Annotated in this window: 101 protein-coding genes and 2 pseudogenes (1 of these 103 cut by a window edge); 52 read left to right on the top strand and 51 right to left on the bottom strand. The window is 63.6% G+C overall.

Going from position 1 to position 114,899, the window contains the following annotated elements; genetic code table 11:
- From NKJ57_RS13720 to NKJ57_RS13695, 6 genes are all read right to left on the bottom strand, one after another.
- Positions 1–386: the 5' portion of an ABC transporter ATP-binding protein/permease gene (locus tag NKJ57_RS13720; protein WP_352511093.1), read on the bottom strand. The gene continues 1,669 nt to the left of window position 1, outside the view; the window shows 386 of its 2,055 coding nt (coding positions 1–386); the start codon lies at positions 384–386; the stop codon falls past the left edge of the window.
- Positions 387–458: 72 nt separating this feature from the next.
- On the bottom strand, positions 459–1,571 hold the full coding sequence (locus NKJ57_RS13715; protein ID WP_352511091.1) for an NAD(P)/FAD-dependent oxidoreductase: 1,113 nt from the start codon (positions 1,569–1,571) through the stop codon (positions 459–461).
- A 9-nt stretch (positions 1,572–1,580) separates the two neighbouring features.
- Entirely contained in the window at positions 1,581–2,756 is a 1,176-nt protein-coding gene (nagA, locus tag NKJ57_RS13710) for an N-acetylglucosamine-6-phosphate deacetylase (protein WP_352511090.1), read from the bottom strand.
- Entirely contained in the window at positions 2,753–3,784 is a 1,032-nt protein-coding gene (locus NKJ57_RS13705) for an SIS domain-containing protein (RefSeq protein WP_023703601.1), read from the bottom strand. Before NKJ57_RS13705 ends, nagA begins: the two co-directional genes overlap by 4 nt.
- Positions 3,781–4,563, bottom strand: a complete 783-nt coding sequence (locus tag NKJ57_RS13700) for a GntR family transcriptional regulator (RefSeq protein ID WP_023732576.1) — start codon at positions 4,561–4,563, stop codon at positions 3,781–3,783. The genes NKJ57_RS13705 and NKJ57_RS13700 overlap by 4 nt, the downstream gene beginning before the upstream one ends.
- A complete protein-coding gene (locus NKJ57_RS13695; RefSeq protein WP_023668846.1) occupies positions 4,560–5,438 on the bottom strand; it encodes a glucosamine kinase nucleotide-binding domain-containing protein in 879 nt (292 codons plus the stop codon). The genes NKJ57_RS13700 and NKJ57_RS13695 overlap by 4 nt, the downstream gene beginning before the upstream one ends.
- Positions 5,439–5,637: 199 nt before the next feature.
- On the opposite strand from NKJ57_RS13695, the gene NKJ57_RS13690 reads away from it, so the two are divergent.
- The 6 genes from NKJ57_RS13690 to NKJ57_RS13665 all read left to right on the top strand — a co-directional run bounded on the left by NKJ57_RS13690 (position 5,638) and on the right by NKJ57_RS13665 (position 12,434).
- A complete protein-coding gene (locus NKJ57_RS13690) occupies positions 5,638–6,594 on the top strand; it encodes an N-acetylmuramic acid 6-phosphate etherase (protein WP_352511089.1) in 957 nt (318 codons plus the stop codon).
- Position 6,595: 1 nt separating this feature from the next.
- The gene (locus NKJ57_RS13685) at positions 6,596–7,855 is read left to right on the top strand and encodes an ABC transporter substrate-binding protein (protein ID WP_023689958.1); all 1,260 of its coding nucleotides are present in this window, start codon (positions 6,596–6,598) and stop codon (positions 7,853–7,855) included.
- A 242-nt stretch (positions 7,856–8,097) separates the two neighbouring features.
- Positions 8,098–9,027 carry a carbohydrate ABC transporter permease gene (locus NKJ57_RS13680; protein ID WP_352511088.1) on the top strand — a complete coding sequence of 310 codons (930 nt, stop codon included), beginning with the start codon at positions 8,098–8,100 and terminating at the stop codon, positions 9,025–9,027.
- Positions 9,028–9,253: 226 nt separating this feature from the next.
- A complete protein-coding gene (locus tag NKJ57_RS13675; protein ID WP_352511086.1) occupies positions 9,254–10,093 on the top strand; it encodes a carbohydrate ABC transporter permease in 840 nt (279 codons plus the stop codon).
- Between the two features lie 250 nt (positions 10,094–10,343).
- Positions 10,344–11,405 carry a Gfo/Idh/MocA family protein gene (locus tag NKJ57_RS13670; RefSeq protein WP_023755586.1) on the top strand — a complete coding sequence of 354 codons (1,062 nt, stop codon included), beginning with the start codon at positions 10,344–10,346 and terminating at the stop codon, positions 11,403–11,405.
- A 30-nt stretch (positions 11,406–11,435) separates the two neighbouring features.
- Positions 11,436–12,434 (top strand): ABC transporter ATP-binding protein, encoded by a 999-nt coding sequence (locus NKJ57_RS13665; protein ID WP_023668840.1) that lies wholly within the window; start codon positions 11,436–11,438, stop codon positions 12,432–12,434.
- 26 nt (positions 12,435–12,460) lie between these two features.
- Here the strand turns inward: NKJ57_RS13665 and NKJ57_RS13660 are convergent, their stop codons facing one another.
- Genes NKJ57_RS13660 through NKJ57_RS13640 form a run of 5 tightly spaced genes read right to left on the bottom strand, consistent with a single transcriptional unit; the run spans position 12,461 to position 17,288 of the window.
- On the bottom strand, positions 12,461–13,354 hold the full coding sequence (locus tag NKJ57_RS13660) for an ROK family protein (protein WP_352461833.1): 894 nt from the start codon (positions 13,352–13,354) through the stop codon (positions 12,461–12,463).
- Positions 13,351–14,154, bottom strand: coding sequence for an alpha/beta fold hydrolase (locus NKJ57_RS13655; protein WP_352511084.1), 804 nt, complete (start codon positions 14,152–14,154; stop codon positions 13,351–13,353). Before NKJ57_RS13655 ends, NKJ57_RS13660 begins: the two co-directional genes overlap by 4 nt.
- Entirely contained in the window at positions 14,151–14,987 is an 837-nt protein-coding gene (locus tag NKJ57_RS13650; RefSeq protein WP_023694227.1) for a sugar phosphate isomerase/epimerase family protein, read from the bottom strand. Before NKJ57_RS13650 ends, NKJ57_RS13655 begins: the two co-directional genes overlap by 4 nt.
- Positions 14,987–16,066 (bottom strand): Gfo/Idh/MocA family protein, encoded by a 1,080-nt coding sequence (locus NKJ57_RS13645; protein WP_352511083.1) that lies wholly within the window; start codon positions 16,064–16,066, stop codon positions 14,987–14,989. The genes NKJ57_RS13650 and NKJ57_RS13645 overlap by 1 nt, the downstream gene beginning before the upstream one ends.
- A 16-nt stretch (positions 16,067–16,082) precedes the next feature.
- The gene (locus NKJ57_RS13640; protein WP_352511081.1) at positions 16,083–17,288 is read right to left on the bottom strand and encodes an ROK family transcriptional regulator; all 1,206 of its coding nucleotides are present in this window, start codon (positions 17,286–17,288) and stop codon (positions 16,083–16,085) included.
- Between the two features lie 169 nt (positions 17,289–17,457).
- Between NKJ57_RS13640 and NKJ57_RS13635 the strand changes: the two are divergent.
- Positions 17,458–17,637: pseudogene (locus NKJ57_RS13635) on the top strand (ATP-binding cassette domain-containing protein); the annotation flags it as partial.
- Between the two features lie 77 nt (positions 17,638–17,714).
- On the opposite strand, the gene NKJ57_RS13630 reads toward NKJ57_RS13635, so the two are convergent.
- A complete protein-coding gene (locus tag NKJ57_RS13630) occupies positions 17,715–19,517 on the bottom strand; it encodes a dipeptide ABC transporter ATP-binding protein (protein WP_352511080.1) in 1,803 nt (600 codons plus the stop codon).
- A 191-nt stretch (positions 19,518–19,708) separates the two neighbouring features.
- On the opposite strand from NKJ57_RS13630, the gene NKJ57_RS13625 reads away from it, so the two are divergent.
- From NKJ57_RS13625 to NKJ57_RS13590, 8 genes are all read left to right on the top strand, one after another.
- Positions 19,709–21,067, top strand: a complete 1,359-nt coding sequence (locus NKJ57_RS13625; RefSeq protein ID WP_023806178.1) for an LLM class flavin-dependent oxidoreductase — start codon at positions 19,709–19,711, stop codon at positions 21,065–21,067.
- A gap of 15 nt (positions 21,068–21,082) precedes the next feature.
- Positions 21,083–21,859, top strand: a complete 777-nt coding sequence (locus NKJ57_RS13620) for a DUF427 domain-containing protein (protein ID WP_352511079.1) — start codon at positions 21,083–21,085, stop codon at positions 21,857–21,859.
- Positions 21,860–21,894: 35 nt separating this feature from the next.
- Positions 21,895–23,538, top strand: a complete 1,644-nt coding sequence (locus NKJ57_RS13615) for an ABC transporter substrate-binding protein (RefSeq protein ID WP_023738076.1) — start codon at positions 21,895–21,897, stop codon at positions 23,536–23,538.
- A gap of 37 nt (positions 23,539–23,575) precedes the next feature.
- Positions 23,576–24,535 (top strand): ABC transporter permease, encoded by a 960-nt coding sequence (locus NKJ57_RS13610; RefSeq protein ID WP_352511078.1) that lies wholly within the window; start codon positions 23,576–23,578, stop codon positions 24,533–24,535.
- Positions 24,532–25,413 (top strand): ABC transporter permease, encoded by an 882-nt coding sequence (locus NKJ57_RS13605; RefSeq protein WP_352511077.1) that lies wholly within the window; start codon positions 24,532–24,534, stop codon positions 25,411–25,413. The genes NKJ57_RS13610 and NKJ57_RS13605 overlap by 4 nt, the downstream gene beginning before the upstream one ends.
- Before the next feature lie 100 nt (positions 25,414–25,513).
- Positions 25,514–25,999, top strand: coding sequence for a hypothetical protein (locus NKJ57_RS13600; RefSeq protein WP_023694218.1), 486 nt, complete (start codon positions 25,514–25,516; stop codon positions 25,997–25,999).
- A 165-nt stretch (positions 26,000–26,164) separates the two neighbouring features.
- Entirely contained in the window at positions 26,165–27,604 is a 1,440-nt protein-coding gene (locus NKJ57_RS13595) for an aldehyde dehydrogenase family protein (protein WP_023732561.1), read from the top strand.
- A gap of 14 nt (positions 27,605–27,618) precedes the next feature.
- Positions 27,619–28,200, top strand: coding sequence for a DUF1349 domain-containing protein (locus tag NKJ57_RS13590; protein WP_023732560.1), 582 nt, complete (start codon positions 27,619–27,621; stop codon positions 28,198–28,200).
- A gap of 19 nt (positions 28,201–28,219) precedes the next feature.
- Here NKJ57_RS13590 and NKJ57_RS13585 read toward each other — a convergent pair whose 3' ends face one another.
- Positions 28,220–28,999, bottom strand: coding sequence for a helix-turn-helix transcriptional regulator (locus NKJ57_RS13585; RefSeq protein ID WP_352511076.1), 780 nt, complete (start codon positions 28,997–28,999; stop codon positions 28,220–28,222).
- A gap of 109 nt (positions 29,000–29,108) precedes the next feature.
- Between NKJ57_RS13585 and NKJ57_RS13580 the strand changes: the two genes are divergently transcribed.
- From NKJ57_RS13580 to NKJ57_RS13560, 5 genes are all read left to right on the top strand, one after another.
- On the top strand, positions 29,109–31,268 hold the full coding sequence (locus NKJ57_RS13580; protein ID WP_352511075.1) for a hydantoinase/oxoprolinase family protein: 2,160 nt from the start codon (positions 29,109–29,111) through the stop codon (positions 31,266–31,268).
- 12 nt (positions 31,269–31,280) lie between these two features.
- A complete protein-coding gene (locus tag NKJ57_RS13575; protein WP_023694214.1) occupies positions 31,281–33,485 on the top strand; it encodes a hydantoinase B/oxoprolinase family protein in 2,205 nt (734 codons plus the stop codon).
- Positions 33,482–33,967, top strand: a complete 486-nt coding sequence (locus NKJ57_RS13570) for an acetone carboxylase subunit gamma (RefSeq protein ID WP_023745194.1) — start codon at positions 33,482–33,484, stop codon at positions 33,965–33,967. Before NKJ57_RS13575 ends, NKJ57_RS13570 begins: the two co-directional genes overlap by 4 nt.
- A gap of 95 nt (positions 33,968–34,062) precedes the next feature.
- Positions 34,063–34,890 (top strand): SDR family NAD(P)-dependent oxidoreductase, encoded by an 828-nt coding sequence (locus NKJ57_RS13565; protein WP_023745195.1) that lies wholly within the window; start codon positions 34,063–34,065, stop codon positions 34,888–34,890.
- A 275-nt stretch (positions 34,891–35,165) separates the two neighbouring features.
- A complete protein-coding gene (locus NKJ57_RS13560) occupies positions 35,166–36,449 on the top strand; it encodes an O-antigen ligase family protein (RefSeq protein WP_023689977.1) in 1,284 nt (427 codons plus the stop codon).
- A 10-nt stretch (positions 36,450–36,459) separates the two neighbouring features.
- Here NKJ57_RS13560 and NKJ57_RS13555 read toward each other — a convergent pair whose 3' ends face one another.
- The 3 genes from NKJ57_RS13555 to NKJ57_RS13545 form a co-directional block, all read right to left on the bottom strand.
- Positions 36,460–37,551 carry an acyltransferase family protein gene (locus tag NKJ57_RS13555; protein ID WP_023696958.1) on the bottom strand — a complete coding sequence of 364 codons (1,092 nt, stop codon included), beginning with the start codon at positions 37,549–37,551 and terminating at the stop codon, positions 36,460–36,462.
- Between the two features lie 177 nt (positions 37,552–37,728).
- Entirely contained in the window at positions 37,729–38,952 is a 1,224-nt protein-coding gene (locus NKJ57_RS13550) for a polysaccharide biosynthesis/export family protein (RefSeq protein ID WP_032885928.1), read from the bottom strand.
- Between the two features lie 217 nt (positions 38,953–39,169).
- Positions 39,170–39,847, bottom strand: a complete 678-nt coding sequence (locus NKJ57_RS13545) for a sugar transferase (protein WP_352511073.1) — start codon at positions 39,845–39,847, stop codon at positions 39,170–39,172.
- A 607-nt stretch (positions 39,848–40,454) separates the two neighbouring features.
- Between NKJ57_RS13545 and NKJ57_RS13540 the strand changes: the two genes are divergently transcribed.
- Positions 40,455–40,727: an exopolysaccharide production repressor protein gene (locus tag NKJ57_RS13540; protein WP_352511135.1), complete on the top strand. Its 273-nt coding sequence runs from the start codon at positions 40,455–40,457 to the stop codon at positions 40,725–40,727.
- A 47-nt stretch (positions 40,728–40,774) separates the two neighbouring features.
- Here the strand turns inward: NKJ57_RS13540 and NKJ57_RS13535 are convergent, their stop codons facing one another.
- The 6 genes from NKJ57_RS13535 to NKJ57_RS13510 form a co-directional block, all read right to left on the bottom strand.
- Entirely contained in the window at positions 40,775–42,610 is a 1,836-nt protein-coding gene (locus tag NKJ57_RS13535) for an ABC transporter ATP-binding protein (protein WP_352511072.1), read from the bottom strand.
- Between the two features lie 5 nt (positions 42,611–42,615).
- On the bottom strand, positions 42,616–43,584 hold the full coding sequence (locus tag NKJ57_RS13530) for a phosphoenolpyruvate carboxykinase (ATP) (protein ID WP_352511071.1): 969 nt from the start codon (positions 43,582–43,584) through the stop codon (positions 42,616–42,618).
- A complete protein-coding gene (locus NKJ57_RS13525) occupies positions 43,584–45,500 on the bottom strand; it encodes a lasso peptide isopeptide bond-forming cyclase (protein ID WP_352511069.1) in 1,917 nt (638 codons plus the stop codon). Before NKJ57_RS13525 ends, NKJ57_RS13530 begins: the two co-directional genes overlap by 1 nt.
- A gap of 3 nt (positions 45,501–45,503) precedes the next feature.
- The gene (locus tag NKJ57_RS13520; RefSeq protein WP_245260050.1) at positions 45,504–45,911 is read right to left on the bottom strand and encodes a lasso peptide biosynthesis B2 protein; all 408 of its coding nucleotides are present in this window, start codon (positions 45,909–45,911) and stop codon (positions 45,504–45,506) included.
- Positions 45,904–46,173, bottom strand: a complete 270-nt coding sequence (locus tag NKJ57_RS13515) for a PqqD family protein (RefSeq protein ID WP_245261370.1) — start codon at positions 46,171–46,173, stop codon at positions 45,904–45,906. Before NKJ57_RS13515 ends, NKJ57_RS13520 begins: the two co-directional genes overlap by 8 nt.
- Positions 46,174–46,335: 162 nt before the next feature.
- Positions 46,336–46,488: a lasso RiPP family leader peptide-containing protein gene (locus tag NKJ57_RS13510; RefSeq protein ID WP_023684233.1), complete on the bottom strand. Its 153-nt coding sequence runs from the start codon at positions 46,486–46,488 to the stop codon at positions 46,336–46,338.
- 484 nt (positions 46,489–46,972) lie between these two features.
- Here NKJ57_RS13510 and NKJ57_RS13505 point away from each other — a divergent pair, with 484 nt between their 5' ends.
- From NKJ57_RS13505 to NKJ57_RS13465, 9 genes are all read left to right on the top strand, one after another.
- On the top strand, positions 46,973–48,097 hold the full coding sequence (locus NKJ57_RS13505) for a nucleotidyltransferase family protein (RefSeq protein ID WP_352511068.1): 1,125 nt from the start codon (positions 46,973–46,975) through the stop codon (positions 48,095–48,097).
- A 142-nt stretch (positions 48,098–48,239) separates the two neighbouring features.
- On the top strand, positions 48,240–49,262 hold the full coding sequence (locus NKJ57_RS13500; RefSeq protein WP_023668808.1) for a glycosyltransferase family 2 protein: 1,023 nt from the start codon (positions 48,240–48,242) through the stop codon (positions 49,260–49,262).
- A 127-nt stretch (positions 49,263–49,389) separates the two neighbouring features.
- A complete protein-coding gene (locus NKJ57_RS13495) occupies positions 49,390–49,785 on the top strand; it encodes a cytochrome P450 family protein (protein ID WP_023668807.1) in 396 nt (131 codons plus the stop codon).
- 121 nt (positions 49,786–49,906) lie between these two features.
- The gene (exoK, locus tag NKJ57_RS13490) at positions 49,907–50,806 is read left to right on the top strand and encodes an endo-1,3-1,4-beta-glycanase ExoK (protein ID WP_023668806.1); all 900 of its coding nucleotides are present in this window, start codon (positions 49,907–49,909) and stop codon (positions 50,804–50,806) included.
- Positions 50,807–50,861: 55 nt separating this feature from the next.
- Positions 50,862–52,193 (top strand): UDP-glucose dehydrogenase family protein, encoded by a 1,332-nt coding sequence (locus NKJ57_RS13485; RefSeq protein ID WP_023668805.1) that lies wholly within the window; start codon positions 50,862–50,864, stop codon positions 52,191–52,193.
- A gap of 31 nt (positions 52,194–52,224) precedes the next feature.
- Positions 52,225–53,304 carry a glycosyltransferase gene (locus tag NKJ57_RS13480; protein ID WP_023668804.1) on the top strand — a complete coding sequence of 360 codons (1,080 nt, stop codon included), beginning with the start codon at positions 52,225–52,227 and terminating at the stop codon, positions 53,302–53,304.
- A gap of 223 nt (positions 53,305–53,527) precedes the next feature.
- Positions 53,528–54,769 (top strand): glycosyltransferase, encoded by a 1,242-nt coding sequence (locus NKJ57_RS13475; protein ID WP_023736210.1) that lies wholly within the window; start codon positions 53,528–53,530, stop codon positions 54,767–54,769.
- A gap of 221 nt (positions 54,770–54,990) precedes the next feature.
- Entirely contained in the window at positions 54,991–56,160 is a 1,170-nt protein-coding gene (locus tag NKJ57_RS13470) for a glycosyltransferase (protein ID WP_023736209.1), read from the top strand.
- Complete coding sequence (locus tag NKJ57_RS13465; protein ID WP_023684224.1) at positions 56,157–57,620, top strand: lipopolysaccharide biosynthesis protein; 1,464 nt, start codon at positions 56,157–56,159, stop codon at positions 57,618–57,620. The genes NKJ57_RS13470 and NKJ57_RS13465 overlap by 4 nt, the downstream gene beginning before the upstream one ends.
- Positions 57,621–57,845: 225 nt before the next feature.
- Here the strand turns inward: NKJ57_RS13465 and NKJ57_RS13460 are convergent.
- A pseudogene (locus tag NKJ57_RS13460) lies at positions 57,846–58,895 on the bottom strand (polysaccharide pyruvyl transferase family protein); the annotation flags it as partial.
- Between the two features lie 294 nt (positions 58,896–59,189).
- On the opposite strand from NKJ57_RS13460, the gene NKJ57_RS13455 reads away from it, so the two are divergent.
- From NKJ57_RS13455 to NKJ57_RS13430, 6 genes are all read left to right on the top strand, one after another.
- Positions 59,190–60,362, top strand: a complete 1,173-nt coding sequence (locus tag NKJ57_RS13455; RefSeq protein WP_352511067.1) for a glycosyltransferase — start codon at positions 59,190–59,192, stop codon at positions 60,360–60,362.
- A 42-nt stretch (positions 60,363–60,404) separates the two neighbouring features.
- Positions 60,405–61,400, top strand: coding sequence for a glycosyltransferase family 2 protein (locus NKJ57_RS13450; protein WP_352511066.1), 996 nt, complete (start codon positions 60,405–60,407; stop codon positions 61,398–61,400).
- On the top strand, positions 61,400–62,344 hold the full coding sequence (locus NKJ57_RS13445) for a glycosyltransferase family 2 protein (RefSeq protein ID WP_502904795.1): 945 nt from the start codon (positions 61,400–61,402) through the stop codon (positions 62,342–62,344). Before NKJ57_RS13450 ends, NKJ57_RS13445 begins: the two co-directional genes overlap by 1 nt.
- Entirely contained in the window at positions 62,334–63,284 is a 951-nt protein-coding gene (locus NKJ57_RS13440) for a glycosyltransferase family 2 protein (RefSeq protein WP_352511064.1), read from the top strand. Before NKJ57_RS13445 ends, NKJ57_RS13440 begins: the two co-directional genes overlap by 11 nt.
- A 75-nt stretch (positions 63,285–63,359) precedes the next feature.
- Positions 63,360–64,256 (top strand): UTP--glucose-1-phosphate uridylyltransferase GalU, encoded by an 897-nt coding sequence (gene galU, locus NKJ57_RS13435; RefSeq protein WP_352511063.1) that lies wholly within the window; start codon positions 63,360–63,362, stop codon positions 64,254–64,256.
- Positions 64,257–64,446: 190 nt separating this feature from the next.
- Positions 64,447–66,825 (top strand): polysaccharide biosynthesis tyrosine autokinase, encoded by a 2,379-nt coding sequence (locus NKJ57_RS13430; protein ID WP_023689994.1) that lies wholly within the window; start codon positions 64,447–64,449, stop codon positions 66,823–66,825.
- Between the two features lie 88 nt (positions 66,826–66,913).
- On the opposite strand, the gene NKJ57_RS13425 is transcribed toward NKJ57_RS13430, so the two are convergent.
- Together NKJ57_RS13425 and NKJ57_RS13420 are read right to left on the bottom strand one after the other, a co-directional pair.
- Entirely contained in the window at positions 66,914–67,615 is a 702-nt protein-coding gene (locus tag NKJ57_RS13425; RefSeq protein ID WP_023689995.1) for a metallophosphoesterase family protein, read from the bottom strand.
- Positions 67,616–67,686: 71 nt separating this feature from the next.
- Positions 67,687–69,594 (bottom strand): propionyl-CoA synthetase, encoded by a 1,908-nt coding sequence (locus NKJ57_RS13420; protein WP_023689996.1) that lies wholly within the window; start codon positions 69,592–69,594, stop codon positions 67,687–67,689.
- Between the two features lie 218 nt (positions 69,595–69,812).
- Here NKJ57_RS13420 and NKJ57_RS13415 point away from each other — a divergent pair, with 218 nt between their 5' ends.
- From NKJ57_RS13415 to NKJ57_RS13400, 4 genes are all read left to right on the top strand, one after another.
- Entirely contained in the window at positions 69,813–70,610 is a 798-nt protein-coding gene (locus tag NKJ57_RS13415) for a DUF2259 domain-containing protein (protein ID WP_352511061.1), read from the top strand.
- 544 nt (positions 70,611–71,154) lie between these two features.
- The gene (locus NKJ57_RS13410) at positions 71,155–71,442 is read left to right on the top strand and encodes a PqqD family protein (RefSeq protein WP_352511060.1); all 288 of its coding nucleotides are present in this window, start codon (positions 71,155–71,157) and stop codon (positions 71,440–71,442) included.
- Positions 71,442–71,876, top strand: a complete 435-nt coding sequence (locus tag NKJ57_RS13405) for a lasso peptide biosynthesis B2 protein (RefSeq protein WP_023745211.1) — start codon at positions 71,442–71,444, stop codon at positions 71,874–71,876. Before NKJ57_RS13410 ends, NKJ57_RS13405 begins: the two co-directional genes overlap by 1 nt.
- A complete protein-coding gene (locus NKJ57_RS13400) occupies positions 71,873–72,868 on the top strand; it encodes a serine kinase (RefSeq protein WP_352511059.1) in 996 nt (331 codons plus the stop codon). Before NKJ57_RS13405 ends, NKJ57_RS13400 begins: the two co-directional genes overlap by 4 nt.
- An 8-nt stretch (positions 72,869–72,876) precedes the next feature.
- Here the strand turns inward: NKJ57_RS13400 and NKJ57_RS13395 are convergent, their stop codons facing one another.
- The 15 genes from NKJ57_RS13395 to NKJ57_RS13325 all read right to left on the bottom strand — a co-directional run bounded on the left by NKJ57_RS13395 (position 72,877) and on the right by NKJ57_RS13325 (position 87,085).
- Complete coding sequence (locus tag NKJ57_RS13395) at positions 72,877–73,902, bottom strand: nucleotidyltransferase family protein (protein ID WP_352511134.1); 1,026 nt, start codon at positions 73,900–73,902, stop codon at positions 72,877–72,879.
- A 131-nt stretch (positions 73,903–74,033) separates the two neighbouring features.
- Positions 74,034–75,020: a dihydroxyacetone kinase subunit DhaK gene (gene dhaK, locus NKJ57_RS13390; RefSeq protein WP_352511057.1), complete on the bottom strand. Its 987-nt coding sequence runs from the start codon at positions 75,018–75,020 to the stop codon at positions 74,034–74,036.
- Positions 75,021–75,040: 20 nt separating this feature from the next.
- The gene (locus NKJ57_RS13385) at positions 75,041–75,466 is read right to left on the bottom strand and encodes a hypothetical protein (RefSeq protein ID WP_023668784.1); all 426 of its coding nucleotides are present in this window, start codon (positions 75,464–75,466) and stop codon (positions 75,041–75,043) included.
- A 10-nt stretch (positions 75,467–75,476) separates the two neighbouring features.
- Complete coding sequence (gene ptsP, locus NKJ57_RS13380; RefSeq protein WP_352511056.1) at positions 75,477–77,063, bottom strand: phosphoenolpyruvate--protein phosphotransferase; 1,587 nt, start codon at positions 77,061–77,063, stop codon at positions 75,477–75,479.
- Positions 77,047–77,349 (bottom strand): HPr family phosphocarrier protein, encoded by a 303-nt coding sequence (locus NKJ57_RS13375; RefSeq protein WP_352511054.1) that lies wholly within the window; start codon positions 77,347–77,349, stop codon positions 77,047–77,049. Before NKJ57_RS13375 ends, ptsP begins: the two co-directional genes overlap by 17 nt.
- Positions 77,350–77,370: 21 nt before the next feature.
- Positions 77,371–77,760 (bottom strand): dihydroxyacetone kinase phosphoryl donor subunit DhaM, encoded by a 390-nt coding sequence (gene dhaM, locus NKJ57_RS13370; protein WP_352511052.1) that lies wholly within the window; start codon positions 77,758–77,760, stop codon positions 77,371–77,373.
- Positions 77,757–78,359, bottom strand: coding sequence for a dihydroxyacetone kinase subunit DhaL (dhaL, locus tag NKJ57_RS13365; RefSeq protein WP_352511049.1), 603 nt, complete (start codon positions 78,357–78,359; stop codon positions 77,757–77,759). The genes dhaM and dhaL overlap by 4 nt, the downstream gene beginning before the upstream one ends.
- Positions 78,360–78,429: 70 nt before the next feature.
- A complete protein-coding gene (locus NKJ57_RS13360) occupies positions 78,430–80,073 on the bottom strand; it encodes a dihydroxyacetone kinase subunit DhaK (protein WP_352511047.1) in 1,644 nt (547 codons plus the stop codon).
- 64 nt (positions 80,074–80,137) lie between these two features.
- Complete coding sequence (locus NKJ57_RS13355; RefSeq protein WP_352511045.1) at positions 80,138–81,151, bottom strand: ABC transporter ATP-binding protein; 1,014 nt, start codon at positions 81,149–81,151, stop codon at positions 80,138–80,140.
- Positions 81,144–82,256 (bottom strand): ABC transporter ATP-binding protein, encoded by a 1,113-nt coding sequence (locus NKJ57_RS13350; protein ID WP_023707800.1) that lies wholly within the window; start codon positions 82,254–82,256, stop codon positions 81,144–81,146. The genes NKJ57_RS13355 and NKJ57_RS13350 overlap by 8 nt, the downstream gene beginning before the upstream one ends.
- Before the next feature lie 2 nt (positions 82,257–82,258).
- Entirely contained in the window at positions 82,259–82,462 is a 204-nt protein-coding gene (locus NKJ57_RS13345) for a hypothetical protein (RefSeq protein ID WP_023668776.1), read from the bottom strand.
- 214 nt (positions 82,463–82,676) lie between these two features.
- On the bottom strand, positions 82,677–83,627 hold the full coding sequence (locus NKJ57_RS13340; protein WP_023694180.1) for a carbohydrate ABC transporter permease: 951 nt from the start codon (positions 83,625–83,627) through the stop codon (positions 82,677–82,679).
- The gene (locus tag NKJ57_RS13335; protein ID WP_031198535.1) at positions 83,624–84,571 is read right to left on the bottom strand and encodes a carbohydrate ABC transporter permease; all 948 of its coding nucleotides are present in this window, start codon (positions 84,569–84,571) and stop codon (positions 83,624–83,626) included. The genes NKJ57_RS13340 and NKJ57_RS13335 overlap by 4 nt, the downstream gene beginning before the upstream one ends.
- Positions 84,572–84,800: 229 nt before the next feature.
- Positions 84,801–86,132 carry an ABC transporter substrate-binding protein gene (locus tag NKJ57_RS13330; RefSeq protein WP_352511043.1) on the bottom strand — a complete coding sequence of 444 codons (1,332 nt, stop codon included), beginning with the start codon at positions 86,130–86,132 and terminating at the stop codon, positions 84,801–84,803.
- 254 nt (positions 86,133–86,386) lie between these two features.
- Positions 86,387–87,085 (bottom strand): PIG-L deacetylase family protein, encoded by a 699-nt coding sequence (locus NKJ57_RS13325; protein ID WP_023696984.1) that lies wholly within the window; start codon positions 87,083–87,085, stop codon positions 86,387–86,389.
- 26 nt (positions 87,086–87,111) lie between these two features.
- Between NKJ57_RS13325 and NKJ57_RS13320 the strand changes: the two genes are divergently transcribed.
- From NKJ57_RS13320 to nhaA, 5 genes are all read left to right on the top strand, one after another.
- Positions 87,112–88,002, top strand: a complete 891-nt coding sequence (locus NKJ57_RS13320; RefSeq protein ID WP_023694178.1) for a DMT family transporter — start codon at positions 87,112–87,114, stop codon at positions 88,000–88,002.
- Between the two features lie 41 nt (positions 88,003–88,043).
- Entirely contained in the window at positions 88,044–90,506 is a 2,463-nt protein-coding gene (hrpB, locus tag NKJ57_RS13315; RefSeq protein ID WP_352511041.1) for an ATP-dependent helicase HrpB, read from the top strand.
- Between the two features lie 32 nt (positions 90,507–90,538).
- Positions 90,539–91,864: an ActS/PrrB/RegB family redox-sensitive histidine kinase gene (locus NKJ57_RS13310; protein WP_023703121.1), complete on the top strand. Its 1,326-nt coding sequence runs from the start codon at positions 90,539–90,541 to the stop codon at positions 91,862–91,864.
- Between the two features lie 86 nt (positions 91,865–91,950).
- Entirely contained in the window at positions 91,951–92,514 is a 564-nt protein-coding gene (locus NKJ57_RS13305) for an ActR/PrrA/RegA family redox response regulator transcription factor (protein ID WP_023672848.1), read from the top strand.
- 371 nt (positions 92,515–92,885) lie between these two features.
- Positions 92,886–94,073, top strand: a complete 1,188-nt coding sequence (nhaA, locus tag NKJ57_RS13300; protein WP_352511039.1) for a Na+/H+ antiporter NhaA — start codon at positions 92,886–92,888, stop codon at positions 94,071–94,073.
- A 53-nt stretch (positions 94,074–94,126) separates the two neighbouring features.
- Here nhaA and NKJ57_RS13295 read toward each other — a convergent pair whose 3' ends face one another.
- Positions 94,127–94,627: an MmcB family DNA repair protein gene (locus NKJ57_RS13295; protein WP_352511038.1), complete on the bottom strand. Its 501-nt coding sequence runs from the start codon at positions 94,625–94,627 to the stop codon at positions 94,127–94,129.
- A 59-nt stretch (positions 94,628–94,686) separates the two neighbouring features.
- Between NKJ57_RS13295 and NKJ57_RS13290 the strand changes: the two genes are divergently transcribed.
- On the top strand, positions 94,687–95,034 hold the full coding sequence (locus NKJ57_RS13290) for a hypothetical protein (protein WP_023826506.1): 348 nt from the start codon (positions 94,687–94,689) through the stop codon (positions 95,032–95,034).
- A gap of 259 nt (positions 95,035–95,293) precedes the next feature.
- Here NKJ57_RS13290 and cueR read toward each other — a convergent pair whose 3' ends face one another.
- On the bottom strand, positions 95,294–95,713 hold the full coding sequence (gene cueR, locus NKJ57_RS13285) for a Cu(I)-responsive transcriptional regulator (RefSeq protein WP_023703112.1): 420 nt from the start codon (positions 95,711–95,713) through the stop codon (positions 95,294–95,296).
- Positions 95,714–95,950: 237 nt separating this feature from the next.
- On the opposite strand from cueR, the gene NKJ57_RS13280 reads away from it, so the two are divergent.
- Positions 95,951–96,568, top strand: a complete 618-nt coding sequence (locus NKJ57_RS13280) for a L,D-transpeptidase (protein ID WP_023692663.1) — start codon at positions 95,951–95,953, stop codon at positions 96,566–96,568.
- A gap of 182 nt (positions 96,569–96,750) precedes the next feature.
- Here NKJ57_RS13280 and NKJ57_RS13275 read toward each other — a convergent pair whose 3' ends face one another.
- The 6 genes from NKJ57_RS13275 to NKJ57_RS13250 form a co-directional block, all read right to left on the bottom strand.
- The gene (locus tag NKJ57_RS13275) at positions 96,751–97,320 is read right to left on the bottom strand and encodes a NifU family protein (RefSeq protein WP_023685140.1); all 570 of its coding nucleotides are present in this window, start codon (positions 97,318–97,320) and stop codon (positions 96,751–96,753) included.
- A gap of 201 nt (positions 97,321–97,521) precedes the next feature.
- Positions 97,522–98,013, bottom strand: a complete 492-nt coding sequence (locus tag NKJ57_RS13270) for a universal stress protein (protein ID WP_023672856.1) — start codon at positions 98,011–98,013, stop codon at positions 97,522–97,524.
- Between the two features lie 101 nt (positions 98,014–98,114).
- Positions 98,115–99,182 carry a tryptophan--tRNA ligase gene (gene trpS / locus NKJ57_RS13265; RefSeq protein ID WP_023725837.1) on the bottom strand — a complete coding sequence of 356 codons (1,068 nt, stop codon included), beginning with the start codon at positions 99,180–99,182 and terminating at the stop codon, positions 98,115–98,117.
- 172 nt (positions 99,183–99,354) lie between these two features.
- Complete coding sequence (gene murJ, locus NKJ57_RS13260) at positions 99,355–100,962, bottom strand: murein biosynthesis integral membrane protein MurJ (protein ID WP_352511036.1); 1,608 nt, start codon at positions 100,960–100,962, stop codon at positions 99,355–99,357.
- Between the two features lie 58 nt (positions 100,963–101,020).
- A complete protein-coding gene (locus NKJ57_RS13255; RefSeq protein WP_352511034.1) occupies positions 101,021–103,816 on the bottom strand; it encodes a [protein-PII] uridylyltransferase in 2,796 nt (931 codons plus the stop codon).
- Positions 103,817–103,849: 33 nt separating this feature from the next.
- Positions 103,850–104,692 carry a glycosyltransferase family 25 protein gene (locus NKJ57_RS13250; protein ID WP_023690024.1) on the bottom strand — a complete coding sequence of 281 codons (843 nt, stop codon included), beginning with the start codon at positions 104,690–104,692 and terminating at the stop codon, positions 103,850–103,852.
- A 176-nt stretch (positions 104,693–104,868) separates the two neighbouring features.
- On the opposite strand from NKJ57_RS13250, the gene NKJ57_RS13245 reads away from it, so the two are divergent.
- The 4 genes from NKJ57_RS13245 (at position 104,869) to NKJ57_RS13230 (ending at position 109,558) form a co-directional block, all read left to right on the top strand.
- The gene (locus NKJ57_RS13245) at positions 104,869–107,382 is read left to right on the top strand and encodes a heavy metal translocating P-type ATPase (protein ID WP_023708203.1); all 2,514 of its coding nucleotides are present in this window, start codon (positions 104,869–104,871) and stop codon (positions 107,380–107,382) included.
- 43 nt (positions 107,383–107,425) lie between these two features.
- Positions 107,426–107,809 (top strand): CopM family metallochaperone, encoded by a 384-nt coding sequence (gene copM / locus NKJ57_RS13240; protein WP_023685134.1) that lies wholly within the window; start codon positions 107,426–107,428, stop codon positions 107,807–107,809.
- 92 nt (positions 107,810–107,901) lie between these two features.
- Positions 107,902–108,747, top strand: coding sequence for an aldo/keto reductase (locus tag NKJ57_RS13235; RefSeq protein ID WP_023685133.1), 846 nt, complete (start codon positions 107,902–107,904; stop codon positions 108,745–108,747).
- Between the two features lie 52 nt (positions 108,748–108,799).
- Positions 108,800–109,558, top strand: a complete 759-nt coding sequence (locus tag NKJ57_RS13230; protein ID WP_245261098.1) for an MBL fold metallo-hydrolase — start codon at positions 108,800–108,802, stop codon at positions 109,556–109,558.
- Between the two features lie 4 nt (positions 109,559–109,562).
- Here the strand turns inward: NKJ57_RS13230 and NKJ57_RS13225 are convergent, their stop codons facing one another.
- The 3 genes from NKJ57_RS13225 to mutS form a co-directional block, all read right to left on the bottom strand.
- Positions 109,563–110,117, bottom strand: a complete 555-nt coding sequence (locus NKJ57_RS13225) for a TetR/AcrR family transcriptional regulator (protein ID WP_023703548.1) — start codon at positions 110,115–110,117, stop codon at positions 109,563–109,565.
- A 66-nt stretch (positions 110,118–110,183) separates the two neighbouring features.
- Complete coding sequence (locus NKJ57_RS13220; protein WP_023703547.1) at positions 110,184–110,648, bottom strand: nuclear transport factor 2 family protein; 465 nt, start codon at positions 110,646–110,648, stop codon at positions 110,184–110,186.
- 73 nt (positions 110,649–110,721) lie between these two features.
- Positions 110,722–113,451 (bottom strand): DNA mismatch repair protein MutS, encoded by a 2,730-nt coding sequence (gene mutS / locus NKJ57_RS13215; protein WP_352511032.1) that lies wholly within the window; start codon positions 113,449–113,451, stop codon positions 110,722–110,724.
- Between the two features lie 164 nt (positions 113,452–113,615).
- On the opposite strand from mutS, the gene NKJ57_RS13210 reads away from it, so the two are divergent.
- Positions 113,616–114,797 (top strand): glycosyltransferase family protein, encoded by a 1,182-nt coding sequence (locus NKJ57_RS13210; RefSeq protein ID WP_352511031.1) that lies wholly within the window; start codon positions 113,616–113,618, stop codon positions 114,795–114,797.
- The last annotated feature ends 102 nt before the right edge of the window (positions 114,798–114,899 follow it).

Below are 114,899 nucleotides of genomic sequence, written 5' to 3'. Positions count from 1 at the left end.
CAGACATTGATGCCATACTGGAAACCGATGTTGATGCAGATCAGCAGCAGCACTCCGATCGTCAAAGGCCAGGCGAGCTTGTCGCCATGCCTCCCCCAATAGCCGCGCCCGCTGATCCAGAAACGCCGCAGCAGATATTTCTTGCGCGCCTGCTCGGCCTGCTCAGGCGTCAGCTTGGGATCGGGTTCGACGGCATCCGGCGGCGGCGCAGCCTCGCCAACGGGCTCGGAGGCGGCTTCCACTGTCGATGCTTTTTTCTCGCGCGGCGTGTCCTCGCGCGGTCCATCTCCGCGCGTTTGCCGTGACGGCTTTTCCCGGCGCGACTTCGTGGCATCGCGCGCTCCGACACCGTCGGTCGGTTCCGATTTGGGTTTTGCCTCGGACATATGCCCCGACAACGACCTCCATATCAAAAGGTTTCATGGTATGCGCCTGCCCGACGTTTCAGGAAACGTCCGTCATTGCGGATATAAAAGCCCAACGACATGCTCTGCCATGGCGAGGCTGGCGGTAAGGCCAGGGCTCTCGATGCCGAACAGATTGACGATCTGACCGCCCCCGTGGTCAGCCGGTCCCTGGATGACGAAGTCGGCGGCCGGCTGGCCCGGACCGGACAGTTTCGGCCTGACGCCGGCATAGGCCGGTTGCAGGGCGCCGTCCGCCAGGCCGGACCAGTAGCGCCTGATTTCGTCGTAGAAGGCAGCGCCTCGTGCGGGATCGACGGTATAGTCGACGCGATCGATCCATTCGACATCCGGGCCAAAGCGCGCGCTCCCCGACATGTCGAGGGTCAGATGCACGCCGAGGCCGCCATGGACCGGCACCGGATAGATCAGCCGCGAAAAGGGCGAGCGGCCGGAAAGCGCGAAATAATTGCCGCGCGCCAGCCACAGCGGCGGAACACGGTCTTGCGGGAGGCCTTCGATGCGGCCGGCGAGCGCCTGCGCGTCGAGGCCGGCGGCGTTGATGAAGGCGCCGGTCTTCAAGGTGAAACCCTCGCCATCGGCGTCGCGCGTGTCGATCCGGATGCCGTCGGCTTCGATGCTCGCGCCTGAGACAACGGTGAGCAAGGCGAAAGATGCGCCGGCCGCTTCCGCGTCTCCACGCAATGACAGCATCAGCGCCTGGCTGTCGACGATGCCGGTTGACGGCGACAGCAGCGCGCCGGCGCAGCTCAGCGCCGGTTCCAGGCTTTCGGCCTCTGCGCGCGTCAAAAGCTTGAGGTCACCGACTCCGCATTGCGCCGCGTTGATCTGGATCGCCTGCAGTTTGTCCAACTGGTCGGGTTCGACGGCAACGATCAGTTTGCCGGTGCGATGATGGGCGACGTCGTGCTCGCGGCAATAGGCATAGAGACGCTCGCGGCCGTTGACGCAGAGACGGGCCTTCAGGCTGCCCGGCGTATAATGAAGCCCGGCATGGATGACTTCCGAATTGCGCGAACTGGTGCCCGTGCCGGTGGCTGCGGCCTTCTCGACCACCAGCACCTCGCGGCCCGACAGCGCCAGCGCGCGGGCAATGGCGAGGCCGACAACACCGGCTCCGGCGACAACGCAGTCGACATCATGCATGGGTGGACTTTAGCGCGGACTGTCCGCGCCTGCAAAAACCTTGTCGCCGCCGATCCAGACGCCGTTGACGTCGAGGGCGTCCGACAGAGCGACGATATCGGCAGCCGTGCCATTGGCGAAGCGGCCGAGCCGGTGGGCCTGGCCGACCGCCTGCGCCGGATAGAGCGAGGCCATGCGCAACGATTCCGACAGGTCCAGCCCGACGATCCTGTGCATGTAGCGGACGGCCGAGATCATATCGAGATCGGCGCCGGCCAGCGTGCCGTCGGCCAGCCTCAGGCTGCCATCCTTGCGATAGATGATGCGGCCGTTGAGGGTGAACGACGTCATGTCGGTGCCGATCGTCGCCATGGCGTCGGTGACCAGCACGATCCTGCCCGGCCCCTGCTTGGCGCGCAGCGCGATTGCCATGGTGGCGGGATCGACATGGATGCCGTCGGCGATGATCCCGGCCGACAGACTGCCTATGTCGATGGCCGCACCCGCCAGCCCCGGCGCACGGTTGCCGATCTGGCTCATGGCGTTGAACAGATGTGTGACCACGCTGGCCCCGGCATCGGCAAAGGCTCTGGCCGTGGCGTAGCCGGTGTCGGAATGGCCGAGGCTGACAATCACACCGGCCTTGGCCAAGGCCGCAACGCGGGCAGGCTCGACGGATTCAGGCGCTATCGTCGTCAGCAGCACCGGCAGGTTTTTGCGTGCCGCGACCAGCGCCGCTTCATCCGCATCCGTCATCGGCCGGATCAGCGCCGGTTCATGCGCGCCCTTGCGGGCGACGGAGAGATGCGGCCCTTCGAGATGCAGGCCGAGAAATCCCGGCAGTTTTTGCCGAGCCGCCTCGGTGCCGGCGGCAATGGCCGCTGTGGTGATCCCAGGCGTGTCGGTGATCAGCGTCGCCAGCAACGCCGTGGTGCCGAACGGCGCATGCGCCCGGCAGATTGTTGCCAGCGAGGCGACATCGGGATGGTCGTTGAGCATGACGCCGCCGCCGCCATTGACCTGCAGGTCGACAAAACCCGGCACCAGCATGCCGCCCCCGGCGTCGATGCGGGCAACGCCCGACGGAATGGCGCCGACGGGATGAATGCCTTCGACCACATCGCCGTGCACGACAAGGGCGGCGTTGTCATGCCAGTCGTCGCCATCGAAAATTCGGGCGCCAGTCAGGGCAAAACGGTCGCTCATACGGTTTCCGTCACCTTGCGCAGATTGCGCGGTACATCCGGATCGAGGCCGCGATGGCGGGCGAAGGCTTCGACGAAGCCGTAGAAGGAGACAATCAGCGTCAGCGGGTCAGTCAAGGGATGACCGGTGGCGACATGCGGCAGCCGCGCCGCGCTCTTGGCTTTGTCCGAGGTTACAAAAACTGCTGCACCCTTGCCGGCAAGGTTGTCGGCAGCCTCTGCCACGGACGGCTCGGAGGCATCGCGGGCGGCGAGCGCCAGCACCGGGAAGCCTGGCCCGACCAGGGCCAGCGGGCCGTGCATGACTTCGGCGGCGCTATAGGCCTCTGCATGCATGCCGCAGGTCTCCTTGAATTTCAGCGCCGCCTCGTCGGCCATCGCCGCCGACGGGCCACGTCCCAGGATGAACAGCGATTGCGGCGTCTCCAATGCGCCGGCCAGCGCCATCCAGTCGCAGGCGATCGCCTTGCTGAAATGCTCGGGCAGGCGGGCAAGGGCGGCCAGCAGTCTGTCGTCGCCGGTGCAATGCGCCATCAGCGCCAAGCCGGCGACCGCCGAATTGACGAATGTCTTGGTCGCCGCGACGCTGCGCTCGGGGCCGGCCAGAATGTCGATGGCAAAATCCGAAGCCCGCGCCAGCGGCGAATCGGCGGTGTTGGTGATGGCGACGGTGAGCGCACCGCCGGCCCGCGCCGTCTCGGCCATGGCGACGATGTCAGGGCTCTTGCCGGATTGCGAGATGGCGAGGCAAGCCGAACCGGCGAGCTTGAGCTTGGCGCCGTAAATCGAGGCGACCGATGGACCGACCGAAGCGACGGCCAGGCCGGCGGTCAGTTCGACGGCATATTTCATGAAGGTGGCGGCATGGTCGGACGAACCGCGCGCGACAGTAACGACGAAGCTCGGATCGCGCTCGCGAATGCCGCGTCCGGCCTCGGTCAGCACCGCCGCGGAGCCATCGAGCAGGCGAGCGACGGCTTGCGGAATTTCGTCGATCTCGCGCCGCATATGGGTGGTCTTGGGGATCATGGTCGGCCCTCTTCGCTCGGCCCTGTCAGGCGCAGTTCGGCGACGAAATCATAGGCATCGCCGCGGTAGATGGAGCGGGTGAACTCGATCACCTTGCCGCTCGCGAGATAGGAAATGCGTTCGATGTGCAGGCCGGCAATGCCGGATGGCACTTCGAGCAGACGCGCATCGGCGTCGCCGAGATTGGCGGCCGATATGCGCTGCACCGCCCGCACCGGCCGGTTGCCGGTCAGTTGCAGCGCCGCATAGAGTGACGAGCCTATCCCGGCCGGATCCGGCAGCACGCTGGCCGACAACGAGGCGCGCTCGATGGCCAGCGGCGTGTCGTTTGCGATGCGCAGGCGCGCCACGCGCGCCACCAGCTCGTTCGACGACAGGCCGAGCACCATCATCTCGTCGGGCGAGGGCGCGTAGAGGCCGCGATCGAGCCAGGCTGAACGCACCGCCATGCCGCGCCTTGCCATGTCTTCGGTGAATGAAGTGAGCCTGGACAGCGACTGCTCGACGCGCTCCATGCGCGGCGCGACGAAGGTGCCGGAGCCGTGGCGCTGCACGAGGATACCGCCCTTGACTAGGTCCTGCACCGCCTTGCGGACGGTGACGCGCGAAATGTCGGCCTTGGTGGCGATGTCGCGCTCGGAAGGCAGCGCATCGCCCGGCCCGATCAGGCCGCGATTGACGGCGTCCTCGATGCTTTTCCTGAGCTGCAGGTAGAGCGGGGCGCCGCTCTGCGACGACTGCCTCAGCGTGGCGAAGATCTGGTCGGCGGCATCGCTCATCGCGTCGCCTCCGCTTTGACGAAGATGCGGGCCGCCATCTGCACGGCGCCGCCCAGCGCATCGTCGAGCGGCGCTTTCAGCAGCGCCTGGTAGCGCTGGGAAAGGCGCGGCCCATAGAGCGGCGCCAGCCCGCCGAGCAGGCAGAGCGGGGCGTCATCAGAGAGGTCGAGCGCGTGGAGCGACGCCTCGACATCGGCAACCGACTTGTCCACGATCCAGTTGGCGACGCTGTCGCCCTTCTCGGCATGCTCGAAAACCTTGGGCGCGAAGCCGCCGAAATCGCCGGGCTTGGCATTGGTGGTGAACTCGACCACGTCTTCGGGATTGTTGCGGAAAATGGCCATCATGCTGTCGGTCAGGGCTGAGCGCGGCCGGACGCCGTCATGGGCGAGCAGCGTCTGCTCCAGCAGGTCGCGGCCGATCCGGGCGCCGCTGCCTTGATCACCGACCTGAAAGCCCCAGCCGCCGATGGCGCGCGACGTGCCGCCCTTGCGCGCCATATAGGCGGTGCCGGTGCCGAGGATGGCCATGGCGCCGTCACCAGAGCCGACTGCCCCTTCGAGCGCGATCTCGGCGTCCGTCTCGACGCGGCTGATGCTGAACGGCAGGATTGCTTCAAGCTGCTGGCGGTAGGTGCCGACATTGGCTCCGGCAAGGCCGAGAATGGCTGGTGTCTGCGGGATCAGGTCCGGATCTTGCCCGGCGGCGATGAAGGCCTGACGAGCAGCCTCGACGATGTGGGTGCGAGCGCCGGTGAGATCGGTGCGGATGTTGGCGGCGCCGCTTTTGGCACGGCCAATGACAACGCCATCGCCTGTCGCAAGGGCTGCCCTGCAGCTGGTGCCGCCGCCGTCGATACCGAGCACGAATTTCACGCGATGTCTCCTCCGGGCGGATAATACCAATAAAATACCAATAGCCAAGGGATTAATTTCCGTTTCAAAAAGATTAAGGCGTATCAGGTTGAAAAACCCGGGAATTTTGCCGGCTCAACGCTTTCCAGTTCGCAATTTCGTTAATGCGTGTGGACAAGTGGTATTTTTTTGGTATTGTTCTTCCATCGGAGGGACAGGGATGGCCGAACCGCGCACCGAAGCGCTTCACAGCAATGCCGAGGGACTGGACATCCAGGCCCCGGACGCCATCCTTTCTTCTTTGGTCAATGCGCAGATCGAGGCCGCCAAGGCTGTGCGCGACGCCATTCCCGCCATCGCCGCCGCAGCCGAAATCATCGCCGGGCGGCTGAACGGCGGCGGCAAGCTCGCCTATGCTGCGGCCGGCAGCTCCGGCCTGATGGCGCTGGCCGACGCGCTGGAGTTGCCCGGCACCTTCGGCATCAAGCGCGAACGCATCGCCATCCTCATCGCCGGTGGCGACGACGCTTTCAAGACCCTGGCCGGCGGACCGGAAGACGACACCGACGAAGCCTCGACGGCAATTGCCGGCGCCGGCATCGGCAAGGGCGACTGCCTGATCGCGATTTCGGCCAGCGGCTCGACGCCCTATGCGGTGCAGGCGCTGAAGGAGGCGCGCAGCCGGGGCGCGGCAACCATCGCCATTTCCAACAACAAGGACACGCCCCTGCTCAGGCTGGCCGACGTCGCCATCCTGCTCGAGACGCCACCGGAGGTGATTGCCGGCTCGACGCGCATGGGCGCCGGCACTGCCCAGAAGATCGCGCTCAACATGCTGTCGACGCTTACCGCAATTCATCTCGGCCATGTCCATGACGGCTACATGGTCAATCTCACCGCCGACAACATCAAGCTGCGCGACCGCGCGGCTCGCATCGTCGCCGCTATCAGCGGCCGCGACCGGCAAGACGCCGTGCGGCTGCTCGAAGCGAGCGGCGGCGTCGTCAAAACAGCCATTCTGCTCGCCGCCGGCGCTGCCAACGCCGTTGCGGCCGAGAAGATACTGGAAGGGACCGGCCAGAAGCTGCGGCCAGCCCTTTCCGCGATCGAGGGGAACAAGGGCGCGAAGGCCCCTGTTCTCAAAACCGAACCTGAAAAAGGTCAACAGGGAGACTAGCATGACAACGAAATTACTGACGGCACTGCTTCTCGGCACCAGCATTCTCGGCACCGCCGGGTTGGCTCACGCCGATGACGTAACGCTCAATATCGAAAGCTGGCGCGGCGACGACCTTGCCATCTGGAAGGACAAGCTGATCCCGGCTTTTGAGGCCAAGAACCCGGGCATCAAAGTGGTGTTCGCACCGTCGGCGCCGACCGAGTATGACGCCGCACTCGGCGCCAAGCTCGCCGCCGGCTCGGCTGGCGACCTGATCACCTGCCGCCCGTTCGACAAGTCGCTCGAACTGTTCAAGAAGGGCAACCTTGCCGACCTGTCGGCGCTGCCCGGCATGGAAAACTTTTCGCCCGTTGCCAAGGCCGCCTGGCAGACCGACGACGGCAAGGCGAGCTTCTGCGTGCCGATGGCCTCGGTCATTCACGGCTTCATCTACAACAAGGACGCCTTCGACAAGCTCGGCCTCAAGGTGCCGACGACGCGTGACGAGTTCTTCGCCGCGCTCGACAAGATCAAGGCCGACGGCACCTACATCCCGATGGCCATGGGCACCAAGGACCTCTGGGAAGCCGCGACCATGGGCTATCAGAACATCGGTCCGAACTACTGGAAGGGCGAAGAGGGTCGCGCAGCGCTGATCAAGGGCGACCAGAAGCTGACCGACAAGGACTGGGTTGCTCCCTATGAGGAACTGGCCAGGTGGAAGCCTTATCTCGGCGACGGCTTCGAGGCCCAGACCTATCCGGACAGCCAGAACCTGTTCACGCTTGGCCGCGCCGCCATCTACCCGGCGGGATCGTGGGAGATCGGCCTGTTCAACACCCAGGCGCAGTTCAAGATGGGCGCCTTCCCGCCGCCGGTCGAGAAGGCCGGCGACACCTGCTACATCTCCGACCATACCGATATCGGCATGGGCCTGAATGCGGCGTCGAAGAATGCCGACGCGGCCAAGACCTTCCTGTCCTGGGTCGCCTCGCCGGACTTCGCCACCATCTACGCCAACGCTTTGCCGGGCTTCTTCAGCCTGAATTCCACCCCGGTGAAGATGGAAGACCCGCTGGCGCAGGAATTCGTCTCCTGGCGCGACAAGTGCAAGTCGACGATCCGCTCGACCTACCAGATCCTGTCGCGCGGCACGCCGAACCTCGAGAACGAAACCTGGGTTGAATCGGCCAACGTCATCAACGGCACCGACACGCCGGAAGCTGCCGCCAAGAAGCTGCAGGACGGCCTCGACAGCTGGTACAAGCCGGGCAAGTAAGCTCAGAGACAGACAGGGCCCCAAGTGGACGGCCCTGCGTTTTTCGATAGCATCATCGACTGCGAACGACGGCGCCGCCCCTCATCCGCCTGCCGGCACCTTCTCCCCGTATAGTGACGGGGAGAAGGATCAGCCGAAACGCAGGCGCCCCCTCTCCCCGTCCTTCACGGGGAGAGGGTAAGGGTGAGGGGCAGCGCTGCCGTCGAAGGCATTGCTAAACCTGATCGGCGGGGACCGCACTCATGGCCGCACAAACACGACCGAAACGACCGTTCCGCTGGCATATCGGCGTCTTCCTGGCGCCGGCGCTGCTGGTCTATACGGCGATCATGATCCTGCCGCTCGCCGGCACGCTGCAGCTGTCGCTGTTCCGCAATGTCGATCAGCATCAGGTGTTCGTCGGTTTCACTAATTTCCGTACGTTGTTCGGCGACCCTAACTGGTCGGTCGGCTTCTGGAACGCGCTGCGGAACAATACCTGGTTCTTCATCATCCACATGGTGGTCCAAAACCCGATCGGTGTCATGCTGGCGGCATTGCTGTCCAGCCCGAGGCTGAGATTCGCCGCGTTCTACCGCACCGCGATCTTCGTGCCGACCATCCTGTCCTTCGTCATCGTCGGTTTCGCCTGGAAACTGATCCTGTCGCCGTTGTGGGGCGTGGCGCCGCATCTGATGGATCTGGTCAGCCTGAAAAGCCTGTTCACGCCGTGGCTCGGCAAAGAACAATATGCCCTGACCGCGCTCAGCCTGATCTCGGTCTGGCAGTTCGTCGGCATTCCGATGATGCTGATCTATGCGGCGCTGCTGTCGATCCCCGAAGAGGTGATCGAGGCGGCCGAGTGTGACGGCATCACCGGCATGTCGCAGTTCTGGAAGATCAAGCTGCCGCTGATCCTGCCCTCGATCGGCATCATCTCGATCCTGACCTTCGTCGGCAATTTCAACGCCTTCGACCTGATCTACACCGCGCAAGGGGCGCTGGCCGGCCCGAACTATTCGACCGATATTCTGGGCACTTTCCTCTACCGCGCCTTCTTCGGCTTCCAGCTGCAGACCGGCGATCCCAATATGGGTGCGGCGATCGCCACGATGATGTTCCTGATCATCCTCGGCGGCGTCTGCGTCTACCTGTTCCTCGTCCAGACGCGCCTGCGTCGCTACCAGTTCTGAGGGGCGAGATGTCGAGCTTGAACACCCCCCTCTGGCCTGCCGGCCATCTCCCCCGCAAGGGGGGAGATTGGCAGCTCTGGCCTTGCCGCTCGTCTTGCAACGTTGGCGATTGGCGAAAGCAGTCGCGGCATCTGATCTCCCCCCTTGCGGGGGAGATGTCCGGCAGGACAGAGGGGGGTGCCTTGGTGCCGACCTCAACAGTCATCGCTCGTCAGGAGACCTTCCAATGAGCACCGCCACCCGTTCGCTGCCCCGCACCATCGGCGCCCACGCGATCCTGTTGACCTACACGGCGATCGCGCTGTTTCCGGTGATCCTGGTCATCATGAACTCGTTCAAATCGCGCGCCGGCATCTTCAGCGAGCCGCTGACGCCGCCGACGCCGAAAACCTTCGACTTGATCGGTTACGCCACGGTCATCGGCCAGGGCGATTTCATCCATTATTTCCAGAACAGCCTTGTCGTCACCGTCGCCTCGCTGTTCTTCGTGCTTCTGTTCGGCGCCATGGCGGCGTTCGCGCTGTCTGAATACCGCTTCTGCGGCAACACGCTGATGGGGCTTTACCTCGCGCTCGGCATCATGATCCCGATCCGGCTCGGCACCGTCGCCATCCTGCAATTGATGGTGGCGAGCGGGCTGGTCAACACGCTGACGGCGCTGATCCTGGTCTACACCGCGCAGGGGCTGCCGCTGGCCGTCTTCATCCTGTCGGAATTCATGAAGCAGGTGTCCGACGATCTGAAGAATGCCGGCCGGATCGACGGCCTGTCGGAATACACCATCTTCTTCCGGCTAGTGCTGCCGCTGGTGCGGCCCTCGATGGCGACGGTCGCCGTCTTCACCATGATCCCGATCTGGAACGATCTGTGGTTCCCACTGATCCTGGCGCCGTCGGAAGAGACCAAGACGGTGACGCTCGGCGCGCAGCTTTTCCTCGGCCAGTTCGTCACCAACTGGAACGCCATCCTGGCGGCACTCTCGCTGGCGATCATGCCTGTGCTGACCCTCTACGTCATCTTCTCGCGGCAGCTGATCCGCGGCATCACATCCGGAGCCGTCAAGTGAGCGGAGCCCTACAAATCTCTGCTGGAGCCTTCACCCCACCCGGCGCTGCGCGCCGACCTCCCCATCAAGGGGAGGTAAAAGGTCGTGGCTTCATTCACGACCGCCAAAGGGCGACTTTCGGAGAAGCTTCTTTGGCAGTGAGGGTGTTCGCGCCAACGTCCTACCTCCCCTCGATGGGGAGGTCGGCGCGAAGCGCCGGGTGGGGTGACACACTCTCAGAAGGAACAACTGGAACATCTGGAGTAGTTAGGTGACCTCTAAATCGCCCCTTCGCGTCGTCGTCGCAGGCCTCGGTAATATGGGGCGTAGCCATGCGCTGGCCTACCACACTAATCCGGGCTTCGAGATCGCGGCCCTCATCAACCGCTCCGACGTGCCGTTACCGGACGGGCTGTCGGGCTATGGCATCAGGCGCTCCTTCGACGACGCGTTGCGCGATGAAAAGCCGGATGTCGCCTGCATCGCCACCTATTCCGACAGCCATGCCGACTATGCGGTGAAGGCATTCGAGGCCGGCTGCCACGTCTTCGTCGAGAAGCCGCTCGCAACGACGGTGGCGGACGCCAAGCGCGTCGTCGCCGCGGCCAAGGCCAACGGCCGAAAATTGGTGATCGGCTACATCCTGCGCCACCACCCGTCCTGGGTCAGGCTGATCGCCGAGGCGCGCAAGCTCGGCGGCCCTTACGTGTTTCGCATGAACCTCAACCAGCAATCGTCAGGCCCGACCTGGCAGACGCACAAGCAGTTGATGCAGACGACGTCGCCGATCGTCGATTGCGGCGTGCACTATCTCGACGTGATGCTGCAGATCACCGACGCCAGGCCGGTCGAGGTGCGCGGCATGGGGCTGCGGCTGACCGAGGAGATCGCGCCGACAATGTACAATTACGGCCATCTCCAGGTGCTGTTCGACGACGGCTCGGTCGGCTGGTACGAGGCGGCTTGGGGCCCGATGATCTCGGAGACAGCGTTCTTCGTGAAGGACGTGATTTCGCCCAATGGCTGCGTGTCGATCGTCATGAAGGAAGGTGTGAAGTCGGACGACATCGACACCCACACCAAGACCTCGACCATCCGCCTGCACAGTGCGGCGACCGGCGCGGACGGCAAGTTCGCCAGGCCGGACGAGATGCTGTCGATGGACGGCGAACCCGGCCACCAGGACCTCTGCGATCTCGAACAGGCCTTCGTGCTGAAGGCGATCCGGGAAGACATCGACCTGACCCGCCACATGGACGACGCGGTGAAATCGCTCGCCGTCTGCCTTGCCGCCGATGAGAGCGTGCGCAGCGGCGCCCCAGTTAAGCTCTAGTAGGGCAAACTCTAGAACAAGGACGAAGCCGTGGGCTCGCTGGTAATCGAGAATGTGAAGAAGGCCTTCGGGCCGGTCGAGGTGCTGAAAGGCATCAACCTCGAAGTGACCGACGGCGAATTCGTCGTCTTCGTCGGCCCATCTGGCTGCGGCAAGTCAACCTTGCTCAGGGTCATCGCCGGGCTGGAGGATTCGACCTCCGGCAGGGTGGTGATCGACGGCGCCGATGTCTCGGCCACGCCCCCGGCAAAACGCGGCATCGCCATGGTGTTCCAGACATACGCGCTCTACCCGCATCTGACGGTGAAGAACAATATGGGCCTCGGCCTCAAGCAGGCCGGCACGCCCGCCCCGGAGATCGAACGCCGCATCGGCGTCGCCTCGTCGATGCTGTCGCTGGAACCGTATCTCGAGCGGCGGCCGGCGGAGCTGTCGGGCGGCCAGCGCCAGCGCGTCGCCATCGGCCGCGCCGTGGTGCGCGAGCCAAAACTGTTCCTCTTCGATGAGCCCTTGTCGAACCTCGACGCAGCGCTTCGCGTCAACACGCGGCTGGAGATCGCGCAGCTGCATCGCCGGCTGAAGGCGACGATGATCTACGTCACCCACGACCAGGTCGAGGCGATGACGCTGGCCGACAAGATCGTCGTGCTCAACGCCGGCCAGATCGAGCAGATCGGCGGCCCGATGGAGCTCTACAATTCGCCGGCAAACGAGTTCGTCGCCGGCTTTATCGGCTCGCCGAAGATGAATTTCATCGACGGCGCCAGATTGGGCGAGACGGCCAAGACGATCGGCGTGCGGCCGGAGCATCTGACCGTGGATCCAAGGTCCGGCGCGTGGAAGGGAACGGTGGTGCATGCCGAACATCTCGGCGCCGACACCAACCTCTATCTCGACTGCGAAAAGGCCGGGCTGATCACGGTGCGCATTTTCGGTGTCTACGACGCCGAGCCCGGTGCGACGCTGTATGCAACGCCCGAGCCGGGTAAGACATACCGGTTTGGGGCGGACGGCAAGACGATCAAGTAATCCTTCGCCGACAGCAATCACGGCGATCACACCGCGCCGAGCAGCACCGCGCCATGGATCGCCGCCTGCCAGCCCAGGGCCGCCCAGCGTATGTCCAGAGGCTCTACAACAAGCGAATGCGGCAGGCTGTCCGCGATGCGCTGCTTGAGCGTCTGGCGGGGATAGGACTTCATGTCGACGATACCGCCGCCGATCAGGATCGTCTGCGGGGAAAACAGGGCGGCTGCGGTTGCGACGGCCACCGCCTGCTGCCAGACGATTTCGTCGAGCCATTCGCGCAGCGATGGCGGCTGCCCGGCCGCCGAAAACAGATCGGCCACCGGGATATCGTAGTCTGTCGCGAGTTCGACGAGCGTTGCCCCTGAGGCATAGGTCTCGACCCGGTTTGGCGGACCGCTTTCGTCGGGCCGGTAGATCGGCATGTGGCCGATCTCGAGCGCCCAGCCGCCACCCCTGAAAATGCCGTCCTTGCCGAGATAGGCCGCACCGATGCCGGTGCCGAGATAGACCGCCAGCACCTCCTTTTGCCGCTTCACTGCGCCGGCGACGCTTTCACCCAGCAATTGCAGCACGACGTCGCGTTCGAGCCGCACGGGAACGCGGAGCCGCGATGCCAGTTCCGTACCCAGCCGGATGCCGTTCAGCTCGGGAATGTTGGCCGTGTGCAGCACCGTGTCGAAGTCGCGGTCGATGAACCCAGGCACCGTCGCAACGACCCGTGCAGGTTTGAGCCCGACATCGCGGCAGGCTGCGGTGACCGCATCGGCCAACCCCGCCACAGGCGCGCCCTGGCGCAGTTGCGCGGTCGGGTAGGTGCGGGCAAAATCCACCGGGATGCCGTGGTCGGCAAAGCCAACCTTGACCGACGTGCCGCCGATCTCGACCACGGCGATCGTGTCGTCCATCGTTTGATGCGTCATGCCAGCGCTTCCAGGAACTCCGAAAGACAGGCGCGGAATTCCCGCCGGTAGGCGGCGCGATCCTGCGATTTGGCTGTGATGGTGCAAAGCCGGGCCGACGGGATGAGCCCGGCCAGCGTCTGTGCGTCGTCCAGTCGATGGACGAGGTCATGGTCATGGCCGATGACAAGGGTCGGCACCGCGATAGCGCGGATGTCCGCCTCGCTCACGCCCGGACCATCGCCCGCGATCGCCACCAGCAACCTACCGAACAGAACCGGGTCCGGGCGATTGAAGAAGCCTTGCAGGCTGGCGAGATTGTCCGGCGCCAGCCTCGCTAGCTCTGCGGCAACTGCGCTGTCATCGAACAGACGCCTGGCGTCTTTGGGCGAATGCCGCATCAAGAGATCGCCGACGACGGCATAGGGCTTCATATTTTCCGGAGCCGCCTGGGCTACCCAGGCGGGTCGGGCGAGCACCAGCGCCCGCACACGAGCCGGCTTGTGCACCGCCAGGCGCAGCGCCAGTGCGGCACCCATCGAGATGCCGCCGACGACGGCCGAGCCGATGCCGAGAGCGTCGGCGAGCGCTTCGACATCTTCAGCAAAAGTCGCAATCGAAAGCCGCTCGACCGGCCCGTAGCCGGATCCACCCTGGCCACGGCATTCGAGCGTCACCCGCCGTGTCTGCGGCAGGTCGGGAAACACGTCGGCTACCTGCGCTTCATCACCGCCCAGCCCATGCTGAAAGATGACGGGGAAGCCGGCGCCGACGTCCCGGTAAGCAAGGTCGGCACCGTCGCGGCTGAAGGTCTGTTTCACGCTCTTCCGCTTTCTTCGAGCGCAGAGCGAAGGAAGGCGCCCACGCCGGGCGCCTCGGCCTCCATCAGGCCGTGCGTGATCAGGGGGCCGTCGAACCCGGCAGCTTGAAGGCGGCTAATGAAATGCGGGAAGTCGACAACGCCCTGTCCGGCGGCGGCAAAACTGCCGTCGGCATGGCGGTCCTTGGCATGGGCCATGCCGATCTCGGCGGCCAGCAGGTCGACGGCCTCGTCGATCAGGCGATGACGCTCCGCGCTGTCAGCCACTTCGAACAGATTGGCCGGGTCGAGCACAATGCGCAGGCGCTTGCTGTTCACCTCATCGAGCAGGCGGCGTGCGGCCCGCGCGCTGGAGACGACATTGGCAAGTTCCGGTTCGATGCCAAGCTCGATGTCGAAGCGCTCGGCAATCGCGATCGCGGCTTCCATCTCCACCCGAAGATCGCTCCAGGCGGCGTCAGTGGCATTGTCGGCATGCCAGCGCCACTGATCCTCAGCATCCCTGGTGCCGGTGCACAGCGTAATCAGCCGCGTGCCCATGTCAGCGCATGACGCAGCCAGTACCTCGAGCCGGGCGAGTCCCTGATCGCGAACCCTGCGATCGGGATGGATCATGTTGTAGGTTCCAGACACTGCTGCAATCGAAACACCGGTCTGGCGGCTCGCCTCAACGACGGATCGGGCCGCATCCGGCTCGATGCTGTCCGGCATCGACGGCAGTCCAAGGCACGCCAGGTTGAACTGCGCCGCCGCGTAGCCGGCGTCCGCGACCGCGCGCAGAACCGGCAAGGCGCCGGTGGTGGTGAAGGTCTTGGCGAAGATCCCAAGCTGCATCACACGACCCCGTCGACGTCGGCGAGGCGGACGGCGCGGCCGCCGGCAGCGGCGGAGCGGGCGATGGCCGCCATCCCCCTGACCGATGCGATGCCGTCGTCTATGCCGGCGCCAACCATGGGCGCGCCATTCAGCACGACATCGGCAAAGCCTTCGAGCTGCCGGCGATAGAAGTGGCCATCCGCGCCAAGCGTGCGGTGCCAACTGCCATCGGCCTCGCGGAAAATGTCGACCTCGCTGCTCTTGTAGTACCACGGGTTATAGGTCTTCGCGAGAACGCTGCCGTTCTGGCCGTAGATCTGGAACCCTTCGTGCCAGTCCATGCGCACGGCAACCGTCAGGTCGAGATGGCCGACCGACCCGTCGGCGAAGATGGTGGTGACGAACCAGCAATAGGCGCCGTAGCGCTCGGTGAGCCGGGCCTCGACCGCCTCGATTGGGCCGTGCAGATGGCGCGCCGTGTCGATGAGGTGGCTGCCATGCGCCAGCATGTAATACTGGCGCAGATCCGCCTTGGGATTGACGGAAGGCTTGCGCGCCTTGGCGCTGGTGATGATCAGCGGCTGGACCGCATCGGTCATCGGGTAGCGATGGGTGCTGTCGCAATACCAGCCCTTGAACGCCAGCCGCTCACCCATCTCGTCGTCGACGAAGGCCTTGGCCGCCTGGATGCCGGGATCGAAGCGCTTCATATGACCGACCTGGAGCACCTTGCCGCTCCTGTCGACCGCCGCCCGCAAGCCTTCGACTTCCTCGACCGAAACGCCCAGCGGCTTCTCGCACAGCACGTGCTTGCCGGCATCCAGCGCCAGTTCCGTGGCCTTGACGTGGAACGTGTCCGATGTCGCGATGATGACGGCATCGAGGTCGGGATCGGCCAGCATCTGGCCATAGTCGGCATAGGATTTTTCGGGCGCGTAGGTCGCCGCCATCCTGTCGCGCAGATCGTCGGCGACATCGCAGATGGCATAGAGATCGGCATTGCGCGCCTTGGTGCAGGATTCGAAATGCGCCGCCTGCGCAATCGGACCGCAGCCGAGCACGCCGACACGCAGCCGCTTTTCATCTTTGCGAGGCATGGAATCTTTCTCCTGATTAGCGCGCGGCGAGGCCGCGAAGTTGAAATTGCGGATCGCCCGACAAAGCTGCCTGATGCAGCAGGCAGGCAGCGCCCAATGCCGGACCGTCGGCGCGGACGCGCGACAGTTCGACTGTGGGAACCGGATAACCTTCAGCCAGGAAGTCCGAGAGGAAAGCTTCCACCTGTTTGGCGACAAAGGGATAGACCGCATTGACCGAGCCGGAGAGGATGATGCGCTCCGGCTGCAGGGTGCAGGCAAGTGTCGCCAGCCCGCGACCGAACCAGAGCGCCCAGTCGCGCGCCGTGGCAACGGCTGGCGGATCGCCGTCGGCCAATGCCGCCACAAACTCATGCAGGCCGGCGCGCAGTCCGCTTATGTGCAAATAGCGAGCCAGCAACGCATCCTTGCCGACATAGGATTCCAGCCGCCCCGGGCGCTTCGCGTCGAAGACAAAACCTTCGTCGCCAATGCGAAGATGACCGATTTCGCCGGCGCCGCCGAGCCGGCCGCGATGCAGCCTGCCGGCATTGATGATGCCGCCGCCAACGCCGTTCTCGATCAGGATGACTAGAGCATCCTCGTCGTCCTTTCCTGGCCGCGACCGGTATGTCTCGGCCACCGCCACGGCATTGGCATCGTTTTCCAAGAGGATCGGAAAGTCCGCGCCAAAGGCAGTGCGCAAAAGCTCCGCCAGATTGACCCCGTGCCAGCCAAGAATGGTGGCATGGTATGAAATCCCGTCGGCGGCGGGGAAGCCGGGCACGGCGACATTGAGCCCGTAGGGGCGCGTGCCCGCAGGCAATTGCGAGCGGATCTCGGCGACGAGTTCCCCGATGATGGCAACCGCGGCTTCAGGCGTGCTGCCCGGGCCGGCAAATGCCCTAGAGGCGCTCGCACGCCGCGCGCCGGCAAGGTCGACAGCCACGGCTGCGATCCAGTTGACGCCGATATAAGCGCCAAGGAAGAAGCCGCCATTGCCGTCGATCTCGACCAGGATACCGGGACGGCCGACCCGACCCTCGCTATCCTGCTCGTCATCCGCTCCATCCGACCGCTCGCGCGCCAGACCGGCTTCCGTCAGCCCCAGCACCAGGGCGCCGGTGGTCGACCGGGTCAGGCCGAGATCGCGTGCGAGCGCCGCTCGGCTCAACGCGCCGGCACGAAACAGCGCCGCAAGTGCCCGCGTTTCGTTCGGCCGAAGATCTGTCGACACCAGCACGTCGTTCTCCACAATTTGTTTGCTCGACATACTAATAGAATTTCTAGGCGGTTTGAAAGACCCAAGGTTGGGTGCATTGCAATAAATCTTCAGCATCCCCAAGCCCATTGACCCAAGTTTCAAACGATAATTTGTATCAGAAACTTACAAATTGGCATGGGAGGATGCGATGCCGGTTCTAGCGCGTCTCGAACATATCGTGAAGGATTTCGGTGCCGTCCGCGCGCTGGACAATGTCTCGCTCGACATCAATGAGGGCGGGGTTCTCGGCCTGATGGGCGACAATGGTGCCGGCAAATCGACGCTGGTCAAAACCATCGCCGGAAATTTCCAGCCGACGTCCGGCACCCCCCAAGCCTGTCCTCCGGCCGCATCGGCCGGGGGACATCTCTTCGAAGGCAGGCTTGTCAGTTGCCCGCTTCGCAATCAGAGACTGCTTGCGTCTCTCCAGCAGGCGATCAGATGACCGTCGCCAGCCTGCCTGACGGGTGGTTGCGCCTTTCGGCAATCGGGCAGCGCGACAGGACAGCGGGCGGCAAAGGAGCATCCGGAGGTCTCGGCATCGTGTGCCGCGACGTCGAGCTGAGCCGGAGCCTTCGGCGCCGTCTCATCCGAGGAGGCGGCCAGAAGCAGCTTCGTGTAGGGGTGGTTGGGGCCACGGAAAATCTGCTCGGATGAGCCGGTCTCGACCAGCCGGCCGCGATAAAGCACGCCGATCCGGTCAGCCATATAGCGCACCACCCTGAGGTCGTGGCTGATGAACAGATAGGTGGTGTCCTTGTCGCGCTGCAGGTCGTTGAGCAAATTGAGCACGGTCGCCTGCACGGAAACGTCGAGCGCAGAGGTTGGCTCGTCCAGCACCACGAGCTTCGGCACGCCGGCAAAGGCGCGCGCAATCGCCGCACGTTGGCGCTGGCCACCAGACAGCGATCTCGGCTTCTGGTCGACGGTCGTAGCGGCAAGACGAACCGAGGCCAGGAGATCGGCGACACGCTGCTTCACCTCGCTGCGGCCGAAGCCGGCGAGCCGCCGCAGCGGACGGCCGAGGATCCTGCCGATCCGCTGGCGCGGATTGAGCGTGCGGTCGGGTGACTGGAACACCATCTGCACGTCGCGCCGTTCGCTCAGGCTTCTTTTCTCGACGCGCGGCGCGACAGTGCTGCCGAACAGCTCGACCGACCCAGCGTCCGGCGTCTGGAGGCCAGTCACGATCCTTGCCAATGTCGACTTGCCGGAGCCGGATTCGCCGATCAACCCGAACGTCTCGCCCTGGGCTATCTCCAGGTCGATATCGTGCAGGACGGCCTGGGAGCCGAAGGCGTGGCTGATGCCTTTGCAGGCGACGGCGATCGGACGTGCGGCTTCCGGTTGATCGCTGCGGACAGGCTTCGACGGGCCGGTTGTGTGCATCTCGGCCAGCTTGCCGTCGCGCTTGGTGAAGTTGAGCGCCGGGATCGAGGCGATCAGCGCCTTGGTGTACGCGTGAACAGGGTTCTCGAAGACATCGTTGGCGATGCCGCTTTCGACCACCGTCCCCGACTGCATCACGGCCACCCGATCGCAGGCCCGGCGGACCATGTTGATGTCATGGCTGATCAGCAGAACGCTGGTTTGGTGATCGCGGCGCAAGTCCTGCAGGATGGCGACGATCTCGGACTGGACGCTGGCGTCAAGCGCCGTCGTCGGCTCGTCCAGCACCAGCAGCGACGGGTCGAGCGCAATGGCAATCGCGATGTTGGCGCGCTGCTGCATGCCGCCCGACAATTCGTGCGGATAGAGATCGAGCACCCGCTCCGGATTGCTCACCCTGACGCGGCCGAGCAGCTCGGCGGCGCGGGTGCGTGCTTCGTCCTGCCGAACCGGGCGATGCCGCATGATCGTCTCGGTGATCTGCCGGCCAATCGTCATGGCCGGATTGAGCGCCGCACCCGGATGCTGGTAGACGGCCGCGATGCGATCGCCCCTTAGCCGGCGCAGCTGTTCGCCGGAGAGATTGCGGATCTCGCGGCCCTGGAACTCGAGCGCCGACGCGGCGATCCGGGCGTTGCGCGGCAGATAGCGCAGAATAGCGAGTGCCACCGAGCTTTTGCCCGAGCCGGACTCGCCGACAAGGCCGAGCGCTTCGCCTTCGCCGATGGTGAGCGACACGCCGTTGACGGCCGGATGCGATCCCCGGCGTTCATCATAGGCGACGGTGAGCTGCTCGACGTTCAGAACCGATGACGACATGTCTTGCTGAAACCACTTTCTTTCGGCGCGGTCTTCGAGGGCAATCGCTTCCGCTTTCGCGCCGCACAATCTCTATAAAATTACTCGAATTAAGCTGGAGCGCAATCTACCTTTCACCGCTCAGGAGAGATTGTCGCAGCCGGTCGAGGCATCGCGACGGTCGCCTGAAGCAGTTCTGCAAGGAGACCGGCATGGCACGCGACCACATGATCCTCAGCGCGTTTTTCTTCAATCCGCAGGGCGATCATCGCATGTCGTGGCGCCATCCGCGCGCGCCGGGACGCGAAGTGCTCGACTTCGACTTCTACCGCGATCTCGTCCAGTCTGCCGAGCGCGCCAGGATCGATACGATCTTCGTCGCCGACCATGTCGCGATCTGGGATTCCGTACAGAGCGGCGTAGCCCATTACGCCAATGCCCGCCTGGAACCGCTGACGCTGTTGTCGGCGCTTGCCGGCGTGACCAGGCATATCGGCCTCATCACCACCGCCTCGAGCTCCTACAGCGAGCCCTATAATGTCGCCCGCATGTTTGCCTCGCTCGACCATATCAGCAAGGGCAGGGCGTCTTGGAATGTGGTGACGTCGGCCATGGACGAGGAGGCCCGCAATTTCGGCCGCGACGGCAATATCGAGCACGCCTTTCGCTATGAGCGCGCCACCGAATTCCTCGATATCGTCAAGGCACTGTGGGACAGCTGGGAAGACGAAGCCCTGCTTATCGACAAGGCATCGGGCTATTTCGCCGATCCCGACAAGGTCCATGCGATCAACCACAAGGGCCCGCACTTCAAGGTGCGCGGACCGCTCAATGTCTCGCGCCCGCCGCAGGGCCATCCGCTGATCGTCCAGGCCGGCTCGTCCGAAGACGGCAAGAATTTCGCTACCGCGCATGCCGATGCGCACTTTGCCATCTACAGCACCAAGGAAGACGGCATCAAATATAGGCAGGACATCAACGAGCGCCTCGCCCGTTACGGCCGCAAGCCCGAGAGCTTCAAGATCCTGCCGGGCATCCTGCCGATCGTCGCAGCTTCCGAAGCGGAGGGACGCGAGCGGCAGGAGTATCTGCAGAGCTTGCTTCCCGATCGGGTCGGCATCGACCTTCTCTCTAGCTGGAGCGGCGTCGATCTCTCCGTATATCCGCCGGACGGCCCGCTGCCGCCGCTGCCGGACGAGAGCACCTTCAATGGCGGCCGCACCTCGCTCAATCGAGTCAAGGAATGGTCGAAGCAGAACCTCACTCTGCGCGAGATCGCTCGCAAGCTCGCCAACAGCGGTTCGGTGCCGACCGTCGTCGGCACACCGAACCAGATCGCCGATCAGCTGCAGGACTGGTTCGAGGCAGGTGCCGCCGACGGCTTCAACCTGATGTTCCCGCTGCTGCCGGAGGATTGGGTGAATTTTGCCGAGCAGGTCGTGCCGGAACTGCAGCGCCGCGGCGTATTCCCCACCGAATATGCGCCGGGGACGCTGCGGGACCGTTTCGGCCTGGCGCGGCCGGCCAACCGCTTCACCGAACAGCGCGACAATGTGCGCGCCGTATCCTGACTTGGAGCAATTGGTATGACCGCAGCGCCAAAACTCCAGCCCCGCGAAGCCACGGCTCCGCAGCTCATCAATGTTCTGCACAGCCCCAAGCGCATTCGGGTCAAATTCGCCGGCCGCACCATCGCCGACAGCCGCAACGTCCTGGTGCTGCGCTCCAACCATTTCCTGCCGATCTATTTCTTCCCGGCATCCTCGGTGGACCGCTCGCTCTTGAAGCCGTCCGAGCATAGCCAGCCCCATCCCGTCGGTGGCGAAACCACCTATTGGAACCTGGAGACGGGAGAAAAAGCTTCGCCCAACGCGGCCTGGTCGCTTGTCGCGCCGCCGGATGAAAGCCTGTCGCCGCTGGCCGGACGCATCGCCTTCACCTGGAAAGCGGTCGACCAATGGTTCGAGGAGGAGGAAGAAGTCTTCGTCCACGCCCGCGATCCATACGCACGCATCGATGTGCTGCAGAGTTCAAGTCACGTCCAGATCTGGTTCGACGGCGAAGTGATCGCCGACAGCCATCGCCCGGTGCTGCTGTTCGAAACGCATCTGCCGACGCGTTTCTATTTGCATCCGGACGATGTCAGGCTCGACCGTCTGGTCGCCTCGGACAGCACGACGCGCTGTCCCTACAAGGGCATTGCCTCTTACTGGTCGGGCCTGCGCGCCGACGGCTCGGTGAGCCCTGATATCGCTTGGAGCTACCGCGATCCCATTGCCGAAATGCCCAAGATCAAGGGCCTCATCGCCTTCTACCCGCAAGCCGTCGACTGCATCCATCTCGACGGCGAACCAGTCGCTTAAAGGCATTCAACAGTCATTTCAGACAGGGGTTTCAAATGACCAAACGCAACGACATCGATACGCTTCGCAATCTGTCCGGCGACATCTGGAACGTCGCCGTCGATGAGCACCAGGCCGGCTTCCTCAAGCGCCGCGATCTGCTGAAATACGCAGCCTTGATCGGCCTCACCGGCTTTGCCGCCTCGCAGGGACTTGCTGGTTTCGGCACGGCGCGCGCTGCCGGCGCCGGCGGCACGGTCCGCGTTGGGCTCGGACAGCCGACCAAGGCGATCGATCCCGTCTCCATCACCGATCCGGCCAGCATCGGCGTCATCAGCCAGGTCGGCGAATATCTCATCCTCGACGATCCCAAGGACGGTCTGCAGCCCAAGCTCGCTCTGTCGTGGGAGGCCGACGAGACCGCCAGCCGCTGGACCTTCAAATTGCGGCCGGGCGTGAAATTCCACGACGGCCGCACCGTCACCGCCAAGGATGTGGTGGCGAGCTTCGAGCGGCTGGTCGATCCGGCCAGCGGTTCGTCCGCTTTGTCGGCCTATAAGGGCATCCTGTCCAAGGGCGGCGCCAAGGTCGTCGACGACCAGACAGTCGCCTTCGATCTCGACGGCCCCAACAGCAACTTCCCCTTCTATGTCTCCTCCGACGTCTACAACGCCGTAATACTGCCGGCCGACTATGCCGGCGATTTCGAGAAAAATTTCAACGGCACCGGCCCGTTCAAGCTCGAATCCTTCCGCCCCAAGCAGGGCGCCAGCTTCGTGCGCAACCCTGACTATTGGGGCGACAAGGCGCTGCCCGACCGCGTCGAAATCAAGTTCTTCGACGACGAGCAGGCGCAGGTGCTGGCGCTGCAGGCCGGCCAGCTCGACGTCATCCCGAGCACGACCCGGCTGGAATTGGCGATCGAGGGCAATCCCAACTTCAAGCTGCTCAGCGTGCAGGCAAGTTCGCATGACGAGGTGCATCTGCGGACCGACCAGGCGCCGTTCACCGACAAGCGCATTCGCCGCGCTCTGGCGCTCACCATCGACCGCGAGGCGGTGGTCAAGGGCTTGCTCAAGGGCCGCGCTATCGTCGGCAACGACACCCCGTTCGCGCCGATCTTCCCCTCGGCCGATCCGTCGGTGCCGCAGCGCAAGCAGGACATCGCCGAGGCCAAGCGCCTGCTTGGCGAAGCCGGCGTGCCGAACGGCTTCCCGGTGACGCTGACCACCGAGCGCGCCTATGACATTCCCGATTATGCCGTGCTGATCCAGAATTTTGCCAAGAAGGCCGGCATCGACATCAAGCTCAACGTGCTGCCGCAGGACGCCTATTATGGCTCGGCGAAGTTCGGCTCGTCGCCATGGCTCGATTCCAATCTCGGCATTACCGATTTTGGCCATCGCGGCACGCCCGACATCTTCCTCAATGCCACGCTGAAGAGCTCGGGCGCCTGGAACGCCGCGCATTTCAACAACCCCGCCTATGACGGGTTGCTGCTCGAATACGGCAAGGCCCGCGACCTTCAGGCGCAACGCCTTGCGGCGGGAAAGATCCAGACCTTGCTGCTCGACGAGACGCCGCTGATCATCAGCTACTTCTCGCAATATAGCCGGATCGTCTCATCGAAGGTCGAGGGCGTCCGCTTCACGGCAATCTCGCATCTGCTGCTCGACCGCGTGACGTTCGCCCAGGCATGATTGCGAGACGTCCAGCCACTCCGGGCACTAAAATCCGATGCTGACCGGCCGCACTGTGTCGGTGCGGGCAGCCTCGCTTCTGCTCACGCTGTGGCTGGTCAGCATGCTGGTGTTCTTCGCCGGGCAGGTTCTGCCCGGCGATGTCGGTCGCCTCATGCTCGGGCCGTTCGCCGATGCCGAGGCCGTCGCGGCGCTGAACAGGCAGCTCGGCGCCGACCAGCCGGTGCTCGTGCAATACTGGCACTGGTTCAGCAGCGTGCTGTCAGGCGATTTCGGCACCTCCCTGTCGCTGCGTCTGCCGGTGGCGCCCTTCGTTCTGGGAAGCCTCAAGCGCTCGGCGGCCCTTGCCGGAATTATCCTCGTCTTTCTGCTGCCGCTGGGCATCGGCGCCGGCGTCGTCGCCGGTCTCAACCAGGGCCGCTTTATCGACCGCCTGATCGTACTCGCCGGCGTGTCCTTCGGCATTGTCCCGGACTTCGTCTCCGGCCTGCTGATGCTCATCGTCTTCGGCCTGTGGCTGAACTGGTTCCCGATCACCGGCGCTGCTCCCGATGGCGCCGGGCTCTGGGTCAGTGGCTATTACCTGATCCTGCCGGCGCTGCCGCTGGTGCTGAACCTTGCCGGCTACATCGCCCGCATGACGCGGGCCGGCGTGATCGAGGCGCTGGCCGCCGACTATACGCGCACCGCCGTCCTGAAGGGCCTCGAGCGTCGCGAGATACTCATCCGGCACGTGCTGCGTAATGCGCTGACGCCGACCATCGCCGTGCTCGCGACCCAGACCGGTTACATGCTGGGTGGTCTGGTGGTCATCGAAGCCCTGTTCGGCATACAGGGCCTCGGCAATCTGGTGCTCAACGCCGCCAAGTCGCGTGACTTCCCGATGCTCGAAGCCGGCGTGCTGGTCATGGCGACCATCTTCGTGCTGTCGGCCGCGGCAGGCGATCTCGTGAATGCCTTGCTCGATCCGCGGCAGCGCCGCCGTGTGTCGCCATGATGGAACTGATGGAATTGCCGGAGCGCCGTACGCTGGGCTGGCGGGCAGCAAGTCGCATCCGCGAGACTGTTTCGCAGCTGCCGCCCTCGGTGATCGTTGGATCGCTGATCCTGCTGTTCTGGGTCGGCTGCGCCGTGTTAGGCAGCCTGTTTGTGCCCTACGATCCCTATGCCGAGGATTTCCTCGTCATGCTGGCGCCGCCTGATGCCGCGCACTGGTTCGGCACCGACCAACTTGGCCGCGACGTGCTGTCGCGCATCGTCGTCGGCTCGCGTGACATCCTGCTGGTCGCGCCGGCAGCAACACTGCTCGGCGTTGCCGCCGGCAGCGTGCTTGGCCTCGTGCTCGGCTATTTCGACGGGCTGATCGACGCCATCGGCGCCAGGCTGCTCGACACGCTGATGGCCTTTCCCTTCATCGCCCTCGTCACCATGGCGCTGGTCGCGCTTGGGCCATCGAACCTCACCGTCATCCTTGTGATCGGCATCGCCTATGCCCCGCTGGTGGCACGGACGGTGCGTGCCGCCGTGCGCGAACAGCGCGACCGCGACTATGTCAGCGCCGCCCGTCTCGGCGGCGAGAGCGCTCTTGCCATCATGTTCCTCGAGATCCTGCCCAATGTCAGGGAAACCATCCTCATCGAGCTGGTCACAAGGCTTGGCTACGCCTTCTTTTCGATCGCCACGCTGAGCTTCCTCGGCCTCGGCATCCAGCCTCCCTCAGCCGATTGGGGACTGGCGGTCGCCGACGGCTACGGCTTCCTGACCGGCGGCAAATGGTGGGTGGTGATCTTCAACTCGGCGGCCATCGTTTCGCTTGTCATGGCAACCAATCTGATCGCGCAAGGCATGGGCGCCTTCGAAAACAGCGACCGGTGAAGAGCGGAACACTCAGCAAAGCTGACGCGCAATCGCGGACCGTGCGCTAAAATCGTTCCTCGTGATTCGGCTCTGACAGGGCCTCAAAGCAAGGAACGGCATGAGCAAGGCCCTCATTACATTCGCATTGGTCGCGGTGCTCACCGCATTGCTCATGGCGCTCAGCCTGGCGGTGGCTAGGCACGGTTATCCCTATGGCGCGATCGGCGTGAGGCGGCTGGACGGCATTGCCGATGCCGGCTCGTTCCTGCCGCTCGCCGCCGTCTATTTCTTCGGCGCCATGCTGATGATGATCCTGCCGATCCGCGCCGCCGGCATCGTCTTGACCCATGCTGCGGATGCGCTGTTCTGGGCGGTGATCGCCTTGTTCGCGACCATTGTCGGCTGTCTCGTCGCCCGCTGGGCCTTCGGACAGAGCAGCGTGCTGTGGGCACTGCTGAACTGGCGTTTCCTGTTTGCCGCGGCCATCGTTGGCAGCCATTTCACCATGAACGAGCTGCGCCGCAACATCCTGCTCAGGAGCCTGTTTTTCGTCATCTTCGCCGCGGCGACGCTGGCTTGCCTGTTCTGGACTTTTCCGACCTGACAGGGCCGCTTCATATTGTCCATCTTGAGGTCGCGGCTTTCATAGCCGCGCGCCATCGGCTATCCAGTCCGCAGCCAGATTTCAGCCCTCACAGTGTCGTCATTTGTCTGATAAATAATTCAGGCATACGGCACCCCCAGCGAACCAATACAAGGAAACCGCGACATGAGCCTGTTTCGTAAAAATCTGATCGATGGCGAGTGGGTGGGCGAGGCCGGCTCGCGCAACATCAATCCCTCGAACACGGGGGATGTCGTTGGCGAATATGCCTCGGCCGGCGCCGAACAGGCAAAGCAGGCCATAGCGGCGGCCAAAGCCGCCTTCCCGGCCTGGTCGCGTTCGGCGCCGCTGGTGCGCCACGCCGTGCTGAAAAAGGCGTCGGACGAGATCATGGCGCGCAAGGACGAGATCGGCCGCGCGCTGTCGCGCGAAGAGGGCAAGACGCTGGCCGAGGGCATTGGCGAGACCATCCGCGCCGCCCAGATCTTCGACTTCTTCGCCGGCGAGACGCTGCGCCTGTCGGGTGAATTGGTGCCCAGCGTGCGCCCGGGCGTCGGCGTCGAGATCACCCGCGAGGCCGTTGGCGTCGTCGGCATCATTACGCCGTGGAATTTCCCGATCGCCATTCCCACCTGGAAGATCGCGCCGGCGCTCGCCCACGGCAACACCATCGTCTTCAAGCCAGCCGAACTCGTTCCCGAAAGCGCCTGGACCATCGTCGACATCTTGCACCGCGCCGGCCTGCCGAAAGGCGTGCTCAATTTGGTCATGGGCAAGGGCTCGGTGGTCGGCCAGGCCATGCTCGACAGCCCCGACCTCAACGCCATCACCTTTACCGGCTCGGTCGGCACCGGCAAACGCGTGGCCGCGGCAAGCGTCGAGCACATGCGCAAGTTCCAGCTCGAAATGGGCGGCAAGAATCCGATGGTCGTGCTCGACGACGCCGACCTCGCCACGGCTGTCGAGTGCGCCATCAACGGCGCCTATTTCTCGACCGGCCAGCGCTGCACGGCATCGTCGCGCCTGGTGGTGACCGAAGGCATTCACGACCGCTTCGTTGCCGCGCTCAAGGAGCGCCTGGAAAAGCTCGTCATCGGCGATGCGCTCGATGCCAAGACCCAGATCGGGCCCGTCGTCGATGCGAGCCAGCTGAAGCAGGACGAGGACTATATCGCCGTCGGCAGCCAGGAAGGCGCCAACCTCGCCTTCGGCGGCGAGCGGCTGGACCGCGAAACACCCGGCTTCTATCTCAGGCCGGCGCTGTTCACCGAGAGCACCAACGCCATGCGCATTTCGCGGGAAGAAATCTTCGGGCCGGTCGCCAACGTCATTCGCGTCAAGGACTATGACGAGGCGCTTGCGGTTGCCAATGACACCCCCTTCGGCCTGACCTCCGGCATCTGCACCTCTAGCCTCAAGCATGCCACGCATTTCCGGCGCAATTCCGAGGCCGGCATGGTGATGGTCAATCTGCCGACCGCCGGCGTCGATTTCCACGTCCCGTTCGGTGGCCGCAAGGGATCGAGCTACGGCCCGCGCGAGCAGGGCCGCTATGCCGCGGAGTTCTACACTACGGTGAAGACAGCCTACACCTTTGCCGGCTAATCGACGGTGAACCGATGACAGCGGCGAAAGAGGAACTGACCTGGCTCAACCCGCCGCCGCACCATGCTTTCGGTAATGGCATCGTGCATGTGCGCACCGGCGGGGAAACCGACTTCTGGCGCGAAACCTTTTACGGCTTCTGGCGTGACAATGGCCATTTCCTCTATCGTCCGGTTGAGGGTGACTTCAGCGCCGAAGTCACCGTCAAGGGCGACTACAAGGTGCTCTACGACCAGGCCGGGCTGATGCTGCGGCTGAGTGAAACGCACTGGATCAAGGCCGGCATCGAATACACCGACGGGCTGGCTTACTTTTCGGTGGTGGTCACCAACGACACCTCGGACTGGTCGCTGCTCAGCATTCCCACCGGCCCCGACGGCGTGCGCATCCGGCTGACCCGCCATGCCGAGGCGATCCGCATCCAATATCTTGATACCACCGATGGCAAGTGGAAGCCGGTGCGGCTGGCTTATTTCCCGATCTCCAAATCCGTCGATGTCGGCATGATGTGCTGCTCGCCGCAGCGCGAAGGGTTTGAGGTAACATTCTCCGGCTTTACTGTCGGCCCGCCGATTTCCAGGCAATTGCACGACTGACGGCCATATCGATGGCGGACTAACCGTCTGCCCGATGCTGGAAGAACTGCAAAAACAGCTCCCGTTCGGTGGTTATGTCGAGCTTCTCGTAGATGCGGCGGCGGTGGTTCTTCACCGTGCCGACGGCGATGCCGAGCCGTTCCGCGATGTTGGCGGTCGGATGTCCCGCCAGGATCAACTGCACCAATTCCCGCTCGCGCAACGACAGCTCCGGCCACAGGCTCGCCGGGATGGTCGGCTCCTGCCGGGGCGAGGCGCCGGGGCCGGTCGGCGCCGATGTGCGGGAGAACTCGGTGCCGCGCGCCTTGATGTCGAGCGCATGCAAGGCCTCGAACACCGGCAGCCGCTCGTCCAGCAGGGCGATCTCGCTCTCCTTGAAGGTGGAGGTCGAGCGGTCGAGGAAGATGCCGAGGCACCAGTCGCCGCCATCGGCCAGCATGATGCCGACCTCATCGCAGATTTCCGACTGCGCCAGGAAGCCGGCTATGTACTGGCCGCGCTTGGCCTCGTCATCGGCAAGCCGCTTCAGCGGCAGGATGCCCAGCCTCTGCTCACGCCGCCACGAGGCATAGAACGGGTCGAAGACGTAGTAATTATCGAGATAGCGCCGGACCATCTCGTCGGAGAAGCGCCGGTGCTTGATGAATTCCGGCGTCTTCGTCGCCGAATATCGGGTCACGGTGACGAGATCGTGCTCGATGTCGGCGCCGATCAGGTCGATCAGGCGGTCGACATGCCTGTCCGTACCGGTGGCGGCAATCGCCCTGGCGAGCGGCCCCCAGATATTGCCCATGCGCATGCCCTTTTCTCAGCGATCCCGGTCCGGCGGTCATTGTGTCTTTTGGCACATGGCGCAAGGCCGCCCAAGGAATCTAGCTTGAGCATCCTAGAGCAATCCCGAGGCGACCGTGACACAACCCAACCTCACCAGTCCCATCGTCGGCAATCCAATCGTCATCGGCATCGACGCCGGCGGCACCATGACCGACACGATCCTTGTCGACCAGGACGGCCACTTCAAGATCGGCAAGTCGGCAACCACGCCCAAGAACGAGGCCGAAGGCTTCCTCGCATCGGCCGAAGACGCGGCCGACGCCTGGGGCATCTCGCTGGAGCAGCTGTTCTCCGGCGTCAACGTCGTGCTCTATTCCGGCACCGGCATGCTCAACACGCTGTTGTCGCGCACCGGGCGCCGGCTTGGCCTGATCACCACCAAGGGTCTGGAAGACATGATCCTGATGGGTCGGGGCCTGCAGGCCTGGGCCGACTATTCCTATGCCGACCGGCTGCATGCGGTGACCCACCATCATCCCGATCCGCTGGTGCCGCGCCGTCGCACCCATGGCGTCACCGAGCGCATCGACCAGTTCGGCGACATCGTGCTGCCGCTCTACAAGCATGAGGTCGCGACTGCAGCCAGGAAGCTGATCGCCGACAAGGTCGAGGCGATCTGCATCATGACGATCTTCTCGCACGTCAATCCGGTGCACGAAAAGCGCATCGCCGAGATATGCCGCGAGGAGGTGCTGAAAGCCGGCGCCGACATCCTCATCTACACCAGCCACGAGGTCCGCCCGGTCATCCGCGAACAGTCGCGGCTGAACTCGGTGCTGATCGAAGCCTACGCGACGTCGCGCGGCCGCAAGCAGCTTAGGGGTATCGAGGACGTCTCGAAGAAATACGGCTTCAAATACGGCGTGCAGACGCTGCTGTCCTTTGGCGGCCTGACCTCGATCAACCACCCGCGCCTGCACGAAACCATGATCTCCGGTCCGATCGGCGGCATTCTCGGCGCGGCCTATGTCGGCAAGCTGATCGGCAACGACTCCCTGATCTGCTCGGACATGGGCGGCACCTCCTTCGACATGGGCGTGATTTCGCGCGGCCAGACGCGGATCGAGAACGAGCCGCTGATGGACCGTTTCAAGCTCAACGTGCCGACGCTGCATCTCGACACGATCGGCGCCGGCGCCGGCATGATCCTCAAGGTCGACCCGCTGACCAAGAAAGTCTCGCTCGGGCCGGAAAGCGCCGGTTCCGACCCCGGCCCCATCTGCTTCGCCAAGGGCGGCACTGAACCCACCATCGCCGATTGCGACGCCATACTAGGCCGCCTCAACCCGTATTATTTCCTCGGCGGCAAGGTCGTCTTGCAGGTCGAGAAGGCGCGCAAAGCGTTTGAGGAAAAATGCTCCAGCATCCTTGGCGTCGGTGTCGAGGAGGCTGCCGAAGGCATGATCGACATGCTGGAAGCCGATGCCAACAACGCGCTGCGCCGGGTCATCTCCGGCCAGGGCATCCATCCCTCGGAATTCACGCTGCTGTCCTATGGCGGCTCGGGTCCGCTGCATCTGGCCGGCTGCTCCAGGGGCATCGGCTTCAAGGACATCATCACCTTCCAGTTTGCCGCCGCCTTCTCGGCCTTCGGCTGCACCACCGCCGATTTCATGCGTCGGCATTCGGTCTCGACGCAGCACGACATCGGCGCCCGCGCAAGCGATGACGAGCTGCTCGCTTTCGGCAAGAAGGTCACCGACGTCTGGAATGATCTCACCAAGGCGGCGGTCGACGAGATGATCAGCGACGGCCATATCAGAGACAAGATCAAGACCGTGCCGTTCCTGATGATGCGCTACACCGGCCAGCTCGAGGATGTCGAGGTCATGGCACCGCTTGCCGAGGTCAATTCGGCTGACGACATGCGCAGGGTCATCGACGAGTTCGAGGCGGTCTACGCCAAGGTCAACCATCGCGTTTCGCGCTATGGCGAAGCCGGCTTCACCATCACCGAGCTCGGATTGATCGCCACCGCCGACAAGGTCAAGCCGGTGCTCTTGAAGCGCCCGCTCGGCAAGTCGGCCCCGGCAGCAGCGCACAAGGGCGTGCGCGAGGCCTATATCGGGGGACGCTGGCACAAGGCCAATCTCTACGAGATGGACCTACTGCAGCCCGGCCATGAGGTGATTGGTCCGGCCATCATCGAACATCCCGCCACCACGCTCGTTGTTCATCCGCAGGACCGTGTCCACGTCGATGAGTGGACGCTGCTGCATTACACCCATTCTTGAAAGGGCACCGCCATGTTGGACAGACCTGCCTCGGCCCTGCGCCTTCGCGAACGGCTGCTCGATTCAGAACGGCTGATGGAAGAGACCGGCTGCTATGACGGCATCACCGAGCTCACGCTACGCAACCAGGACCCGCTGAAATTCGAGACGCTGCACACCAAGCTGCGCGCCTATTGCGTCTCGGCCCGCGAAATGGCCCGCCGCATCTCGGCCTCGCCCGGCGTGCGCGAAGTCGGCGAAATGGTGGTGGCGATCTATACGCCCGAGGGCGATGCGATCGCGCTGTCCAACGGCATCATGGTCCACGTCCACACGATGAGCCGCTTCATCAAATGGATGATCAAGAACAATTACGAGGAAAACCCGAAGATCCGCGAAGGCGACATCTTTGCCAACAACGATGCCTTCATCGGCACCGTGCAGGTGCCCGACGTCATGGACGTGGTGCCGATCTTCCATGAAGGCACGCTGGTCGGCTGGGCCGGTGCGGTCTGCCACGAGCTCGAAGCCGGCGGCATCACGCCCGGCGGCGACGTCTGCCTGGCGCAGGAGCGCTTCACCGAAGGCCTGTTCGTCTGCGCCGAGAAGATCGGCGAGAATGACGAGATCCGCCGCGACTACGTCATCCGCTGCGAGCGCAATCTGCGCATGCCGATCTACTGGGTGCTGGACGAGAAGGCCAAGGTCGCCTCCTGCATCGACATGCGCGAAAGCGTCAAGCAGCTGATCTCGGAGATCGGCCTCGACTACTGGATGAAGGTATCGAAGGAGTTCATCGAGGAGGGCCGTCGTGCCCAGCTCGCCCGCACCCGCCAGCTCACCGTGCCCGGCATCTATCGCGGCCACACCTTCTACGGCCATGTCACGGCGGGCAAGCCCGGCTTCCAGCTGCTTGGCGATCCCGACTGGCTCTACAACATCCCGATCGAGATGGAGATCACCACCGACGGCAAGATCACCATGGACTTCGAGGGCACGCAGCCCTGGGGCTACCATTCGATGAACTGCACGCCGGCCGGCATGGATGGAGGCATGTTCGTCACCTTGACCCAGCACATGAATTTCGAGGGCCTCGTCAATGACGGCGCCTGGATGGCGACCGAGCTGAAGCTGCCGCACGGCACTTGGACCAACCCCGACAATGAGATGGTGGCGACCGCCACATCCTGGGCGCTGCTGCTGCCGGCCTATGGCGTGTTCCAGCGCCTTTTGTCGCGCGGCTTCGTCGCGCGCGGCTTCGTCGAGGAAGCCTTCGTTGGCCAGGTCAACAGCCCGATGATTGAGATGGGCGGCGAAAGCCAGTACGGTACGCCGTTCGGCATGGCGCATTTCGAATGCGCCGCCGCCGGCTCCGGCGCGCTGGCCATCGCCGATGGCCTCGACACCGCCTATGTCGGCTGGAATCCGGAATCCGACATGGGCAACATCGAGGTCTGGGAACAGTCGATGCCGATGGTCTATATCGGCCGCTCGATCATGCCCAATTCGGGCGGCGCCGGCAAATATCGCGGCGGCTGTTCCTTCGTCTCGACCTGGCTGATCAACAAGACCTCGCACCTGCGACTGCACACCTCGGAACACTCCTCGCGGGTATTCGACAATGGCGGCATGTGCGGCGGCTATCCCGCGCCGACCTGCCAGAAGCATCGCGCGGTGCGCAACTCCAACATCCACGAACTGGCGGCAAAAGGCGAACCGCTCGCGCATGCCCCAGGTATCGATCCGCATGTCTCCGACTACGAGAAGAACATCGGCGGCGACCATGCCGTGGTCGAAGGCCCCTACATCACCTCGCCGCACAAGTCGGGGGACATCTTCAGCCATTCCTACAATGGTGGCGGCGGTTACGGCGACGTGCTGGAGCGCGATCCGGTCAAGACCGCCTGGGATGTCGAGAACGGTTTTCTCACCCGCCAGGCGGCGATCCAGATTTTCGGCATCGTGCTGAAGGACGACGCCGAGGGTTATCCGGTCGCCGATATCGACGCCACCGTCGAACGTCGTGCCGCCATGCGCAGAGAGCGTCTGGCCAAGGCGATCCCGGTTTCGGACTGGATCGCTGCCGAACGCGGCCGTGTCGAGAAGGCCGACTTCGCGCCCGAGGTGAAGAAAATGTATGCCAGCGCGATCAAGCTGTCGTCGCGCTTCACCAGGGATTTCAGCGATTTCTGGACCGTCGACGCCAGATCGATCTTCATGCCGGGAGCAAAGCCATGACCTCGTACAGCAAGGAAGTCCTCGGCGATCTCTCAGCCGGCAAGCTCCCCTGGCCTCAGACAAAGCGCATCATGAGCGCCTACAAGGACGACGACCGCTTCTTCAAGATGCTCGCCGTCTATCAGGACCGTGTCACCTGGAAGGACCCGATCCTGCTGCCGGTCTCGGATCACCTGTTCATCTGCCAGAGCGGCGACGAGCGCATCACCCGTTGCGAATGCGGCCACTCCTTCGGCGACTACCGCAAGAACTGGAAGCTCAAGGCTGCGATCAACGTGCGAAACACCGAGGAAGCGCTGCGCGAGATCTATCCCAACAGCGATATCCCCGATCCGCAATGGATGGAAATCCGCGAATTCATCTGTCCGGAATGCGGCACCATGCACGAGGTCGAGGCGGCGGCACCCGGCTATCCGATCGTGCATGATTTCGAACCCGATCTCGAAGGCTTCTATCGCGAGTGGCTGGGCAAACCGCTCTAGCGACGTGGTGACCAGCGCTGCAGGCAAGGTAGCGCTCGTCACCGGGCTGGGTCTAAGACTATCGCATCAAACATCATATCGGAGATTCACTGCCCATGACAGACCTTTCCGGCCGCAGCGCGATCGTCACCGGCGGGTTTTCCGGCATGGGCTTCGCGATTGCGACGGCGTTGGCGCAAGCCGGCGTCAATGTAGCGGTCGGCTCCTACATCGCCCCCGCCGGCGCCGAAAGAACCGACGCCGCCTACTATCCCGGCGCAGATGAAATCGAGCGCGTGCGGTTGGCCCTGTCTGCCCACGGCACCAGGGTTTATGCCGCCCATCTCGATGTCCGCGACAGCGAGGTGACCAACCGGTTTGCGGCTGACGCGCAGGCCGCCATCGGCCCGGCCGACATACTGGTCAATGCCGCGGGCACCACCGCCGAACAGCCGGTCTGCGGCCATTCCGACGCGCTGTGGAACAAGATCGTCGACACCAATCTCAGCGGAGCGTTCCGCGTCACCCGAGCTGTGCTGCCCGGCATGATCGAGCGCGGCTGGGGCCGTATCGTCAACATCGGCTCGACAGCGGCTTCCGTCGGCTGGAAGGACAACCCGGCCTATTGCGCCTCGAAGGCCGGGCTGCTCGGCCTTACCCGCTGCGTGGCGCTGGAAGGCGCCGCGCACGGTGTCACCTGCGTCATGATCAGCCCGACCTGGGTCGAGACCGAACTGATGCGCCGCAACGTGGCGCAGGTGGTCGAGCGTGAGGGCAACGGCAGAACCGCCGAGGAAGCGATGGCCGAGATCGCCAAGGGCAATCCCCAGCAGCGCATGCTGCAGCCGCAGGAAATCGCGGCTCTAGCCGTGTTCCTGTGCTCGGATCTGGCCAAGGGCATCACCATGGAAAACATCCAGATCACCGGCGGAGCGCTGTGGTAGCGGCCACAGTTTGAATTTTCGAACGAGCGAGCCGCATTAACGCCATTTGTCGGTTGCATGTTCGTTTTGGCCCTGCCTGCGGCAACTTTACCCCTCGCGGCAAATTTACCATTGAGTGACAGGCGATAGAGGTTATATTGTGCACTGCACAATGGATGCCCGCTGATCGGGATCCGGCAAGGGCAGGTTCCGGCGATCGCGCATGACGCAGAAAAGCCGACCATGGGCGCTTCAGCCCAGCTGAAAGGCGGCAGCATGAGAAATCCGGTACGGATATGAAGATCCCGAAATCCATTCTGATCGATCCGGACAACAACAAGGCCTATGCCGCCTTCGCCGTTGCGGTGTCGGTCTTTGCCTTCGCCTACTCCACCAATTTCGGCCAGATCCTGATCCTCGCCTACTATCTGGTATGGCTGCCGCTGCTGTTCGTCGACTACCGGCGTTTCGCCCGCGATCTCTCCAGCGCCTGGCTGCCGCTGCTGTTTGCGGCCTATGTCTGTCTGTCGCTGTTCTGGTCGCAAGCGGCCGGCACCAGCGCGCGGGCGGGGCTGCAATATTTCTCCCACATGCTGTGCGCCTACATCGCGGCGCGCACCATCAGCACGCGCACGCTGGTGCTGGGCTCGCTGATCGGCATCTTCATCGTGCTGCTGTATTCGCTGAAGGTTGGCGCCTATGCGCTCGACACTATCGACGGCACCACCAATTTCGTCGGCGCCTTCGGCTCCAAGAACCAGATCGGCTTCTTCGCCTCGCTCGGCATCTTCTTCTGCTTCGCTTTTCTGGCCTTCTACCGGCGCAACTGGATGAGCTTCGTCTGGACCGCGCCGATCATCCTGCTGTCCGTCTATATGCTGGCGATCGCCCACTCGGCGACGTCAGTCGCTTCGCTTCCGGCGGTGATCGGTGTCGTTGCCTTGCTTGCCATGAGCAAGGTTCTGTCACGCCGCTACCGCCGCGTGCTGTTCGTCGTCGGCGCTACGGCGCTGGTGGGCGGTGTGATGGCTGCGCTGAACCTTGGCTTGCTCGATGTCGTGCTCGGCATCTTCGGCAAGGATTCGACGCTGACCGGCCGCACCTATCTCTGGGAACAGGGCTGGGCCGCCGCGCAGCAGCGTCCGGTGCTCGGTTATGGCTATGCCGCCTACTGGATCCAGGGTTTTGCCGATCCGGAACGGCTCTGGGCCGAGTTCTACATCTCCACCCGCACCGGCTTCCATTTCCACAACACCTATATCGAGACGCTGGTCGAGCTCGGCTTCATCGGCGTGACGATGCTGGCGCTGATCATCCTGCGCTCCTTCTGGGGCCATGTTTCGAAGGTGGTGTTCGGTGACTGGAGCGCCGATTCGGTGGTGCTCGCCGGCGCGGTCGGCATGATGCTGATCCGCTCCTTCTTCGAGGTCGAGATCCTCGGCCCCTATTTCATGGCCTCGTTCATCGTCTATTACGGCCTGTTCAAGCTGCGCCCGGTGCCGCTCGCCAGGGCAAGGCGGGCCTATGTTCCGGTGCCGGACGAGAACACCGCCAACGGCCGCATGCCGGCGCGCGTCTGACTTGCTTATCTCAGGCGACGGCGCGCTTGCGCAGCATCAGCCGCTGCAGGAAGCGGCGCAACGGCTCGTCATAGACGCGCGTGGCGATGTCGGCGATGACGATGACCGAAACCGCCATGACGATGCCGAACCAGGGATGATGCGCGAACGGGTCGATCGCTGCGGCCTTGCCCGCCCCGGCGATGATCATCAGCAGCGGCGTGTGGATGATGTAGATCGGGTAGGAAATCCGCCCCAGCCAGCCATAGAGGCCTGACAGGCGCGGCGCCGTCGGCGCAATAGTGCCGACCACCACCAGCGCCGGGAAAACAAAGACGACGCAGGCGAGATCGTAGGCGACGCGCGCGCCGCCGGCCGGCGCGATGGCAAAGACGATGAGCGTCAGCGCGATCGCACCCTCGACCCACCAGCCGCGCCGCAGGAAGCCGAGCCCGCTTTGATAGCGTGTCATGGACCGGCAAAGCAGCACGCCCAGGAAGAACGAGAAACAGACGCGCGGCAGGCCGCTGATGATGGTCGAGCCGGTCATGCCGAAGTCGAGGGTGCCGGCCACGATCGAAGCGATGACCAGCAGCACCAGGCTGACGGCGATGAGCACGGTCAGCACGCGTTTCGTCAGCAGGAAGAAGACGGCGACATAGGCGATGTTGACGATCAGCTCGAAGAACAGCGACCACGACGCGGGGTTGAGCGGAAAGATCGTGTGATAGGCATCGCTGACCAGCGGGATGAAGAACATGCCGGTCGTCAGCATGGTGCCGATCTCGGAGATCGGCATGTATTCCGCCGGAATCAGCCGGTTCTTGACGATGAGATAGAAGAAACCGAGCAGCGTGCCGGCGAGGTAGAGCGGGTAGAGGCGTATCAGGCGGATCGCCAGGAACGTGCCGAAGCCCATGCCGTTTTCGATCTTGCGGTCATAGGCATGCGCGATGACGAAGCCGCTGAGCAGGAAGAACAGGTCGACCGCCAGATAGCTCGACGGCAGCACCTTGCCGGCGGCCAGGAACGGCGAGAAGTGGTAGAGCATGACGCTGATCGCCGCGACGCCGCGGATGGCATCGAGATTGAGGTAGACGTGGCGCGGTGCGGCGGGCTGCATGGAATGCCTTCAAGCGGTCGAAAAACGGAAGTTCCCGCCCGCACCCTGGCGCGAACGAGCCGAACTGGTTCCTCCCGCCTCCATCGCGCGGGCCTCGCCGAGCGAGCCCGAGCGCTAGAGCAATTCCGGGAAAAGTGGGAAACGGTTTTCCGTCCGGAATTGCTCCAAACAAACAGGTTACTGGCTGGCCGTCGGCGCCAGCTTCACCTTGATGACGTCGCCCGGCAGCACCGGCGTATCTTCCTTGGCGTCGATCTCGCTGGTCTTGCCGTCGGTCACGCGCACCAGCGAATAGATGAGCGCCGGCTCTTCATTGTTGTTTGTGATGGCGGCGGTCGTGGCCGGGTCCGATGCTTGGGCCATCAGGCCCTGTTGCATGTTGACCCTGAGTGCGGCTTCGTTGAGGTCTGCTTCGACCTGCTGCCGGTCGGCGGCAAGTCTCGAGTTCAACGTGTTCTGGGCATCGATGGCATCCTGCGTCGCCTTGCTGACCGACTGCTTGGCGGTGAGGATCGCCGTCTCATAGTCCAGGATCTTGCCCTGCAGATCGGTGACCGACTGTTGCGAGGAAAGCAGGCGTGCGTTGGCGACCAGGCCCTTTTGCGCCAGCGGACCGATACTGTCCGCCTGCTGCTGCGCCAGGTCGACCTGCTTTTGCTGGTTGACGATCTTTTTCTGCAGCGCCTCGATTTCGGACTGCAGGACCCCCTTCAGATCGTCAAGCGCCTGCAGCTTCAGCTTCAACGCTTTCTGGTCGGAGATCAGGATCTGCATTTCGTCGGCGACGATTGTCGCCAGGCGCGGGTCGCCCTCAACTTCCTTAGGCGCCTCGAAACTCTCCTTGCCGGCGAGATCGGCATCGATGCGGGCACGCTTGACGATCAACCGCACGCGCTGGTCGTCATAAATGTCGAAATTGCCCTTGGCGGTGATCAGGTCCTTGCCGAGCTGGGTGCCCAAATCGGCGTTGCGCCGGATGCCGCCGGCGATGCTGATCGCCTTGAGCACGGTCAGCTCCGGCACATAGGGAAACTGGCCAGGCGTCTGGATCTCGCCCGAGATGTAGAACGGCCGGAACTGCACCATTTCCACCGAGGCTTCCGGCTTGTCCGACAAGGCAAGCTTGCGCTGCAGGGCGACGCTGATCGCGGCCGCAACCTCTGACGTGGTCTTGCCGGCGGCCGGCAGTTCGCCGACGAACGGCACCGACAAATTGCCGGCTGGACCGACCGAATATTCGCCGTTTACCGCCGACCAGTCACGGAACGTGCCTTCCACCGTCTGCCACTCGGCGACGCGGATGTTGAGCTTGTCCTGCGAGCCGAGCCGGTACTCGTCGGCCATGGCCGGAACCGCGAGTGACAGAGCGAGGCACGTGGCGACGAGCCGTGCCGGCCGCATCGGGCCGGCAAGGCGAAAATACGCTGATATGTCTGTTTTCAACTGACGTTTCCGATCCGTTTTGGCCCCATCCGCCCGATAGGCCTGCTGCCGAGTGCCTCCTTCGGAACCTGGCAGAACACTATGGCTGCAATGCGAGACCGGCCCATCGCCGAATAGCTTTGGACCGGATTGGCTTCGGGCCGTGCCGGCCCGATTGCTGACCAGTTGCGGTCGGTCAGTAGGAACCGCGCGACATCCACACCGCGGGCACGGTCTTGAGGATGATGCGAACGTCTTCGAACAGCGACCAGTTCTCGACATAGTGACGGTCGAACGCGACGCGACTGTCATAGGAGACATCGTTGCGTCCGCTGACCTGCCAGAGCCCGGTCAGGCCCGGCCGCGACTTCAAATAATAGACCGCGGCGCTGCCGTAGATCTCAAGCTCGTCGCGCACCACCGGGCGAGGCCCGACAAGGCTCATGTCGCCCTGCAGGATGTTGATGATCTGCGGCAGCTCGTCGAGGCTGAGCTTGCGCAGAACGGCGCCGACGCGGGTGACGCGCGGATCGTTCTTCAGCTTGCGGGTCGCGATCCATTCGGCGTTGGCTTCCGGATTGGCCGCGAGATAGGCGGCCAGCACACGTTCGCCGTCTTCGATCATGGTGCGGAACTTGAGGCAGGGGAAAATCCGCCCACCGCGTCCGATGCGCTTGTGGCCGTAGAAGATCGAGCCGCCGTCGGAAAGCTTGACCAGAAGGGCCACCATCAGGAACAGCGGGCTAAGCGCCACCAGGCCGACAAGTGAACCGAAAATATCGAAACTGCGCTTCAGCAGCCCGCCGATGGGTGGCGGAAAATCTACGCCGACATGCGAAAATGCCGCATTAGCCGACTTGGCAACGTCCCTCATGCAAAAGCTCCATACGTTGAACGGATGGTTTATGCCACGATACCAAAAAAATGCTGCAGCGCAACACACAATTTCCCATATGGCTGAAATAGTCACGTCAGGAATTGACTAAATAATAAACCCTCCTTGCCCAAATTTTGCCCTTTATGGCGAGTTTGTGACGAATAATTAGCAACCGTAGGAAATGTAATGCCTTTTTTCGGCGGGTTTTGGGCAAATCGTCCTTTGCCGCAGAGGGAACGGCTTTAACTGATTTTCGAATCACTGGCTTTGCTAAATTAATCAAGTAAAATACTAATCAACATTGCAGATTCTACTGTAGTATAAAGCGCATGACGAGTTAGGCCACCACCCCTGCGTGTGCATCGCAGCATGGCGGAGTCCAAGCCGCCGCCAAGCCGAAAATTATTGCTGGTTGCCCTTGCCGTCAGTTTCGCGCCTTAATAGAGTCGCAAATTATTCCTGATAGAGTCTGGATGGGTTGGGAAGGCCGGAAGCAACCGGCCGAAAAAGAGCAGCTAAATAAGCTCGCATGGCGAATGGGGAGATACTCGGGTGGGTAAGTCATCGCTTTTGCATGCTCGGGCCGGTTGACGGGCCGCCGAACATGTCATTACCAAAATTCGTCATTGGAATGGTTTTCGCCCTCGCGATCGTGGTCGCGTGGTCCTATGTCGACGGCGCGACGGTCACCACAACGGTGCTTCGCGTCATCGGCTGCGCTGTCCTCATCCAAATCGGTTATTTCCTGCTGGTGTATGTGATGATCGCCAGGAGCGCGCCGACATCGGCCGACAGGGCTCGCGACGCCGAAAGAAACCTCGGCGCCGACAAGGCGGTTGAAGGCGAGAAGCTCTCGGCGAGGCGCAGCGTGCATTGAACAGTCTGAAGCCGCAAGGTCGGCCTCGGATCATCTTGCAGCCGGACTCAGCCTGCTTCGGCCGGCTCGGGTTCCGATTGCTCGCCTGAAAGCATTTTCGACAGGCGGCTGCCGGCCTTCGCTTTCAACCTCTGATATTGTCCCACTTCGACGATTCGTCCGTTTTCGACTGCAACCACCCAGTCGGCGAAGGCGATCATCGATGGCCTGTGCGCAATGGTCAGGATCGTCATCGATCCGCGCAAGCCGTCGATCGATTTGGCGATCAGGGACTGGTTCTGCCAGTCGAGCGCGCTGGTCGCCTCGTCGAGAATGAGCAGCGAAGGTTTGCGCAGCAGCGCGCGCGCCAGCGCGATGCGCTGGCGTTCGCCGCCCGAGAGCCGGACGCCGCGGTCGCCGACCACCGTGTCGAGCCGCAACTCCAGCCGCTCGACGAAGTCGGCGCCATGCGCAGCGCGCAGTGCAGTCCACAGCTCCGCGTCACTGGCTTGCGGCGCGGCAAGGCGCAGATTGGCGGCGATCGTATCGTGCAGCAGGAACACGTCTTGCGGCACATACGCCACCTGGTCGCGCCAGCGCCGGCGGTTGGCCGCGCCGATCTCGACGCCATCGGCCAGGATTTTGCCCTCGCTCGGTTCGAGCAGGCCAAGCAGCATGTCGGCAAGCGTGCTCTTGCCCGAGCCTGACGGACCGATCAGCGCCGTTACCTTGCCGGCGGGAAGGCCAAACGTGACATCGCTCACCACCGGCTTGCCGCCGGCCTCATAGGCAAAGGAGACGTTGCGGATGTTGAGCCCGACATCGAGCGACAGCTTGGCATCCGATTCGAGGTTTGCCGGCTCGCGTTCGGCATCGAAACGCGCCTGCATGTCGCGCATCGAGGCATAGGCCGGCAGGTTGATCAGCACCTGCTGCGCCTGCATCTGCATGTCCATGAAACGCGGCGCGATGCGCATGAACACCAGAAGCAGGACAACGATCTCGGCCAGCGAGAGGTTGAAGCGGACCAAAGCGACATAGATGAACAGGCTCAGACCAATGACGCTGGCGACCTGGAACAGAGCGGTGCCGATGGTGCTGTTGCGGACATAGTTGATGTTGTCGGCCTTCATCTTCTCCAGCGTCGCGCGAAGCTGCGCGTAATAGGTCGCCTCGACATTCAGGCTCTTGGCGACCTTGATGCCGCCGAGGAACTCCGAGACCGTTCGGTACTGCTGCTGGCGATTGCTGGTCAAAACCCGGCCGAAGGCGCTGGCTCGTGCCCGAAACGGCTGCAGTGCCAGGAAGGTGACGATGCCGACGACAATGGCAAACGCCGTCATTACTGTCGAAATGAACAGCGAGACAACGAGATAACCCGCCAGAAGCACGGCGATCTGCACCAGCATCAGCAGCGAGAACGCCGCCGACTGCACGCGGTCGATATCGCCGGTCAGCGCATGGTCGAGATCGGAGCTGCGCATGCGCGCGAATATCCCCCACCGCGCCTTGCCGATGCTCTCGAACAGGTTCATGCGCAGGCGATTGATGAAGTCGAGCAGCAGCCGCGCCATGTAGACGGATTTATAGCGGTTGAACGCTGCCTGCAGCGCGACAAGCCCGACCAGCAGGCAAAGCACCGTGGTCAATTGCAGCGTTCCGTCCGGAGCCAGCCAGCGCACCCAGTCGCGGTCAGGCAACCTGACCGCGAAATTCTGCTCGGGTCGCCCGACCAGATGCAGCAGCGGCACCAGAAGCAGGATCGAGATGCCTTCGGTCAGGCTTCCCAGGATCAGGAACAGCAATGCCGTGAAGGTCCTGCGCCCGCCGATCCGGGCCATGGCGGCGCCGAAGCCGGCGACATCGCGGTAAAACGAAAAGCGCAGGATCTGCGATGCGGACATGTGAGTCACCGCGGCCCTTTGTCGGCCGCCAGATCGTTTTCGATCAGGGCGACGGCTTCGCCGATACGGTCGAGCCCGGTGGGCACTTCGAGGCGGCAGACGCCGATCTGGCTGGCCAGGGCGGCGCATTGGCGAAGATGTGTCGTGGCAAAATCGCCGACCAGGGCTGGACGGCCGAAACGCGTCACATAGGAAAATTTGATGATTGCCGGCAGGGCGCCGATGCCTGGCAGCGGCGTGATCGCTGCTTTGTCGCTGCGCTCGAGGATATAGATCCGGGTCGCCGGCACCGCGTCTGCCGCAAATCCGGCGTGCAGGCGGTGCTGCATCTTGTCGATCGCCGCATGCACCTGCGGGCGTATCTCTGCCTGGCGGATGGGAAACGCGGCGGCGGCATCGGCGGCGAGCTTCAACTGCGGAAAACCCGGAACGATCATCGGCCGGTCCGTGAGATCGAGCGCCACGACATCGTCGGTCAGCAATCGATGCCCGGCACGGATCATCGCGCTCGCCGTCGTCGATTTGCCGGCGCCCTTGTCGCCCATGAAGACAGCGCTCTTGCCGCCGACCGCAATGGCGCTGGCGTGCAGGATGAGCAGGCCGCGCTGGTGCAGGAGCAGTGCCATGACCGGACCGAGCAGCGGAAACGCCAGCAGCGCATCGTCGACATCGGGCGCCGGCTCCACCTCGATGCGGCAGGCATCGGTGATCAGGAAGGCGCCGACCGTCTGCCATGCCAAATATTGCTGCCGCGGCTCGAAACGGAAAGCAGTTCCGGTCTCGGGCGAGGGTTTTGGCAGGTCGATCGGGCCGACCGTGATCAGCACATCGACGCAAGCTGGTTCGCTCGACTCTAGCTCAGGCAGTTCGACCTGCGAAGCGATCGTCAGCCCATAGGCTTTGTAGAAGTGCTGTGCGCGAGCAGCAATTGCATGGCGGTCATCAGCGGCAAGAGGCATGTTGGCCGGCATCATCAGTGGCTCCCGCGCTGTTGCACCTGCCGCAGCCACAACGATAGCGAAATCGAACGCCATACATACTGGACATCGGGCAAGGTCGCGGCCTCGGGTTGGCTGGAAATACGGCCATAGGCGGCGGTCACCTCAGGCAGGTTGACGTAAGGGGCAATCCGCGCCGCATCTTTCACCAGCACCTTGTCCAGGAGATCGCGGTGATTGCCCAGCATGCCTTTGACCAAATTGGAGGTGAAATCGATCTTGTCGCGCCGCCACTGCACCGCCGGGGGCAAAATTCCTTCCATGGCACGGCGCAACACCGAGCGGCCAAAGCCCTGGTTCAGCTTTTCCGCGCCGGGCAGTGCCAGGCAGAACTCGACCAGCGGCTTGTCCCAGAAGGGGTAGCGCGGCTCGACGCCGAAATTGGCGGCGGCCTTGTCGAGAACCTCGAAGGCGTGCGGCACCATGCCGTTCGACAGCAGCCAGCGATGGGTCAAGGTCTCGCTGGCGCTGACCGCGGGCGGCATATAGCCGGCCCTGCGGAACCGTTCGACGAGGTCGGTACGCATCGCCAGGTCCGGATTGATCAGGGCGCGCCAGCTCGTCGCCGGCCGCCCAGTGGGATGGCGCCGCAATTTGCCAAGCACGCGGTTCGCGAACCGCTTGATTCTCGCGATGCGCCAGGCCGGTCCGTAAAGGGTAAGGAACTGGTAGTAGAGGCCGAGCATGCCATCGCCATAGGTGTTGGAGGCGCTGCGCAGCTCGCGCCACAGCTCCATCCATTTGCCGGCATAGGCGAGTTCGTGCAGATGGCCGTGGCCCTGCGAAACCACCTCGTCGCCGCCATGGCCGTCCAGCAGCACCTTCATGCCCTTGGCGCCGGCGGTCCTGTAGATGTCGCGGGTCAGCGACAGGCCGGGGGCCAGGAACGTTTCCTCCTGCTCTTCCAGAATGCGTTCGAACTCGGCGAAGGGCGCGTAGTTGCCGACGGAAATCAAAGTGCCGTCGACCTTCTCCTGTCCAAGCACTGCCTCGATGAAAGGCCGCTCGTCCATCGGCGAACCCTTTTCGAACACCAGCGAAAACGTCGGCAGCCTCGGCTTTCGCTGCGCGGCATTCTGCAGGCCCGCCACGCAGGCGATCGACGAGGAATCGAGGCCTCCGCTCAGCATAGCACCGACCGCAGGCGTGCCGCGCATACGGTTGCGGACCGATTGCGAAAACAGATGCCGGAATTCCTCGGCCGTATCCGATCGCATCTGCCTTGGCGAGGGTTCGATCTGCCAGTAGCGGCGCAGCACCACCTGGTTGCCGGTCACTGTCAGACTGTGGCGCGCCGGCAGGCGGAAGATATCGGCATAGGCTGTCGACTGCGGATCGTCGGGCAGCCCGGCCAGGAATCCCGAAATCTGGTGTTCGCTGATGCGCATGTCGACGCCGCCGGCATCGAGGATCGGCCCGATCTCCGAGGCAAAGACGAAGCGCCGGTCGCTCGAATGATAGTAGAACGGTTTGACGCCGAAATGGTCGCGCACGCAAAACAGCTGCCGGCGCTCGCCATCCCAGATGGCAAAGGCGAAGTCGCCTTGCAGATGCTCGGGGCAGGCTTCGCCCCAGCGCAGATAGGCGCGCATCAACAGCACGGCGTCGGCAACCGAACTGTCCCTGATGCCAAGCCTGGCCAGCAATTCGTCGCGATTGTCCAGCCGGCAGTCCGCGGTGATCGCGAGCTTGCCGCCGGCCATGGTCAGCGGGCCGGGGCCGGCTTCATCGGTGGTGTTGAGCCAGGCGTGGCCAAGAACGACGCCCTCGTCCATCCACCACGAACTGCCGTCAGGCGCGCGATGTTGCATGCGGGTAAGCATGCGCTGGATGTCGGCCGCGGCGGCCTGCCTGCCTTCCTGCCTCAGCAGAATTCCGGCGACGCCGCTCATCGCTCACTGGCCGTGGTCGACGAGATGGTTAAACCTGCCAAGCGAGCCGCCGAGCACGATGTGGTCGCCACTGACCAGCCAGGCATGCGCCTTCAACTCGGTCCCGGTATCGCGCTCGATGCCGATGCGGATTTTTGAGGCGTTGCCCTGGCGGGCAAGCAAATACTGGCCGGAAAGCGCTTGGGTCAGACAGCTTGCGCCAGGCACCAGGCGGGCAGCCGCAGCCACGCCCCAGGCGACACGCCTGAGATCGCCGATGTCAGCTGTCTCGCTTGCATCGAGCCGCGTCACTATTCGGCGAATCCTGTTATAGGAAAGCAGCGTCAGCCCCAGCCGCACCGCCACGACCACCGCAAGGCAGTGGGCGAGAAAGAGCATCTCCGGCCCGCTCAGCGAGAAAGCTCTAGACAAGTTCCTCATCATGGAGCCTCGCAAGCCCGGCGTCCGCCAAGCCCTTCAACAATCCATCGACATCGGCCTTGCAGCGTTCCGGATCGACATTGTAGCGATCCAGCACGGCGCTGCGGATTTCGGAAATCGGCCGCGGCTCCTGGATCAGCTCCCAGATATAGGCGCCGACGCCGTTCAGGCTGTAATAGATGTTGGACCTCATATCGAGCAGCGCCAGGCCGTTGCCGAATTCGCAGGCCACGGCATCCTTGCTCGCGCTCATCCGATCATGGTCCGTGGGGTTCCAGTCCATTCCTAAACCTCGCTCACAACCAACGCTTCGGCAATTCCGGACAAAGACGCGAGAGCCGGGGTTTGACCCCCGACTCTCCTTAGTGCGCTCTGTTTGCAGAGTCCGGACTTTGTCACCCCAACGAGAGAAGACTCAGGAGAAGGTGAGTTCGCCGACCGGCGTATGTGCCGGAAACGAGGCGTCGAGTGCCGTAGTACCGCTACCGCCTTGCGTGATGGTCTCGATCGATCCGTGGACCGTCAGGCTAGGGGTTTCGTACTCATGCTTTTCAACATTCTGTTCCAATTTACTCTCCACTTGTGGACTGGAAGCGGCCTGTCGATTGCCGGCAGCGAGCTATTGCTGCACCGCAATAGCTGCATGGCAGCATTTATGAGTCAAGCCTGATTTACCAGCCGTTAATCAATTCTCGGTTGCGACTCCCTTCAATGGTGATCAAAGCGCTTTGCATTTCACATCTCAGGAGAATTCAGCAGAGTGTCCGAGGCCGTCAACTAAGTATCTGATTAATTACGTTAAATTTTCCTTCGAATGCTCCTCACTTGGGCGCTGGCGCATTCCCACAAAAATTGTTGCTGACGTACCCGCCACAAGCCCCGATCAGGCGGCGCCTTGCATCTCGTTGTAGGACTGTGTTGCGAAACGTTCAGGTTGCAGGAAAATTAGCGCCAAAGGAAAAACTGGACGCGGCGCATGAATTTGGCGATGCTTTGCTTCGCAGTTGCAATATAACGCGCCTGGCGAATTTTTTGCGGAGATGCTGCAGCATATGGCATTGCAGGAAGGGACCTTCGAAAGGTTGCGCGCCGCTGGCTGCGCCGACGAAGTGGCCTATGTGCAGGCTTGCCTGCGGCTGTTCTTCGCCTCCAGGGCGAGCCCCAGCGCCGCGCCTGCACCGGCCATCTCCGTTGCCGATGTTTGCGATATCGCCAGGCTGAACAAGGTCGCCACCTTCATGCTGAAGGCGCTGTCGCGCCCACCGGCGGGCGAGACGCCGCCGGGATTGCTCGAGTGGCTCGACACTTATCGCCGGCGCACGATTGCGATGAACTCGTCCGGCATCATGGATTCGATGGCCATCGACAAGGCGCTGCGCGGCAGCGGCATCGATTTCGTGTTCCTGAAGGGGCCCCTCCAGCAGCAACTGCTCTATGGCGACCATTTCATGAAGCCGTCCGGAGATGTCGACATATTGGTGTCGCCGGCCGGCTTCTTTAGAGCTCGCGATGCGCTGCGCTCGATCGGCTACGAGGTCGCCGGCAAGTCCCGCTCCGTCTGGTGGGTGCGCTTTCTGGGCGAGCAGCACATGGTTCGCAGCCAGGGTCGGAAATTGTCCACCGTCGATCTCCATTACCGGCTCCAGCAGCCGGGATCGCCCAGCCCGCGCGATACGGAAGGGTTCCTGCGCCGCAAGCGCGCGCTTGCGATCGCCGGCTCCAGCGTGCCGTTCATCTCGGCCTCCGACACTTTGCTTCTGTCCTGCATCAGTGTCGCAAAGGCGCTGTTCAACCGCGAGCCATGCGCGGGCTATGTCTGCGATATCCGGGCCGCTGCCAGTCGGCTGAGCGAGGCCGAGCAGCAGACTGTGCTCGACTACGCGGCCGAGCAGGGGCTGGCCGACACCCTGCTGCTGGGCCTGCGCGCCGCCGATGTGCTGCTTGGTGGCGCCGGCACGCTGCTGTCGGATCGGGCCACCAGGATCCTGTCACGCATCGGCAATGAAGACCTGTTCCACATGGTCATCGCGCCGTGGCTGTCGTCGCTCAGATGGCCGCAACGGCGCACCGTTTTGTGGGAATTGTGCGGCCGCGAACCTGTCCGCTATCTGACCGAGGCCGGCTGGGCCGCGTCAGCCGACCTCAGCCGGCGGATTTTCGAGCGGGAAAGCCGGTGACGATGAGGGTCGTCATGCAGCAGGCAGATAACGTTCCGTCCCGATCCGCTGGGGATGGATCGGGGGATGGATCGGGGTCCGGCGCCGCGCGCCGGGAGGGCGAGGGGCCTCGCGACACTTTATGCAATCGAAAGGCCACCCTATGTCCATGACAGAATCCCGGGTCTGCGTGATCATCGCGGCGCGCAACGGGGCCCGGACCATTCCCGCAGCCATCGCCTCGGCGCTGCGCGAGCCGGAGGTGGCGGAAGTCGTCGTCGTCGACGACGCCTCCACCGATGACACCGCAAAGGTGGCCAGCGCTGCCGACGATGGCAGCGGCCGGCTTTCGGTCATCCGGCTCGACGCCAATCGCGGCCCGTCCTTCGCCCGCAATACCGCCATTGCCGGGTCGAAATCACCTTTCATCAGCATTCTCGACGCCGACGATTTCTTCCTTCAGGGACGGTTTCGCCAGCTGTTTGCCAGCGCCGACTGGGATTTCGCCGCCGACAACATCATGCTGATCCGTGACGATACGGCGACCGATGTCTCGAAGATCGTCGCCCCGTCCTTTTCGGCGGACCCGGAATTCCTCGACTTCGAGCGATTCATCGAGGGCAACATCTCCAGACGGCGTGTCCAGCGCGGCGAACTCGGCTTTCTCAAGCCGGTGATATCAAGAGCTTTCCTCGACAGGCATGGGCTGCGTTACGACGAGAACCTGCGTCTCGGCGAAGATTACGAACTCTACGCTCGCGCCTTTGCCCTTGGCGCACGCTTCAAGGTCATCCGTTCCTGCGGCTATGGCGCGATCGTGCGCGCCGATTCGTTGAGCGGGCGCCACAAGACACAGGATCTGAAGCGCCTCGCCGATGCGGATCTGGCACTGCTCGAGATCGACAGCCTGCCGGAAGGCTCCAAGGCCCTGCTGCGCAAGCACGAGCGGCATGTGCGTGACAAATACCGGCTGCGCAATTTCCTCGATGTGAAGGCCGAGCGCGGCATGGCGTCTGCCGCCGCCTATGCGCTGGCCAGCCAGTCGAACTTCATTCCCATCGTTGTCGGCGTGGCCGCCGACAAGCTCGATGCGTTGTTTCGCCACGCCGGTCTGTCCCCGCGGCAGCAGCCGGTGCCGCCTTTGCGCTTCCTCATGGCCGCTACCAACACGGCGGCGCAAAAGTAGGCTCCGCCAAGTCCGGGACGGCGGCCGCAAGGCTGAAAAAATTGCCTTTCTGAAACTCGGAGGTTGCCTACACGCCCCGACGATGGCACTGTATGTTGCGGTGCAGCAATTTTGGAAGGCCAACCGGATGGCTTCAATTTTCGGCTTCAGGTCCAGGGACCCAGCGCGCGACAAGCAGACCGATCTGGCGCGTTTCGACCGTCTGGCAAAGCTGTTGGATCAGATCACGGCCGAGATTGCGGCCGAGAAGACCGGGTTGGAGGCCCGCTACCGGTCGAAGTCCACCAACGCGGCCTTCCTGGTCGAGTCGATGGAGAACGGCTCGGCGTCGGCACGCAAGCTGTCGGAAGTCGGCGAGCTGACGAAGTCCATCCTGAACTGCGAACAGCGCATCGCCGAGCTGGTGCGCCAGACGAGCCGGATGAAGGAACTGCGTCATTCACTCGACGCGATCGTCGGCGAGGATGGCCAGAGTTCTGATTCGCACGGGGAATATGTCAAACCCGCAGGTCGCTTCGGCTGAACACGGTCACACGAGACACAGAAGAGAAAGTTCGGGGACGGAGGATCGGGATCGGCCCGTTAGCAATGTGGGCCAATCGGTGACTTTGGGTTGGGGCGGAACAGCACAAAGGTGAATTGATATGAACGCAGATCCGAAGACGACGCCCATGGCGGCAATCGATGCCATGATTTCGACGCGGCCAAATCGGCCAATGCGTCTTGTAAACCCAACGCGTCTTCTATCCGTTGGTGCGCTTCTGTTGGCGGCAGCCGCAGCTCTGCTCGGCGCCGCCCACCCCTCCCGCGCCCAGGACGCCTCCCCGGAGATGCAAAGCGCACCGTCCTTCGTCGACGATTTCAAGAGTTTCGATCGTTCGCGCTGGTATGTCTCCGACGGTTGGTCGAACGGCAATCACCAGAACTGCACCTGGTCGAAAAGCCTGGTAAAATTTTCCGACAACATGCTGACGCTCGGCTTCGAAAAGCGCAAACTGAAGGACCGCGAGTTCGCCTGCGCCGAGATCCAGACCAAGCAGCGCTTCGGCTATGGGACCTATGAAGCACGGATGAAGACCGACACCGGATCCGGTCTCAACGCCGCTTTCTTCACCTATATCGGCCCTGCCGACAAACAGCCCTGGTATGAGATCGACTTCGAGGTGCTGACCAAGGATACATCCAAGGTGCAGGTCAACAGCTACATCGCCGGCAAGCCCAAGAACGAGAAGCTGGCCGAGGTCGAAGGCGGCGCCGACAAGGGCTTCAACGACTATGCCTTTATCTGGGAAAAGGACCGGCTGCGCTGGTACGTCAACGGCAAGCTGGTCCAGGAAGTGACCAATCCCGAGCAATTGCCGACCCACTCGCAGAAGATATTCTTCAGCCTCTGGGGCAGCGACACGCTGAAAAACTGGATGGGCGCCTTTTCGGACCCCGGCCGCCAGGTGACGATGCAGGTGCAGCGCGTCGCCTTCACCGCGCTCGGCCAGCCGTGCCAGTTTCCTGAATCGCTGGCATGCAGTGTAAGCAGCATAAAGTAGATCTGAACCGGCCCGGCTATATAAGGCCAAAGGGCGTGAACAGGAATTAACCCGAATGAATTTGACGGTCTTTGGAATTGGCTATGTCGGTCTCGTGCAGGCCGCGGTGCTGGCGGAGGTCGGGCACCAGGTGGTGTGCGTCGATGTCGATGAAAAGAAGGTCGAGCGGCTCAACCAGGGCCTGGTGCCGATTTTCGAACCGGGACTGGAGGCCCTGGTCAAGGAGAACCACGCCGCCGGCCGCATCAAGTTCACCACCGATGCCGCCGCCGGCGTCAAGCATGGCGAGATCCAGATGATTGCGGTCGGCACGCCACCCGGCGAAGATGGTTCGGCCGACCTCAAATATGTGCTGGCGGTGGCCGAGACCATCGGCCGCGAAATGGACGGTCCCAAGATCGTCGTCGGCAAGTCGACCGTGCCGGTCGGCACCTGCGAAAAGGTGAAGGCCAAAATCGCCGCGACGCTGAAGGCGCGCGGGCGCCAGGACCTGGCTTTCGACGTCGCTTCCAATCCTGAGTTCCTCAAGGAGGGTTCCGCCGTCGCCGACTGCATGAAGCCTGACCGCATCATTGTCGGCACCAACAGCGAGGGCACCGAGGCGGTGATGCGGGAGCTCTACGCGCCGTTCAACCGCAACCACGAGAAGATGATCGTGATGGACGTGCGCAGCGCCGAATTCACGAAGTACGCCGCCAACTGCATGCTGGCGACCAAGATCTCCTTCATGAACGAAATGGCCAATTTGGCCGAGCAGCTCGGCGCCGACATCGAGGAGGTACGCAAGGGCATCGGCTCGGATCCGCGCATCGGCTACCACTTCATCTATCCCGGCCTCGGCTATGGCGGTTCGTGCTTTCCCAAGGATGTCCGCGCGCTGATCAAGACCGCCGAAGGTGTCAAGTTCGACGCCAAGCTGCTGCGCGCCGTGGAGGAGCGCAACAATGCCCAGAAGTCGGTGCTGTTCGACAAGGTGCACCGTTATTTCAAGGGCAGTCTCAAGGGCAAGACCTTCGCGCTCTGGGGCCTCGCCTTCAAGCCCAACACCGACGACATGCGCGAGGCGCCGGCGCGCGTCCTGATGGAGGCGCTGTGGCAGGCCGGCGCCAATGTGCAGGCCTACGACCCCGAGGCGATGCAGGAATGCCAGGCCATCTACGGCCTGCGCGACGACCTTTTGTTGTGCGGCACCAAGGAGGCGGCACTGCGCGGCGCCGACGCGTTGCTGATCGCCACCGAATGGAAGAGTTTCCGCGCCCCGTCCTTCGACGCGGTGAAGGATGCCCTGACCACGCCGGTCATCTTCGATGGCCGTAACCTCTATGATCCCAAGGTCATCGCCCGTCACGGCATCGAGTATTTCTCGATCGGCAGGATGGCGGCGTGAAGGCAGGGCGGCACAACGCGGAGCCAGGTTCATGAAAGTTCTGTTTGCAGGCGGCACCGGCTACACGCCGCAATTCAGCGGGGGCGTCCAGTCGAGCACCCACCACCTGGTCGAGCAATTGCGCGAAAACGGTCACGAGGCATCCGTTCTGGCAGCGCTGTTCGGCGACGGCATGTTCGGCTTCAGGGCGCGCGCCAAGATGAAGCTCCTTCGTCAGCGCGCGGTCATCGACAATTTCCCGGGCTATCCGGTTGTACGGGCGTGGTTCCCCTGGGAAGCGGCCGACTTCGCCGTCAAAAAGTTGAGGCCGGATGTCGCGGTCGTGCAGTGCCACAATTCGGTGCCGATCGGCAGAGAGCTGCAGAGGCTTGGCGTGCCGCTGACCGTCTATCTGAGGAATGTTGAATTCGACGAATTGGCCGGCGATCTGCGTGAGCTCCATTCGGCGGTCTATATCGCCAACTCCGAGTTCACCGCGCGCGCCTATAAGGCAAAATTCGATATCGATTCGACGGTTATTCCGCCGACCATCAATCCCGCGTTCTACAGCACACCGACGACCGGTGAATTTGTCACGCTCATCAATCCATATGAGGAAAAAGGCTTCGATCTTGCGGTGCGCATTGCCGCCGCCTGTCCCGAGATCCCGTTCCTGTTCGTCGAAAGCTGGAAGCTCGACGACGATCATCGAGCCCGGATCGAAGCAACAATCTCTCCCCTCCAGAACGTCAAGCTGGAAAGCCGCACCAGCGACATGAAGACGGTCTACGGCCGCACGAAAATCCTGCTTGCGCCCAGCAAATGGGAAGAAGCCTGGGGCCGGGTGGCCTCGGAAGCGCATTGTAGTGGCATTCCCGTGGTCGGCTCGCGGCGCGGCGGTCTGCCGGAAGCGATCGGCGCCGGCGGCGTGGTACTGGACTACGACGCCCCGCTCGCCGACTGGGTCGCAACGATCAGGCGGCTGTGGAGCGATGAGGCCGAGTACAAGCGGCTGTCAGCGACAGCACGTCAGTTTTCGGAGCGGCGGCAGATGAACCCCGACAGCCAGTTCGCAACGTTCATGGGCGTTCTCGACCGCGCAAGACGTGTCGGTTTGGAGCGCGCAGCCTAAACGCGTCGTGTTGCATTTCAGCTGAGACGCTGCACGACCGTGGTCGCGCAAAGTTCCCGTTAGCCAGGTCCAGGCGTCGTGCGCCCGTCCGGATCACTTTTAATTGCTGCAGTGCAATATTTTGTGGCACTGCAGCAATCAACGTGTATTCTGCCTGTCTACATTAGGGCTTGTGCGATATGGACCGCTTGGTCCGAGCAAGCCCCAACCTTATGGGCGGGTCATGCGCGTGGGCTTTGTCGTCGGCGAATTCCCTCTGCTTTCGGAAACCTTCGTCGTGGACCAGATGGCTGGGCTGCTGGCGCGGGGCTTTCAGGTCGAAGTGGTCTGCGAAAAGATGCAAGGTGACCACCGAATTGACCGGCAAAGCGAGCCGATGGCGACGCTGCTCGCCAGAACCCGACATTGGTGGCGATGGGCCGCTGTAATCAGCAAATTTGTACAGCGTCTGCCGCCGCGTCTGCGATACAAGGCCTCGACCGTTCTCGACATCGCCTTTGCACGCCGCCTGAACCGCTGCGACGTGATTGTCGCCCACTTCGGACAGAACGGCGAGAGAGCAGCCGCACTGAAGAAATGGAAGGTGCTCAAACCACCGATCATAACCATCTTTCACGGCGCGGACGTGGCGATCCCGGCGCGGCAGGCAGTGCTCGCGACACAATATGCCGGGCTGACCAAGCATGGGACCCTGAACCTGCCCGTCAACGATTACTTCCGCACGATGCTGCTGGAAGCCGGCCTGTCCCAGGCGAGCACGACGGTCCACCATATGGGAATTGACACCCGCGAAATCGGCTATCGCTGGGAATCGTGGGAAGGCACCCAACTGGTCGTGACGACGGTTTGCCGCCTGGTCGAAAAGAAAGGCGTCGAGTTCGCCTTGCGAGCCCTGGCCTCCCTCAAGGCCTCCCAGCCGCAGCTAGACTGGCGTTACGACATTGTTGGCGACGGTCCTCTGCGGATGAATCTGGAGAAGCTGGCCGTAGAGCTGGGCTTGGCTGGTCGCGTAACATTCCTCGGCAGCCTCCCTCACGCAGAGGTGAAAAGACGGCTTCGCATGGCGCATCTCTTTTTGCTGCCAAGTATCACTGCCAGCGACGGGGATATGGAAGGCATTCCGGTCGCGCTCATGGAGGCCATGGCCGCCGGATTGATTGCGGTCAGCACGTATCATTCGGGAATCCCGGAGCTCATCAAGGATGGGGAGACGGGGTTGCTTGCGCCCGAGCGAGATATTTCGGCGCTTGCCGGCAAGCTTACCTGGGCCGCGGAGCACCCGACCGAATGCGAGCGTATCGCGCTTGCCGCACGCCGCAAAGTCGAGGAGGACTTCAACGCAGATGTTCTGAATGAACGTTTTGCGCAGATCGTTACCCAACTGGCCACATCGAGCCCTGCGCATGCACCCACCGGTCATGTCGGCGTTTCCGAGGGCTTGGCGGATCCTTCATCTGCCGGCTGACACTGCTCCTCTGCGTTTGATCGGCAGGCACGCCAAGCTGAGGGAAATCTTGCTACACTGCACCAAAAATGTTGCAGTGCAGCAAGACCTGTACTAACGTTCCTGCGGGTGGGCCAACAGCGGTAGAGTTCCATGCTGCATGTCTTGTGCTTCCGCCACCCTGTCTTCGGCCCGGCTTTTGTCAAAGGGACACCGGCTCCCCGGACGAGCGCATCCTGCCGATGAAGATCTGCTTTGTAGTCGACAAGTTTCCCTCATTGTCCGAAACCTTTGTTCTCGACCAGATAGCCGGATGCCTTGAGCGCGGCATGGAAGTCGGCGTCGTCTGCAACGAGACGTCCTTCGGCAGGGACAGCAACATCGATGATCCGCGCTGGCAGGCGTTGCCAGGAAAGGTCGTATGCTGGTGGGGTGGCCTGGGTCGCTATCGCCCGCTGCTCAGGAAGTGGTCCGGCAGGTTCTGGGACAAGCTCTCGACCGCCATCGACATTGCTCATGCGCGAAAACTGCAGGGCGCCGACGTCATCGTTGCCCATTTCGGCAACAACGGCATGCGCGTGGCCCGCGCGATCAAGCGCGGGAGGATTTCCGCTCCCCTGGTGACGATATTTCACGGCCGTGATGTCGGCGAACCGCTGCATGACAATACGCTCGCGCGCTACAAGATTGTGTTCGAAAAGGGCGTTCTTCAACTGCCGGTGAATGCGTTTTTCCGCGATGCCTTGATTGAGGTCGGTGCATCGCCGGAGCAGGTTGTGGTTCACCATATGGGGGTGCGGCCGAGTGACATCGACTATCGGTGGCGTTCATGGGAGCAGGCTACGCTCTCCTTCATCTCGGTCTGCCGCCTGACTGAAAAGAAGGGCATCGAATATGCGCTTCGCGCGCTTGCTGGCCTGCCGCGGCGAGACTGGATCTACTCGGTGATCGGCGGCGGAGAACTTCTCGAGCAGCTGAAGGGGATCGCCGCAGAGCTTGGCATTGCCGACAGGGTGAATTTTCTTGGGCCCCGGCCGCACAGCGAAGTCAAACAGCGTCTGCGCGATGCGCATGTGTTCCTGCTGCCCAGCGTCGGCGCCCGCGATGGCGATCTGGAAGGCATTCCGGTTTCCCTGATGGAAGCGATGGCCGCCGGCCTGACGGTGGTCAGCACGTATCATTCCGGGATCCCTGAACTGATCGATGATCACAAGACGGGTTTTCTCGTGGCTGAGCGGGACGTTGCGGCGCTGACCGGAAAGCTTGCCTGGATCGCCGAGAATCCGAAGCCGTGTGAAGAGATCGCTCTCGCAGCGCGCAAGAAGATCGAGGCCGAGTTCAACTCCGATCTGCTGAACCAACATTTCGTGGAAATCGCCATGCGGCTTGGCGAAACGAGGTCGCTTGCATGAACGCCAATCCGCCCCCCCAGTTCGGTCGTGTCGCCCTGCGCGGCGGGCTGGTAACCATCGGCGCCCAGGGCTTCAAGATGGCGATCCAGTTTCTCTCCGTCATCGTGCTGGCCCGTCTGCTCGTCCCCGAGGATTTCGGTCTGGTGGCTTCCGTCGGGCCGATCGTGGCCTTCGTCGGGCTGCTTCAGAATCTGGGCCTGCAGCAGGCTGTGGTTCAGCGCAAGGACATCAGCAACCAGCAGCTCAACCAGGTGTTCTGGATCAGCGCGCTCGTCGGGCTGGGCAGTGCCGTGGTAGTGGCCGGCCTGGCGCCTGCCATCGCCGCGTTCTATGGCGATCAACGTATGTCCGGCATCACCCTTGGCTCCGCCCTGCCGCTGCTTCTCGGCAGTCTGGCCGCAGTGCCGCTGGCGTTGATGAACCGGCACCTGCAGTTCGGCCAGCTCGCACTGAACGACGTGATAAGCGCCGCCGCCGGACTTCTGGCCGCCGCGATCGCGGCCTATGCGGGGTTGGGCTACTGGTCGCTGGTCATCGGCCCGGCGGTTTCGGCAGCTATCGCCCTGGCTGCCGCCTGGCTGGTGGCGCGTTGGACGCCTTTGCGGCCGGACCTGAAGGTCGATGCCGACATATTGTCGTTCGGCGCCAACCTGACCGGCTTCAACCTCGCCAACTTCTTCTCGCGCAATCTCGACAACATTCTCATCGGAAAATATTCCGGGGCGATCGAACTCGGCTATTACGACCGCGCCTACAAGCTCCTGTTGTTCCCGCTGCAGAACATCAACCAGCCGCTGACACGGGTCATGGTGCCGCTGCTCAGCCGCATCCACGATGACAAGGCCCGCTTTCGCGATATCTATGTGCGCACCAACTGGATGCTGGCGGCCGTTACCATGCCGGGCATCGCGGCGCTGACGCTGACCTCCAATCAGATCGTCGGACTTCTCTTCGGCGCGGGCTGGGCACCGGTCGCACCGATCTTTGCCTGGCTGGGCATCGCCAGCCTGGTCCAGTCCGTTTCAAGCACGACGGGATGGATATTCATCTGTCAGGGCAAAACGAAGACCATGTTCCATTGGGGCATCTATTCGTCGCTGACGACCGTCGCTGCGTTCGTCGTCGGCCTGCACTGGGGCGCCGTCGGCGTTGCCGCGGCCTATGCCATCAGCGGTTACGTGCTGCGCGTTCCCGTGCTGGCGCTACTGGTCCATCGCGTCGGTCCGGTGACCGCCGCCGACTTCCTGCTCATGCAGGGGCTTTTCATCGCCTCGTCCCTGCTTGCCTGGTTCCTGTACCTGTGGTTGCCGGCGTCTCTAACGGGCCAGTCAGACCTGCTCGCGGTCTTTTTGGCGCTTGCCCTCAACTACGGCATCGGTCTCGTTTTCATGCTTGCCGTCCCGCAGTCGCGACGCGCCTTGTTCACCACCCTGTCCAACGCCGCGCGCAATATCCGCTGAGCGGCCGGCGATCAGCGGCGCCAGCAGGTTTGTGGCCGACATTGCCGAAGCATGTTCTTCGAGCACGGCCTGAAGGCTTGTCTTGCGATAGCGGTCGAGATTTCCCGCAAACCGGCCGAGCTTTTCGCGCGCCTCTTCGGGCGTCACGGTGTCGATGTCGAGCAGCACATCGTCGACACCGATTCGCTTGGCCACTTCCTTGGTTTTGAACTCGTAGGCGATCGGCAGCACCGGCGTGCCGACGCAAAGCGACATGATCATCATATGCATGCGCGTCGCGACGACGAAGTCGAAGCCCTTCACCTGCCCCATCAACTGGTCCGGCGTGTGGAACGAAGCGTCCACCGTCACGTGGCTGGCGATCTCAGGATCGAGCTCGGCAACGATGGCCTGTGCGGTCTTGGAATCGTCATGGGCATATTCCGGCACGCCCTGACACGTGGAGACGAAGGTCACCTCCTTGCCAAGGTCCCTGACAAGAATTGTGGCGATCTCGCGGATCGAATCCAGATAGCGGCGCATGCCGCCCTCACCGTCGCTGACGTAGTTCCAGTGGCGGACCGAAATAGCGACGCGGCCCGTCGACGCCGGCGGCTGGCTGGAAGCGAGACGCTTGCCGATCCTGTCGGTATCGGCCAAGGCGAATACGGCATCGGCCACCACGTGGCACTTGCCGAGATCCTTCACCAAGTCCCGGATATGGGTCCGCGACCGTTCGTCGCGCAACAGGATGAGCGGACTGCGGTCAAAGATCGGGCCGAGCTCCTGGCGGTTGTAACTTTTGTCGAACGGACCGAGGGATTGCGTGAAGAAGACCGGATCTTTGCCAAATACGGCATCGAGCCTGAACTGATTGAGGCGTCGTTCGAGATTGTAGTTCTCGACGAGATAGGTTCCCCCTGTGGTGACCACCATGTCCGCGTCGGCGTAGATATCGAGACCGCGCCGGTCGCGATGGCTGAAAAAATTGCCTAGCGCGCTGCTGCCAAACCAGCGCAGGGCCTGGAGAACGAGCCGATTGTAGATCGGCTTGAACCGGTCCCTCAGCCCGCTGCCATTCTTGTATCGGAACAGGGATTCCGACAGCAGCTTATGAAATTCGAGGTCGGGATAATCCGTCTTCGGATAGAGTCGTTCCGCAACCTCGGGCTGGCTGTCGAAGACGGCAAACCGCACGTCGCCTTGCACGATCGTCTTGAGAATGTGGCGGATCGCCAGCAGAATCGCCGCATCCCCGGTATTCAGGCAGACTGTGTTTTCAACGACGATCTTCATGGGATACCTCATTTCGTCAGCAGATTCCGCGGCGGGGCCTGCGGTGCCTAGGACGGGCATGGTGACCGAAAACACCAACGCCAGGACGATCCCGATGCGGCTCGCGTCACAATTCATCGCTGCATCGGGCTGGGTGACCAGCCGGAGCGGCGCTCAAGCCCGACGGAGGGTAACGCATCAATTTTGCAGTGCAACAAAAAACGTGCACTTATGCTACGGCGCACCAAAAATGTTGCGATGCAGCAAAAGCTGGGTTAGCATTCCCGTGGGTGGGCCAACAGCGGTCGAGTTTTCATGCTGCATGTCTTGTACCTTGTGCACGATGTTTCCGACCCGGCGGTGCGCCGGCGGATCATAATGCTCAAGGCAGGCGGCGCGCGGGTCACGTTGGCCGGCTTCCGTCGGACCACAAATGCTGTTCCCGACGTCGAGGGGCTGCAGCCGGTCGACCTCGGCGCGACGCGTGACGGCCGATTCGGCCAGCGTCTGGCGGCGGTCGCCAAGGCGGCGCTGTCGATAGGCTCGAAGCTTGCGGCGATGCCGAAGCCCGACCTCATCATCGCGCGCAATCTGGAAATGCTGGCGCTGGCCAGGCGCGCCAAGGCCGCCTTTCGCGGCGGCGTGCCGATCGTCTACGAATGCCTCGACATCCATCGCCTGGTGCTGCGCAATGACATGCTGGGCAAAGCACTGCGCACAGCGGAGCGTTATCTCGCCCGCGATGTGAAGCTTCTGGTGACGAGCTCACCGGCCTTCATCGCCAATTATTTCAAGCCGTTCGGGCAGGTCGCCGCACCGGTGGAACTGGTCGAAAACAAATACTTCGAAACCGCGCCGATCGCCTTGGATGACAGGTCAAAGGCCGAAAACCCTGCAGCACCCCCGTGGCGCATCGGCTGGTTCGGCGCGCTGCGCTGCCGCCGCTCGCTGGAGCTGCTGGCCGACTTCACGCGCCGTCAGGGCGGGCGCTTCGAGGTCGTCCTCCGGGGCCGTCCGGCACTCTCGGAATTCCCGGATTTCCATGCTTTTGTCGAGGCCGAACCCTATCTCTCCTTTCGTGGCCCCTACCGCAACCCGGAAGACATGGCGGCGATCTACGGCGAAGTGCATTTTTCCTGGGCGATCGATTTCTTCGAGGAAGGGCAGAATTCGGAATGGTTGCTGCCCAACCGCCTCTATGAGGGCTGCCGCTTCGGCGCCGTACCGATCTCGATGGGCACTACCGAGACCGGGCGCTTTCTCGACCAGCAGGACATTGGCATCCTGCTTTCTGCTGCCACGCCCGAAATCCTGGAAACCGCGCTCGGCCGCATGGACCAGGAGCACTTCGGCAAGGCCAAGGCGCGTGTGCTGGCCCGCAACCCACGAACCTGGAGTTACGACCGCAGCGACTGCCGCGCCTTTGTCGACAGGCTGCGCGGCCTTGCGGTTGCCCCTGGTTCGTTCGCCACCGAGGCACTGGCCTGAAGGATGACCAATGACAAAAGTGCAGTTCATGGAAAGGCGCCGATGACGCAAACCGAAGCGCTTCCGTCGAGCCTGATCGTCATTCCGTGCCTGAATGAGGCAGCCCATATCGGCGCGCTGCTCGAGCAGCTCAGGCCGGCAGCGCTAAGGCTCGGCGCCCGCATCGTCGTTGCCGATGGCGGCAGCACCGACGGCACTTTGGCCATTGTCGAAGCGGTTGCGGCCAAGGACCCTCAGGTCGTCCTCCTGCACAACCCAAAACGTATCCAGAGCGCGGCGATCAATCTCGCCGTCGCCAGCCTCGGTGACGGCGCCGAATACCTGATCCGCATCGATGCCCATGGCGGCTATCCCGCCGATTATTGCGACCGGCTGGTCGAGGAGGCGCTCGCCACTTCAGCCGATTCGGTCGTCGTCTCGATGCTGACCAGCGGCAGCGGCGCGGTGCAGAAAGCGGTCGCGGCGGCGCAGAATTCCAAGCTCGGCACCGGCGGCTCCAAGCACCGGCACCTCTCGGCCGGCGAATGGGTCGACCACGGCCATCACGCGCTGATCCGGATTTCGGCCTTCACCGCGGTGGGCGGCTATGACGAGACCTTCAGCCACAATGAGGATGCCGAACTCGACTACCGGCTGCGCCAGGCTGGCTACCGCATCTGGATGAGCGGCAAGACCCAGATGGTCTACTATCCGCGCTCTTCGCTGAAAGGCCTGTATTTCCAATATATCGGCTATGGCCGCGGCCGCGCCAAGAATGTGCTCAAGCACCGCATGATCCCGAAAGTTCGGCAGATGATCCCGCTGCTGGTGGCGCCGGTCGTCCTTCTCGCCGCATTTTCCTTTATCCACTGGCTGGCGGCGGTGCCGCTGCTGGTCTGGGCTTCGGTCTGTCTCGGCTACGGCGCTGTGACCGCCATCAGCCAGCGCAATCCCAACAATGTGCTGGCGGGCATTTCGGCGATGGTCATGCATTTCGGCTGGTCGCTCGGGTTTTGGCTGCAACTGCTCGGCTCGCGATCGCAGCGCGGGGCGGCATGATGGTCGCCGACAGCCGCCGAATCGACATCTGCGTCTGCACGTTCCGGCGGCCGGAACTGGCCGACACGCTGCGGTCGCTCGCTGCCATGGATATGCCTGCCGGTTTCGGCATCGGCGTCATCGTCGCCGACAATGACGACGAGCCGACCGCCGAGCCGCTGGTGACCGCGCTGGCGAGCGAATTGAAGCTCGTGGTCCGCTACCGGCACGCCCCGGCGCGCAACATCTCGGTTGCCCGCAACGCCTGTCTTGATGCCAGCACGGCCGATTTTGTCGCCTTCATCGACGACGATGAAACCGCTTCCCGGCAATGGCTGGCCGAACTGATTGCTATCGCGGAGACAAGCGGCGCCGAGGCCGTGCTCGGTCCGGTGCGGGCGCTCTACCGCCCGGATGCGCCGGACTGGATGCGCAAGGGCGATTTTCATTCGACCTTGCCGGTCTGGGTGCAGGGCGAAATCCGCACCGGCTACACCTGCAACGTCCTTTTGAGGATGAGCGCCGACAGCTTGCGCGACCGGCGTTTCAGCCTGGCGCGCGGCCAGAGCGGCGGCGAGGACACCGAATTCTTCGACCGCATGGTCAAGGCAGGCGGTCGCATCGCCTTTGCGCCGGAGGCGTGGGTCGAGGAAGTCGTGCCGCGTTCGCGAGCCGCTTTCGACTGGCTGCGCCGCCGCCGCTTCCGCTTCGGTCAGACGCATGGCCACCTTGTTGGCCACAATGCGGGCGCAGTCCGTCGGGCGAAGGAGGTCGGCCTCGCCTCGGCCAAGGCCGCCTATTGCTTCGGCATGGCGGCGTTGACTGCGATTAGCCCGGTCCGCCGCAACCGCAGCGTGCTGCGCGGCATCATGCATGTCGGCGTCGTCAGCGGCCTGGTCGGTATCAGCGAAATTCGCCAATACGGACTGTCTTCCCCGCAGCAAGGAGGCAAGCGTGCAGCCTGACGTCTCCTTTGTCATCGCAGCCCACAATGCCGCGGCCACGCTCGACCGGGCGATCGCAAGCGCCATGGCCCAGCGCGATGTCAGCGTCGAAATCATCGTCGCCGACGACCAGTCGCGCGACAACACGCTCGACGTTGCAAGAGCCTATCCCGAAGATGTCGTCAAAGTGGTTGCGCTGCCGGCAAATCGTGGCCCTGGCGGCGCCAGGAATGCCGGGCTCGAACTGGCTTCCGGCCGCTGGGTTGCGGTGCTCGATTCCGACGATGCCGTCCTGCCCGGGCGGCTTTCCGCCATGATCGCGCGGGCCGAAAGCGCGGGCGCTGTGATCGCCGTCGACAACCTCCAGGTGGTGCGCGAGGACGGCATTGCCGAAGCGACGATGTTTCCCGCCGAATATCTGGAGGGCCTGCGTGAAATCACGCTCGCCGACTACATCGCTGGCAACATCGTTTTCGAGTCCACGTTCAACTTTGGCTATCTCAAGCCGATCTTCCAGCGCCGTTTCCTGATCGAAAACGGGCTTCGCTATGATGAAAGTCTGAGCATCGGCGAGGATTACATCCTGCTCGCCAACGCGCTGGCCAAGGGCGGAAATTGCGTGGTCGAGCCGACGACCGGCTATATCTACCACATCCGCACGGGCTCGATCTCGCGCGTGCTCGAGCTTCACCATATCGAGGCGATGCGCAAGGCCGACGCGGTCTTCGCCGAGACCAATTCCATGGACGCTGCTGCTGCGGCCGCCTTCGCCAAACGCGCCCGCAGCCTGCGCAAGGCGGCATCGTTCCTGTCGCTGGTCCAGCACATCAAGGCGCGTTCGCCGTTGAAAGCGATACGCACCGCGCTAAGTGATCCGGCGGCTGTCAGGCACATGTCGATGCCGATCGCCGTCCGGCTCAAAAGGGTGGCGGCGCAGTTTGCCGTCGGCGCGGGGAGGTAAGGAGGGCGAGTACATGAAGACGTTTGTTCGTGGCCTGCAACAGGCTGAAATCGATCTGCTCAGAAGGAATTTGCGATGAAGAAAATCAGGAAGGCAGTCATCCCTGTGGCGGGGCTTGGAACACGGTTCCTGCCGGCAACCAAGTCGATTCCGAAGGAGATGCTGCCCGTGGTCGACCGGCCGGTCGTCCAATATGCGGTGGACGAGGCCTTCGAAGCCGGCATCGAGCACATCGTGTTCGTCACCGGCCGCAACAAGGCTGTCATCGAGGACTACTTCGACCTGCACCCCGAACTGATTGGAACGCTCGAACAAACCGGCAAGAAGACCCAGCTGGAGGCGCTCGAAAGCATGCTGCCCGCGGCCGGCGCCACCAGCTTCATCCGCCAGCAGTCGCCACATGGTCTCGGCCATGCGGTGTGGTGCGCACGCGAAGTCATCGGCGACGAGCCCTTCGCCCTGCTGCTCCCCGATATGGTGTCGTTCGGTCGCCGAGGTTGCCTGGCTGAAACAGTCGATCTCTATCAGCAGACCGGCGGCAATGTGATCGCCGTCGAGCGCTGTGATCCCAGCGAGACCAGCAAATACGGCATCGTCGGGCGCGGCGCCGAGTCAGGCAGCGGCTTCGAGGTGACGGCCATGGTCGAAAAGCCGGCGCCGGCCAATGCGCCGTCGAACTATTACATCAACGGCCGCTACATCCTGCAGCCCGAGATCTTCGCGCTGCTGGGCAACCAGCAGCGCGGCGCCGGCAACGAAATCCAGCTTACCGATGCCATGGTGCGGCTGGCGAAAAGCCAGTCTTTCTTTGCCCAGCCTTTCAATGGCCGCATGTTCGACTGCGGCTCCAAGGAAGGCTTCATAGAGGCGACCATCGCCTTCGCGCTGGCGCGCGACGACATGAAGGGACCTGTGCTGGAAATGCTGCAGGCGTTCGTGCGGTCGCATGAGCGTCAGGAAGTGGCCGCATAATGCCCATCTTTCGAGGGCATATGCGTTTGGACGATGGCGCGGCTCATGCCTGCACGCCTGGCCGCTCAGGCCCGGCGCCGGATGGCATGAAGCTTGCGTTGCATATCTTGCCCCCGATCTCCGCAGCTTCGGACGAGGTGGGACCTGACCCGTCTCGCTCCGGCGCCTGTAACCTAGAATTGGATCGAAGATGAATTATGCCAGCTTTCCTCTCGACAAGAGGATGCCATTGCCCAACCCCGATCAGGAAAAGGGTGAAGACTTCATCGACGTCGAGCGCCTGCTTGGCATGGCGGCGCGTCAGGTCAAGGTGGTGGCGGTCTGCGCCATCATTGGCCTGTTCCTGGGGTTGCTCTATCTGCAGACCACGCCCAAGCAATACATGTCGGTCGCCAGCGTGCTGATCGACGAAGGCCTGAACAAGGTCATCGACGACATCTCGGCTGCATCCGTCACCATGCAGACCGACGCCGCCCTGCTCAGCCAGATCGAAATCATCACCTCGGCGCGGCTGGCCTCGGTGGTGGTCGACAAGCTGAAACTCGACCAGAACGCAGAGTTCATGAACCCGCCGCAATCGGCGCTGGTCAAGGGCATCGGCTTCGTGCGCGGCGTGATCGGCTATTTCCGCTCAAGTTCCGCCGAGCAGATTCCCGGGATGGAAAACGTCGATGAGGCGACACGCCAGGCCATGATGCAGACGGCGCGCCACGACTATGCCGTGCTGAAGCTGCAGAGCGAGGTGCTGGCGCAGCGCAACGGCCGCTCCTATGTGCTCGCCATCGGTTACCAGTCGACCAATCCGGCGCTCGCCACCGCCATCACCAAGGCCTATGCCGACGCCTATCTCGCCGACCAGCTCAACGCCAGTTTCGACGCCACCGAACGCGCTGCGGTCTGGCTGCAGGGCCGGCTGACCGAGCTTCGTCAGAACTCACAGGCGGCCGCTATGGCGGTCGAGAAATTCAGGGCCGAGCATGGTCTGGCCGCCAACAGCGACGGCCAGCTGATCAGCGACAAGCAGATTGCCGATCTCACCGCGCAACTGATCGTCGCGCAGGCCGATACGGCGCGCGCCAGCGCCCGCTATCAGCAATACAAGACCATCGTCGAAAGCGGCTCGGACAATGCCTTCAACGATTCCGCCATCTCAAGCGATCAGCCGGCAAGCTCGGTCATTGCAACGCTCAAGACCCGCTATCTCGCAGTCGCCAAGCGGCTGCAGGACGTGACGGCCAATTTCGGCGCCGACCATCCGCAGGCGGTGGCGCTGGCCAAGGAGAAGGCCGACCTGTCGACCCAGATTTTCGGCGAGTTGAAGCAGCTGACCGAAAGCTATCGCAATGAATATGAAGTCGCGCTTTCACGCGAGACCTCACTGAGGCAGAAGATCGCCGACGCGGCCGGCAAGAGCTCCATCGACAACCAGAGCCAGGTCAAACTGCGCGAACTCGACCAGCAGGCGCAGGCGCTGACCACGCTCTACCAGACCTTCCTTAGCCGCTACGAGGAGGCCTCGCAGCAGCAATCCTTCCCGGTCGGCAAGGTCCGCATCATCTCGGATGCCTCAACGCCGCTTTCCGCCTCGAGCCCGCGCACCTCCAGGGTGCTGGCGCTGTCGCTGGTGCTTGGCGTGCTGCTTGGCGCCGGCTTTGGTGGCCTGAATGAGTTCAACGAGCGCTTCTTCAGGACCGGCGAGGACATTCGCGATCGCGTCGGCCTCAAATTCCTCGGCTATTTGCCGATGATCGGCGGCAGGCTCGGCAAGGACGCCGACGGCGGTGCGGCGGATGCCAAAGGCGCCAACACATTGTCGGCGGCCGAGAAACGGGCGCGCATGCGGGTCAGCGTCGATGCGCCGGCATCGATGTTCTCCGAAACGCTGCGCAACGCCAAGATCGCCTTCGACGTCGTCATGGAAGGGCAAGGCAGCCGGGTCATAGGCGTGGTCTCGGTCCTGCCCGGCGAGGGCAAGTCTACGGTCGCCGCCAATCTCGCCGGATTGCTGGCCGCCAACGGCTCGAAGACGCTTTTGATCGACGCCGATCTGCGCAATCCTGGCCTCAGCCGCAACCTCGGCATGGAAGCCGAGCAGGGGCTGATGGAGGCCGTGGTCAACGGCCAGACCTGGCAGTCGGTCGGCAAAGTCGACCGCCAGACCAAGCTGGCGATCATCCCGGCCGTGCTGCGTGGGCAATTCTCGCATACCAGCGAGCTGCTGTCGTCGGCCGGCATGCGGCGCTTCATCGACAACGCCAAGGAGACGTTCGAGTACATCATCGTCGACCTGCCGCCGCTCGGCCCCGTGGTCGACGCCAAGGCGTTTGCGCCGCTGGTCGACGGCTTCGTGCTGGTTGCCGAATGGGGCCGCACGCCGCGCGCCATGGTGCGCTCGCTGCTGGAGCAGGAACCCTACGTCGCAAGCAAGGTCGTCGGCGCCGTGCTCAACAAGGTCGATCTGAAGAAGCTGCCGAAATACGGCTCGCTCGGCGGCTCGGAAAAGTTCTTCGACCGCTATTCGACCTACTATCTGGAGAAATCGGACGTGCGGGCCAAGACCGCCGCCTGAACGGAGCGCGATCCTGAAAAGGAGCGTGATCCGGACAGCGGATCCGGTTTTCGGAAAAGATCACGCTCAAACGAAGAAGCACGGCAGGTCAGGAAAAGATCAGCTTGCCGAACTTACCCGCGATCCTGAGCGCTGTCAGCCGTCCGCTCTGAAAGGCGCCGGTGTCGATGCCGAGCCTTCGCCCGTCAAGCCTGGGGATATCGACCGGCGTGTGCCCATGCACCACAAGGCGGTCGAGCAGATGTGCGGCCTTGAAGAACTCGTCGCGGATGTTGAGCAGATCCTGCTCATCCTGTGCGACCAGGTCGATGCCCGGCCTGATGCCGGCATGGACGAAAACGAATTTATCCGAACAGAGCAGCACCGGCAGGCTGCGCAGGAAGTCGATATGGCTGGCCGGAATGACCTCCTTCACGCGCCGGTCGACCGCGTCGCTCGAGGCATAGAGGCTGGCAAGCCGCGCCGGATCGACCCCATAGGAAAACAGAGTCTCGCGGCCGCCGACCGCCAGCCAGCGGTCCCGCGACAGATAGCCGTCGAGATAGTTCAGCATGGCCACTTCGTGGTTTCCCGCCAGGCAGACGCGCAGGAACCCTGTTGGCGGCAGCGCCAAGAGGTGGTCGAGCACGCGCGCCGATTGCGGCCCGCGATCGATATAGTCGCCGAGCATGACGATAATCTTGCGGCCGCGAAATTGCAGCGCGTCGAGCTGGATCTTCTGCTCCAGCGACAGCAATTCCTTGTAGCAGCCATGCACGTCGCCGATCGCGTAGACGACGGTGTCGTCCATATCCATTTCCAGGCGCTCGCGCGGCGCCGGCCGGGGGGGCCTGGATCGCTGGAACAACGCCACTGGGGCCGTCAGACCCCGATGCCGCGGGCTTTGAGCGCCGCGGTGATCTCGTCAAGAATGGCGGGATCGTCGATAGTCGCCGGCATCGTCCATTCTTCCTTGTCGGCGATCTTCTGCATGGTGCCGCGCAGGATCTTGCCGGAGCGCGTCTTGGGCAGGCGCTTGATCGTCACCACGGTCTTGAAGGCCGCGACCGGGCCGATCCGTTCGCGCACCAGCCCCACCACTTCGCCTTCGATGGCAGCGGTATCGCGCGACACACCGGCATTGAGCACGACGAAGCCGAGCGGGACCTGGCCCTTCATAGCGTCAGCGACGCCGATGACGGCGCATTCGGCAACATCGGGATGCGCTGAAAGCACCTCCTCCATGGCTCCGGTCGACAGCCGGTGTCCGGCGACATTGATGATGTCGTCTGTGCGCGCCATGACATAGAGGTAGCCGTCGTCGTCGATCATGCCGGCATCGGCCGTCTTGTAGAAGCCGGGAAATTCCTCGAGATAGGCTTGCCGGAAACGCTCGTCGGCATTCCACAGCGTCGGCAGGCAGCCGGCCGGCAGCGGCAGTTTCACCGCCACATTGCCAAGTGTGCCGCGCGGCACTTCATGGCCGGCATCGTCGAGCACGCGAATGTCGTAGCCCGGCATCGGCACGCCGGGCGAGCCGTATTTCACCGGCAGCAGGCCGAGGCCCGCCGGGTTGATGGTCATCGGCGAGCCGGTCTCGGTCTGCCACCAATGATCGACCACCGGCACGTTGAGTTTCTGCTCCGCCCATTTGATGGTTTCCGGGTCTGCGCGTTCGCCGGCCAGGAACAGAGTGCGGAATTTCGACAGATCGTATTTCGGCACGAATTCGCCCTTGGGGTCCTGCCCCTTGATGGCGCGGAAGGCCGTCGGCGCGGTGAACAGCGCGACCACGCCGTGTTCTGCGATCACCCGCCAATAGGTGCCGGCGTCGGGTGTGCCGATCGGCTTGCCCTCGAACAGCACGCTTGTCGCACCATGCAGCAGCGGTCCGTAAACGATGTAGGAATGGCCGACCACCCAGCCGACATCGGAGGCCGCCCAGAATACTTCGCCCGGTCTGACGCCGAACTCGTTTTCCATCGTCCATTTGAGCGCGACCATGTGGCCGCCATTGTCGCGCACGATGCCCTTCGGCTGGCCGGTCGTGCCGGAGGTGTAGATGATGTAGAGCGGGTCGGTGGCGAGCACCGGAACGCAATCGACGTTGGCGCCCGCGGCGCGCTCGCGGGCAACGGCGTCGGCAAAATCGATATCGTAATGCTCCCTCAGATCGCAGCGCAGCTGGTCGCGCTGCAGGATCAGGCAGGCGTCCGGCTTGTGGCGGGACATTTCGATCGCCTTGTCGAGCAGCGGCTTGTAGGCCACGACACGTCCAGGCTCCAGGCCGCAGGACGCGGAGATGACCAGCTTCGGCTTGGCGTCGTCGATGCGGGTGGCGAGCTCGTGCGAGGCAAAGCCGCCGAACACCACCGAATGCACCGCGCCGATGCGGGCACAGGCAAGCATCGCGACCGCCGCTTCGGCCACCATCGGCATGTAGATGATGACGCGGTCGCCTTTGCGAATGCCGCGGTTCTTGAGCACCGAAGTCAGCGCTACCACTTCGCGCTTCAATTCGGCATAGGTGAATTTCTTGACCGTGCCGGTGATCGCGCTGTCGTAGATAAGTGCGATCTGGTCGGCACGGCCGCCTGCGACATGGCGATCGAGAGCGTTGAAGCAGGTGTTGCAGCTGGCGCCGTTGAACCAGCGCCCGTAAACGCCGGCCTTGGCATCGAAGACGCTGGTCCACGGCGAATACCAGTCGATCGCCTCGGCCGCATCGGCCCAGAATTGTTCTGGGTCGCGTTTCCAGCCGTCATAGACCTCGTGGTAGCGTGACGCCATTCATCCCTCCTCGGGAAAACTCTCTATCTTGCAATAGCCTATGCGGGTTTTCCCGGCCACGTCTTTCCCCAAATGCCATGTCTTTCCCGAAATTTGGCGCTTGGCCGATCTCGCCTTGGCCATAAATTGCAGGCACCATGGCCGGGTTTGAAATCGGGGCAGGGCGCGCAATGACGGTACGATACGGGGTTGGATCTGCCGTTGGAGCAGCGCTGCTGTTGACGATCGTTTCCGCCGCCCAGGCCGGCGATGCCGCCGCGCGGCGCATCATCGGCTTTTCCCCCGACGGCAAATATTTCGCCTTCGAGCAATATGGCGAGCTCGACGCTGCCGTTTCCGGCTGGTCGCAGATCGACATCATCGACACAAGCACAGACGAGTTCGTCGGCGGCAAGCCGATCCTTGTCCTCGACGAATCGGAAGAGGCGACCACGACGGTGGAGCAGGCACGGGCGCAGGCCGCAAAGCAGGCCGCGCCAATCCTGGCCAAATACGGCATCGCCGAGCGCGGCACGCGCACGGCCTCCGACAGGTTCACCTTCCCGGACGACACGGTCGAGTACAACGACATTTCCCGCCTCGAGCAGGCCGCGCAGAAATGGCTGTCGCCGTTCTATGGCGAAACACAGATTTCGACCATCCAGCTCGATGAGATTTTGGCCGACAGCAAGACGGACTGCTCGGCAAGCTTCGATGACGCCAAGCCAAGCGACCAGGCTCTTCCGAGCGACAAGACACTTCAGGGCGAAAAGAAACTTCAAGGCGCCAAGACGGGCAAGGCGCGCGGCTTCCGCCTGTCGCTGCAGGGGCAGGACGGCAAGCCGTTCAAGGTGCTGCACGAGGACAAGGCCGTGCCGGGCTCGCGCAACTGCCCGACTTCCTACAGCCTGTCGGAATCCTACGAATACACCCCGCCCGGCAGGCCGGCGATACTGGCCGTGCTGGTGCAGCGCTTCAGCCAGGGCTTCGAAGGACGCGACCGCCGCTTCATCGCCGTAACCGGCCATGCACGCTAAGCCGCGGCCCGTCTTGTGGCAGGCAGAAAAAGCTCATGCGCCCGGAGAAAGCAGGGCGTTCGTGTCGGATATCAGTCTTAAAGCGGCAAGGCCGCCAGCATCAGCCCGACGCCACCCGCAATCAATATGGCGGCTGCCAACGCTTTTCGATGACGTTCGAACGCGGTCGGCGCCCGCTCCCAATTGTAACGCATACCCAATGCTCTCCCAAAACCCCGCGACTGCATAGCTTACTTTAGGTAAGAAAAGCAAGACCTTGACCCTGCGAGATAGCCGGCTTGACGGTTTGCGGCGGTGATTACCAGCTGCAATCACCGACGATTTCTGGGGTGCTTCCCTGTTTTAAGACCCTGAATAATGTGGAAGTTACCACAGCTCAGGATTGGATGTCTCCGCCGTCTTCGGTTGCGTGTGTCGTGAGGATTTTGGCGTTGCCGGATTGCCACAGAACGGTCGGGCCTGCCTGTTCTCCCTCTCGCCCGCGCAATGGACAGACCCGCATCGCCGCGCTATCTGCTCTCCAGGAAAATGGTGGAGGGGCTCCATGGCCCAAATCGGATCTGAAATGGTTCTGCGGCTGGCGGACGACGCCTCGGTCCAGCATGTCGGCGATGGCGCCGTCGTGCTCTTGGCGCGCAGCGGCCAGCTTTACACCTGCAACGGCACCACCGAAGCCTTTCTCGACAAGGTGGACGGCGCCCGCAGCCTCGACCAGATCGTCGTCCTGTTGTCCGACGAGTTCGAGGTCGACAAGGGCACGCTCGACCAGGACATGGCGGCGCTGGCCGCCGAACTGGTGAGCGAAGGCATTCTCGCCGACCCGGCTCTCTGATGGTGGACGGCGTTCTCCTGCGCGCTTTGTTTCGTGTCCATTTATGGGCAAGCGCGCGGCTGATGCCGATCCTGGTCGGCCGCCGCAGCTTCGAATCGGTGTTGAAATGGGCGCCGCTCAGCGCACCCACCCCTTATCGCGGCCTGTCGTCAGCCTACATCGTCGCTGCCGTCAACCGCACCGTCCGGCACCCTTGGCTGATGCGCGACCGCAGATGCCTGCGCGAGGGCCTACTCGCCCACCGCTTCCTGCGCTTTGCCGGCTTCGATCCGGATCTGCGCTTCGGCGTCGATCCGAAGTCGATGCAGGCGCCGCGCATGTCTGCCCATTGCTGGGTCTGTCTCGATGGCCGCCCGGTGGTCTCGGACAGCCTCCCCGGCATGGTGCAGATCTATCGCCATCACGCCGATGCCGGAAAGGCGCACGCTGCTTGACCGGTCCGGCGACCACCTTCTGCTACGATCTCCAGGGCCAGGTCATCAGCATATCGGCCTCGCGGGCCGATCTCTGGCCGAGCTTCGACCTCTTGCTCGGCACGTTGCGCGTGAGCGGGCCGGTCGAGCCCGATTTCCGCGTCGACATCGTCGAGACGCGAGAGTTACAGGAGTCGCCTGCCGGAAAACTCGCTTTCGACGGCGAGGTACCGGAGGACGGCCATTGCCGGCTTATCGACGGTGGTGGCACCGTTCACCTGGTCTTTCCCGGCCTGCAGACCGTCTCGATCAATGCCGATGGAGGCTGGGCCGAGATACGAGTCCATCCCGATGCCAAGGTCAAATGGACGGTGCTGATGATGGTGCTGGATGCAGCACTTGATGCCGGCGACCAGCACATGCTGCACACCGCCGGCCTGACATTGCCCGGCCGCGAGGCGCTCGTGCTGATCCATGCGCCGAGTGGCACCGGCAAGTCGACGACGTCGCTGGCGCTGGCGTCGCAAGGTTTCGGCCTGTGCTCGGATGACGCCATGATCCTCAAGGTTTTGGCCGGTGGCGGCATCACGGCCTGGGGCTTGCCGCGCAAGGTGAAGGTCCACCGCCACACGGCGGCAATGCTGCCCTTCGTGGCCCCTTGCCTCGGCGACAAATGGGACGCTAATGGCGAGCAGGCCGTCTCGCTGGAACGTCTCGCCGAGATCATCCGCATCGAGGAGACTGTCGGCAGACCGGTTGCGGCACTGCTTCATCTCGCCCGCTCGGCGGGCGCGCAAACCCGGCTCGTCCCCATGACCAGGACAGACGCCATGGTGGCGCTTGCCACCGACAATGTCAGGACCGGCATGACCGGCCTTTTGCCGGCGCAGAGGCGCCGCATGGCGACCATCGCAACGCTGGTCAAAGCCGTCCCGACCTTTACCCTGGAAGTTGGCGCGAACCCGGCCGAGGCGGCCCCGCTGATCCGCTCGGCGCTGGCGGCGCGGGACTAAAGCACACTTCAGGCAGAATGCGGCTTTGGCCTGGCGAGGCGCTGGATCCAGCGGAAGGCGTCGCGGCGCAGGCGCGAATGCATCTTGTCCCTGGAATTGACGCCGAGCAGCGTATCGCCGGTGATCAGCCATTTGGCCAAAAATATCGAGAGGTCGGGCTTTATGCGGTCGGCCAGTTCGATCGCGCGCCGTGCATCAAACAGCTGCCCCGTCACATTGAGAACCGTCGCCAGTTCGAGCTCGATGCCGCTGATGCGCGCCGCCTCGAAAAGCCGGTCTTCATCCGCGGGCGACCGCAGCGCGCGCACGCCCTGCAGCACATCGACGCAAAGCTGCAGCCGGTGGAACTTGTGCCCGCCGGCGGCGTGGACAATGGCGATGGTCAGCAGCGCGGCCGGCGTGTCGGCCTCGCTGCCGTCGATGATCTGCAATTCGCGAAAGCCCAGCGACAGCCGCCGCCGCATGCCGGAATCATGCACCAGGTTGCCGTGCAGTTCGATCAGCAGGCTGGTATTCTCCTTCTCCAGCCACTTGAACTCCTGCAGATCCTGCGACTGCGTCTCCTCGCTCCAGAGTTCAAAGCCGCATCCGGCAATCACCGTGTTGGCTTCAATGATGCTGGCCGGCTCGACCAGAATGTCGATGTCGGTGAAAGGCCGGTCGGCGGCGTGGCGGTAGAGTTTGCGGGTGAAGACAGGCCCCTTGACGATGCGCGCCGGCACGCTGGCGGCGGCAAGCGCCTTCATGATGCGGTCGCCATGATATTGCAGCAGCATCGATTGGCCGGTCGCCAGCGTCGAGCGATCACGCAGTTCCGACAGCTTTTGCCGCAAGGCTGCGTCCGCAGGCAGTTGGGCGTCGCCGATCTCGCTGAGCTTGCGCAGCATGATCGGCAGCACGCCGTGGAACTCGGCATTGGCGAGCAGTGCCAGCAAGCTTTCGGCAGCAACGTCACGGCCAATGGCAACCGTCGCCTCCGGGTCGGCGAAGGTCAGCAGCAGTTTTTCATCGGCAGGCGCAAGAGATGGCAGCATCAAACCCGGATTGCGTTCGCCCACATCAGCAATTCCCGTCCGGAATTGCGTCAAACAACCAACTCAGAGGAGCGTATGTTGCAGAAAAGCATGCATGAAGCCAGCGTGTGATGGCAGAACCAGCCTCTCCGCTACAGTCCCCAGCGCAGCGCGACGGTGTGCACCGGCGCGTCCCACATTGACGTTGCCTCGTCATCCAGCATGGTCAGCGTGATCGAGCAGCCGGCCATGTCGAGCGATGTCACGTAGGACCCGACCAGCGAGCGGGTCACCGTCACGCCCTGTTTTTCGAAGATGTTTCGGGCGCTGTTGTACATCAGATAGAGCTCCATCAGCGGCGTGCCGCCAAAGCCGTTGATGAACAACAGTGCCGGGCCTTTCGCCCTGTCGCCGAGATCGCCCAGGATCGCGGCGCAAATCTCTTCGGCGATCGCATCGGCGCTTTTCAACGTGTCGCGACGCCGGCCGGGCTCGCCATGAATGCCGACGCCGAATTCCATCTCGCCATCACCAATCTCGAAGGTCGGCCTGCCCGCCGCCGGCACCGTGCAACTGGTCAGCGCCACGCCCATCGAACGCGTCGCGCTGTTGATGCGACCGCCGAGCGCCTTGAGATCCGCCAGCGCCATGCCTTGCTCGGCGGCGGCGCCGACGATCTTCTCCACCACCAGCGTGCCGGCGACGCCGCGCCGGCCGGTGGTAAAGGACGAATTCTCGACGGCGACGTCATCATTGATCACCACCTGCAGGACGCCGTCGGCCATTTCGCCGGCCATGTCGAAATTCATCACGTCGCCTTCATAGTTCTTGACGATGAACAGGCAGCCGGCGCCGGTATCGACGGCGGCGGCCGCCGCCAGTATCTGGTCCGGCGTTGGCGAGGTGAAGACCTGGCCGGGGCAGGCGGCGTCCAGCATGCCGTGACCGACAAAGCCGGCATGCAACGGCTCGTGGCCGGAACCGCCGCCCGAGATCAGCGCCACCTTCCCCGGCTTCAGTGCCCTGCGGCGGATGAATTTGTGCTCGTCGCCCAGCACCAGAATGTCGCCGTGGGCGGACACGAAGCCGTCGAGGCTTTCGGTCAGCACCGTGTCGACGGAATTGATGAATTTCTTCATGTGTCCTCCCGACACGTCGATCAGCCGCCACTCCTGCCGGTGATGCTGGTGATCTTCTGGATGAATTCGTTGATCGCCTTGTCGAGCGCTGCATTCTGCTTGTCGTCGCCGAAATCGGGCACGATCAGCGAGACATGCCGGGTCTTGCGCATGCCTGCCGCAACCGACATCTTGCCGGGATGCGCCAGATGATAGGCAGCCAGAAACTGATCGCGCTCGGCCGGACTGAAATGGCAGACCGAAAAAATAGCCGGCAGATGTTTTGACGGGATCGGGGTCGAATAGGCCGCGCTGGAAATCTGGGTGACGAAGCTGCGGTGCTTGCCAAGCGCGTCGGCAAGGCGTTGTCGCATACCCGACGGTCGCTGGTCGATGACCTGCGACAGGATCGTCTTGTAGGCGCGGATCGCCTCTTCGGAGCCGGCTTCTGGTGTCTTGTCGGCCATCTCAGTCATCCTAGACCGATGCATCCGAGATGGCCGCCTTGGCCATGGCGAGTTGGGCGGGAGCCACCGAGAGATCCCGCAGGCCGGCCTCGAGCAGTGCCGGGATCGATGCCGGATCGCCGCCGGCATCGCCGCACAGGCTGACTGGGATTTTCGCGCGCAGGCCAAAAGCGGCAACCGAGCCGATCAGCCGCAACACGGCGGGATGGCGGACAGAATTAAGATGCGCCACGGCTGCGTTATCGCGGGCAGCCGCCATTACATATTGGGTCAGATCGTTCGAACCGATCGAGAAGAAGGCGACATCGGCGAACGCCTCCGGCGCGATCGCCACCGAAGGCACCTCGACCATGATGCCGAGCGGCGGCATTTTTTGCGCGATGCCGCGCGCGGCAAGCCCGGCCTGCTCCTCCACGAACAGAGCGGCGGCGCGTTGGTATTCCTCCGGGACGGCGATCATCGGAAACATCACCTTCAGATTGCCGTGCACCGCCGCGCGCAGCAGCGCCCGGATCTGTACGCGAAACACCTCCGGCCTTGCCAGCGACAGCCTGATGCCACGCAGCCCGAGGAACGGGTTGCTCTCCTCGACGGTGAAGCCCGGCACCGGCTTGTCGCCGCCGGCGTCGACGGTACGGATGGTTACCGGCTTGTCGCCTGCCCATTCCAGCACCTTGCGATAGGCCTGGTATTGCGTCTCCTCGTCCGGCGGCGCCTTGCCGAACAGGAATTCGGTGCGCATCAGCCCGACCCCGTCGCAGGTCGAAATGTCGATGCCGTCGACCTCGGACGGATCGGCGATGTTGACCTGCACGCGCACTGTCGTCCCGGCCCGGGTTACCGCCGGTTTCGCGAGATAGACTCCGGCCTTATCTCGATGTGCCACAAACGAGGACGAGGACCGGTGGAACGCTTCGATCTCGGTCGTGGTCGGCGAAAGCACGATACCGCCATGCTCCGCATCGAGCAGAGCCAGACCGACGGGATTAGCCGGCGAAGCGCCAAGCCCCACCACCATCGGCACGCCGCGCGAGCGCGCCAGCATGGCGACGTGGCTGGCGGCGCTGCCGGCCCTCAGCGCGATGCCGCCGCCGGTGCTCCAGTCGGTCTCGAGAAAGCGCGTCGGCGCGATGTCCTCGCCATAGAGAATGGCGCCCGCTGGTGGAGCGCTCTCCTGCTCCTCGGTAAGGGCGCGCAGCACGCGGTCGCGGATATCGCTGATATCGGCGGCGCGAGCCCGGAAATAGTCCTGGTCTGACGTTTCGTAGCCGGAGATCTCGGCGTCCAGCGCCTGCCGCCAGGCCATGTCAGCCGGCATGCCCGACGAAATCGCGGCAAAAGCCGGGCCGGCCAGGGCATCGTCCTCAAGCATGGCGAGCTGGAATTCGAGAATGCCGGCGGCCTCCTCATCGGCGGTTTCAATCAGGGTCGCGAGCCGGTCAGCCGAACTGGCGATAGCTGCTTCCAATGCGGCCTTCTCGTCCGCGGCGCTCGCCTTGCCCGTGTAGTGCGCGGTGCCGTTGTCGAGGTTGAACAACGGCCCCTCGGCATAGCCGGCCGAGGCCGAAATACCCTGCAGCCTAAGCGGTTCGGGCATGGCCCGCATCCTCGTCGAAACCGCGTCGCACCAGCTCGGCCAGCGCGCCGACCGCCTCGCCGGCGCCCTCGCCTGTGGCCCGGATGTGCAGCATGGTGCCTTTCGGCGCCCTGGCCGCCATCACCTTGACGATGCTCTTGGCGTCGAACCATGGGCCGTTGGCAGCAAGCGCAATCTCCACCTCGGCGGCGAAGCTCTTGGCAAGCTTGGTGAACTTCACCGATGGGCGCGCATGCAGACCCACCTCGTGGGTGATCAGGACGGTCGCTTCGGCAAAGGCGGACATCAGGTCAAAATTCCCGTTCACTCACGACGGCGACAATTCATGCGCCGTCGCCACCACTTCCTTGAGCGAGGCGCCGCCGGACGCCTCTGTCGCGGCCATCACCGCGCCTTCGACGATCGGCGCGTTGCAGACGATAATCCTGAGCGCCCGCGGCTCGCCGATCATTTCCACCGCCATTTCCGAATTGGTCTCGGCGCCGCCGAGATCGACCAGTATGGCGACGCCCGCCTCCGACCACGCCTTGTCGATGGCGCCTATGATCGCTTCGACGCTGGTGCCGAGCCCGCCATGGCCGTTTCCGCCGCACCACGCAAGCGGCACTTCGTCGCCCACCATCTGCCGCACCATGTCGGCCGTGCCTTCGGCAACCAGCGGGGAATGCGAGACGATGACGATGCCGACATTGCTCATGCTTGGCCCTCGACGGTTTCGGCGACGGTCCGCACCAGCAGCGCCACAGAGCGTCCGCCGGCATCCATATGACCGATTGAGCGGTCGCCGAGGAATGAGGCGCGACCGCGTGTTGCCTTCATCGGCACGGTCGCCTCGGCAGCCACGTCGGCGATATCTGCAATTTCCATGGCCGTCTTTCCTTCGACCAACGCGTCATGCACAGGTTGCAGCACATCGAGCATGGTCTTTTGACCGACCTGGGATTTGCCTCTGGCGGCCACAGCTTCGATTGCCTTGCCGAAAGCAGCCGCCAGATTGGCACGATCCGGCTCTCCCGAAATCTCGTTGCCGAGCGCCAGGAACAATGTACCGAAGAGCGGCCCGGATGCACCGCCAACTGTCATCACCAGCTTGGTGCCGATCGCCTTCAGCGCCTCGGGCAGCGGCTTGGCCGAAAACGCCTCGGCATCGGCACGCAAGGCCTCAAATCCCCGCTTCATGTTCAGCCCGTGGTCGCCGTCGCCGATGGCCTGGTCGAGCGCGGTCAACTCTTCCGAGTGAGCGGCAATCGTGTCCGCGGCGGCGGTGATCAGCCTGGCAAGGTCGAACGCTGCCATGTCCAGATTCCCGGTTTCGGTCCTGCCGGCAGTATCGAAAGAATTCTCATTCGACAACTGAAGCATGCCATCAGGCCGTTGCATGCAGCGCCGCGGCGGCCGCGAACACTTCGGCCACGGCATGGGCGCCAGGGTCGGTCACGCCCTGCAATTTGGTGCCGACATAGGCGGAGCGTCCGGCTTTCGCCTTCTCCATGGCCGCGGTCGCCTCGGCGCCGTGCCTCGCCGCGGTCGCCGCGGCATCCAGCCCCTTGGCGTCGAGCGCCTTCAGCGCCGGCTCCAAGGCATCGACCATGGTGCGGTCGCCGACCTTGGCCCCACCGTAAAAAGTCATGCGGTCAAGCCCGGCAAGCAGCGCCTTGGACAGGGTTGCTCCGCCGTTCGAAGCCTGAGCCGCCGCCGTGAAGAAGATCGACAGCAAAGCGCCTGAGGAGCCGCCCATTGCGACGCCCAGACTATCGCCTATAGCCGCAAGCGTGGCGGCAGGGTCGGCCAGCGGCAGCGCATCGAGCTTCTCCAGCACGCTGCGCGCGCCGGTCGCAACCGTCGAACCGGTATCGCCATCGCCCGCCTTGGCGTCGAGCCCGTTCAGTGTCTCTTCGAGCGCGATCAGCCGTTCGCAGACCGTGATGATCAAACGCTTGGTGCCGGAATCCTGGCTGGCCCTTTGGGCTGCGCTGTTTCCAGCCGCTTTCGCCATAGGCACGATAGCCGGCGCGACGACGGTTTTGGCAGGCATCCAGGCATGTGGGCCGACAGGTGCCAGCAAGGCTGCCTCGCGCGCCGCATCGAGCTTGATTACCGACAGCGAAAAACCGTTCATGTTGAGCGCCGTCATCAGCGGTCCGGGGCCGATCGCAAGCTTCACGGTCTTGGCCAGCGGCGAGGCCAGCACGGCATTGGCGACCAGCGACATTTCGAGCGGCGGCACCGAGCCGAGATTGTTGATGAGCAACGCGTGGCTGGCGTTCGGGTCGAGCCGCACCGCCAGCCGCTCCGCCATGATCGCCACAAGTCTGTCGGCGCTCTGCACGGCGATGCGCTCGACGCCCGGCTCGCCATGGATGCCGAGGCCGAGTTCGCCGTCATTTTCGCCGAACCGCTCTTCATGTGGCTGGCCGGGGATCGAGCAGGACGACAGCGACATGCCGAGCGAGATGATGTCCTTCGTCGCCGCGCGAGCGGCTATAGCAACGGCTGCCAAGTCCTGACCGGTCTCCGACAAATGGCCGGCGATCTTGTGCACGAACAAGGTGCCGGCGACGCCGCGCGGCTGGTTGATACCCGGCAGGGCGATGTCGTCGGCAACGATCGCCATCTCGACGCGAAACCCCTCGGCGCGCGCCTTCTCGGCCGCCAGGCCGAAATTGAGCCGGTCGCCGGTGTAGTTCTTGACGACCAGCAGGCAGCCGGCGGGGCCGGTCACCGCGCGGATCGCGGCCAGCACCGCCTCGACGCTGGGCGAGGCGAAGATCTCGCCCGAAACCGCCGCCGTCAGCATGCCCTTGCCGACAAAGCCGGCATGGGACGGTTCGTGTCCGGCGCCGCCACCGGAGACGACGGCAACTTTCGCCTTGTCCCAGTCGGCGCGCAGCACGACCTTGATCTCGGGGTAACCGTCGAGGCGCGCGAGATCGCCGGAACCGATAGTCCGCAACAGCCCGTCCAGCGCCTCGGTGACGATCGTTTCCCTGCGGTTGAAAAAGTGCTTCATCGAATTCGTCCTGTATTCGTCAATCAGAAGCCGGTGCCGTGCCCTTGGCGAGACACCGAAAACCTCACATCAGTCTTTGTCCGTCGGCGCCGAAATAAAGTGGCGAGCGGTAGCGGATCACCACTTTGTCGCCCTCGGCCAGATCCGTATCGGGGTCGGTGAGCGTCACCAGTTTCTTCGGGCCGACCGTAACATGCAGATGGTTCTGGTCCCCGAGATGTTCGACCCAGTCGACGACGCCGTCGGCATGGCCGTTTGCGGTCTTCTCGATCGACAGATGCTCGGTGCGCGCGCCGATGGTCTTGGTTCCGGTCGGCGCCCCACCATCAGGCAGCAGTCCCGCTGGCAGCAGATTGATCGCCGGCTGGCCGAGCCGTGCGGCGACATGAAGGTTTGCCGGCTCGGAATAGATGGTGCGCGGCGTGCCGATCTGCACCAGCACGCCATTGTTGAGGATGCCGATGCGGTCCGCCATGGTCATCGCCTCGATCTGGTCGTGCGTGACATAGAGCATGGTGGCGCCGAGCTCGGCTTGGATGCGCTTGAGTTCGAGCCTGAGATCGGCGCGCAATTTGGCGTCGAGCGACGACAGCGGTTCGTCCATCAGATAGATCGACGGCTTGCGCACCAGCGCGCGCCCAATGGCGACGCGCTGCATTTCGCCACCCGAAAGCTTGGTCGAGCGGTTGGCGAGCTTGTGGTGGATGCGCACCATCTTTGCCACCTCTTCGACGCGGCGGCGAATCTGGTCCTCCGGTACTTTCCGCGCCGGCGAGCGCAGCGGGAAGGCGAGGTTGTCGTAGACCGACAGATGCGGGTAGAGCGAATATTGCTGGAAGACGAAAGCGGTGTCGCGCTCGGCCGGCGACAGCGTCGTCGCATCGTGGCCGCCAATATCGATCCTGCCGCCATCCGGCCGCTCCAGTCCGGCGATCAATCTCAGCGTCGTCGTCTTGCCGGCGCCGGTCGGGCCGAGCAGCACGACGAATTCGCCATCGGCGATGTTAAGGTCGAGGCCATTGACGGCGACATGGTCGCCGAAGCTTTTGGTCACGCCCTTGATGTGCACGTCAGCCATGCTGCGCTCTCCCTTGAGAGGCGGTATCGTGGATCGCGGTGCGCACCGCCCGACCCGAGCCCTTGTCGAACAGCGACAGCCGCGCGCTGTTCAACGTTAGCCCGACATGATCGCCGGCAGCGAGCCGGATTTCGGCCGGCACCCGCGCCTTGATGATGCCGTCCGCCGTCTCCACCGCCACGATCTGCGTCGTGCCGAGATATTCGGTGCCGTAGATGGTGCCGCGCAGTTTCGACGCATCGTCGAAACGGATGTGCTCGGGACGGATGCCGAGCGCCATGTCGGCGGGCGCAATTTCCTCGCGCACTTCCGGCACCGCCACCTTGGCGCCCTGGACGACGATTTCCTTCGCCCCCTTCGCCAGCCCGCCACCGAAGCCCAGGAAATTCATCGGCGGCGAGCCGATGAAGTCGGCGACGAACATGGTTGCCGGGCGGTCGTAGATTTCGCGCGGGCTGCCGAACTGTTCGATGACGCCATGGTTCATGACGGCGATCTTGTCGGCCATCGACATCGCTTCCATCTGGTCGTGCGTGACATAGACGGTGGTGGCGTGGATGCGGTTGTGCAGCTCGCGCAGCTCATGCACCATCAGATCGCGGAATTCGGTGTCGAGCGTGCCGAGCGGCTCGTCCATCAGGAAGCATTTTGGCCGTCGCACGATGGCGCGACCGAGCGCCACGCGCTGGCGGTCACCGCCGGCAAGGCCCGAGACCGATTTGTTGAGCAGATGGTCGATGCGCAGCAGCTTCGCCGTTTCCTCGACACGGCTTCGAATCTCGGCCGAGGGCATGCCTTGCGCGAGAAGCGGGAAGCCGATGTTCTTGCGCACGTTCATATGCGGATAGAGCGCGAACAGCTGGAAGACGAAGGCGATGTCGCGTTCGCGCGCCCGGCGCATGGTGACGTCCTCGCCGCCGAGCAGGATCTGGCCGCCGGTCGGCAATTCGAGGCCGGCGACCATGCGCAGCGTCGTCGTCTTGCCGCAGCCCGAGGGACCAAGCATGACGAAGAACTCACCATCTTCGACGACGAAGCTGGAATCCTGCACCGCGACGAAATCGCCGAAGGCCTTTCTCAAATGTTGGACGCGGATTTCGGCCATGATTATTCCGGGAACTTCGAGACGATGATGAACATCACCGTGCCGGCGAGCATGGTGATGAAGGAGTAGGTGTAGAGCGCCAGCGCGAAGGGCTGGAACAGCATCAGGAATCCAATGGCGATCAGCGTCGTGGCGATGTTTTCCATCAGGCCGCGCCGGGCCCAGCGAGGCCAGGATGACTTTTTGGAGATGGCTGGGCGCGTCATGCGTAGCTGCCTTCCTTCTGCCCGGCAACGGGGCGAGACGGTTGCCAGGTGGTTCCCCCACTCCGTCGCTGCTTCGCAGCGCCACCTCTCCCCCCTCCGGAGGGAGAGGAAGGCAGCCTGCCTGAATGAAGTTCGCGTCCTTCCTCTACCCCGTCGATCGGGGGAGAGGTGTCGAGCGACGCTCGACGGAGTGGGGGTCGACTTGACACACCAATCATTTGCGTACCGCGCCGAAGGTGATGCCGCGCAGCAATTGTTTGCGAAGCAGGATGGTGAAGACCAGGATCGGCACCAGGAAGATCGTCGTGCCGGCCGCCACCGCCGGCCAGTCCTGGCCGCCTTCGCCGATGATAGTCGGGATGAAGGGCGGTGCGGTTTGCGCCGTGCCGGAGGTGAGCAGTGCCGCGAAGGCATATTCGTTCCAGGCGAAGATCAGGCAGAAGATGGCGGTCGCGGCGATGCCGGTGGTGGCTTGCGGCAGCACGGTGCGCCAGAAGGCCTGCAGCCTGGTGTAGCCGTCGATCATCGCCGCTTCCTCATACTCGCGCGGGATCTCGTCGATGAAGCCTTTCAGCAGCCACACCGCCAGCGACACGTTTACCGCCGTGTAGAGCAGGATCATGCCCAGCGCGGTGTCGGACAGGCCGAGCTCGCGGTACATCAGGTAGATGGGAATCGCGACCGCGATCGGCGGCATGAAGCGCGTCGACAGGATGAAGAACAGAAGGTCGTCGGCCAGCGGCACCTTGAAGCGCGAGAAACCGTAGGCCGAGAGCGTGCCGAGGAAGACCGCGCAGAAGGTCGAGCCGAAGGCGATTATCAGCGAATTGACGAAGCGCGGCAGGAAATTGGACGGGCCGGCAATCACCATGTTGCGCTTGCGCGAGGTCTCGTCGCAGAAACCGGTCGCGGGTCCGAGCGAGTTGATGTAGTCGGGCGTTTGCCTGGTGCGCGTCGTGAACAGGTTGCAATAGCCCTCGATGCTCGGCTGGAACAGAATCTTGGGCGGATAGGCGATCGAATCCGGCGGCGTCTTGAAGCTGGTGGCGAAGATCCACAGCAGCGGCACGATCGAGATCAGCGCGTAGAGCACGATGATCGTGCCGGCGATCCGCTTCGAATTGGCCGAGGGGGCGACGACGGAGTGGGCGGTGGTCAGGCTCATCTCTGCTTCACCTTGTTCAGCGCCTTGACGTAGATGTTGGCCAGCCCAAACACCGCGACGAACAGGATGATGGCGAAGGCCGAGGAATATCCGGTGCGCCAGCTCTCGAAGGCCTGCCGCTTCAGCGTGATCGAGGCGACCTCGGTGGTCGAGCCCGGCCCGCCACCGGTCAGCAGGTTGACCATGTCGAACATCTTGAAGTTCTCGATGCCGCGAAACAGGACCGCCAGCATGATGAAGGGCAGCGCCATGGGCAGCGTGATCGACCAGAACTGCCGCCAGTTGGACGCGCGGTCGACCTCGGCGGCTTCATAGATGTATTCGGGGATGGAGCGCAGGCCGGCGAGACAGATCAGCATGACATAGGGCGTCCACATCCAGGTGTCGACGATGATGATCGACCACGGCGCCAGCGACACGTTGGACAGCATCTGGATGTCGGTCGGTGGTATCCGGGTGACGAACGAGATGGCGTAGGCGAACAGGCCGATCTGCGGCTCGTAGAGGAAACGCCAGAAATTGCCGACCACCGCCGGCGACAGCATCATCGGCACCAGGATGATGGTCGTCCAGAAGGCGTGGCCGCGAAACTTCCTGTCGATCAGCCATGCCAGCGTGAAACCGATCAGCGTCTGCAGCAGGATCGTCCAGAACACGAAATGCGCCGTCGTCTGCATGGCGATCCAGATGTCCTGGTCGCCGAGGATGCGCTGGTAGTTGGCGAAGCCGAGGTTTTTCACCACCTCGTTCGGGCGGTTCGCGCGGAAGTTGGTGAAGGACAGGTAGATCGCCCAGAACAGCGGGAAGATGTTGATGGCCAAGAGCAACAGGATCGTCGGCGAGATGAACAGCCAGGCGAGGCCCTTGTCGCTGATCCCCCGGACCTTGCGGGCCAACGGCTCCGGGGTCGCCCGGGCAACGTTCTCCGCAGTCCGATTGAGCATGGTGAGTCCTGCTTCGGTCACGTCAAGTCTCGACACTGGAATTTATCTGAACTGCGTCCCGTGCCAAGGGCAGCACGGGACCAAGAGCATGATGCCGAAAAGTGTGAAGCGGTTTTCGGACGACATCATGCTCTCTCTCTTTTTAGCCCTGAGGCGGATGATTTCTGATCGATTCGGCCTGAAAATCATCCGCCTCTGGGGTCAGGCTCGGGAGGAGCCGTTGGTCCGGTTACATCTTGCCGTCGTCCTGGAACACTTGCGTCCAGTCCTTGACCAGGCCGTCAAGCGCGTCCTTGGCCGAACCCTGGCCGGCAACGACATAGTCGTGGAAGCGCTTCTGCGACGCCTGCAGCAGCGGTGCGTAGCTCGGCTCGGCCCAGAAGTCCTTCACGATCGCCATCGAGTCGAGGAAGGTCTGCGCATAAGGCTGGCTGGACGGGAAGGCCGGGTCCTTGACAACCGCGTTCAGGCAGGAATAGCCGCCGAGCGACCACCATTTGGCCTGCACATCCTTGTTGGCGAACCACTTGATGAATTTCAGCGCCGATTCCTGCTTGTCTGAATAGGACACCACCGAAATGCCCTGGCCGCCAAGCTGCGCAAACTGGGCGCCACCGGGACCCTTCGGATTGACGAAGTAGCCGATCTTGTCGCCGCCGACATTCTCGTCCTTCTGCAGGCCGGGCCAGGTGAAGGCGAAGTTCATGTGCATGGCCACCTGACCGGATTTGAAGGCGTCGACGCCTTCGCCCATATAGCTGTTCGAGGCACCCGGAGGCGTGCAGCAATCGTAGAGCGACTTGTAGAACTCCAGGCCTTTGACCGCGTCTGGCGAATTGACGAAGCCTTCCATCTCGTAGGGCTTCTTGGGGTTTTCATACTGGAAGCCGTAGCTGTAGAGCACGTCCATGGCGCCCATGGTGATGCCTTCCGAGCCACGCTCGGTGTAGATCGAAGCGCCATAGACGGTCTTGCCGTCGATCTCGCGCTTCTGGAAGAATTCGGCGACCTGCTTCAGCTGGTCGAAGGTGGTCGGTGGGCCGAGGTCCCAACCATACTTTTCCTTGAATTCCTTCTGCAGTTCCGGCTTGGAGAACCAGTCCTTGCGGTAGGTCCAGCCGACGACGTCGCCCATGGCCGGCAGCGCCCAGTAGTTCGGCGTGTTCTTCGGCCATTCGGAATAGCCGACGACGGTTGCCGGCACGAAGTCGTCCATGCTGATCTTCTCCTTGTCGAAGAAGTCGTTCAGCTTGACGTAGTGGCCGTTCTCGGCCGAGCCGCCGATCCACTGGCTGTCGCCGATGATCAGGTCGCAAAGTTTGCCGTGCGAGTTGAGCTCGTTGAGGAAGCGGTCGGCATAGTTGGTCCACGGCACGAATTCGAATTTCATGCCGATGCCGGTTTCCTTGGTAAAGTCCTTGGACAGTTCGACCAGCGCGTTTGCCGGATCCCAGGCGGCCCAGCAAAGCGTCAGGTCTTCAGCGTGCGCCGCGTTCGAGACGGCTGTCGACGCGGTAATCGCCGAGGCCAGCCCCAACGCCAGTTTCAAGCTCGATTTCATGCCTTCCTCCCATTTGCGAAACGCGCCCGGATGGCCGTTTCAAGAACCCCTCAACCCTCGCTCCTCCGAGGGGCTAAACACGGCGCGCTATGCGTCGCCAGGGCGGCGCGGTGCGCCGCAGATGTTTAGTAATTTGTTTAGTGATGCAATTTTTACTAAACAAGGCAAGCGAATTCGTCGCTGCGCCGCAACATGGCGAAACGGCGATTGAAATCGTTGGGAAATGATTGCCGGACGGCTCGCCCGGAAGTTGCTTAGCCGGGGTCGCCTATAATTTTCGTCTGCGGCGTCACCGGCCGAACAGGGGGCGCGGGCGGCAGCAGCGCGCGGATGTCGGCGAAGGGAAATGTCGGCTCGAATCGGAAGGCCTCGGCCAGGGAGCCGGGAATGCTGTTGCATTGCCCGGCGCGAAACTCATTCTGGACGCGCGCTCTGTCGACATATTGCTCCGGCCACTGCGACTGGTGCGCTCGGATCGCCTGCGTCTTGATATCGCCGTAGGCGGAAATGTCGACGTAATGCGTCGGCGCAAAGCCGGTGCCGCCCATCGTGTCGGCATGCAGCACGGGGACGCCGAACGAGGCCGCGATGCGCACGCCGTCCGACAAAGCACGATGGTCGGCGTGATAGTCGTTGGGGGCATGCGTGATAACCAGATCCGCCGCGGTCTCGCGTATCAGCGCTTTCAGCGAAGCGATCAGTGCCGCATCAGCCACCAGTTCGCCGTCGGGAAAGTCGAGAAAGCGAAGGGTTGCGCCGAGCAGCGCCGCAGCGGCCGCCGCCTCGTCGCGGCGGACACGAGCCAAAACGCTCGGGTCGCCCATGCCGCCCCTGGCGCCATCCGTGGCCACGGCAAAAGTCAGTTCTGCGCCTTGCGTGGCATAGGCAGCCAGCGTACCGAACATGAATATCTCGATGTCGTCGGGATGCGCGCCGAGCGCCAATACCTTCACTGCACTCTCCCCGGAAATGGAAAAACGTGACGAACGGAATCCTGCTCGCCCTCATCGCCTATGCAAGCTATTCGTGCAGCGATGCCGTTATCAAGAGCCTTGGCGGACAGTTCACCGTCTTCGAGATCGGCTTCTTCATCACGCTGTTTGCCGGCTGCTTCCTGTTTTTCAGCCGCCCAGTCGATGAGCGCTGGCGCGACTTCTGGCGCACCGGGCGGCCATGGGCGGTGCAGGCCCGCGCCTGGGCCGGCATCGCCTCGGGCGTGCTCAGCGTCTACGCCTTCACCACCATTCCGCTGGCCGAGACCTATGCACTGATCTTCCTGGCGCCGCTTTGCGTTACCATTCTCTCGACCGTCATCCTGAAAGAAAAGGTCGGTCCATGGCGCTGGCTAGCGGTGGTTGCCGGCTTTGCAGGTGTCATGCTGGTGGTAAGGCCAGGTTTTCGCGAGTTGCATCTCGGACACCTTGCCGCCTTCACGGTGGCCTTCCTTGCCGCGGCCAGCGTCATCCTGATGCGGTCGCTCGCCCAGCAGGAAAAGCGCACCACCATGCTCGGCGTGCTCATCGGTTACGGGCTGCTGTTCAACGGGGCCGGCACCATCGCCACATCGTTCACCCTCCCCAACGCCATGCAGCTGCTGTGGCTGGTGCTGGGCGGCGCCTTTACCGCCGGCGGCCAATTGCTGCAGCTGCTGGCCGCCAAATACGCACCGGCCAACCGCATCGCGCCGACGCATTATTCGCAGATCGTCTGGGCGGTGATCCTCGGCGCGTTGTTCTTCCAGGAGTATCCGGACTGGATATCGCTGGTCGGCTTGGCCGTCGTTGGCGCGTCTGGCCTGCTCACCATGGTGCGCGAGGAGGTCCGGCTGGGCACGGTGCGCTGGAACCCGTTTGCGCGCACGAGGCTTTGATCCGGTTGCATGGCCATAGTGACCGCTGATATGCGGACGCAATGACGACGAGATCCTTGCCGGAGCTTCCGGTATCCGCCGTGCTGCCGGCCCTGAGCGAGGCGCTCGGCTCCGGCAACAGCGCCGTCCTGGTGGCGCCGCCCGGCGCCGGCAAGACGACGCTGGTGCCGCTGGCGCTGCTCGATGCGCCCTGGCTGGTCGCCGGCAAGATCGTCCTGCTCGAACCGCGCCGCCTCGCCGCCCGCGCCGCCGCCCGCCGCATGGCCGAATTGCTTGATGAAGAGCCCGGCGCCACTGTCGGCTATGCCATGCGCATGGAAAACCGCACATCGGCCCGGACAAAAATCCTGGTCGTCACCGAAGGCGTCCTGGCGCGCATGATCCTAGACGATCCCGAGCTGCCCGGCGTCTCGGCGGTGATTTTCGACGAATTCCACGAGCGCTCGCTCGACGGCGATTTCGGCCTGGCGCTGGCGCTCGACGTGCAGGGCGCGCTGCGGCCGGATTTGCGGCTGCTGGTGATGTCGGCAACGCTCGATGGCGCGCGCGTCGCGAAACTCCTGTCCGGCGCGCCAGTGATCGAAAGTCAAGGCCGCGCCTTTCCCGTCGACATCCGTTACGACGAACGGCCGGCCGGCGTTCCCGTCGAAGACACCATGGCCAAGGCTATCCGCTCCACCCTTGCCGAGGAGAGCGGCAGCGTGCTCGCCTTCCTGCCGGGACAGCGCGAGATCGAGCGCACCGCCGAGCGGCTGCAGGGCCGGCTCGGCGCCGACACCGACATCGTGCCGCTCTACGGCCAGCTCGACAACAGGGCGCAGGATGCCGCCATCAAACCGGCGCCGCCCGGCCGCCGCAAGGTGGTGCTGGCGACGTCGATCGCCGAGACCTCGATCACCATCGACGGCGTGCGCGTCGTCATCGATTCCGGCCTGTCGCGGCTGCCACGATACGAACCGGCGAGCGGCCTGACGCGGCTGGAGACGGTGCGTGTCTCCAGGGCGTCCGCCGACCAGCGCGCCGGCCGCGCCGGGCGTACACAGCCAGGCGTCGCCATCCGCCTGTGGCGGGCCGAGCAGACGGCGGCCCTTCCCGCCTTCACCCCACCCGAGATTCTGGAAGCCGACCTGTCCGGCCTACTGCTCGATTGCGCCGCCTTCGGCGTCGCCGATCCCGCAAGCCTGTCCTTCCTCGATCCGCCGCCCATTCCCGCGCTCAACGAGGCGCGGGCCCTGCTCCTGGCGCTGCACGCCATCGATGCGGCTGGCCGGCTGACGGAGGCGGGCGGCGAGATGCGCAAGCTGGCCCTGCCCGTGCGGCTCGCACACATGGTCGCTGAAGCCGCTGGCGGCGGCCACGCGCTCGAGGCTGCGATGCTAGCCGTCCTGCTCACCGAGCGTGGTCTCGGCGGTGACGGCGCCGACCTCGAACGGCGGCTGATGCGCTTTCGCACTGAGAAATCGCCACGCGCCGTTGCGGCAAGGCAACTGGCTGAGCGGCTGGCGAAACAGGCGGGCGGCGGCAAAGGCGAAGCGCCGGCAGGCGCCGGCGTTCTCCTCATTCACGCCTGGCCGGACCGTGTCGCAAAAGCGCGCGGTGAGCGCGGCCGTTTTGTGCTGGCCAATGGCTCCGGTGCAATGGTCGACGCCGCCGATCCGCTGGCCGGCGAGACCTGGCTGGTCGTCGCCGATCTGCAAGGCAAGGCGCAAAACGCTCGTATAACCGCCGCGGCCGCGGTCCACGAGACCGACATCCGTGCCGCTCTCGCCGACAGGATCGAGACGCGCCGCGAGACAAGCTTCGACCGCGAGCGGCGCGCGGTGCGCGTGCGCGAGACCGCCAGGCTCGGCGCCATCACTTTGTCGGAGCGCATGCTGCCCGCACCAACTGGAACAGACGCCGACCGCGCCATCCTGGATGCCTTGCGCGAGCACGGCCTGTCGCTGCTGGAATGGGGCAAGGACGGCGAGACGCTGCGCCAGCGCCTAGGCTGGCTGCATCGCGGCCTCGGCGCGCCCTGGCCCGATGTTTCGGAAGCCGCCCTGCTCGAACGCCTCGACGACTGGCTGCTGCCGTTCCTGTCGGGCAAGGCGTCCTTCGCCGCCATCGACCCCGGCACGCTGTCGTCGGGCCTGATGGCGCTGGTGCCGCATGATTTGCAGCGCAAGATCGGCACACTGGCGCCGACCCATTTCGACGCGCCGTCCGGCAGCCATGCGCCGATCCGCTATGACGGCGAATGGCCGGTGCTGGCCATCCGCGTGCAGGAACTGTTCGGCCTTGACCGCCATCCGGCAATCGCCAACGGCACCGTGCCGCTGACGCTCGAGCTGTTGTCGCCGGCGCACCGGCCAATCCAGACGACGCGCGACCTGCCCGGCTTCTGGCGCGGCTCCTGGGCCGATGTGCGCACCGACATGCGCGGCCGCTATCCCCGCCATGTCTGGCCGGAAAATCCGCTGCTCGCTGCGGCCACCGCCCGCGCCAAACCGCGAGGGACCTAGCGCTCGTCCTTTCCCGGCTATAATCCTTGGCCATGATCAACATCGTGCACGCGCCAGACTTCCAGCAAAGCCAGCGGCTGCGCCTCAACACGCTGATCCGGCTGCGCTGGCTGGCCATCGTGGGCCAGAGCCTGGCGGTGCTGGTCGTCGCCTATGGGCTCAAATTCCCGCTGCCGGTCAGCCTCTGCTTCGCGCTGGTCGCCTGCTCGGCCTGGCTTAACCTGGTGCTGACCTTCCGCTATCCGGCAGCGCACCGGCTGACCCCGTTCTCAGCCTTTTTCATCCTGACCTTCGACAGCCTGCAGCTTGCCGGCCTGCTCTATTTGACCGGCGGCCTCACCAACCCGTTCTCGGTGCTGATGACCGTGCCCGTCGTCATCTCGGCGGCGTCGCTGCCGCTCCGGCTGACTGCGGTGCTCGGCGCGCTGGTCATGGCGGCGGCCACGTTGCTGGTCTTCTTCCACCAGCCGCTGCCATGGTATGAGGGCGCGCCGCTGCCCATGCCGTTCATCTATGTCGCCGGCATATGGATGGCGGTGTTTTCCTCGATCGCCTTCACCGCCATCTATGCCTTCCGCGTCGCCGAGGAAGCCCGCCTGCTCGCCAATGCGCTTGCCGCCACCGAACTGGTGTTGCAGCGCGAGCAGCATCTGTCGGCTCTGGATGGGCTTGCCGCCGCCGCCGCGCACGAACTCGGCACGCCGCTCGCCACCATCGCCCTTGTCTCCAAGGAAATGGAGAAGGCGCTGGGCAACGATCTTAAATATGGTGAGGATGTGAAGCTGTTGCGGTCGCAGAGCGAGCGCTGCCGCGAGATCCTGAAGCGGCTGACCAGCCTGTCCTCCGAGGGCGAGGCGCATCTGTCGCGTCTGCCGCTGACCTCGCTGGTCGAGGAGGTGACGGCGCCGCACCGCGATTTCGGCATCTCGATCAAGCTTCGGCCGGGCGAGCGCGTCGGCCCCGAACCGGTGGGACGACGCAACCCCGGGGTCATCTACGGCCTCGGCAATCTGGTCGAGAACGCCGTCGACTTCGCCCGCAACAGTGTGACGGTGCGATGGAGCTGGGACGAACTCGACGTCACCTTCTCGATCATCGATGACGGGCCGGGCTTTCCCCCCGAAATCATCGATCGCATCGGCGAGCCCTATATGTCGACACGCCAGGGCAACGAGGCCGGCGGTGGCCTTGGACTCGGGCTCTTCATTGCCAAGACCTTGCTCGAACGCTCCGGCGCCACGCTCGATTTCCGCAATTCGAGCGGGCTGGGCGAGGGCGCCATCGTGCAGATATCGTGGCCCCGCACCGTCTTCCTCAACCCGGAATCGGTGGGGATCTCGATGTTCGACACCGCGTAAAAGCCTTGGCGGAGGCGGCAAAATTGGACAATGGCGTTCAGGAACTGTATCTGCGTAAAATTAAGGCAGCAGGATTTTTTGAGATAATGACTGGCGAAGAAGCAATTGGCGCAATGGTCGAAGGCGAGGACACCTCGCTGCTCATCGTCGACGACGACAAGCCGTTCCTGACGCGGCTGGCCCGCGCCATGGAAACCAGGGGTTTCGTGGTCGAGACGGCCGAGAGCGTCGAGGAGGCAGTGGCCAAGGCGCGCGCCCACCCGCCGGCCTATGCGGTGGTCGACATGCGGCTCGGCGACGGCAACGGCCTCGACGTCGTCGCCGCCATCCGCGAGAAGCGCGACGATGCCCGCACCGTCATCCTCACCGGCTACGGCAACATCGCCACCGCGGTGACCGCGGTGAAGCTCGGCGCCATCGACTATCTGTCGAAGCCGGCTGACGCCGACGACGTGTTTGCAGCGCTCACCCGCACCGCCGGCGAACGCGCCGCACCGCCGGAAAACCCGATGTCGGCCGACCGGGTGCGCTGGGAACACATCCAGCGCGTCTACGAAATGTGCGACCGCAACGTGTCGGAAACCGCGCGCCGGCTCAACATGCATCGCCGCACGCTGCAGCGGATACTCGCCAAGCGCGCACCACGCTGAGGTTCACGCGCCGGCGGCGCCGGCCGCCAATTGCCGAACCTCAGCGCTGCCCCTCACCTGCCTGCCGGCATCCTCTCCCCGTATAGAGACGGGGGAGAGGGGCGCTCTCATCGCCGGTTTCGCCAATCGCCGGCGTTGCAGGAGACGACGGCGAGGCTGTAGCTGCCTCTTTCTCCCCGTCGCTATGCGGGGAGTTGAGGAATGGTCCGCGAAGCGGACGAAAAGCCAACTGCTTGGCTTTTCGAATGACGAACGTCCGGCAGGACAATGAGGGGCGGCGCCAACGCTGGAAACAGTTGCGCTTGCCGTGCCATCGACCTTTGCCCATCATCGGCAATAACGCCGCCGGAAAACCCGGCAACGGAGCACAGATGCGCGACAAGCAGCCGAAATCCATCCTTCGCGAATTCCTCGATGGCGAGGCGGCGGGCGGCATCATCCTGATGGTTGCGGCAGCCCTTGCGCTGATCGTCGCCAATTCACCATTGGCCGAAACCTATTTCGCCGCTCTCCACGCCTATCTCGGCCCGCTCAGCGTGTCGCACTGGATCAATGATGGGCTGATGGCGGTGTTCTTCCTGCTGGTCGGCCTCGAGATCAAGCGCGAGATGCTCGACGGTCAGCTCTCGACCTGGCCGCGCCGCGTGCTGCCGGGCGTCGCCGCCGCCGGCGGCATGCTGGTTCCCGCACTCGTCTATGTCGCCATCAACCGCAACAACGCCGCCGCGCTCTCCGGCTGGGCGATCCCGACCGCCACCGACATCGCCTTTGCGCTCGGCGTACTGTCGCTGCTCGGCAACCGCGTGCCGGCGTCGCTCAAGATCTTTCTCACCGCGCTCGCCATCATCGACGATCTCGGCGCCGTCATCATCATCGCCATCTTCTACACAAGCGGCCTGTCGCTGGCCTATCTCGGTGCGGCCTTCGCCGTCATCGCGGTGCTCATCATGCTCAACCGCATGCGGGTGACGAGGCTGACGCCCTACCTAGTGCTCGGCGCCGTGCTGTGGGTGCTCGTGCTGAAATCGGGTGTGCATGCGACGCTGGCCGGCGTCGCGCTGGCGCTCACCATTCCGCTGAAAATCTCTGCCGGCAGCGGCCACGATCTCGACCATTCGCCGTTGCACCGGCTCGAACACGGCCTGCACAAGATCGTGCCCTTCTTCGTCATCCCGATTTTCGGCTTTGCCAATGCCGGCGTGTCGCTGGCCGGCCTCAGCGCCTCTGCCCTGGTCGAGCCGCTGACGCTCGGCGTTGCCGCTGGCCTGGTGCTGGGGAAGCTGGTCGGCGTCTTCGGCTCGTCCGCGCTTGCCATCCGGCTCGGTTTCGCCGACCTGCCGGTCAATGCCGGCTGGCTGCACATGGTCGGCATTTCGCTGCTCTGCGGCATCGGCTTCACCATGAGCCTGTTCATCGGCCTGCTTGCCTTCGCCAACGACATGGCGCTGCAGGACGCCGTCAAGGTCGGCATCCTGGCGGGGTCCTTCGTTGCAGCGCTGCTGGGTGCCGCCGTGTTGCTGATGGCGCCGGCCGCAGGAGTGGAGGAGGAGGTGGAGTAGGTGTTCTTGGGTTCCTCGCCCCCGCAAAGCGGGGCGAGGAACTTGAGCTTCGTCTACTCGCTCTCTCCCGCCAGCGCCGGCACCGCCACACCCGCCAGCTCCGCCGCCAGCAGCCGCGCCGCACCCGCCCGTGCAATGCGCAGCATCAGCGCCTTGCGCGTTGCTGCGGCCATGCGGTGCTCGGGCGCCTCGCGCAAAATCTCGGCGCCGTAGCCGTCGGACAGGATGAAGCCGCATTCCTCCGGAAAAATATCCGAGGGCACGCCGGGATGCGTGGCGAAGAAGAAGCGGTCGGAGTGCAGCCGGTAGTCAGGCCATTTGCGGTCGACGCGGAAATCCTCGATCGAGGATTTGACCTCGATGATCCAGATGTCGCCCTGCCTGGTCAGCGCCACAAGGTCGGCGCGCCGCCCGGTGGCCAGCGACAGTTCGGGCAGCCCATGCATGCCCATTTGCATAAGCAGCCGCTGCACGCCACGCCGCACCAGCATGGCGCGTTCCGACTGGCGGCCGTCGATCAGGGGATTGAGGAGAATCGGGGAGATGATCGGCATGGCAGCCACCATGCCAGATTTTGTTCACGGTTTGAACCCTGTGTGACCATGGCGATCGTATGGTTGACAAACCCATAGGCGAATTTTCTCTCGCAATGATAAGAAGCACGGTCCTTGGCACGAGGGGAGACACCATGGGGTTTTTGGGATTCATCAACCGGCTTTTCCCCGCGACCGAAGAGTTGCGCCGGTACTCAGCGATCGCGGGTCCCTATTCATTCATGTTTCTGGTGAAGCGCATCCCAGCCGAAAACCGGAAATTCGTACGCTTCCGCCTCAGCCATATGGGAGCGGTCCAGGATAGTTGCACATTCAGCGTCGAGGAGTTCGGTTCCCTCGTTGATGCCGTCCTGAAGACAAAGGCAGAGCTAGATGACCCACTGCTCACGAGCGCTACCCAGCCGTAGGGGAATGGCGGCGATTATACGGTTGACAGAACTGAGGCTGCGACTTGATCCGAGCGCCTTCCGCGATCGCACCATATCTGTATCGGCGCGGTCTGGTATTGCTCCGGAACGCCCCTGCGTCCGCCGATCAACTTCCGTTCTTAGCTATAAGGCGGCCGGACTAAAGTCTTGCGCCGTGAACGCAAAGGTCTGATGTAACCGCTTTGGTTCCGTTCTTGTCCCTTGGACGTTCCCGTATTTTAGTCAGTCGAGATACTACCTATATGGCCGAAGCCGGCCTGTTCTCGAGTAGCGCAGCCCCCGCAATGTCATCCAAAATCGGGCAATCCGGCCGGTCGTCACCATGGCAGGCCTGGATCAGCGTCTGCAAGGTCGTGCGCATCGACTGCAGCTCGCGCACCTTTTCCTCGATGGCGCTCACATGGGCGGCGGCAATCTCGCGCACATCGTGGCTGGCGCGGCTGCGATCGCGGTAGAGCGCCATCAGCTGGCGGCAATCGTCGATTGAAAAGCCGAGGTTGCGGGCACGGCGCAGGAAGGCCAGCCGATGGATGTCGTCGCTGGAATAATCGCGATAGCCATTGCCGGCGCGCGCCGGCGCGATCAGGCCGATCTCTTCATAGTAGCGGATGGTCTTGGCCGGCAGGCCGGACCGCGCCGCGGCATCGCCTACATTCATTGTGATTCCTCGATGTGGTTCCCTGATTCTAGGCTATCCGACAGGGCCGCCCATTGTTTTTCCTTCACAATCCCGTGAGTCCTGTTGCCGAAATGCCATAGTTGACGGCTTACCGGCACGTAAGCTCCTGCATATAGGCATCGCGCGCTTGGCAAGCAAAGCAAATGCCAGCATGAATGATTTCAGGAAAAGCGGCCGTAACGTGTCGCGACATCTTGGCGGGGCATCGGACCATTCATGCGCATGAAGTCATTTGCAATCGTCGCCGCACTTGCGTTGTCGGCCGCGATCTCGGGTTGCAGCACGATCGGCTCGCAACTGTTCACCAACAACTACGGTTCGGTGAACGATGCAGGCTACCAACTGCCGCGCATCCCGATCGAGAGGGTGCCGCTGAAGTACCACCGGCAAGAGGTGAACTACGACACCTCGGAAAAGCCGGGCACCATCGTCGTCGATACCCAGAACAAGTTTCTCTACTTCGTCGAAGGCGACGGCCGGGCGATCCGCTACGGCATCGGCGTCGGCCGCGAAGGCTTTGAATGGCACGGCACCGCCCATATCGCGCTGAAGCGCGAATGGCCGACCTGGACGCCGCCGCGGCAGATGATCCAGCGCCAGCCGGAGCTAGCGAAGTTCGCGAGCGGCATGGAGCCGGGCTTGAAGAACCCGCTCGGCGCGCGCGCCATGTATCTGTTCAACAAGGGCGGCGACATGGGCTACCGCCTGCACGGCAGTCCGGAATGGAATTCGATCGGCAAAGCGATGTCGTCAGGCTGCATCCGGCTGATGAACCAGGACATCATCGACCTCTACGACCGCACTTCGGTCGGTGCCAAGGTCATCGTGATGTAGGACCTTGATCCGGAACCGAGGTCCACGAAAGCGAAAAGTGGAACCGGTTTTCGGGAAGATCAAGGTCAAGATAGGCGTTACCCTTCGTACGCGGACCGTCTAGGCAACAACGGACGTCCAAAACAGAAAACCGGGCAATCTGGCCCGGTTTTTTGTTGCTCGCTCGAATGCGTGAAGGGGTCTTAGGAGACCTGCTCGACCTGCTGTACTTCCGGCACGAAGTGGCGGAGCAGGTTCTGGATGCCGTGCTTCAGCGTCGCCGTCGAGGACGGGCAGCCGGCGCAGGCGCCCTTCATGTGCAGGAACACGGTGCCGTTCTCGAAGCCGCGGAAGGTGATGTCGCCGCCATCCTGGGCAACCGCCGGGCGCACCCTGGTGTCGAGCAATTCCTTGATGGTGATGACCAGTTGCTCATCGGCCTTGTCGTAGAATTCGCCGGTCTGGCTGGTCTCGGCAGCGGGGCCGGCGTTGACCATGACGGGCGCGCCCGACATGAAATGCTCCATGATGGCGCCGAGGATGGCCGGCTTCAGGTGCTGCCAGTCCGGGCCGTCCTTGGTCACGGTGATGAAGTCATAGCCGAAGAAGACGCCGGTCACGCCGGGGATCTCGAACAGGCGGCCGGCCAGCGGCGAGGCGCTGGCTGCACTGTCGGCGTCGCGGAAATCGGCGGTGCCTTCGACAAGCACTTCCTTGCCGGGCAGGAACTTCAGCGTTGCCGGGTTCGGCGTCGATTCGGTCTGGATGAACATGGCCGTCTCCGTGCCCCAGTCGGGCAGCTAGTTTGGAATAGTTCTAAATAGGCTCAATCTGCTGGACATTCAAGCGAAACGCATCGCTCAAAATGGCTGGCTGGCGGAATGTTTTTACTGGCTGGGGATGAATCCCGCGCGGGCTATAAATCCAGGATCGTGATGTTATCCGAACCGCTTCACACTTTCCGGCATCACTCTCTATGCGAGGCTGTCGATCTCCTCGTCGGAAAGGTTCTGCGGCACCACTGTGACGGGAATAGGGAAGGCGGCGCCCTTGCCGGCAACAGCCCCGACCAGCGGCCCGGGTCCTTCCTTGCCGGCACCTGCCGCCAGCACCAGGATGGCGATGTCCTGGTCTTCCTCGATCAGCTTGTGGATCTCCTCGGTCGGCTTGCCTTCGCGCACCACCATCTCGGGCTCGATGCCGAGCTTCTGGCGCACCTTGTTGGCGTAGCCGTCGAGTGCCGCGCGCGCCGTGGCGTTGGCTTCCTCGCGCATGATCTTCTCGACGCCCAGCCAGTGCTGAAAGTCGTCCGGTGTGATGATGTAGAGCAGCACCAGCGTGCCGCTGGTGCTCTGCGCCCGCTTGGAGGCGTACGCGACGGCGCGCTCGCACTCCGGCGTGTCGTCGATGATCGTCAGGAATTTCCTGCGATGGCCGGCTTCGCGACTGAGGCGTTTGGAGACCATGTCTATCTACTCGATGTTTTCGGCCGCAATCTGCCACCGCGACAGACCGGCGGCAAGCCGCCGGCCTTGGGCCAGAATGGTGCGGTGCACTGACGGTAGGATCAGCCCTGCAACAGGCCTATAATGTCGCGTACCGTCTTCATCGTGGTCTCAGCCAGCGCGCCGGCGCGTTCGCCGCCGTCTCTCAGCACCGCGTCGACATGGGCGCGGTCGCCTTCGATGCGGCGCATCTCGCCGGCGATCGGCGCCAGTTTTTCCACGGCAAGGTCGGCAAGCGCCGGCTTGAACACGGAAAACTGCTGGCCGCCGAACTCCTTCAGCACGTCCGCCTTCGACATCTCGGCCAGCCCGGCATAGATGCCGACCAGGTTTTCCGCTTCCGGGCGGCTTTCCAGGCCGTCGACTTCGCTTGGCAACGCTTCCGGGTCGGTCTTGGCCTTGCGGATCTTCTTCGAGATGGTGTCGGCATCGTCGGTCAAATTGATACGCGACAGGTCGGACGGGTCCGACTTCGACATTTTCTTCGAACCGTCGCGCAGGCTCATGATGCGCGCCGCCGGCCCGCCGATCACCGGTTCGGTTATCGGGAAGAACCCGTTTACCGTCTCCTCGCCGACCTGCATCTCGACGCCGACGCCAAGGCTGGCGATGCGGCTCGAAAAGTCATTGTTGAACTTTTGCGCGATGTCGCGGGTCAGCTCCAGATGTTGCTTTTGATCCTCGCCCACCGGCACATGGGTGGCGCGGTAGAGCAGGATGTCGGCCGCCATCAGTGAGGGATAGGCTAGCAGGCCCAGCGAGGCATTTTCGCGGTCCTTGCCGGCCTTGTCCTTGAACTGCGTCATCTTGTTCATCCAGCCGATGCGCGCCACGCAGTTGAAGATCCAGGCAAGCTCGGCATGCTGCATCACCCGCGACTGGTTGAAGACGATGTGCTTCTTCGGGTCGATGCCGGAGGCAAGGAAGGCCGCGGTGATCGAGCGGGTCTGGTCGGCGAGGTCGTCATGGACGAGCTGTGCCGTCAGCGAATGCAGGTCGACGACGCAATAGATGCAGTCTGACGTGTCCTGCAGGGCGACGAATTTCTTGATGGCGCCGAGATAGTTGCCGAGATGCAGATTGCCGGTCGGCTGTACCCCGGAAAAGACGAGCTGTTTGAAGGCGGTCATGATGTCCTCATGGCTTGTGGAGGGCCGTATAAGCGTGATTCCGAAAAGTTGCAGACTTTTCGGAGCCAATCACGCGGCTGGAAACCACGCGCGGCGAAAGTCTTGCGACGGCGCGCTTATGGACGAAGGGGCGGAGAGGATCAAGACCGGTGTTGCTGTTAGCTCGCCCGGACTATTCGTCCAGATCGGCGTTTGGCGCTGGCGCCGCTGCCTTGCCCGAGCCGCGTTTCACATTGCGCCGGATCATGCCGAAATCGGCGCCGCCGGTGGCAAAGGCCGTGATGAAGTAGAGCAGAGCGCCGCCGGCTACCAGCGCCAGCAGCGTCGTTGCCTTGATCACCAGTGGCGAGCCGGGGCCGAGCCTGACGGCCAGCCAGTGCTCGGCGAAATAGAGCGCCACCGCCATCACCGCAGCCGACAGCACCAGGCGCGGAATGCGCTTCAGCAATGGCACGTCGCGGCCCCAATGGCCACGTCGGATCAGCACCGCAAGCAGCATCACCGCGTTGACCCAGCCGGCGACGGCCGAGGCCACCGCAATGCCGGGCGCGCCCATTTTCGGGAACAGCGTCAGCGCGGTGATCACGTTCACGCCGACCGAGATGGCGGCGAACATCATCGGCGTGCGCGTGTCCTCGCGGGCGAAATAGCCGGGAGTGAAGGCCTTGATCAGCACGAAGGCCGGCAGGCCGAGGCCGAAAATCGCCAGGATCGCGGCCACGGTCGGCGTCGAGCCGTTGGCGGCGAAGGCGCCGCGCTCATAGACCAGCCGCACGATCGGCTCCGCCATTACCCAAAGGGCCGCCGCCGCCGGCAAGGTCATGAACAGGGTGAACTCGACCGAGCGGTTCTGCAGATTGGCTGCCTCGACCAGATTGCCCGATTTCAGCGCCCGCGACAGCTCCGGCAACAGCACGATGGCCACCGCGACGCCGACGACGCCGAGCGGCAGCTGGTAGATGCGGTCGGCGTAAGCAAGCGACGACACGGCGCTGTCCTGCGCCGACGCGATCGCCGTGCCGATCAGCTGGTTGATCTGGGTGATGCCGCCGGTGATCGCCGCCGGCAGCGCCAGGATCAGCAGGCGCTTGACGTTGGGCGTCATCTTCGGCAGGCGAAAACCGATGGCGATGCCGGCATTGCGCACAGCCACCCAGACAATGGCGAGCTGTACCAGCCCCGCCGCCAGCACGCCCCAGGACAGGCTGAAACCAACCTCACGGGCATCCATGCCGTGGTACCAGGCGTAGCCGAGCACGCTAATCAGGATGATGTTGAGGAATGCGGGCGCCACGGCAGCCGCGAAATAGCGGCGCAGCGAATTCAGCATGCCGGCCATCATGGCTGCGAGCGACATGCAGATGAGATACGGGAACATGATCGTCGCCAGCAGGACGGTCGTCTCGAATTTGCCCGGCGTGTCGGCAAAGCCCGGCGCCACGAGATAGCGCACGATCAGCGGCATCGCCAATTCCATGACGATGGTCAGCGCCAGAAGTGCGGTGAACAGGACGCCGAACACTTCCTCCGAAAAGCGCTTGGCGCCGTCGGTGCCGTGAGTCTCGATCTCCTTGGCAAACAGCGGCACGAAAGCGGCGTTGAAGGCGCCTTCGGCAAACAGCCGGCGAAACGTGTTGGGAAACTGAAAGGCGGCGTTGAAGGCGTCCGCCACCGGCCCGGTGCCGAGTGCGGCCGCCATCAGCATTTCGCGGCCAAAGCCAAGGGCGCGGCTCATCAGCGTGCCGGACGCAACCGTGGCGAATTTCTTGACGAGGCTCATGCGCGGGGAGATTGCCTGGATGATTGGGACAAAGGGGGTGATTGGGACAAAGTGATGGTCACTCGGCCGCCGCCTTGGCCTTGCCGCCGCGCTCTGGGACAACGCCTTCAAGCGCCGCGATCAGCCTGGCGTGGATGGTGGCGGTGCGTGCCGGGTTGTCGATCTTCTGCCCCGTAAGGTCGGTGACATAGAAAGTGTCGATCACCTTCTCGCCGAAGGTGGTGATGTGAGCCGAGGCGATGTCGAGCGAGAGATCGGACAACGCACTGGTGATTTCCGACAACAGCCCAGGCCGGTCCAGTCCCTCGACCTCGATCACCGAAAACCGGTTCGACAGCGTGTTGCGGATTTCGGCGCGCGGCGGAATCTTGAACACCTTGGCGCCGCGCCGCGGCCGGGTGCGCTTCTCGATCATCTCCGGCAGCCAGCTCTTGCCCGACAGCACGTCCTCGATCAGCCGGCCGACGCGCTCGGCGCGACGGCGCTCATCCTCATCGCGGTCGAATTCCCGTGAGATCAGGATGATGTCCAGCGCGCGGCCGTCGGACGTGGTGAAGATCTGCGCGTCGACGATGTTGCCGCCGGCGCCGGCACAGGCGCCGGCAATAACCGAAAGCAGGCGCGGATGGTCCTGCGCCAGCACGGTGATCTCGGTCACCGCCTCGAATTGGTGGGTCCTGACCACGGTGGCGAGCTTCTTGCCTGCCGCATCGGCTTCGCGAATGAATTCGGCATGGCGCAGCTGATCGGGGAGGTCGACCGTCAGCAGATAGTTCTCGTAATGCAGGCCGACATAGCGCTTGCGGGCCTTGTCCGGCCAATCGGCCAGCGCCTCGGCCAGCCGCTCGCGCGCCGCCGCCGTCCGCTTGGCGCGCGACACTTCCGAGAAGCCGCCGGTCAAAAGCAGTTCGGTCTCGTAGTAGAGCGTGCGCAGGAGCTGGCCCTTCCAGCCGTTCCACACGCCCGGCCCGACACCCCTGATGTCGCAGACGGTCAGGATCAACAGCATTTTTAGCCGCTCGACCGATTGCACGATCGAGGCGAAATCCTCGATCGTCTTGCGGTCGTTGAGGTCGCGCGTCTGCGCCGTCATCGACATCACGAGATGGTTCTCGACCAGCCAGGCGACTGTCTCGGTGTCGGCCGCCGACAGCCCCATATGCGGGCAGATGCGGCGCGCGATCCGGGCGCCGGCCTCTGAGTGATCCTCCGGCCGGCCCTTGGCGATGTCGTGCAGCAGCACCGCGACATAGAGCGCCTCGCGGCTCTTCTCTAGCCCCGGCATCAGCGTGTGCGAGAGCGGATGCACCTTTTCGCCGTCGCCGCGCTCGATCTCGGCCAAGACGCCGATGCAGCGGATCAGGTGCTCGTCCACCGTATAGTGGTGGTACATCGAGAACTGCATCATGGCGACTATTCTGCCGAAATCGGGGATCAGCCTGCCGAGCAGGCCGGCCTCGTTCATGCGCCGCAAATTAAGCTCGGCATTGCGGTCCGAGGTCAGGATGTCGAGGAACAGCCGGTTGGCCTCCTCGTCGCGCCGCAGCGACTTGTTGACCAGACCGAGCGAGCGGGTGAGCAGCTTCAGCGCATCGGGATGGAACTCCAGCCCGTGCTTGTCGGCGAACCAGAACAGCCTGAGCAGATTGACCGGGTCGCGCTCGAACACGCTGTCGTCAGCGACGTTGATGCGGTGATTGTCGACAATGAAGTCCGACGTGCCTGCCAGCTTGCGTTTGCGGCGCTGGAAGGTGAGGAAGATGCGGTTGAACCCCGGCACATGCTTGGCCTGCTCTTCCTCGAGCGCGGCGCAGAAGATGCGGGTGAGGTCGCCGACATCCTTGGCGACGAGGAAGTAGTGCTTCATGAAGCGCTCGACCGCCGACAGACCGGGATGGGTGGTGTAGCCCAGCCGTTCGGCAATCTCGCGCTGGATATCGAAATGCAGCCGTTCCTCTGGCTTGCCGGTGAGGAAATGCATGTGGCAGCGCACCGCCCACAGGAAGTCTTCAGCCTTCTGGAATTCGCGGTACTCGGCCTCGGTGAAGACACCTTTCTCGACCAATTCCTCGCCGGTGCGCACGCGATAAAAATACTTGGCGATCCAGAACAGCGTCTGCAAATCGCGCAGGCCGCCCTTGCCGTCCTTGACGTTGGGCTCGACCAGATAGCGGCTTTCACCGGCCTTGGCATGGCGATCGTCGCGTTCGGCGAGCTTGGCCTGCACATATTCCGGTCCGGTGGTGCGCACCACTTCATGGTCGAAGCGGGTGAGCAATTCGTCGAAGAGCTTCTGTTCGCCCCACAGGAACCGCGCTTCCAGGATCGTGGTGCGGATGGTGATGTCGCTGCGCGACAGCCTGAGACACTCGTCGATGTTGCGGGTGGCGTAGCCAACCTTCAACCCGAGGTCCCACAGCATATAGAGCATATATTCGACGATCTGTTCGCCCCACGGCGTCTGCTTGTAGGGCAGCAGGAACAACAGGTCGATGTCGGAGCCCGGCGCCAGCGTGCCGCGGCCATAGCCGCCGACGGCGACGACCGCCATGCGCTCTGCGGTCGAGGGGCTTTTCACCCGGTAGACGTGGGTCGCGGCGAACTCGTAGAGGGCGCGGATGATCTCGTCCATCAGATGCGACAGCCGGGCGGCGCAGGCCGTGCCGCTGCCATCGTCCATCAGCATGCGCTCGGCAACCTTGCGGCCCTCGGTCAGCCGATCCTTCAGCAGCCGGAGCGCACCAACGCGCGCGCCGGGCTCGATGCCGCTGGCCGCCGAGATCAGCGCCGTCATGTCGCGGCGCAAAGCCTCGCTGTCGATCAGCGCGTCGAGCTTGAGGGAGATTTTTGCCATGGATTGCCGGTGGGCCTCGCCTTTGCGCGGCGTCTATAGCGCGTTTTCACGGCGCTGTGTATGGGGCGGACGGACGCGTCGGCCGCGATACCAGAAAGGGATGATCATCTCGCGCCGGAGCCGGAAGAGATCGGCGATCTGCCGCGTCAACCGCCTGGTCTCGATCCTTACCTTGGCGGTGATTGGCCTGGGGCGCCGTTTACCTATCCCGCTTGCCACCCATTCCTCTGTTCGCTCCTGCTTGAGCAGGCTTGGCAATCTCACCGGACTGTCGCCGAGGAATTGTGCCTGCAGGCACAATGCTGGGACGAGTTGGTAAATGACCTTGTCGGACGAGGTAGCAAAACGCGGATTGAAGATGAGGTGATCGACGGGAATGCTGATCTCATTCGTTGCCGCAAGAAGGTCCCGCGCGGCCTGTCTGGACAGGATGTATCCCGCCGTACCGATATGGAGCCCGTGCAGTCTGCTCGCAGAAAAACCGTGGCCGCAGGCAACTTGCTTGCGTGAAATTACGGTCCGGTTGAAGAACGTTTCCAACTTGACGATGTCCGCATCGGCGGGAATCCAGCCCGCATCGGCAAGCAAAGCGCCGGCTTTGTCCGGGAAAACGACATCGTCCTCGAAAATCGCCGCGTAAGCATCCTCACCTGCAGCGATCGTCGACCAACACTGTTGGTGGCTGAGCAGGCAGGCAATCTCGGCGTCGGCCAGGCGCAAATGCTTCTTGCCCTGCGGCATTTCGGCCAGATCCGGCCGATCTCGCGCATCGATGGCGGCGACCCGCTCGAAGGCGATGCCGATGCGCGCGAACTCCGCCGTTACATGGGCGAGGCGATCGCGGGACCGATCGAGATTGATAATCAGGCATTTCATTTGGGTGGGATCGATGCAGTGGGACGCGCGTCCATAGCATGGGAACAAAGTTGCGTAAGCGATTTTCCCTCGATGTGCGCGATGACGGCCACGATCGAAAAGTGGAAATCGCCCCTTGACCTTCCAGTTACTGGAAGCACTACCTCCTCACCCAGACAGATATAAGGCACTTTTCGATGGCGCATTCCGAGCATCACCACCACGCGCACGCGGCCGATGGCAGCTGTTGTGCGGCAAAGGCTGCTGAGCCGGCCGCCGAAGCCGTGGTGCGCGATCCGGTCTGCGGCATGAGCGTCGATCCGGCCGCGGGCAAGCCGACGGCCGAGCATGGCGGCCGTCTCTTTCACTTCTGCAGCGAGGGTTGCCGTACGAAATTCGTCGCCGGGCCCGAAAAATACCTGACCGCCACCGACCCCGTCTGTGGCATGAGTGTCGACCGCGCTACCGCCAGGCATTTTTTCCGCCACGAAGGCCAGGGTTTCTATTTCTGCTCGGCCGGCTGCCGGGCGAAGTTCGAGGCCGAGCCGCAAAACTATCTCGGCGATAGGCCGACGCCGTCGCCAGTGCCGAAAGGCACTCAATACACCTGCCCGATGCACCCCGAAGTGATAAGAGACAAGCCCGGCTCCTGCCCGATCTGCGGCATGGCGCTTGAGCCGATGGGCGTTCCCACTGGCGATGAGGGCCCGAACCCCGAACTGGTAGACTTCACCAGACGGTTCTGGGTCAGTGCGATGCTGTCCGTGCCGCTGCTGATCGTTGCCATGGCGCCGATGCTCGGCCTGACGTTCCAGGCGTTTGTCGACGAGCGCACGATGGTCTGGCTGGAATTGGCGCTGGCCAGCCCGGTGGTGCTGTGGGCGGCCTTCCCCTTCTTCCACCGCGGCTGGGAGTCGCTGGTCAACCGCAGCCCCAACATGTGGACGCTGATTTCGCTGGGTGTGGGTGCGGCCTACCTCTACAGCGTCGTCGCCGCACTGTTTCCGGACATCTTTCCGCATCAGTTCCGTGGCCATGGCGGCACCGTCCCGGTCTATTTCGAGGCAGCTTCCGTCATCGTCGCGCTGGTATTCCTCGGTCAGGTGCTCGAATTGCGGGCGCGCGAAAAGACCGGCTCGGCCATCCGTGCGCTGCTCGACCTGGCGCCGAAGACGGCACGGCTGATCGGGGAGGACGGCTCCGACACCGACGTGCCGCTCGTTGCGGTCAAGACCGGCGACCACCTACGCCTCCGTCCGGGCGACGCCGTGCCGGTCGACGGCACTGTAACGGAAGGCCGTTCCTCCATCGACGAATCGATGATCTCGGGCGAGCCGCTGCCGGTCGAAAAAACGAAAGGCGATGCCTTGACCGGCGGCACGCTCAACAAGAACGGTTCGCTGATCATGCGCGCCGAAAAGGTCGGCTCCGAAACGACGCTTTCGCGCATCGTCGAGCTGGTCGCAAAGGCGCAGCGTTCGCGCGCGCCGATTCAAGGTTTAGCCGATCGCGTCTCCTTCTACTTCGTGCCGGCCGTCGTGCTGGTCGCGCTCATGGCCTTTGCCGCCTGGGCGATCTTCGGTCCCGAACCCAGCTTGATCTTTGCCATCGTCTCGGCGGTCTCGGTGCTGATCATCGCCTGCCCCTGCGCGCTCGGCCTGGCGACGCCGATGTCGATCATGACTGCCACCGGGCGCGGGGCGCACGCGGGCGTGCTGATCAAGGACGCGGCCGCGCTCGAGCGCTTCGCTTCGGTCGACACGTTGATCGTCGACAAGACCGGCACCTTGACCGAAGGCAAGCCTCGCTTGACCGATGTCGTCGCTGCCGAAGGCCTGTCTGAGAATGAATTGCTGGCGCTCGCCGCCGGCCTGGAAAAAGGCTCGGAGCATCCGCTGGCCGAGGCCATTGTCGGCGGCGCCGGCGAACGCGGCCTGACGCTCGTTGAGGCCGGCGGCTTCGACGCCGTCACCGGCAAGGGCGTATCCGGCACGGTGTCTGGCAGGAAGGTTTCGCTCGGCAACGCCGCCATGATGGCCGATGTCGGCATCGACACCGCTTCCCTGTCGGCCAGGGCCGAGGCGCTGCAGGCAGAAGGCAAGACGGCGATGTTCGTTGCGGTGGACAAAAAACTGGCCGGCATTGTCGCGGTCGCCGATCCGGTCAAGGCAACGACAGCCGAGGCGATCAGGGCGCTGCACGACAGAGGCTTGCGGATCATCATGGCGACCGGCGACAATGAATGCACGGCGCGCGCCATCGCCAAAAGCCTTGGCATTGACGAGGTGCGCGCCGGCCTGCTGCCGGAACAAAAGGCAGCCCTTGTCGAGGAGTTGCGTGCGAAAGGTGCCGGCGTAGCCATGGCCGGCGACGGCGTCAACGATGCGCCGGCCCTGGCCAGCGCCGATGTCGGCATCGCCATGGGCACCGGCGCCGATGTCGCTGTCGAGAGCGCCGGCATTACGCTGGTCAAGGGCGATCTCAACGGCATCGTCAGGGCCCGAACGCTCGCCCAGGGGACGATCCGCAACATCCGCCAGAATCTGTTTTTCGCCTTCCTCTACAATGTGCTTGGCGTGCCGGTTGCCGCCGGCGTGCTCTATCCGCTCACCGGCACGCTTTTGTCGCCGATGCTGGCGGCGGCGGCCATGAGCCTGTCTTCGGTTTCGGTCATCGCCAACGCATTGCGGCTGCGGACGTTGAAACTCTGAGCAAAGCCCCCAGATACGAATATCAATCAACAGGAGATCATGGATGACCTTGGCTAAGAAGATCGTGCTTTTGATGATGGCGGCGGGAATGCTGCTTGCCGTTTTCCTCGAAAGCGTCCCGGCGCAATCCGAAGAGATGAAACACGACATGGGCGCGATGGGCGCGCAAGGTCCTTCGACCGACGGCTACAAGGCGGCGATGGACAAGATGCACACCGACATGATGATCGAATATTCCGGCAATGCCGATGTCGATTTCGTGCGCGGCATGATCCCGCATCATCGGGGCGCGATCGACATGGCCAAGGTGGAACTCGCCAATGGCAAGGATCCCGAAATCCGCAAGCTGGCCGAAGATGTCATCGCCGCGCAGGAAGCCGAGATCGCCAAGATGCAGGCCTGGCTCGCCGCCCATCCGGCGAAGTAAGGCAGCAACGGCCATGCCGGAGAGATTCATTCTGGATTTCTCTCCGTGCTTGTGATGCCATTCGCATCGATTACACGGCGCCAGGAGCCCACATGCCATCGACGATAAGAGCCACCACACTGCCTTCGGGCGAGGCCGTCCAGGTGCTGGGACAGGGCACATGGAAGATGGGCGAGGATTCCCGCCGCCGCGCCGGCGAGGTCAATGCCCTGAAGCTCGGGCTGGACCTCGGCATCACGTTGATCGACACCGCTGAAATGTATGCCAGCGGCGGCGCCGAGGAGGTGGTAGCGGAAGCCATTGCCGGGCGCCGCGACGAACTCTTTCTTGTCTCCAAGGTATTGCCGTCCAATGCCTCGCGCGCCGGCGTGGCGCGGGCCTGCGAAAACAGCTTGAAGCGCCTGCGCACCGACCGCATCGATCTCTATCTCCTGCACTGGCCGGGCAGTGTGCCTCTATCTGAAACCGTCGAGGCTTTCGAGGCGCTGAAGGAGGCCGGCAAGATACGCCACTGGGGTGTCAGCAATTTCGACACCGACGAAATGGAGGAGCTGACCGGCCTGTCGTCTGGCAATCATGTCCAGACCAACCAGGTGCTCTACAATCTGTCGCGGCGCGGCCCCGAATTTGATCTCGCACCGTGGAGCCGGCAGCGCGGCATCCCGCTGATGGCCTATTCGCCGGTCGAGCAGGGCGCGCTGGCGCGCAATTCCAGGCTGGAAACCATCGCCGCCCGCCACAACGCCACGGCAGCACAGATCGCGCTTGCCTGGGTGATGGCGCAGCCCGGTGTCATCGCCATCCCGAAGGCGAGCAGCCAGGAGCATGTCCGCCAGAATGTTGCCGCGCTCGACATCGAGCTGACGGCCGAAGACCTCGCCGAACTCGACCGCGCCTTTCCACCGCCGACGCGCAAGCGCGGGCTGGAGATGATCTAGATTGGAACGGGTTTCGACCGGGTATCATCATACGGCGTATAGAGTCGGAGCCATGACGGTCACGTCGCTGCGCGACGGTTACGTCGACATGCCAATCAGGCGGCTGCGCCAGCCCGGAGACCGGACATTCGGTGACAACCTGCCCTCGCATGTACCGCTCGTCGACGGTGCGCTCAGGCTGTCGGTCAACGCCTTCGCCATCGATGACGGCGACGACATCACGCTGATCGACACAGGGGCTTCGAACGCCTGGCACCCGACAATGGGGCACCTGCCCGAGGCGCTGCGCGAGGCGAAGATCGCCACCGACCGGATTCGGACTGTTGCTTTCACCCACACCCATCTCGACCATATACACGGGCTCATCCTTGCCGATGGTGACGACGGCTTCCCGCAGCTCTCTCGCCTGCTTGTCCCGCGCGCTGAGCTCGGCATGTTTCGCGACGTGGCGAGGCTGGAACGCTTCCACGATCGCGCCCAGCCTCTCGATGCTGGACAGCGCGTCAGCGCTGACATCGATACGATCGGCTCCGCTGGCCATGAAGCCGGCCACACTTGCTTTCGCGTTGTGAGCGCAGGCGAAACACTGTTGATCTGGGGCGACATCGTACATGTGCCGTCGCTTCAATTCGATCGACCCGAGATCACGTGGGAATTCGACGCAGACCAGCAGCAGGCGAGGGCAAGCCGGTTGCAAATGCTGGCGCTTGCGGCCAACAACGACTGCTACGTTGCCGGCGCGCATCTTGATTCGCCCGGCGTCGGCCGGGTTTTTCGAACCGAGACGGCTTTCCGCTTCGAGCCCTTGTAGCACTCTAGCCGAGCGCCGCCCGCGCCCGTCGCAACGCGCGGGAAAACACTGCCGTGTCGTCGAAGGCGCGTGCCAGCGTGAGCGCGCCCTGGATGGCGCCGACCGCTTCTTCGGCGAGTTCGTCCGCCCTGTCAGCGCTGTGCCCGCTTCGGGTCAGCGCTTCGGCAAGATGCGCCACCCAGCGGCCGAAGTAGCTTCTGATCGCGATGGCGAAGAGGTCGCGGGATTCGTCCAGCGCGAAGGCGCCGATCAGGCACACCTGGCGGCCCGACCGGAAATAGCTCTCGGTCGCTTCGAACATCCGGTCGATGCCCGTACGAGGGTCGGCCCTGTCCTGCAACGGCACGAAGACATTCTCCTCGAACCAGCCATCTATATGGGCAATGACAGCCGCCGCCATCTCTTCCTTGCCGCCGGGGAAGAAGTGGTAAAGGCTGCCTTTGCCTAGGCCGGTCGCCGCACCGATCCGCGCCAGGCTCGCCCCTTCATAGCCGTGTTCGCGGAAAACCTCGCCGATGATGGAGAGCAAATCGGCGCGATCGGGCGCGATCCTGCGCATGCGCTAGTTTTTCCGCTTGAGCATGATCTTTGCCGAAAACCGCGACACAGCTCTAGGGATCATATTCTAAAGTCCGAGTTCGGACAGGCCGGGATGGTCGTCCGGCCGGCGGCCGAGCGGCCAGTGATATTTGCGCTCACCCTCGGCGATCGGCAGGTCGTTGATGCTGGCGACGCGCCTACGCATCAGTCCATCCGCGTCGAATTCCCAATTCTCGTTGCCGTAGGAGCGGAACCAGTGGCCGCTGTCGTCGCGCCATTCATAGGCAAAGCGCACCGCGATGCGGTTGTCGTTCCAGGTCCAGACCTCCTTGATCAGCCGGTAGTCCAGCTCGCGCGCCCATTTGCGCGTGAGGAAGGAGACGATCTCATTTCTGCCCGAGACGAACTCGGCGCGGTTGCGCCAGGTGCTGTCTTGCGTATAGGCGAGCGAAACCCGTTCGGGATCGCGGCTGTTCCAGGCGTCTTCGGCCATGCGCGCCTTCTGCGCGGCGGTCTCGGCGGTGAAGGGCGGCAGCGGCGGACGGCTCATGTCATTCTCCCATCGGCAAAGGCGATGGCGAGCATTGTACCAATCGGTACAATTGGTCAAGGCCGAAATCGGGCTAGGTTTTCCCCGCCAGCCCCTTCAGCCGGTAGAGCGCTTCCAGCGCCTCGCGCGGCGTCATCTCGTCTGGATTGATCTCACCCAGCGCTGCGCCCAATGCGTCGCTCTTCGCAGGCTTTGCCGCTTCCCGCTTCATTGCCACCGAAAACAGCGGCAGATCGTCGACCAGTCGGTTGGCCTTGCCGGAGACATCGCCTTCCTCGAGCTGATGCAGCACCTCTTTGGCGCGGCCGACCACCGCTTCCGGCAGACCGGCAAGTCGAGCGACCTGAACGCCATAGGAGCGATCGGCGGCACCCTTGCCGACCTCGTGCAGGAAGACGACGTCGCCTTCCCATTCCTTGACCCGCATGGTGACGTTGGAAAGGCGCGGCAGTTTGCCGGACAGCGCCGTCATCTCGTGGAAATGGGTGGCAAAGATCGCCCGGCAGCGGTTCTTCTCGTGCAGGTACTCGACCGCCGCCCAGGCGATCGACAGGCCATCGAAAGTGGCGGTGCCGCGGCCGATTTCGTCGAGGATCACCAGCGCCCGCTCACCGGCCTGGTTGAGGATCGCCGCCGTCTCGACCATCTCGACCATAAAGGTGGAGCGGCCACGCGCCAGATCGTCCGAGGCGCCGACGCGCGAGAACAACCGGTCGACGACGCCGATATGGGCCGATGTCGCCGGCACGAAGGAACCGGTTTGGGCGAGGATGGCGATCAGTGCGTTTTGCCGCAGGAAGGTCGACTTACCGCCCATATTCGGACCGGTGAGCAGCCAGATCGCGCCGGCCTTGGCCCCGTCTTGCGGCGACAGATCGCAATCATTGGCGACGAACGGCCCTTCGCCCGAACGCCGCAGCGCCTGTTCCACCACAGGATGGCGCCCGCCCGAAATGTCGAAGGCAAGGCTGGAATCGACCAGCGGCCGGCACCAGGCTTCGCTCTCCGACAACAGCGCGAGCGCCGCCGACACGTCGAGCACGGCGAGCGCATCGGCGCCGGCGCGGATCTTCTGCGCCTCGCCGACCGCCTCAGCCGTCAGCGTATCGAAAGCGGCAAGCTCGATGCTCAGCGCCCGGTCGGCGGCATTGGCGATCTTGGTCTCGAGTTCGGCAAGTTCGGTCGTGGTGAAACGCATGGCATTGGCCATGGTCTGGCGGTGGATGAAGCGCGCCTTGGCGCCGTCGCTTCCGGTCATGATTGAATGGTGGTTGGCCGTCACCTCGATGTAATAGCCCAGCACATTGTTGTGCCGGATTTTCAGCGAGCGGATGCCGGTCTCCTCGATCAGCGAGCGCTCCAGTCCGGCGATCACCTTGCGCGATTCGTCGCGCAGCGCCCGCATTTCGTCGAGTTCGGCATGGTAGCCGCCGCGCACGAAGCCGCCGTCGCGCCTCAGCAGCGGCAGTTCCTCGCCAAGAGCCTGGGTCAGATGCTCGGCCAGCGCGCGCGGCAGCGCCTTTATCGCGGCAAGTGCCGCGGTCAGCTCAGCGGGCAGGACGGTCGTTCCGAACAGTTCGGCAATGGTGGCCGCCGCTTCGAAGCCGGCACGCAGCGCGCCGAGGTCGCGCGGGCCGCCGCGGTTGAGCGCCAACCGCGACAGCGCTCGCGGCATGTCGGCGACGCTCTTCAGGCTTGACCGCACCGCCTGGCAGAGCCGCGTCTCGGCGCGGAAGAACGATACCGAATCAAGCCGGGCGGCAATCGCCGCCGGATCGGTCAGCGGCGCCATCAGCCGGTCGGCGAGCAGCCTGGCGCCGCCGCCGGTGACCGTGCGGTCTATAGCCTTGAACAGCGAGCCGTCGCGGCTGCCCGACAGCGTGCGCAACAGTTCCAGATTGCCGCGTGTCGCAGGATCGATGAACAGCGTCGAGCCCTGCTCCTCGCGTTCGGGACGCGACAAAGGCGGCCGCTCGGCCTTCTGCGTCTTTTCGACGTAGGCGATGGCGCCCGAGATCGCCGACAATTCGGCGCGCGAGAAGGCACCGAAACTGTCAGGCGTCGCCACTTCGAAGAAGCGCGCGATCCGCCCCGCTGCCGAAGCCGAATCGAAAAGCGACGGCGGCTGCGGGCTGGCGACGCGGCCGATGACGTCGAACACCGGCTTCAGCTCGGGATCGTAAAACACCGGCTCGGCGACGATCAGCTCGCGCGGGTCGACGCGGAAGACATCGGCCAGCAGGCGGTCGGCCGTGGTTTCGGCGACGCGGAAGACGCCGGTCGAGATCTCGATCCAGGCCATGGCGAAGGCGTCACCGCTGTTGCCGCCCTTCACCCGCCCTAGCGCCATCAGGAAGCTCGATTCCGACGGCGCCAGCAATTTATCCTCGGTGATGGTGCCTGGCGTCACCAGGCGCACCACGTCACGGCGTACGACCGATTTGCCGCCGCGCTTCCTGGCTTCCGCCGGGTCCTCGATCTGCTCGCAGACGGCAACGCGAAAACCTTGGCCGATCAGCTTTGGCAGATAGTCGTCGGCCGCATGCACCGGCACGCCGCACATCGGAATGTCGTTACCCTGGTGCTTGCCGCGCTTGGTCAGGACGATGCCCAGCGCCTTACTCGCCTTTTCGGCGTCGTCGAAGAACAGCTCGTAGAAATCGCCCATGCGGTAGAACAGCAGAGAATCCGGGTTCGCCGCCTTGATCTCGATATATTGCTCCATCATTGGCGTGACGCTGCCGACGGGCGCAGGCGGTGTCACCTCGGGGGCGTCGGTTTCTGCTGAAGTGTGCATGTTCATGCCCGCACGCTAGCAGATGTGGGTGCGGGGTTTAATGCCGGCGGCCCGAAAAGCAGGGGACGACCGGCCTCGACGGCGGCTTGTGCTCCCTCTACCCCGGGTGAAGCCGTTGGTTGCATCGGGCGACAACCCGACCCTATGATCGCCCTGGCGGGATAGGCGGCATGGATCAGGACAAGCAGGAAGGGTTCGAGGAACTGGTCGGTCCGGCTGGATCGACCGCCACGCGCCTGTTGCTTTTGGCGGCGCGGCGCGTGCATCGGACCAAAAGCAAGCTGCGCGGGTCGGTGCGCAAACGCGTTCCCTTCCTCCTGCCGACACGCGGCCCGCTGTCCGATCTCGATAGCGGCATCGACATGTCGCTGCATGTGCTCAGCCGCGACCCGCTGGTGCTCTATGTCCCGATTGGCGGAGCCCGTCCGCTCTATCCGCTGGCGGCCCTTGGCCGGCGCCTGGCGGGACGGCGCGTCACCTTCCTGACGATGCAGACCTGGACCATGGAGCGGCCGGCTGTCATCTCCCGGATGGGCCGCGATCTCGCCTGGTATGCCGGCCGGTTTCCGCTGCACGAAATCATCTTCCTGTGCAACACCGAGGAAGAGCGCCGTCTCGTCGCGGCTGCGGGCGGCAATGCCATCTTCTCCAACCACAATCTGATGGTGTCGGAGGATATATTCCGGCCGCTGCCGGACGTGCCGGTCGAATTCGACGCCGTCTACAATGGCCGCATCTCGCCGATCAAACGCCATCACCTCGCCTTCGACATAGAGCGGCTGGCCCACATCACCTATTCGATCGGCGAATTGCCGCCGGTTGCCGCCCGCGCCTTTGTCCGGCGACTGCAGGCGCAATCGCCGCTCCACAAAATCGCCAATCCGCTCGTCGACGGCTGGCCGGGCAAGCTGACGGCGCAACAGGTCAACCGCGTCTACAACCAGGCCGCCGTCGGGCTGTGCCTGTCGGCCGTGGAAGGAGCGATGTACTCCTCGATGGAATATCTGATGGCCGGCCTGCCGATTGTCAGCACCCCGAGCCTTGGCGGCCGCGACGTCTATTTCGATCCGGATTATTGCATCGTCGCCGATCCGGAACCGGCTGCCATTCGCCGCGCCGTCGAGACGCTGCGAGATCGTGCCATACCGCGTCAGCACATCCGCCGCCGCACGCTGGAGAAGGTTCACGCCCAGCGCATCGAACTCATGGCGTTCCTGACTGCATTGCTGCGGCGCAAGGGAAGCCGTGCGCCACTCATCGAGACGTGGCCTTTCCCCGGCACAGACGGCATGATGCGACGGGGAACGGTGCGCGAAATCGCTGCCTTCGTCAGCGAGCCAGAGCCGACGTGACGCCATTCGACCCTCGGGAGATTTCGCTGCGGGCGTGAAGATCGCTTGGCGATTTACAGCGGTGGCGTGTAGCCTTGATTCAGACGTTTCAAAAACACGCAC

It is taken from the genome of Mesorhizobium sp. M0077 (genome assembly GCF_040322955.1).
Taxonomy (GTDB): Bacteria; Pseudomonadota; Alphaproteobacteria; order Rhizobiales; family Rhizobiaceae; genus Mesorhizobium.
This window is presented reverse-complemented; position numbering and strand designations above follow the sequence as displayed.

Bases quoted from the DNA above. Each gene is read 5' to 3' on its own strand.
- NKJ57_RS13405 (WP_023745211.1), top strand. From the start codon at position 71,442: ATGGTGGACGGCGTTCTCCTGCGCGCTTTGTTTCGTGTCCATTTATGG.
- NKJ57_RS13545 (WP_352511073.1), bottom strand. From the start codon at position 39,847: ATGAGGGACGTTGCCAAGTCGGCTAATGCGGCATTTTCGCATGTCGGC.
- NKJ57_RS13645 (WP_352511083.1), bottom strand. From the start codon at position 16,066: ATGCCTCGCAAAGATGAAAAGCGGCTGCGTGTCGGCGTGCTCGGCTGC.
- NKJ57_RS13395 (WP_352511134.1), bottom strand. From the start codon at position 73,902: ATGCTGCCATCTCTTGCGCCTGCCGATGAAAAACTGCTGCTGACCTTC.
- NKJ57_RS13515 (WP_245261370.1), bottom strand. From the start codon at position 46,173: ATGAGCGCGAGCAAGGATGCCGTGGCCTGCGAATTCGGCAACGGCCTG.
- NKJ57_RS13340 (WP_023694180.1), bottom strand. From the start codon at position 83,627: ATGAGCCTGACCACCGCCCACTCCGTCGTCGCCCCCTCGGCCAATTCG.
- galU (WP_352511063.1), top strand. From the start codon at position 63,360: ATGAAGAAAATCAGGAAGGCAGTCATCCCTGTGGCGGGGCTTGGAACA.
- NKJ57_RS13385 (WP_023668784.1), bottom strand. From the start codon at position 75,466: ATGGCCGACAAGACACCAGAAGCCGGCTCCGAAGAGGCGATCCGCGCC.
- NKJ57_RS13575 (WP_023694214.1), top strand. From the start codon at position 31,281: ATGTTGGACAGACCTGCCTCGGCCCTGCGCCTTCGCGAACGGCTGCTC.
- dhaL (WP_352511049.1), bottom strand. From the start codon at position 78,359: ATGGCAGCGTTCGACCTTGCCAGGCTGATCACCGCCGCCGCGGACACG.
- NKJ57_RS13480 (WP_023668804.1), top strand. From the start codon at position 52,225: ATGAAAGTTCTGTTTGCAGGCGGCACCGGCTACACGCCGCAATTCAGC.
- NKJ57_RS13530 (WP_352511071.1), bottom strand. From the start codon at position 43,584: ATGATGCCGGCCAACATGCCTCTTGCCGCTGATGACCGCCATGCAATT.
- NKJ57_RS13525 (WP_352511069.1), bottom strand. From the start codon at position 45,500: ATGAGCGGCGTCGCCGGAATTCTGCTGAGGCAGGAAGGCAGGCAGGCC.
- NKJ57_RS13210 (WP_352511031.1), top strand. From the start codon at position 113,616: ATGGATCAGGACAAGCAGGAAGGGTTCGAGGAACTGGTCGGTCCGGCT.
- NKJ57_RS13420 (WP_023689996.1), bottom strand. From the start codon at position 69,594: ATGGCGTCACGCTACCACGAGGTCTATGACGGCTGGAAACGCGACCCA.
- NKJ57_RS13675 (WP_352511086.1), top strand. From the start codon at position 9,254: ATGAGCACCGCCACCCGTTCGCTGCCCCGCACCATCGGCGCCCACGCG.
- NKJ57_RS13625 (WP_023806178.1), top strand. From the start codon at position 19,709: ATGGCACGCGACCACATGATCCTCAGCGCGTTTTTCTTCAATCCGCAG.
- NKJ57_RS13535 (WP_352511072.1), bottom strand. From the start codon at position 42,610: ATGTCCGCATCGCAGATCCTGCGCTTTTCGTTTTACCGCGATGTCGCC.
- NKJ57_RS13275 (WP_023685140.1), bottom strand. From the start codon at position 97,320: ATGTTCATCCAGACCGAATCGACGCCGAACCCGGCAACGCTGAAGTTC.
- mutS (WP_352511032.1), bottom strand. From the start codon at position 113,451: ATGAACATGCACACTTCAGCAGAAACCGACGCCCCCGAGGTGACACCG.
- NKJ57_RS13270 (WP_023672856.1), bottom strand. From the start codon at position 98,013: ATGGTCTCCAAACGCCTCAGTCGCGAAGCCGGCCATCGCAGGAAATTC.
- exoK (WP_023668806.1), top strand. From the start codon at position 49,907: ATGAACGCAGATCCGAAGACGACGCCCATGGCGGCAATCGATGCCATG.
- NKJ57_RS13620 (WP_352511079.1), top strand. From the start codon at position 21,083: ATGACCGCAGCGCCAAAACTCCAGCCCCGCGAAGCCACGGCTCCGCAG.
- cueR (WP_023703112.1), bottom strand. From the start codon at position 95,713: ATGAATGTAGGCGATGCCGCGGCGCGGTCCGGCCTGCCGGCCAAGACC.
- NKJ57_RS13705 (WP_023703601.1), bottom strand. From the start codon at position 3,784: ATGATCCCCAAGACCACCCATATGCGGCGCGAGATCGACGAAATTCCG.
- nagA (WP_352511090.1), bottom strand. From the start codon at position 2,756: ATGAGCGACCGTTTTGCCCTGACTGGCGCCCGAATTTTCGATGGCGAC.
- NKJ57_RS13610 (WP_352511078.1), top strand. From the start codon at position 23,576: ATGCTGACCGGCCGCACTGTGTCGGTGCGGGCAGCCTCGCTTCTGCTC.
- NKJ57_RS13690 (WP_352511089.1), top strand. From the start codon at position 5,638: ATGGCCGAACCGCGCACCGAAGCGCTTCACAGCAATGCCGAGGGACTG.
- NKJ57_RS13250 (WP_023690024.1), bottom strand. From the start codon at position 104,692: ATGAAATGCCTGATTATCAATCTCGATCGGTCCCGCGATCGCCTCGCC.
- NKJ57_RS13605 (WP_352511077.1), top strand. From the start codon at position 24,532: ATGATGGAACTGATGGAATTGCCGGAGCGCCGTACGCTGGGCTGGCGG.
- NKJ57_RS13565 (WP_023745195.1), top strand. From the start codon at position 34,063: ATGACAGACCTTTCCGGCCGCAGCGCGATCGTCACCGGCGGGTTTTCC.
- NKJ57_RS13235 (WP_023685133.1), top strand. From the start codon at position 107,902: ATGCCATCGACGATAAGAGCCACCACACTGCCTTCGGGCGAGGCCGTC.
- NKJ57_RS13455 (WP_352511067.1), top strand. From the start codon at position 59,190: ATGCTGCATGTCTTGTACCTTGTGCACGATGTTTCCGACCCGGCGGTG.
- NKJ57_RS13495 (WP_023668807.1), top strand. From the start codon at position 49,390: ATGGCTTCAATTTTCGGCTTCAGGTCCAGGGACCCAGCGCGCGACAAG.
- NKJ57_RS13650 (WP_023694227.1), bottom strand. From the start codon at position 14,987: ATGCAGCTTGGGATCTTCGCCAAGACCTTCACCACCACCGGCGCCTTG.
- hrpB (WP_352511041.1), top strand. From the start codon at position 88,044: ATGACGACGAGATCCTTGCCGGAGCTTCCGGTATCCGCCGTGCTGCCG.
- NKJ57_RS13700 (WP_023732576.1), bottom strand. From the start codon at position 4,563: ATGAGCGATGCCGCCGACCAGATCTTCGCCACGCTGAGGCAGTCGTCG.
- NKJ57_RS13230 (WP_245261098.1), top strand. From the start codon at position 108,800: ATGACGGTCACGTCGCTGCGCGACGGTTACGTCGACATGCCAATCAGG.
- copM (WP_023685134.1), top strand. From the start codon at position 107,426: ATGACCTTGGCTAAGAAGATCGTGCTTTTGATGATGGCGGCGGGAATG.
- NKJ57_RS13220 (WP_023703547.1), bottom strand. From the start codon at position 110,648: ATGAGCCGTCCGCCGCTGCCGCCCTTCACCGCCGAGACCGCCGCGCAG.
- NKJ57_RS13360 (WP_352511047.1), bottom strand. From the start codon at position 80,073: ATGAAGCACTTTTTCAACCGCAGGGAAACGATCGTCACCGAGGCGCTG.
- NKJ57_RS13555 (WP_023696958.1), bottom strand. From the start codon at position 37,551: ATGCAGCCCGCCGCACCGCGCCACGTCTACCTCAATCTCGATGCCATC.
- NKJ57_RS13680 (WP_352511088.1), top strand. From the start codon at position 8,098: ATGGCCGCACAAACACGACCGAAACGACCGTTCCGCTGGCATATCGGC.
- nhaA (WP_352511039.1), top strand. From the start codon at position 92,886: ATGCGCGACAAGCAGCCGAAATCCATCCTTCGCGAATTCCTCGATGGC.
- NKJ57_RS13410 (WP_352511060.1), top strand. From the start codon at position 71,155: ATGGCCCAAATCGGATCTGAAATGGTTCTGCGGCTGGCGGACGACGCC.
- NKJ57_RS13585 (WP_352511076.1), bottom strand. From the start codon at position 28,999: ATGCGCATGGGCAATATCTGGGGGCCGCTCGCCAGGGCGATTGCCGCC.
- dhaM (WP_352511052.1), bottom strand. From the start codon at position 77,760: ATGAGCAATGTCGGCATCGTCATCGTCTCGCATTCCCCGCTGGTTGCC.
- NKJ57_RS13290 (WP_023826506.1), top strand. From the start codon at position 94,687: ATGGTTGACAAACCCATAGGCGAATTTTCTCTCGCAATGATAAGAAGC.
- NKJ57_RS13255 (WP_352511034.1), bottom strand. From the start codon at position 103,816: ATGGCAAAAATCTCCCTCAAGCTCGACGCGCTGATCGACAGCGAGGCT.
- NKJ57_RS13375 (WP_352511054.1), bottom strand. From the start codon at position 77,349: ATGTCCGCCTTTGCCGAAGCGACCGTCCTGATCACCCACGAGGTGGGT.
- NKJ57_RS13345 (WP_023668776.1), bottom strand. From the start codon at position 82,462: ATGACGCGCCCAGCCATCTCCAAAAAGTCATCCTGGCCTCGCTGGGCC.
- NKJ57_RS13600 (WP_023694218.1), top strand. From the start codon at position 25,514: ATGAGCAAGGCCCTCATTACATTCGCATTGGTCGCGGTGCTCACCGCA.
- dhaK (WP_352511057.1), bottom strand. From the start codon at position 75,020: ATGAAGAAATTCATCAATTCCGTCGACACGGTGCTGACCGAAAGCCTC.
- NKJ57_RS13430 (WP_023689994.1), top strand. From the start codon at position 64,447: ATGAATTATGCCAGCTTTCCTCTCGACAAGAGGATGCCATTGCCCAAC.
- NKJ57_RS13615 (WP_023738076.1), top strand. From the start codon at position 21,895: ATGACCAAACGCAACGACATCGATACGCTTCGCAATCTGTCCGGCGAC.
- NKJ57_RS13310 (WP_023703121.1), top strand. From the start codon at position 90,539: ATGATCAACATCGTGCACGCGCCAGACTTCCAGCAAAGCCAGCGGCTG.
- NKJ57_RS13280 (WP_023692663.1), top strand. From the start codon at position 95,951: ATGCGCATGAAGTCATTTGCAATCGTCGCCGCACTTGCGTTGTCGGCC.
- NKJ57_RS13560 (WP_023689977.1), top strand. From the start codon at position 35,166: ATGAAGATCCCGAAATCCATTCTGATCGATCCGGACAACAACAAGGCC.
- NKJ57_RS13550 (WP_032885928.1), bottom strand. From the start codon at position 38,952: ATGCGGCCGGCACGGCTCGTCGCCACGTGCCTCGCTCTGTCACTCGCG.
- NKJ57_RS13590 (WP_023732560.1), top strand. From the start codon at position 27,619: ATGACAGCGGCGAAAGAGGAACTGACCTGGCTCAACCCGCCGCCGCAC.
- NKJ57_RS13445 (WP_502904795.1), top strand. From the start codon at position 61,400: ATGGTCGCCGACAGCCGCCGAATCGACATCTGCGTCTGCACGTTCCGG.
- trpS (WP_023725837.1), bottom strand. From the start codon at position 99,182: ATGACCGCCTTCAAACAGCTCGTCTTTTCCGGGGTACAGCCGACCGGC.
- NKJ57_RS13505 (WP_352511068.1), top strand. From the start codon at position 46,973: ATGGCATTGCAGGAAGGGACCTTCGAAAGGTTGCGCGCCGCTGGCTGC.
- murJ (WP_352511036.1), bottom strand. From the start codon at position 100,962: ATGAGCCTCGTCAAGAAATTCGCCACGGTTGCGTCCGGCACGCTGATG.
- ptsP (WP_352511056.1), bottom strand. From the start codon at position 77,063: ATGCCCGAACCGCTTAGGCTGCAGGGTATTTCGGCCTCGGCCGGCTAT.
- NKJ57_RS13475 (WP_023736210.1), top strand. From the start codon at position 53,528: ATGCGCGTGGGCTTTGTCGTCGGCGAATTCCCTCTGCTTTCGGAAACC.
- NKJ57_RS13295 (WP_352511038.1), bottom strand. From the start codon at position 94,627: ATGCCGATCATCTCCCCGATTCTCCTCAATCCCCTGATCGACGGCCGC.
- NKJ57_RS13350 (WP_023707800.1), bottom strand. From the start codon at position 82,256: ATGGCCGAAATCCGCGTCCAACATTTGAGAAAGGCCTTCGGCGATTTC.
- NKJ57_RS13485 (WP_023668805.1), top strand. From the start codon at position 50,862: ATGAATTTGACGGTCTTTGGAATTGGCTATGTCGGTCTCGTGCAGGCC.
- NKJ57_RS13355 (WP_352511045.1), bottom strand. From the start codon at position 81,151: ATGGCTGACGTGCACATCAAGGGCGTGACCAAAAGCTTCGGCGACCAT.
- NKJ57_RS13245 (WP_023708203.1), top strand. From the start codon at position 104,869: ATGGCGCATTCCGAGCATCACCACCACGCGCACGCGGCCGATGGCAGC.
- NKJ57_RS13305 (WP_023672848.1), top strand. From the start codon at position 91,951: ATGACTGGCGAAGAAGCAATTGGCGCAATGGTCGAAGGCGAGGACACC.
- NKJ57_RS13450 (WP_352511066.1), top strand. From the start codon at position 60,405: ATGACGCAAACCGAAGCGCTTCCGTCGAGCCTGATCGTCATTCCGTGC.
- NKJ57_RS13500 (WP_023668808.1), top strand. From the start codon at position 48,240: ATGTCCATGACAGAATCCCGGGTCTGCGTGATCATCGCGGCGCGCAAC.
- NKJ57_RS13225 (WP_023703548.1), bottom strand. From the start codon at position 110,117: ATGCGCAGGATCGCGCCCGATCGCGCCGATTTGCTCTCCATCATCGGC.
- NKJ57_RS13470 (WP_023736209.1), top strand. From the start codon at position 54,991: ATGAAGATCTGCTTTGTAGTCGACAAGTTTCCCTCATTGTCCGAAACC.
- NKJ57_RS13660 (WP_352461833.1), bottom strand. From the start codon at position 13,354: ATGACGCATCAAACGATGGACGACACGATCGCCGTGGTCGAGATCGGC.
- NKJ57_RS13335 (WP_031198535.1), bottom strand. From the start codon at position 84,571: ATGCTCAATCGGACTGCGGAGAACGTTGCCCGGGCGACCCCGGAGCCG.
- NKJ57_RS13425 (WP_023689995.1), bottom strand. From the start codon at position 67,615: ATGGACGACACCGTCGTCTACGCGATCGGCGACGTGCATGGCTGCTAC.
- NKJ57_RS13465 (WP_023684224.1), top strand. From the start codon at position 56,157: ATGAACGCCAATCCGCCCCCCCAGTTCGGTCGTGTCGCCCTGCGCGGC.
- NKJ57_RS13540 (WP_352511135.1), top strand. From the start codon at position 40,455: ATGTCATTACCAAAATTCGTCATTGGAATGGTTTTCGCCCTCGCGATC.
- NKJ57_RS13715 (WP_352511091.1), bottom strand. From the start codon at position 1,571: ATGCATGATGTCGACTGCGTTGTCGCCGGAGCCGGTGTTGTCGGCCTC.
- NKJ57_RS13595 (WP_023732561.1), top strand. From the start codon at position 26,165: ATGAGCCTGTTTCGTAAAAATCTGATCGATGGCGAGTGGGTGGGCGAG.
- NKJ57_RS13630 (WP_352511080.1), bottom strand. From the start codon at position 19,517: ATGTCGTCATCGGTTCTGAACGTCGAGCAGCTCACCGTCGCCTATGAT.
- NKJ57_RS13685 (WP_023689958.1), top strand. From the start codon at position 6,596: ATGACAACGAAATTACTGACGGCACTGCTTCTCGGCACCAGCATTCTC.
- NKJ57_RS13330 (WP_352511043.1), bottom strand. From the start codon at position 86,132: ATGAAATCGAGCTTGAAACTGGCGTTGGGGCTGGCCTCGGCGATTACC.
- NKJ57_RS13570 (WP_023745194.1), top strand. From the start codon at position 33,482: ATGACCTCGTACAGCAAGGAAGTCCTCGGCGATCTCTCAGCCGGCAAG.